The sequence below is a fragment of the Pseudomonas sp. UBA7500 genome, from assembly GCF_002478435.1.
Classification (GTDB): domain Bacteria; phylum Pseudomonadota; class Gammaproteobacteria; order Pseudomonadales; family Pseudomonadaceae; genus Aquipseudomonas; species Aquipseudomonas palmensis.
Genome location: NZ_DLNW01000003.1, coordinates 1 through 112,451 on the forward strand (window position 1 = coordinate 1; position 112,451 = coordinate 112,451).

General features: G+C 63.5%; 106 protein-coding genes, 2 tRNA genes and 5 pseudogenes (1 of these 113 running past the window's edge). 43 read left to right on the plus strand and 70 right to left on the minus strand.

Annotation, left to right across the window (positions count from 1 at the left end):
- The first annotated feature begins 118 nt into the window (after positions 1-118).
- Positions 119-1,298: pseudogene (locus B4I46_RS02895) on the plus strand (MFS transporter).
- On the opposite strand, the gene B4I46_RS02900 reads toward B4I46_RS02895, so the two are convergent.
- Complete coding sequence (locus B4I46_RS02900) at positions 1,292-2,446, minus strand: lysozyme inhibitor LprI family protein (RefSeq protein ID WP_286898568.1); 1,155 nt, start codon at positions 2,444-2,446, stop codon at positions 1,292-1,294. The pseudogene B4I46_RS02895 and the gene B4I46_RS02900 overlap by 7 nt on opposite strands.
- A gap of 10 nt (positions 2,447-2,456) precedes the next feature.
- Positions 2,457-3,620, minus strand: a complete 1,164-nt coding sequence (locus tag B4I46_RS02905) for a lysozyme inhibitor LprI family protein (protein WP_043861668.1) — start codon at positions 3,618-3,620, stop codon at positions 2,457-2,459.
- Between the two features lie 148 nt (positions 3,621-3,768).
- Between B4I46_RS02905 and B4I46_RS02910 the strand changes: the two genes are divergently transcribed.
- Positions 3,769-4,176, plus strand: coding sequence for a hypothetical protein (locus tag B4I46_RS02910; protein WP_213606723.1), 408 nt, complete (start codon positions 3,769-3,771; stop codon positions 4,174-4,176).
- 57 nt (positions 4,177-4,233) lie between these two features.
- Here the strand turns inward: B4I46_RS02910 and B4I46_RS02915 are convergent, their stop codons facing one another.
- From B4I46_RS02915 to B4I46_RS02925, 3 genes are all read right to left on the minus strand, one after another.
- The gene (locus tag B4I46_RS02915; protein ID WP_054915939.1) at positions 4,234-5,613 is read right to left on the minus strand and encodes an NAD(P)-binding domain-containing protein; all 1,380 of its coding nucleotides are present in this window, start codon (positions 5,611-5,613) and stop codon (positions 4,234-4,236) included.
- 379 nt (positions 5,614-5,992) lie between these two features.
- Positions 5,993-6,811, minus strand: coding sequence for an AraC family transcriptional regulator (locus tag B4I46_RS02920; protein WP_054915940.1), 819 nt, complete (start codon positions 6,809-6,811; stop codon positions 5,993-5,995).
- A 46-nt stretch (positions 6,812-6,857) separates the two neighbouring features.
- A complete protein-coding gene (locus tag B4I46_RS02925; protein WP_043859804.1) occupies positions 6,858-7,475 on the minus strand; it encodes a LysE family translocator in 618 nt (205 codons plus the stop codon).
- A gap of 450 nt (positions 7,476-7,925) precedes the next feature.
- Here B4I46_RS02925 and B4I46_RS02930 point away from each other — a divergent pair, with 450 nt between their 5' ends.
- Together B4I46_RS02930 and B4I46_RS02935 are read left to right on the plus strand one after the other, a co-directional pair.
- Entirely contained in the window at positions 7,926-8,222 is a 297-nt protein-coding gene (locus B4I46_RS02930) for a DUF3077 domain-containing protein (RefSeq protein ID WP_236177250.1), read from the plus strand.
- A gap of 74 nt (positions 8,223-8,296) precedes the next feature.
- Complete coding sequence (locus B4I46_RS02935; protein ID WP_286898574.1) at positions 8,297-8,644, plus strand: hypothetical protein; 348 nt, start codon at positions 8,297-8,299, stop codon at positions 8,642-8,644.
- 143 nt (positions 8,645-8,787) lie between these two features.
- Here B4I46_RS02935 and B4I46_RS02940 read toward each other — a convergent pair whose 3' ends face one another.
- Positions 8,788-9,285, minus strand: a complete 498-nt coding sequence (locus B4I46_RS02940; RefSeq protein ID WP_043859806.1) for an SMI1/KNR4 family protein — start codon at positions 9,283-9,285, stop codon at positions 8,788-8,790.
- Positions 9,286-9,466: 181 nt separating this feature from the next.
- On the opposite strand from B4I46_RS02940, the gene B4I46_RS02945 reads away from it, so the two are divergent.
- Positions 9,467-10,294, plus strand: coding sequence for a DUF2314 domain-containing protein (locus B4I46_RS02945; RefSeq protein WP_286898575.1), 828 nt, complete (start codon positions 9,467-9,469; stop codon positions 10,292-10,294).
- A 201-nt stretch (positions 10,295-10,495) separates the two neighbouring features.
- Here the strand turns inward: B4I46_RS02945 and B4I46_RS02950 are convergent, their stop codons facing one another.
- The 15 genes and pseudogenes from B4I46_RS02950 to B4I46_RS03020 all read right to left on the minus strand — a co-directional run bounded on the left by B4I46_RS02950 (position 10,496) and on the right by B4I46_RS03020 (position 22,783).
- Entirely contained in the window at positions 10,496-10,810 is a 315-nt protein-coding gene (locus B4I46_RS02950; protein ID WP_286898577.1) for a DUF3077 domain-containing protein, read from the minus strand.
- 632 nt (positions 10,811-11,442) lie between these two features.
- The gene (locus B4I46_RS02955) at positions 11,443-12,801 is read right to left on the minus strand and encodes a hypothetical protein (RefSeq protein WP_286898579.1); all 1,359 of its coding nucleotides are present in this window, start codon (positions 12,799-12,801) and stop codon (positions 11,443-11,445) included.
- Between the two features lie 155 nt (positions 12,802-12,956).
- Entirely contained in the window at positions 12,957-13,769 is an 813-nt protein-coding gene (locus B4I46_RS02960) for a putative phage abortive infection protein (protein WP_286898581.1), read from the minus strand.
- Between the two features lie 257 nt (positions 13,770-14,026).
- On the minus strand, positions 14,027-14,581 hold the full coding sequence (locus tag B4I46_RS02965; protein ID WP_286898583.1) for a hypothetical protein: 555 nt from the start codon (positions 14,579-14,581) through the stop codon (positions 14,027-14,029).
- 887 nt (positions 14,582-15,468) lie between these two features.
- Positions 15,469-16,068: a DUF4326 domain-containing protein gene (locus tag B4I46_RS02970; protein WP_286898584.1), complete on the minus strand. Its 600-nt coding sequence runs from the start codon at positions 16,066-16,068 to the stop codon at positions 15,469-15,471.
- Entirely contained in the window at positions 16,065-16,508 is a 444-nt protein-coding gene (locus B4I46_RS02975) for a DUF488 family protein (protein ID WP_286898586.1), read from the minus strand. Before B4I46_RS02975 ends, B4I46_RS02970 begins: the two co-directional genes overlap by 4 nt.
- Before the next feature lie 8 nt (positions 16,509-16,516).
- On the minus strand, positions 16,517-17,188 hold the full coding sequence (locus B4I46_RS02980) for a dual OB domain-containing protein (protein ID WP_286898587.1): 672 nt from the start codon (positions 17,186-17,188) through the stop codon (positions 16,517-16,519).
- 186 nt (positions 17,189-17,374) lie between these two features.
- The gene (locus B4I46_RS02985; RefSeq protein WP_286898588.1) at positions 17,375-17,746 is read right to left on the minus strand and encodes a hypothetical protein; all 372 of its coding nucleotides are present in this window, start codon (positions 17,744-17,746) and stop codon (positions 17,375-17,377) included.
- Positions 17,743-18,712: pseudogene (locus tag B4I46_RS02990) on the minus strand (integrase domain-containing protein). Before B4I46_RS02990 ends, B4I46_RS02985 begins: the two are co-directional and overlap by 4 nt.
- A 911-nt stretch (positions 18,713-19,623) precedes the next feature.
- The gene (locus B4I46_RS02995) at positions 19,624-20,946 is read right to left on the minus strand and encodes a tyrosine-type recombinase/integrase (RefSeq protein ID WP_286898590.1); all 1,323 of its coding nucleotides are present in this window, start codon (positions 20,944-20,946) and stop codon (positions 19,624-19,626) included.
- A gap of 171 nt (positions 20,947-21,117) precedes the next feature.
- A tRNA-Thr gene (locus B4I46_RS03000) sits at positions 21,118-21,193 on the minus strand.
- Positions 21,194-21,288: 95 nt separating this feature from the next.
- A complete protein-coding gene (locus B4I46_RS03005; RefSeq protein WP_054915796.1) occupies positions 21,289-21,552 on the minus strand; it encodes a hypothetical protein in 264 nt (87 codons plus the stop codon).
- Positions 21,553-21,590: 38 nt separating this feature from the next.
- Positions 21,591-21,971, minus strand: a complete 381-nt coding sequence (locus tag B4I46_RS03010) for a hypothetical protein (RefSeq protein ID WP_043862226.1) — start codon at positions 21,969-21,971, stop codon at positions 21,591-21,593.
- Positions 21,972-21,988: 17 nt separating this feature from the next.
- On the minus strand, positions 21,989-22,195 hold the full coding sequence (locus tag B4I46_RS03015) for a helix-turn-helix domain-containing protein (protein ID WP_043862225.1): 207 nt from the start codon (positions 22,193-22,195) through the stop codon (positions 21,989-21,991).
- 9 nt (positions 22,196-22,204) lie between these two features.
- On the minus strand, positions 22,205-22,783 hold the full coding sequence (locus B4I46_RS03020) for a hypothetical protein (protein ID WP_043862224.1): 579 nt from the start codon (positions 22,781-22,783) through the stop codon (positions 22,205-22,207).
- Positions 22,784-23,304: 521 nt separating this feature from the next.
- On the opposite strand from B4I46_RS03020, the gene B4I46_RS03025 reads away from it, so the two are divergent.
- Together B4I46_RS03025 and mdtI are read left to right on the plus strand one after the other, a co-directional pair.
- Positions 23,305-23,664 (plus strand): multidrug/spermidine efflux SMR transporter subunit MdtJ, encoded by a 360-nt coding sequence (locus tag B4I46_RS03025; protein WP_043862223.1) that lies wholly within the window; start codon positions 23,305-23,307, stop codon positions 23,662-23,664.
- The gene (gene mdtI, locus B4I46_RS03030) at positions 23,658-23,987 is read left to right on the plus strand and encodes a multidrug/spermidine efflux SMR transporter subunit MdtI (RefSeq protein WP_043862222.1); all 330 of its coding nucleotides are present in this window, start codon (positions 23,658-23,660) and stop codon (positions 23,985-23,987) included. The genes B4I46_RS03025 and mdtI overlap by 7 nt, the downstream gene beginning before the upstream one ends.
- A 227-nt stretch (positions 23,988-24,214) precedes the next feature.
- Here the strand turns inward: mdtI and B4I46_RS03035 are convergent, their stop codons facing one another.
- The 11 genes from B4I46_RS03035 to B4I46_RS03085 form a co-directional block, all read right to left on the minus strand.
- Positions 24,215-25,423, minus strand: a complete 1,209-nt coding sequence (locus tag B4I46_RS03035) for a methyltransferase (protein WP_286898595.1) — start codon at positions 25,421-25,423, stop codon at positions 24,215-24,217.
- Positions 25,404-26,093, minus strand: coding sequence for an ABC transporter permease (locus B4I46_RS03040; RefSeq protein WP_043862220.1), 690 nt, complete (start codon positions 26,091-26,093; stop codon positions 25,404-25,406). The genes B4I46_RS03035 and B4I46_RS03040 overlap by 20 nt, the downstream gene beginning before the upstream one ends.
- Positions 26,090-26,785, minus strand: coding sequence for an ABC transporter permease (locus B4I46_RS03045; protein ID WP_054915792.1), 696 nt, complete (start codon positions 26,783-26,785; stop codon positions 26,090-26,092). The genes B4I46_RS03040 and B4I46_RS03045 overlap by 4 nt, the downstream gene beginning before the upstream one ends.
- Before the next feature lie 55 nt (positions 26,786-26,840).
- The gene (locus B4I46_RS03050; RefSeq protein WP_043862218.1) at positions 26,841-27,602 is read right to left on the minus strand and encodes an ABC transporter substrate-binding protein; all 762 of its coding nucleotides are present in this window, start codon (positions 27,600-27,602) and stop codon (positions 26,841-26,843) included.
- Positions 27,603-27,615: 13 nt separating this feature from the next.
- Positions 27,616-28,389 carry an ABC transporter ATP-binding protein gene (locus B4I46_RS03055; RefSeq protein ID WP_088514664.1) on the minus strand — a complete coding sequence of 258 codons (774 nt, stop codon included), beginning with the start codon at positions 28,387-28,389 and terminating at the stop codon, positions 27,616-27,618.
- A gap of 313 nt (positions 28,390-28,702) precedes the next feature.
- The gene (locus B4I46_RS03060; protein ID WP_043862216.1) at positions 28,703-29,137 is read right to left on the minus strand and encodes a hypothetical protein; all 435 of its coding nucleotides are present in this window, start codon (positions 29,135-29,137) and stop codon (positions 28,703-28,705) included.
- A 99-nt stretch (positions 29,138-29,236) separates the two neighbouring features.
- Positions 29,237-29,647 carry a hypothetical protein gene (locus B4I46_RS03065; RefSeq protein WP_054915790.1) on the minus strand — a complete coding sequence of 137 codons (411 nt, stop codon included), beginning with the start codon at positions 29,645-29,647 and terminating at the stop codon, positions 29,237-29,239.
- 116 nt (positions 29,648-29,763) lie between these two features.
- Positions 29,764-29,839, minus strand: a tRNA-Phe gene (locus B4I46_RS03070).
- 91 nt (positions 29,840-29,930) lie between these two features.
- Positions 29,931-30,203, minus strand: a complete 273-nt coding sequence (locus B4I46_RS03075; protein WP_043862214.1) for an oxidative damage protection protein — start codon at positions 30,201-30,203, stop codon at positions 29,931-29,933.
- A complete protein-coding gene (gene mutY / locus B4I46_RS03080; RefSeq protein ID WP_286898601.1) occupies positions 30,200-31,267 on the minus strand; it encodes an A/G-specific adenine glycosylase in 1,068 nt (355 codons plus the stop codon). Before mutY ends, B4I46_RS03075 begins: the two co-directional genes overlap by 4 nt.
- Positions 31,264-33,498, minus strand: coding sequence for an AsmA family protein (locus B4I46_RS03085; RefSeq protein ID WP_286898603.1), 2,235 nt, complete (start codon positions 33,496-33,498; stop codon positions 31,264-31,266). The genes mutY and B4I46_RS03085 overlap by 4 nt, the downstream gene beginning before the upstream one ends.
- Positions 33,499-33,824: 326 nt before the next feature.
- Here B4I46_RS03085 and B4I46_RS03090 point away from each other — a divergent pair, with 326 nt between their 5' ends.
- The 8 genes from B4I46_RS03090 to B4I46_RS03125 all read left to right on the plus strand — a co-directional run bounded on the left by B4I46_RS03090 (position 33,825) and on the right by B4I46_RS03125 (position 44,306).
- Positions 33,825-35,468 (plus strand): OFA family MFS transporter, encoded by a 1,644-nt coding sequence (locus B4I46_RS03090; protein ID WP_286898604.1) that lies wholly within the window; start codon positions 33,825-33,827, stop codon positions 35,466-35,468.
- Between the two features lie 185 nt (positions 35,469-35,653).
- Complete coding sequence (gene hisB / locus B4I46_RS03095) at positions 35,654-36,247, plus strand: imidazoleglycerol-phosphate dehydratase HisB (protein WP_043862210.1); 594 nt, start codon at positions 35,654-35,656, stop codon at positions 36,245-36,247.
- A complete protein-coding gene (gene hisH / locus B4I46_RS03100; RefSeq protein WP_043862209.1) occupies positions 36,247-36,885 on the plus strand; it encodes an imidazole glycerol phosphate synthase subunit HisH in 639 nt (212 codons plus the stop codon). Before hisB ends, hisH begins: the two co-directional genes overlap by 1 nt.
- Positions 36,885-37,145, plus strand: coding sequence for a DUF2164 domain-containing protein (locus B4I46_RS03105; RefSeq protein WP_043862208.1), 261 nt, complete (start codon positions 36,885-36,887; stop codon positions 37,143-37,145). The genes hisH and B4I46_RS03105 overlap by 1 nt, the downstream gene beginning before the upstream one ends.
- 41 nt (positions 37,146-37,186) lie before the next feature.
- On the plus strand, positions 37,187-37,924 hold the full coding sequence (gene hisA / locus B4I46_RS03110; protein ID WP_043862207.1) for a 1-(5-phosphoribosyl)-5-[(5-phosphoribosylamino)methylideneamino]imidazole-4-carboxamide isomerase: 738 nt from the start codon (positions 37,187-37,189) through the stop codon (positions 37,922-37,924).
- A 10-nt stretch (positions 37,925-37,934) separates the two neighbouring features.
- Complete coding sequence (gene hisF / locus B4I46_RS03115; RefSeq protein ID WP_043862206.1) at positions 37,935-38,705, plus strand: imidazole glycerol phosphate synthase subunit HisF; 771 nt, start codon at positions 37,935-37,937, stop codon at positions 38,703-38,705.
- Positions 38,706-38,829: 124 nt separating this feature from the next.
- A complete protein-coding gene (locus B4I46_RS03120) occupies positions 38,830-39,570 on the plus strand; it encodes a substrate-binding periplasmic protein (RefSeq protein ID WP_054915786.1) in 741 nt (246 codons plus the stop codon).
- Positions 39,571-39,665: 95 nt separating this feature from the next.
- Positions 39,666-44,306, plus strand: a complete 4,641-nt coding sequence (locus B4I46_RS03125) for a hypothetical protein (protein ID WP_286898606.1) — start codon at positions 39,666-39,668, stop codon at positions 44,304-44,306.
- A gap of 5 nt (positions 44,307-44,311) precedes the next feature.
- Here the strand turns inward: B4I46_RS03125 and B4I46_RS03130 are convergent, their stop codons facing one another.
- The 4 genes from B4I46_RS03130 to gpmI form a co-directional block, all read right to left on the minus strand.
- Complete coding sequence (locus tag B4I46_RS03130) at positions 44,312-45,085, minus strand: divergent polysaccharide deacetylase family protein (RefSeq protein ID WP_286898607.1); 774 nt, start codon at positions 45,083-45,085, stop codon at positions 44,312-44,314.
- Positions 45,085-46,404 (minus strand): S41 family peptidase, encoded by a 1,320-nt coding sequence (locus B4I46_RS03135; RefSeq protein ID WP_043862202.1) that lies wholly within the window; start codon positions 46,402-46,404, stop codon positions 45,085-45,087. Before B4I46_RS03135 ends, B4I46_RS03130 begins: the two co-directional genes overlap by 1 nt.
- Positions 46,405-46,493: 89 nt before the next feature.
- The gene (locus tag B4I46_RS03140; protein ID WP_043862201.1) at positions 46,494-47,780 is read right to left on the minus strand and encodes a murein hydrolase activator EnvC family protein; all 1,287 of its coding nucleotides are present in this window, start codon (positions 47,778-47,780) and stop codon (positions 46,494-46,496) included.
- 177 nt (positions 47,781-47,957) lie between these two features.
- Positions 47,958-49,493, minus strand: a complete 1,536-nt coding sequence (gpmI, locus tag B4I46_RS03145) for a 2,3-bisphosphoglycerate-independent phosphoglycerate mutase (protein WP_088514671.1) — start codon at positions 49,491-49,493, stop codon at positions 47,958-47,960.
- A gap of 214 nt (positions 49,494-49,707) precedes the next feature.
- Here gpmI and B4I46_RS03150 point away from each other — a divergent pair, with 214 nt between their 5' ends.
- The 3 genes from B4I46_RS03150 to secB are packed head-to-tail and all read left to right on the plus strand — an operon-like array spanning position 49,708 to position 50,903.
- Positions 49,708-50,124, plus strand: coding sequence for a rhodanese-like domain-containing protein (locus B4I46_RS03150; RefSeq protein WP_043862199.1), 417 nt, complete (start codon positions 49,708-49,710; stop codon positions 50,122-50,124).
- Between the two features lies 1 nt (position 50,125).
- Positions 50,126-50,380, plus strand: coding sequence for a glutaredoxin 3 (gene grxC / locus B4I46_RS03155; RefSeq protein WP_043862198.1), 255 nt, complete (start codon positions 50,126-50,128; stop codon positions 50,378-50,380).
- 34 nt (positions 50,381-50,414) lie between these two features.
- Positions 50,415-50,903: a protein-export chaperone SecB gene (gene secB / locus B4I46_RS03160; RefSeq protein WP_043862197.1), complete on the plus strand. Its 489-nt coding sequence runs from the start codon at positions 50,415-50,417 to the stop codon at positions 50,901-50,903.
- Positions 50,904-50,952: 49 nt separating this feature from the next.
- Here the strand turns inward: secB and B4I46_RS03165 are convergent, their stop codons facing one another.
- Positions 50,953-51,408 carry a tRNA (cytidine(34)-2'-O)-methyltransferase gene (locus B4I46_RS03165; protein WP_286898612.1) on the minus strand — a complete coding sequence of 152 codons (456 nt, stop codon included), beginning with the start codon at positions 51,406-51,408 and terminating at the stop codon, positions 50,953-50,955.
- On the opposite strand from B4I46_RS03165, the gene B4I46_RS03170 reads away from it, so the two are divergent.
- Positions 51,407-51,844 carry a hypothetical protein gene (locus tag B4I46_RS03170; RefSeq protein ID WP_058541653.1) on the plus strand — a complete coding sequence of 146 codons (438 nt, stop codon included), beginning with the start codon at positions 51,407-51,409 and terminating at the stop codon, positions 51,842-51,844. The genes B4I46_RS03165 and B4I46_RS03170 overlap by 2 nt on opposite strands.
- A 271-nt stretch (positions 51,845-52,115) precedes the next feature.
- Here B4I46_RS03170 and ntrC read toward each other — a convergent pair whose 3' ends face one another.
- The 3 genes from ntrC to glnA all read right to left on the minus strand — a co-directional run bounded on the left by ntrC (position 52,116) and on the right by glnA (position 56,425).
- Positions 52,116-53,552 (minus strand): nitrogen regulation protein NR(I), encoded by a 1,437-nt coding sequence (gene ntrC / locus B4I46_RS03175; RefSeq protein ID WP_043862194.1) that lies wholly within the window; start codon positions 53,550-53,552, stop codon positions 52,116-52,118.
- Positions 53,549-54,634, minus strand: a complete 1,086-nt coding sequence (gene glnL / locus B4I46_RS03180; RefSeq protein WP_043862193.1) for a nitrogen regulation protein NR(II) — start codon at positions 54,632-54,634, stop codon at positions 53,549-53,551. The genes ntrC and glnL overlap by 4 nt, the downstream gene beginning before the upstream one ends.
- Before the next feature lie 384 nt (positions 54,635-55,018).
- The gene (gene glnA / locus B4I46_RS03185) at positions 55,019-56,425 is read right to left on the minus strand and encodes a glutamate--ammonia ligase (RefSeq protein WP_043862192.1); all 1,407 of its coding nucleotides are present in this window, start codon (positions 56,423-56,425) and stop codon (positions 55,019-55,021) included.
- 331 nt (positions 56,426-56,756) lie between these two features.
- Here glnA and thiI point away from each other — a divergent pair, with 331 nt between their 5' ends.
- Positions 56,757-58,211 (plus strand): tRNA uracil 4-sulfurtransferase ThiI, encoded by a 1,455-nt coding sequence (gene thiI, locus B4I46_RS03190; protein ID WP_043862191.1) that lies wholly within the window; start codon positions 56,757-56,759, stop codon positions 58,209-58,211.
- A gap of 128 nt (positions 58,212-58,339) precedes the next feature.
- Positions 58,340-60,160 (plus strand): translational GTPase TypA, encoded by a 1,821-nt coding sequence (gene typA, locus B4I46_RS03195; RefSeq protein ID WP_210013908.1) that lies wholly within the window; start codon positions 58,340-58,342, stop codon positions 60,158-60,160.
- Between the two features lie 157 nt (positions 60,161-60,317).
- Here the strand turns inward: typA and B4I46_RS03200 are convergent, their stop codons facing one another.
- Positions 60,318-60,722, minus strand: a complete 405-nt coding sequence (locus B4I46_RS03200; RefSeq protein ID WP_043862189.1) for a YkgJ family cysteine cluster protein — start codon at positions 60,720-60,722, stop codon at positions 60,318-60,320.
- A gap of 200 nt (positions 60,723-60,922) precedes the next feature.
- On the opposite strand from B4I46_RS03200, the gene B4I46_RS03205 reads away from it, so the two are divergent.
- From B4I46_RS03205 to B4I46_RS03215, 3 genes are all read left to right on the plus strand, one after another.
- A complete protein-coding gene (locus tag B4I46_RS03205) occupies positions 60,923-63,373 on the plus strand; it encodes a glycogen/starch/alpha-glucan phosphorylase (protein WP_058541651.1) in 2,451 nt (816 codons plus the stop codon).
- A 141-nt stretch (positions 63,374-63,514) separates the two neighbouring features.
- Positions 63,515-64,525, plus strand: coding sequence for a class 1 fructose-bisphosphatase (locus tag B4I46_RS03210; protein ID WP_043862187.1), 1,011 nt, complete (start codon positions 63,515-63,517; stop codon positions 64,523-64,525).
- 3 nt (positions 64,526-64,528) lie between these two features.
- Positions 64,529-65,125: a DUF924 family protein gene (locus tag B4I46_RS03215; protein WP_043862186.1), complete on the plus strand. Its 597-nt coding sequence runs from the start codon at positions 64,529-64,531 to the stop codon at positions 65,123-65,125.
- An 86-nt stretch (positions 65,126-65,211) separates the two neighbouring features.
- On the opposite strand, the gene B4I46_RS25525 is transcribed toward B4I46_RS03215, so the two are convergent.
- Complete coding sequence (locus B4I46_RS25525) at positions 65,212-66,072, minus strand: methyl-accepting chemotaxis protein (RefSeq protein WP_370409076.1); 861 nt, start codon at positions 66,070-66,072, stop codon at positions 65,212-65,214.
- A pseudogene (locus tag B4I46_RS25530) lies at positions 66,070-67,104 on the minus strand (HAMP domain-containing protein); the annotation flags it as partial. The pseudogene B4I46_RS25530 and the gene B4I46_RS25525, both read right to left, overlap by 3 nt.
- A gap of 229 nt (positions 67,105-67,333) precedes the next feature.
- Between B4I46_RS25530 and bamE the strand changes: the two are divergent.
- Positions 67,334-67,588 carry an outer membrane protein assembly factor BamE domain-containing protein gene (gene bamE, locus B4I46_RS03225; protein WP_043862184.1) on the plus strand — a complete coding sequence of 85 codons (255 nt, stop codon included), beginning with the start codon at positions 67,334-67,336 and terminating at the stop codon, positions 67,586-67,588.
- Positions 67,585-68,160 carry a lipocalin family protein gene (locus B4I46_RS03230; protein WP_043862183.1) on the plus strand — a complete coding sequence of 192 codons (576 nt, stop codon included), beginning with the start codon at positions 67,585-67,587 and terminating at the stop codon, positions 68,158-68,160. The genes bamE and B4I46_RS03230 overlap by 4 nt, the downstream gene beginning before the upstream one ends.
- Positions 68,161-68,253: 93 nt before the next feature.
- Here B4I46_RS03230 and B4I46_RS03235 read toward each other — a convergent pair whose 3' ends face one another.
- Complete coding sequence (locus tag B4I46_RS03235; protein WP_286898616.1) at positions 68,254-69,618, minus strand: formimidoylglutamate deiminase; 1,365 nt, start codon at positions 69,616-69,618, stop codon at positions 68,254-68,256.
- Positions 69,619-69,761: 143 nt separating this feature from the next.
- On the opposite strand from B4I46_RS03235, the gene hutC reads away from it, so the two are divergent.
- From hutC to B4I46_RS03305, 14 genes are all read left to right on the plus strand, one after another.
- Positions 69,762-70,472: a histidine utilization repressor gene (hutC, locus tag B4I46_RS03240; protein WP_162484873.1), complete on the plus strand. Its 711-nt coding sequence runs from the start codon at positions 69,762-69,764 to the stop codon at positions 70,470-70,472.
- Positions 70,469-71,041 (plus strand): HutD family protein, encoded by a 573-nt coding sequence (locus B4I46_RS03245; protein WP_116052515.1) that lies wholly within the window; start codon positions 70,469-70,471, stop codon positions 71,039-71,041. The genes hutC and B4I46_RS03245 overlap by 4 nt, the downstream gene beginning before the upstream one ends.
- A gap of 188 nt (positions 71,042-71,229) precedes the next feature.
- Complete coding sequence (gene hutU, locus B4I46_RS03250) at positions 71,230-72,906, plus strand: urocanate hydratase (protein WP_286898617.1); 1,677 nt, start codon at positions 71,230-71,232, stop codon at positions 72,904-72,906.
- Between the two features lie 64 nt (positions 72,907-72,970).
- Entirely contained in the window at positions 72,971-74,503 is a 1,533-nt protein-coding gene (gene hutH / locus B4I46_RS03255) for a histidine ammonia-lyase (RefSeq protein ID WP_286898618.1), read from the plus strand.
- A gap of 93 nt (positions 74,504-74,596) precedes the next feature.
- Positions 74,597-75,991 carry an amino acid permease gene (locus B4I46_RS03260; RefSeq protein WP_123753321.1) on the plus strand — a complete coding sequence of 465 codons (1,395 nt, stop codon included), beginning with the start codon at positions 74,597-74,599 and terminating at the stop codon, positions 75,989-75,991.
- A 15-nt stretch (positions 75,992-76,006) separates the two neighbouring features.
- Positions 76,007-77,239 carry an imidazolonepropionase gene (gene hutI, locus B4I46_RS03265; protein WP_286898619.1) on the plus strand — a complete coding sequence of 411 codons (1,233 nt, stop codon included), beginning with the start codon at positions 76,007-76,009 and terminating at the stop codon, positions 77,237-77,239.
- Complete coding sequence (gene hutG, locus B4I46_RS03270) at positions 77,224-78,027, plus strand: N-formylglutamate deformylase (protein ID WP_043862175.1); 804 nt, start codon at positions 77,224-77,226, stop codon at positions 78,025-78,027. Before hutI ends, hutG begins: the two co-directional genes overlap by 16 nt.
- A gap of 171 nt (positions 78,028-78,198) precedes the next feature.
- Positions 78,199-79,170: a prolyl aminopeptidase gene (gene pip, locus B4I46_RS03275; RefSeq protein ID WP_043862174.1), complete on the plus strand. Its 972-nt coding sequence runs from the start codon at positions 78,199-78,201 to the stop codon at positions 79,168-79,170.
- Positions 79,167-79,604, plus strand: coding sequence for a D-aminoacyl-tRNA deacylase (dtd, locus tag B4I46_RS03280; protein WP_088514678.1), 438 nt, complete (start codon positions 79,167-79,169; stop codon positions 79,602-79,604). Before pip ends, dtd begins: the two co-directional genes overlap by 4 nt.
- A 262-nt stretch (positions 79,605-79,866) precedes the next feature.
- Complete coding sequence (locus B4I46_RS03285; protein WP_080922881.1) at positions 79,867-81,582, plus strand: glucan biosynthesis protein G; 1,716 nt, start codon at positions 79,867-79,869, stop codon at positions 81,580-81,582.
- Positions 81,575-84,148 (plus strand): glucans biosynthesis glucosyltransferase MdoH, encoded by a 2,574-nt coding sequence (gene mdoH, locus B4I46_RS03290; RefSeq protein WP_043862171.1) that lies wholly within the window; start codon positions 81,575-81,577, stop codon positions 84,146-84,148. The genes B4I46_RS03285 and mdoH overlap by 8 nt, the downstream gene beginning before the upstream one ends.
- Positions 84,149-84,323: 175 nt before the next feature.
- Positions 84,324-85,124 carry a transporter substrate-binding domain-containing protein gene (locus B4I46_RS03295; protein WP_043862230.1) on the plus strand — a complete coding sequence of 267 codons (801 nt, stop codon included), beginning with the start codon at positions 84,324-84,326 and terminating at the stop codon, positions 85,122-85,124.
- Positions 85,125-85,200: 76 nt separating this feature from the next.
- The gene (locus B4I46_RS03300; RefSeq protein ID WP_043862170.1) at positions 85,201-86,163 is read left to right on the plus strand and encodes an amino acid ABC transporter permease; all 963 of its coding nucleotides are present in this window, start codon (positions 85,201-85,203) and stop codon (positions 86,161-86,163) included.
- Positions 86,156-86,890 (plus strand): amino acid ABC transporter ATP-binding protein, encoded by a 735-nt coding sequence (locus tag B4I46_RS03305; RefSeq protein WP_043862229.1) that lies wholly within the window; start codon positions 86,156-86,158, stop codon positions 86,888-86,890. Before B4I46_RS03300 ends, B4I46_RS03305 begins: the two co-directional genes overlap by 8 nt.
- Positions 86,891-86,975: 85 nt before the next feature.
- On the opposite strand, the gene B4I46_RS25535 is transcribed toward B4I46_RS03305, so the two are convergent.
- The 14 genes and pseudogenes from B4I46_RS25535 to ubiE all read right to left on the minus strand — a co-directional run bounded on the left by B4I46_RS25535 (position 86,976) and on the right by ubiE (position 99,192).
- The gene (locus B4I46_RS25535) at positions 86,976-87,848 is read right to left on the minus strand and encodes a methyl-accepting chemotaxis protein (RefSeq protein ID WP_373874881.1); all 873 of its coding nucleotides are present in this window, start codon (positions 87,846-87,848) and stop codon (positions 86,976-86,978) included.
- Positions 87,831-88,907: pseudogene (locus B4I46_RS25540) on the minus strand (methyl-accepting chemotaxis protein); the annotation flags it as partial. The pseudogene B4I46_RS25540 and the gene B4I46_RS25535, both read right to left, overlap by 18 nt.
- A 139-nt stretch (positions 88,908-89,046) precedes the next feature.
- The gene (locus B4I46_RS03315) at positions 89,047-90,963 is read right to left on the minus strand and encodes a methyl-accepting chemotaxis protein (protein WP_058541641.1); all 1,917 of its coding nucleotides are present in this window, start codon (positions 90,961-90,963) and stop codon (positions 89,047-89,049) included.
- Positions 90,964-91,140: 177 nt separating this feature from the next.
- Positions 91,141-92,013: a methyl-accepting chemotaxis protein gene (locus B4I46_RS25545; RefSeq protein ID WP_411269358.1), complete on the minus strand. Its 873-nt coding sequence runs from the start codon at positions 92,011-92,013 to the stop codon at positions 91,141-91,143.
- Positions 91,996-93,057: pseudogene (locus tag B4I46_RS25550) on the minus strand (methyl-accepting chemotaxis protein); the annotation flags it as partial. The pseudogene B4I46_RS25550 and the gene B4I46_RS25545, both read right to left, overlap by 18 nt.
- 138 nt (positions 93,058-93,195) lie before the next feature.
- Complete coding sequence (locus tag B4I46_RS03325; RefSeq protein WP_043862166.1) at positions 93,196-93,903, minus strand: 16S rRNA (uracil(1498)-N(3))-methyltransferase; 708 nt, start codon at positions 93,901-93,903, stop codon at positions 93,196-93,198.
- On the minus strand, positions 93,900-94,685 hold the full coding sequence (gene tatC, locus B4I46_RS03330; RefSeq protein WP_043862165.1) for a twin-arginine translocase subunit TatC: 786 nt from the start codon (positions 94,683-94,685) through the stop codon (positions 93,900-93,902). Before tatC ends, B4I46_RS03325 begins: the two co-directional genes overlap by 4 nt.
- Positions 94,682-95,098 (minus strand): Sec-independent protein translocase protein TatB, encoded by a 417-nt coding sequence (tatB, locus tag B4I46_RS03335; protein WP_043862164.1) that lies wholly within the window; start codon positions 95,096-95,098, stop codon positions 94,682-94,684. The genes tatC and tatB overlap by 4 nt, the downstream gene beginning before the upstream one ends.
- A gap of 4 nt (positions 95,099-95,102) precedes the next feature.
- Complete coding sequence (locus B4I46_RS03340; RefSeq protein ID WP_043862163.1) at positions 95,103-95,372, minus strand: twin-arginine translocase TatA/TatE family subunit; 270 nt, start codon at positions 95,370-95,372, stop codon at positions 95,103-95,105.
- 23 nt (positions 95,373-95,395) lie between these two features.
- A complete protein-coding gene (locus B4I46_RS03345) occupies positions 95,396-95,731 on the minus strand; it encodes a phosphoribosyl-ATP diphosphatase (protein WP_043862162.1) in 336 nt (111 codons plus the stop codon).
- Position 95,732: 1 nt separating this feature from the next.
- A complete protein-coding gene (gene hisI / locus B4I46_RS03350; RefSeq protein ID WP_043862161.1) occupies positions 95,733-96,125 on the minus strand; it encodes a phosphoribosyl-AMP cyclohydrolase in 393 nt (130 codons plus the stop codon).
- Between the two features lie 72 nt (positions 96,126-96,197).
- Complete coding sequence (gene ubiB, locus B4I46_RS03355; protein ID WP_043862160.1) at positions 96,198-97,802, minus strand: ubiquinone biosynthesis regulatory protein kinase UbiB; 1,605 nt, start codon at positions 97,800-97,802, stop codon at positions 96,198-96,200.
- Positions 97,799-98,422: a ubiquinone biosynthesis accessory factor UbiJ gene (locus tag B4I46_RS03360; RefSeq protein WP_043862159.1), complete on the minus strand. Its 624-nt coding sequence runs from the start codon at positions 98,420-98,422 to the stop codon at positions 97,799-97,801. The genes ubiB and B4I46_RS03360 overlap by 4 nt, the downstream gene beginning before the upstream one ends.
- Positions 98,422-99,192 (minus strand): bifunctional demethylmenaquinone methyltransferase/2-methoxy-6-polyprenyl-1,4-benzoquinol methylase UbiE, encoded by a 771-nt coding sequence (gene ubiE / locus B4I46_RS03365; RefSeq protein ID WP_043862158.1) that lies wholly within the window; start codon positions 99,190-99,192, stop codon positions 98,422-98,424. Before ubiE ends, B4I46_RS03360 begins: the two co-directional genes overlap by 1 nt.
- 125 nt (positions 99,193-99,317) lie before the next feature.
- Between ubiE and B4I46_RS03370 the strand changes: the two genes are divergently transcribed.
- From B4I46_RS03370 to B4I46_RS03380, 3 genes are all read left to right on the plus strand, one after another.
- Positions 99,318-99,593, plus strand: a complete 276-nt coding sequence (locus B4I46_RS03370; protein WP_043862157.1) for a polyhydroxyalkanoic acid system family protein — start codon at positions 99,318-99,320, stop codon at positions 99,591-99,593.
- A 198-nt stretch (positions 99,594-99,791) separates the two neighbouring features.
- Positions 99,792-100,214: a phasin family protein gene (locus B4I46_RS03375; protein WP_043862156.1), complete on the plus strand. Its 423-nt coding sequence runs from the start codon at positions 99,792-99,794 to the stop codon at positions 100,212-100,214.
- Between the two features lie 10 nt (positions 100,215-100,224).
- Entirely contained in the window at positions 100,225-101,010 is a 786-nt protein-coding gene (locus B4I46_RS03380; protein ID WP_116052521.1) for a phasin family protein, read from the plus strand.
- 147 nt (positions 101,011-101,157) lie between these two features.
- On the opposite strand, the gene B4I46_RS03385 is transcribed toward B4I46_RS03380, so the two are convergent.
- From B4I46_RS03385 to B4I46_RS03440, 12 genes are all read right to left on the minus strand, one after another.
- Positions 101,158-101,772: a TetR/AcrR family transcriptional regulator gene (locus tag B4I46_RS03385; protein WP_043862154.1), complete on the minus strand. Its 615-nt coding sequence runs from the start codon at positions 101,770-101,772 to the stop codon at positions 101,158-101,160.
- Between the two features lie 13 nt (positions 101,773-101,785).
- Entirely contained in the window at positions 101,786-103,468 is a 1,683-nt protein-coding gene (gene phaC, locus B4I46_RS03390) for a class II poly(R)-hydroxyalkanoic acid synthase (protein WP_116052522.1), read from the minus strand.
- A 118-nt stretch (positions 103,469-103,586) separates the two neighbouring features.
- A complete protein-coding gene (phaZ, locus tag B4I46_RS03395) occupies positions 103,587-104,438 on the minus strand; it encodes a poly(3-hydroxyalkanoate) depolymerase (RefSeq protein ID WP_043862152.1) in 852 nt (283 codons plus the stop codon).
- Positions 104,439-104,495: 57 nt separating this feature from the next.
- Positions 104,496-106,175 (minus strand): class II poly(R)-hydroxyalkanoic acid synthase, encoded by a 1,680-nt coding sequence (phaC, locus tag B4I46_RS03400; protein ID WP_286898635.1) that lies wholly within the window; start codon positions 106,173-106,175, stop codon positions 104,496-104,498.
- 350 nt (positions 106,176-106,525) lie between these two features.
- Complete coding sequence (locus B4I46_RS03405) at positions 106,526-106,903, minus strand: gamma-butyrobetaine hydroxylase-like domain-containing protein (protein WP_043862150.1); 378 nt, start codon at positions 106,901-106,903, stop codon at positions 106,526-106,528.
- Positions 106,904-106,997: 94 nt separating this feature from the next.
- Positions 106,998-108,335, minus strand: a complete 1,338-nt coding sequence (hslU, locus tag B4I46_RS03410) for an ATP-dependent protease ATPase subunit HslU (protein WP_054915767.1) — start codon at positions 108,333-108,335, stop codon at positions 106,998-107,000.
- A gap of 77 nt (positions 108,336-108,412) precedes the next feature.
- Positions 108,413-108,943 carry an ATP-dependent protease subunit HslV gene (gene hslV, locus B4I46_RS03415; protein WP_028945572.1) on the minus strand — a complete coding sequence of 177 codons (531 nt, stop codon included), beginning with the start codon at positions 108,941-108,943 and terminating at the stop codon, positions 108,413-108,415.
- A 143-nt stretch (positions 108,944-109,086) separates the two neighbouring features.
- A complete protein-coding gene (locus B4I46_RS03420) occupies positions 109,087-110,358 on the minus strand; it encodes a dihydroorotase (protein WP_043862148.1) in 1,272 nt (423 codons plus the stop codon).
- Positions 110,355-111,359 carry an aspartate carbamoyltransferase catalytic subunit gene (locus tag B4I46_RS03425; RefSeq protein WP_043862147.1) on the minus strand — a complete coding sequence of 335 codons (1,005 nt, stop codon included), beginning with the start codon at positions 111,357-111,359 and terminating at the stop codon, positions 110,355-110,357. The genes B4I46_RS03420 and B4I46_RS03425 overlap by 4 nt, the downstream gene beginning before the upstream one ends.
- Before the next feature lie 12 nt (positions 111,360-111,371).
- Positions 111,372-111,890, minus strand: coding sequence for a bifunctional pyr operon transcriptional regulator/uracil phosphoribosyltransferase PyrR (gene pyrR, locus B4I46_RS03430; RefSeq protein ID WP_286898646.1), 519 nt, complete (start codon positions 111,888-111,890; stop codon positions 111,372-111,374).
- A 59-nt stretch (positions 111,891-111,949) separates the two neighbouring features.
- The gene (gene ruvX / locus B4I46_RS03435; RefSeq protein ID WP_043862145.1) at positions 111,950-112,384 is read right to left on the minus strand and encodes a Holliday junction resolvase RuvX; all 435 of its coding nucleotides are present in this window, start codon (positions 112,382-112,384) and stop codon (positions 111,950-111,952) included.
- Positions 112,384-112,451 carry the 3' portion of a YqgE/AlgH family protein gene (locus B4I46_RS03440; RefSeq protein WP_043862144.1) on the minus strand. It continues 502 nt past the right edge of the window, so the window shows 68 of its 570 coding nt (coding positions 503-570); its start codon lies beyond the right edge, outside the window; the stop codon is at positions 112,384-112,386. Before B4I46_RS03440 ends, ruvX begins: the two co-directional genes overlap by 1 nt.

A 112,451-nucleotide genomic window follows, 5' to 3' on the forward strand; every position in this document is an offset into this window, starting at 1 on the left:
GAGCGGGCTTGACCCGCGAAGCGTTAGTCCGGTCGGCACAGATCCCAACTCCGGTATATGCACAACTGCCACCGCCAATCCCCATGCTAAAACAGCCATACCCATCGGCGGACCCACCATGACAAAAACGACCACCCCGCATTTCGGCCTGCTGTGCCTGGCCAGCTACCTGCTGTCGCTGTCCTACGGCTCGACCTTTCTGCTCTCGCTGCTGGTCACTTCCCGAGGNNGGCAATGAACAGGACGCCGGCAGCATCATCGCCATCGCCATGCTCAGCACCGTGGTCGCCGTGCTCGGCAGCGGCCATCTCGCCGACTGGCTCGGCACCGCCCGCGCCATCGCGCAGTCGGCGCTGTGCCTGATCGGCGCCTGCCTGGGCTTTGCCCTGGTACCCGGTGTCGACTTCAGCCTGTGGCTGTGCGGCCTGCTGCTGGGCCTGGGCTGGGGTGCGTTCTACACCCTGGGCCCGATCCTGGTTGCCGCGCTGGTCGAGCCGGCCCGGCGCACCCACTGCTTCGCGCTGCTGTCAGGCAGCATGATGAGTGGCATCGGCTCCGGCCCGCTGGCCGGCAAGCTCGCCTCGCTGCTGCACCTGCCACTGGAAACCGCGTTCTACACCGCCGCCCTGGCCGCCGCTGTGGGTATGCTGGTCTTCGCCTGGCTGGCCCGCCAGCACCCGGCACAGGCAGCCAGCGCCCGCATCAGCCGCCACGCCGGCATCCAGGTGCTGCGCTCGTCGGCGCGCTGGCCGATCCTGATGGTGGGCCTGGGCGGCGCGGTGTTCGGCGGGCTGGGCAGCTTCCAGACCACCTACGCGGCCAGTCGCGGGCTGGACTATTCGCTGTTCTTCGTCGGCTTCATGCTCGCCGCCATCGGCTGCCGGCTGCTGATCGCCGGCTGGGTGGTGCGGCATGACGCCTACCGCACCTCGTGCCTGCTGACCGGGCTGATGGTGCTGGCCGTCATCGCACTGGGCTGGTGGGTGCAGGACGCCCTCAGCTACCTGCTGGCGGCGGCGTTGCTGGGGGTGGGCTACGGGCTCAACTATTCGGTGATCAACGGCCTGGCGGCCAACGAAGCGCCCACCGGCTACACGCCGCAGGCACTGCTGCTGTTCAGCCTGGGGTACTTCATCGGCGTGTTCGGCTTCCCGCTGCTGGCCGGCACCCTGATCGTGCAGGGCGGCCCGCATGCACTGCTGCTCAGCGTGCTGTGCGTGGCGCTGCTCAACTGGCTGGTGAGCGTGGGCCGGCTGCTAGGGCGCTGGCGGGCCCGAGCGTTGCCACAGGGTTACTGATCCGGGGCGATGGCGAACATCAGCTGGTTCTCCTGCACATACACCAGCGCTTCGCGGCCATTGATGTCCACCGGGCGGGCCGACACCGCCTCGTGCTCGGGCACGACCTTGGACAGCACCTTGTTCACCAGGTCGACCCGCCAGACGCAGGCCATGCCGCCACTGTTGTCGAAGTACAGCACCGGGCGGTGTTCGCTCCAGGTCGGGTTGACCAGGCTCCAGCCACTGGAGTCGGGCGCCATCACGCTCTCGTAGCCGCGCGAGTTGCCGTCGCTTTCGTAGGCCAGGCGCAACTGGTCGTTGGCCACGTTGAGGTCTTCGAGCACACGCGCCTTGGCAAAGCGCACGGTGTTGGAGCCGGCGTGATAGCCCTGGGTGGTCGGTTGCGGCGGCTGCTGGCTGCCCACGGCATACACCATCGACTGCTCCAGCTCGCCGTTGCTGCGCTGGCGGTAGTAGAACGCGCCGTCCTGCACCCCGGCATAGCGCTCGCGCTGGTCGTTGAAGCCGCTGTGGGACCAGCCGGCAAAGCGCACGTTGCGCGCGATCACATGCCAGCCGGGGTGATCGTCGGCGTATTCGAGCAGGGTACCGGAGGTGGCCCGCATCACGTGTTTGTCCTGCACGTAGGTGGGCCCGTCAGGGTCGCCGGAGACGTACACGAACGCGTGCAGTACGCCGTCCTTGACGGTCACATCGATCAGTTGCGCCACCGAGTCCTCGCTCATGCCGATGAACGGGGCCAAGGCAAAGCGCTGCCACGGCGCGTCCTCGACCTTTGCGTACACCTCGCCCTTGGGCAGCGGTGCGAGGCTGTCGGAGGCAACCGGCGCCGGTGCCGGCAAGGCGGTCAGCCGGCGGATCTGGCGGTCGTAGGCGCTCTCCAGGCACTCGGGGGTCTTGCACTGGTTACGCACGTTCTTCAGCCAGTCGGTTTCCAGCTCGCGGAATATCTTCTGCGCCTTGAGCGGGGTGTACAGCGCATTCAGCTGGTCGTCCTTGGCCGACAGCGAGGGCGTGTTGCAAATCGCGGTTTCCAGAATCGTGTTGGCCCTGCTGCAATCGAAACCGGCGGCCGAGGCCACCGGCGCGTGCAGGGCCAGGGCCAGCAAGGCGGGCAGGGTGAGCAGGCGGGTCACGGTGTGCATGGGGGTGTCCTTACAGGTCGGGCGACAGGGCGAACATCAACTGGTCGTGCTCGACGTACACGATCGCCTCACGGCCGTCGAGCTCCACCGCCAGCGGTTGCCCGGCCGTGTGTTCGGGCACGATCTTGGACAGCACCTTGCCGCTCAGGTCGACCCGCCAGATGCAGGCCATGGCGCCGCTGTTCTCGAAGTACAGCACCTGGCGGCGCTCGCTCCAGGCCAGGTTGGACAGGCTCCAGCCGCCGCTCTCGGGGTCGAGCACGGTTTCGCTGGCGGGGCGCGGCAGGGCGTGTTCGTAGTTCAGGCGCAGGTCGCTGTTCTCGTCGTTCATGTTGCCCAGCACCCTTGCCTTGGCAAAGCGCAGCGTGCGCGACTGGGCGTGGAACACCGTGGTGGTGGCCTGCGGCGGCTGGCGGCTGCCCAGGGTGTAGACCATGGCCTGCTGCAGCTCGCCCTCGGTGCGCTGGCGGTAGTAGAACGCGCCGTCCTGGATGCCGGCATAGCGTTCACCCTGGTCCATCAGCTCGCTGATGCGCCAGCCGGCAAAGCGCACGTCGCGGTCGATCACATGCAGGCCGGGGCGGTTGTCGGCGTATTCGAGCAGCACGCCCGAAGACGGCTGCACCGACCAGTTGTCCTGGTTGTAGCCGGGGCCGTCGGACGAATTTGCCACGTAGAGCAGCGCGTACAGCACGCCGTCCTTGATGCCCACATCGATCAGCTGGGCCAGCGAATCGGGGTACATGTCCGGGATAGCCGCCAGCGCAAAGCGCGGCCACGGCTCGTCCTGCAGGGTACGGTAGGCGCTGCCCTGGGGCAGCGGCACCGCGTCGCGCAGGCCGGGCACGGGCGGTGGCGGCAGCGCGGTCAGGTTGCGGATCTGCAGGTCGTAGGCGCGCTCAAGGCAGGTGGCGGTCTGGCAGCGGTCGCGCACCTCGTTTACCCAACGGGTTTCCAGTTCGCGATAGATGCGCCGGGTCATCAGTGGCTTGTACAGCGCGTTGAGCTGGTCGTCCTTGGCCGACAGCGTTGGCGTGTCGCACACCGACTTTTCAATGAGGGTGCGTGCCTTGCTGCAATCGAAGCCGGCGGCGACGGCGGCCGGAGTGTGCAGGGCAAGGGCAAGCAGGGTGCTGGAAGCCAGCAGGGTGAACAGGCGGGCGGCGGGGGTCATCGGACGTCCATGTGGGCCGGGGCAGGGGGCGGATGATACGTGAGCGCCACGGGCGACGGAAAGGCACCTGCGTGTCGATCTCGACGCTTCTGCACAAATCCGGTCGCGCAAGTAGACTGCCGTGTTTCAGGCCTTGCAGGAGCTTGCCATGACAGTCCGATTTCGCTGGTGGAGGTACACCGCTTTGCCCGCGCTGTTGCTGCTGCAAGGCTGCATGCCGCGCTCGGTGATCGTGCACGACGGGCTCGACACCACGGTCGTCGATCAGCACACCCGGCAGCCACTGGCCGGGGTGAGCATTATTGATGCAGGGGTGGTGGTGGCCCGCAGCGACGCGCAGGGGAGGGTACAACTGGCGCCCAGGCGCACCCTCAAGCTGGAGCCGCTGATGGGCGAGGCGAACGTGATGCTCAACCTGCTGGCCTGCAAGGACGGCTATGCGCCGCAGCCGGTGGCCGAACGCCGTGGCTGGAATGCCGACTACGGGCCCAGCCAGGTGCATCGCGAGGTCATCGGCCTGCAGCGGGGGCAAACCGGTTACCAGTGCCCGCAGTAGAGGCCGCGCCGGCAAGGGCCGGTCTTGTGGGGGCACCGGTTTCGGGCGTCGGCGGGGCTACCCGCGCAGTGCCTTCACTTCGCCCTTCTTGCCGTCCGTTTCGCGCAGGTACTCCTCCAGCGAATCGTCCATCGCCTTCAGCCACCGCGTATGGTGCGGCACCGCTGCCGTGCCGGTGATCACCGAACGGTACGACTTGTCGCGATAGCCCATGATGTCGCTCTTCTTGTCGCTCTTCCACTTGAGGAAGATGCGGTTCACGGCATCGATATCGAAGCTGGGGTAGTCGGTCTGCGCGATCAGGTGCTTGATGTAGCGGCCCTGGAATTCGTACATCGAGGCGGTGGTGTCCAGGGCCTCTTCATCGGCGCGCCAGCTGGCACTGTCGGCCTGCATGTCGGCCTTGGCCGGCAACTTGATGCGCCCCAGCATGTAGTCGCGGGCGAACCAGGCCTGGGCGTCGAACAGGTTGAAGCTGTACCACAGGTCCTGCATGCCCAGGTAGATCAACTGCGGGTTCTGCTCCCACACCACGCCCTGGTACAGGCCGGTTGGCCACAGGCGGTTGTTGGTCTTGAGGGTCAGTTCGTCGGGCAGGAACGGGAAGTGATGCTGGTAGCCGGTGCACAGGATGATCGCATCCACGCGCTTGTTCGAGCCGTCGGCGAAGAACGCCAGGTTGCCCTCGACACGCACCAGCTGCGGGCGCTCCTCCCAGCCCTTGGGCCATTTGTAGCCCATCGGCTGGGTGCGGTAGGCCGTGGTGATCGAGCGCGCGCCGTACTTGTAGCACTGCGAGCCGATGTCTTCGGCCGAGTAGCTGCTGCCGACGATGAGCAGGTCCTGGCCCTTGAACTCCATCGCCTCGCGAAAGTCGTGGGCGTGCAGGATGCGCCCGGCGAAGCGCTCGAACCCTTCGAATTCCGGCACGTGCGGCGTGGAGAAGTGCCCGCTGGCGACCACCACGTAATCGAACACCTGCTCGATGCCCTGCCCGGCGCTGTAGTCGTAGGCGCTGACGGTGAACTCGCGGGTGGTTTCATCGAAGCGGACGTTCTTGACCGCGGTGTTGAAGCGGATGTAGTCGCGCACCCCGGCTTTTTTCACGCGGCCCTGGATGTAGTCCCACAGCACTTCGCGCGGCGGGTACGAGGAGATCGGCCGGCCGAAGTGTTCGTCGAAGCTGTAGTCGGCGAATTCAAGGCATTCCTTGGGGCCGTTGGACCACAGGTAGCGGTACATGCTGCCGTGCACCGGTTCGCCGTGCTGGTCGAGGCCGGTGCGCCAGGTGTAGTTCCACATGCCGCCCCAGTCGGCCTGCTTTTCGAAGCAGACGATTTCGGGCATGGGGGCGCCCTGGGCATGGGCGGATTGGAAGGCACGCAGTTGCGCAAGGCCGGACGGGCCGGCACCGATGATGGCTACACGAAGAGTCATAGAGATTCCTGAACAGTTGAACGCTGAAAAAAATGCAAAGGCTCCCCAACCCCGAGCGGCAAAAGCCGAGGGTGGTGGAATTCAGGCGCTACGGTGCAGGTGGAGGGACGGGGCGCTTGCGCATCTGGGCCAGCAGGATGTTGCCTGGCGGAATCGACAGTGCGTGGAACAGGGTCGAGAGCGGGGAAGGGGTGACTGTGTTCGGCCCGTAGCCATCAGCGCAGGGCGCAAAATGGGGGCCTGAAGGGCGAAAGATGCGTGTGATCTCGTTCATGGGGGGCTGGAATGGCCTCTTTTCGTTATGGTTTCCTTTTTATCTATAACGGATGGGGGTGGGGATATCAAGGTCGGCGACCCCACCGCCCGCCAGTGCGCAAACTCAATCAAGGCGCCCGAGCAAGGGTTTGCACCAGCGCGAGGGGGTGATGCCGTAGGCGTTCTTGAAGTGCCTGGACATATGGCTCTGGTCGAAGAAACCGGCCTCTACGGCTGCGTCCGCCAGGCACTGACCGGCGAACACCGAGGCCTTGAAGCGGTCGAGGCGGCGCAGGGTCAGGTAGCGGTGGGGGCTGGTGCCGAAGTAGGCGCGAAAGTCCTTGGACAGGCTCCAGCGGTCGCGGTTGGCGCAGGCGGCCAGGTCATCCAGGGTGATGGGCTGCTCCAGGCTGTCATCCATGTACTCGCGGGCACGACGGGCGGCGGCGTAGTCGTGGGCCTGCCTTGATGCCGGGCGCCCGCACACGGCCTGCAGCGCGCTTACCAGGCCCAGCAGCGCGTCGTCCTCTTCGAGCGGGTCTAGCCTGTCGTCCATGCTCGCGAGCATCGCGTGGGTGGCGGCCGCCAGGCGCGGGTCGCGGGAGATGCCGCCCTTGAGAAACGGCAACGGCTGGCCCCCGAGCACCTCCTGCACCAGCGCCGGGGTGAGGTAGAGCATGCGATAGCGAAACCCCGACGCCGAGCCCGCATGCCCGTCGTGCACCTCGTCCGGGTGCAGCACCAGGATCTCCCCCGGCAGGCTGTGCCGGCTGGCGCCGCGGTAGCTGAAGCTCTGCACCCCGGCCAGGGTGCGGCCGATGGCATAGGTATCGTGGCGGTGCGGGTCGAAACCGTGGGCGCTGAAGAAGGCCTCCAGGCGTTCGACCCTGGGGGACGGTGGGGCGTGTTTCACCCAGTCTTGCGGTGACGGTAGATCGAGCATTCTGCTCACCTTTCGAGTGATAGAGTCAGGCCGGCGACAACACAGGTTACAGCGTGCCGGCGTTTGCCTGAATGTGAATGTAGAAATCGTGGAACATGAAGGCGGCGCACACGGCCAGGGCGATGCCCATCAGGCGGTTGAACAGGTTGAAGTACACCTCTTTGCTGATGCGCTTGCCCAGCACGGCGCCCAGCAAGGCGTAGAGGCCAGGCGCGCCGGCAGCGCCCAGGGCTATCAGCGCCGACACGGCGGCGATGCTGGCGCCGCTGAGGTGCGCGGCGGGGAACATCACGCTGGTGATCGGCAGCACCACCATCATGCCCTTGGGGTTGAGGGCCTGGATCAGAAAGCCGTTCCAGAAGGTCAGCGCCTTGGCGGGGGCATCGGACGATTGGGTGAGCTGGACCCTGGCGGTGTAGACCTTGAAGGCCAGGTAGCTGGTGTAGAGCCCGCCGGCCAGGGCGAGGTAGGGCAGCGCGGCCTTGGAGATGATGGCTTCGCCGGTGTAGCCGAACAGGATGAACAGCACGAACATTGCGCCGCCCACGCCGACGAAGAAGCCTGCGGTGCGGCGGAACTGGCCTGTAAGGCCGGCGTTCAGGCCCATCACGTTCACCGGGCCGGGGCTGTACATCACGCTGAAGGCGTAGAGAAAGATTTCCATTGTGTCCCCTGCGAGTGTGGGTAGGTGGTGTGCAGGTGACGTTAAACGGCCAGCCTTTGGCTGGCTTGTACGTTTGTGGGTGCCACCCAGCAGGAGCCGGCCTTGCCGGCGAAGAGGCCGTCCACTGCGGCGCAGGGCTGCGTTTACACACGCTTGGCCAGACACGTCTGAAGGACTGTAATATGCGGACAGATTTTGCGTGGGCGGTGCGCCTTGCTGGGGTTCAGGCAGGCCGTTAGGCTCCTGCGGTCGCTGAGCATCAGCGATCGGGTTTGGTCGCCCGTTGACAAAAAATCACGCTTCGGCGCCGCCTATGGCGGTTGTACGCGGGAGGCCTCGTGCCTGCCGGGTTTTGATCTTTTTGTCCCGGTCGACCAACTCGCGTACAGCTGCCACCCAACTTGCTTGGTCGCGAGCAGTGGCAGCTTCACTCTACAAAAAGTGATCGCCATGAAAAAAATCGTTCCTGATCCGCCGACTGCTCTGCTGGGTGAGCCCAGCGTTGATCCTTGTATCGAACACTCGCCATTCTTCCTGGTACGCGCAGACATACCCGAAGAAGACGCCCTGATGCATGCCTCGCTGTTGCTCAGAGGCATCTTCGACACCCTCCAGAAAGCCTGTTTGCACCCCGAGGACTCCACCAGCAAAGTTCTGCTGTGGGTCTCGTTGCATTCGACGGAATTAGCCAAGGTGCTGGTGGATGCGGTGCTCGACGGCATGGGCAATCGCAAGGCCACTGCGTAGAGGAAGCAACAGGGGCCGACCTGTTCAGCCCCTGTTGTGACAGACTTTCCGATCATGCACGGAGCGCGATGCCGATGACCCCATTTGAAACCCAATCCACCTCACCCGACGGCCGCTATCGCATCGAGGCTGCGCCGTGGGAAGCCGGCAACTCGCACTGGGTGTATCCGCCGCGGATTGTCGATGCCGTGTCGGGTGCCTGCCTGTTCGAGTTCCAGGACCAGCGCTGGTCCCTGGACCGCGCGGCATGGTTGAGTGATACGCAGGTCGAGCTGATGTTGCGCAAGTATCCAGGGCAACTCACAGGGCAAGGCTTACGGGTGAGGGTTGATTGCGCGGGGCGTGTCGCGAGGTGCGGTGAGGGTGCAGGTGTTGAATTGGCTGACCTTGAGACTGCACTCGAGCGCCATGCTTGTGGGTAACTGAAAAACCATCGGCTACCAGCGATTCGAAGTGCAGGGCTTGATCAAGCCATGGCCGGATGTTGGGTCTTTCTGGATGACGACCGGGATTTCATTGTTCGGGCGAATACCCGGCGTGGGTGCGCCTGGGTATTCGTTTCATGTCAGGGCTGTACGCGACTGTCGAACGGTTCGAAGTCGCGCTCGGTGAACGCTTCTGTCAGCACATTCGAACTGCACAGCCATTCGATCGCTTCCACCAGCCCGTTACCCGCAACGAGGGCGGCTTCACTGTGACGCGGCAGCACATAGATGCGCTCCGGGTCGCTGGGGTGAATGATGAGTTCGTCGCCGTCGTAGGTGTCGCCAATGATGATGCACTGCAAGGCCTTTTCCTTGGGCATCAGCTCCTTGTCGTCGTCCCAGAACCAGTACTGGTTGATGCGCTCAACCCACTGGGCCTGGCTGTTTTCGCCGTGCAGCAGTTGATGGGGCGGGTAGATGCGCACGTACACGCCGCCAAGAATGCCTTCGCCGAACTGCGTGACGTACTCGCGGTAGCCTGTGGGGAAGCGGGTACCCAACACAGCTTGTGCCTGGTCCACTTCGGCGTCTGTGGACAGCACCAGCGGGCTGCCGGTAACAGTGATGTTTTCAAACATTGGGCCTGTCCTTTTGCGTGGTATCCAAGGGTGCAGGTTTTTAGCGTAACGGGGGCTTGGGGGCAAGGCTGCCACGTTCGCTGGATCAGGTTATCCTGCTCCCGTTTTTCAAGTGGCGGCACAGGCCGCAAGTGCTCTGGCTTGAGCATTTCAGTGAACCAGGCGATGGAACGATTTACCTATGACCGAACAGATCATCTACGGTGTTGAAGGCGAAAGCGACGAGTTCAAGGCCGCCGTGGCCAGTGCTCAGGCGACGTTCAAGTATTTCTGGCGAGAGCTGTCGTGGGAGGCGCGCAGGATCGTGAAGGGCCTGGACATGGCGGCTGTAAAAATGTCCTTCCCCATCGAGAGCGACGACCCCGGGGTACCCAGCGTCGAGAACATGTGGGTGAGCGAGATCGATTTCGATGGGCAGTCCATCACCGGCGTGCTGATGAATGAGCCAAGCTGGGCCACCTCGTTCAAGGCGTGGGAGCCTGTGACGCTGCCGTTGGCCTTGCTGAACGACTGGATGTACGTGCGCCAGGGCCATGTGTACGGCGGCTTCACCGTCGACGCGATACGCGCGGCCATGCACGAAGACGAGCGCCTGGAGCACGATGAGGCCTGGGGTATGGATTTCGGTGAGCCGGGTTTGGTCGAAGTCGTCCCGGCTGCAGAAGGTCAGCAGCCTTGGCTGCTCTCCCGTACGTTGAACCGTGCTCAAGACCAGCAGACGCTGGCGGTGCTGGAATGCACCGAGCACCCGATGGCCTTGAACATGCGCGACAAGATCGAGGAGGGCGTGAGCGCACAGCCGCAGGTGGCCCGAGACCCGGATGACGAGGGATGGCTGATGCTGCACCGCGAGGTGCTGGCGGGCAATTACACGGTGGTGGATGCGCTGTTGCGTCATGGCGCTGACCCGTTGCTGCCCAACGGCAACGGCCAGACTTCGCTGGCGTTGGCAGGCATTGCCGGTTGGCCGCGGATTCTGGCGTTGCTTGAAGGGCAGAGCGCCCACTAGCGTGGGGTGCCATTCGCCAGCAAGGCTGGCTCCTACCGACGGCGTGGTCCTTTGTAGGAGCCGGCCTTGCCGGCGAAGAGGCTCTTCTGTGCATCGCAAACAGTGGGCCATTGCTCGGGCCGCATCCAAACGGGCGGATTGGTATTCCTGTTTGGAAGAACTGCCTGGACAAGCGGATCAGTCATTCATGAAGGCGGGTGCCTACTCGGGGCGCCCATCCCAGGCATTCAATGCAACCAGCACATCATCAACCACAGCCTTACTCATCTCTTGCAAGTAATGCGAAGCCCAGGCATGTCGGCCTGTATCGCGCTCTTGCGTGGCATCCTCGGCCAGTCGCTTGGCCAGGTGCAACAGGTCGGAAACGTGGGCCAATGCCTCGTTGATCGGTACGCCGGCATTAACCCGAAACAACGCCTGCTCGCCCTGGCCGGCAAAGGTCGTAAGGCCGGGAGTAGTGAGGGTATGAAGGTCAGGCATGGGCACCTCCGGGGAGGTGTGGGTGCGCGGCTGCATTGGCTAGCTCCTTGACTACACAAAAGAAGCGCCTGCACTGGTTGGTAGGCGCTGTCGCACCTTGACTGATTCGGGTTCCTACGCCCGGCCGATGATTTGGCAGCGGCGCTGGAAGGTTAGCCGGGAGGGTAAGTGGGGGCAACCGCTGGTGGGTTAAAGCTGTAAAGAGATGTGATTGGAGATGGCAAGCGGGGCGGGAGATAGGCGCTGGTCCCTTGCGTTGATAGCAGCAGAAAGCAATCACCCAAAAACAACAAAGCCCTCGCATTTCTGCGAGGGCTTCGTCTTAAATGGTGCGGCACCAAGAGTCGAATCGAATGGTAGTTTATTGAAATTTAATATAAATTTAATAACTAGCCTACAAGTATACCTCTAAAAGTACCCGATTGTTGCTTGCCATAGTTTATGGTGGAGCATAGAGCTGTGCTCTGCTCGCAATAATAAATATGTATGGTTGAGTTGATTTTAGTGGTTGGCAGATGGTGAAAAAATGGTTTGAGCTCTCTTTGTTGAGAAAAAAAGGCGACAGATTACCTGTTAGGTAACCGAGGGGTAAAACTTTCTACTGCTGTCGCCAGCTTGTAGACTCTTCTTTTCTTTGTTTGGACTTACACAAATTAAAGGCGAATTGATTACCAATTGTCCACTGGTTGGGAATCCTGCAAGATAAGAGCTCGATAATGATGGGCGTGTAGTGTTGGTGCATAAAGTGGATTGAAGTTTTCACTTTCTCTCAAGAGTAACGAGTACCTGTGATCTTTTGATTCATGCTTGTGAGATAGATCGCAATTAAGCCCGAGTGGCTTCAAGAACTTCTCATTAAACTCGTGGGAGTCGGCTCCGGACATAAATATCATCGATTCGATCGATGGTCCTTCAACAATATTTGCCGATCCACTAAGTGCCTCGAAGCCAAATTTCGAAATGGCGCAATATAGTTTGATGTGGAACTTGTTTTTCTTTATTGTGCCGTCAATCGCTTGTGAACTCAGTCCAAGCTCTTGCAGCTTGTTGTAGTCAATTCCTGATATGCTGCTGTAAGCTTTCTCAAAAAGTTTCACCTCAGAGGAGCGGGTTACAATTTTTGTTTTTTCTGGTGATATCTTACGCACCACGTTTAGCCAGTTTTCTACCCTCTGCTCACTTTTAAGGTACTGATGGCCGATAAATGGAGTTATTAAATATATGTCGTCAAACAGAATTGCCCACCTGTGCTGTAGTTTTCTTAACCATTGCATGATCTGAGTTTTGGAGAAGCTCCCTGGTGTTAAGTGTCCTTGCAGATTTTTTGCGCCTACTATATTGATTAGCGCGAAATCAGTTTCTTTAATATTTGCCGATTCGCTATAGGGCTTGCTGAAGTATGATACGGTATCCAGTCCGCACTCACATTTACAGGGAAGCCTGACAATCTGATATTCCGGCCTAGGCCCCCCGCCGTTTGCCAGATACCAGTTTAGGTATCGATCAAATCCATTTGATATATTGTTGATTTGCCCAATAAGTATTTCATACGCTTTTTCATCTAAGCCGGCACCGCATTTATGACATGTATAAAGTGGTTCCCCGGTCGGGCTATAGTTATGGTCAAGTTCATGAAGTCCAATATCTTGCGCAAGATAGTCATCGCATGTGGCAATCTCGCCAATTTCTAAATTTAAGGGCTCAGGCATACCCTCAAGAAAAGCATACTCAACTTTCTCAGCGCCTTCATAAGCATAGCAAACGTCGGGATTAACTACCTTTATTCTAGACAGTTTTTGACATTTAGTGCACTCAAAAGTTACCACTCCGTCTTCATCGAATTTTGGGATTAGTGTTCCATTAGGTAACGTAACATTAGATGTCAAGGCTTGCGTAAATACTATTACGCTTCTACATCCTTGGCATTGTATATTGTATTTTTTTACATTTTCAGGCTCAATTAGCCGCTCTCGCATTTCTCTTAAATCATGAGTTTCAAATATTATCTTTCCGTTTTCAAATTTCATCCCTAAATCTCGTCGAGATGCTGCGGTTAAAAGAAGTATTACCTGTCGCGACGGCATGGTGTAATTAACGTCAACCTCGCTGCCGTCGTGCTAGGAGTAGATTTATATCGCCTTTCTTGTCGATCCTAAAGATAAAGTTTGAGCGGTAATAAGTATTACGAAGTGCTGAGGCTTGCTTGGATTTCAAGCGCTTCCGAATTTTCGCCGAAAACTTTAGCCTTCATCAGCTTTAAGTCGGAACGGTGGAGTAACAGTTTTACATCTAGGTTATCAAACAATGCGTAGTCTTCAGCGAATCTCATGAACTTTCCCCCTTTCTTGCTCAAGCAGTTATAGAAAAGAAGAACCAGTTCGTAATCCGATAGCATGGAGCGCACAATAGTTCCCAGATGTTTTTTGTCTACTCCGTCAGAGTTTTCAATAAACCTGAAAATTGAATACAAGCTTCTGAAGTATAGGCCTAAATCACCACGATGTGACTCAAGTACAGAGTTATATGCAAACTTGGAGGCCTCGCTCGTTATAGTGCCCTCTTTGCGAAAGCGAACGAATCGTAATCTAAGCTTTCTGCGCCAGTTCCGAAAGCAGTCTCTTCCCTGAATGACAACGGCATGACCATTCCTTGTTAAGTGCAGATCAAATCCTTGGACAATTTGCTGCTGCAAACTTAGCAAGTTGTAAAATTGCGATTCAATCTGTTGCCTATGAGTCTGAGCATGGCTCGACTTAATATCCTTTCTTTGAAAGTGAAGCGAAAGTAGTACGCCAGAAAATGCGAGTGCCGAGAAAAACGCATTAAGTGTTCCAAAGGCATCACCAAAAGTACCGCTGCGAACGCCTTTCAATTCTGAGACATCCAGTGAATCTGCGTATCCAGAATACAAAAAAGCGTAATATATAATGTAAAAGCTCAGGACGGAAAATATCCCAATGGATATGATAATTCCAGATCCTATTTTTTTGCCCACCAGAGTATCTCCATGTATATCGACCCAATGTCGGGGGGCCTTAATACTCCACCTGGAGCCAAAATGCCATTATGTTCCGATGCGGAAAACGGGGTCAGGCCACGATTTTCGATATTTAATTGAAAGCGTGGTCTGCCCGCTATTCACAGTTCAGTAATTGGGTAAAAATGACCCTGTGAGGCAATCTTCATCGAAATATTATAGCGAGAGGTCGACACTAAAGCGTTTTGGTTATGCCAAACTCTCACCAATAGTAGTTAAACCCCGTTTACTCTTTTCTGATCCAAGATGGATATTATTTTTTCCGACAATTTCTTTTCTCTCGGGGATGAGATGAATTTTACAAAATCATCATTTTCATATGCATGTAGATATTTTTCGGGGACTTCCGAGTCAAACACAAACAGAAGCTGCTCTAGGTCTGGATGAGTTTCTTTAACTGTATTAAAATATTTTTTTGATGGCAGGCTGTAATTCCTTTTTACTTCAAGGCCTATTACGTGGCCGGAAAATTTTAGCAAAAAATCAACGCTATGATTTTTTGTATAACTAAACCCCTTATTTTTTTTCATATAAGCTTTCAATATTTGTTCTACCTTGCTTTCGAAGGCGTATTCTTTCTCGACAATTTTTTGTATTGCTCCGAGCTCGAGTTTTCCGCTATATGATATTTTTTGCTCTTTTCCATTTGTATCTTTAACTACTAACTGTGTCATCTTGCCATCGAAGGTTTTTTTCAAGGCTTTTTTTGCCAAAACAGTAATGAGCGGGATGAGCAGCGCAACCGCTGTTGAAATAATAAGCTCATCCATTATAGTTTCTCCTTTGCCCACGTCATGATTAAACTAACCACGTATACGGCCCCACCAATTGCTAAGGGCATATCTAACACCCAAAGCTTTCTTATAGGTTGTTCGGTTGTTAGAAAGCAACTTCCAGCCCATAGAAACAAAAAAACAAAAACCAAAATCCATGTCAACCCTACGACCTGACTATCTCTGGTGGTCGTTAAAAAGCTATTAGGGTGACCTGGGATATTCATCTGTAGGACTTTTGGTTTAGTGAGTGGCATAAGAAAAGATAGTGCTGCAGCAGCTAGAGCGGGACCAGCAAATGAAGTGTTTTCTACCTTCATTATGTATTTCAAACCCCATTCGAAAGCTACAAGGATTAACGGAAATCCATACGTTATTAAAGAGTACATTATTTTCTTCGTGCTTATTCTGGTAGGGTTATGTATAGCTTATTTTTGTGAGAAGCATGGGCACCTTCTCCTAGGTACGGACCATCCAGACGATAGCTCAACGCCACCATATAGTCTACTGCCTGCTTATGGCCGATTGTGATTTTCAAGATTTTTAGCTCGATGGATCATACGTTGGCAGGTTTCTCGCCTGCCGTTGACATTTTGAGCTTTCCCTAAAGGAAATGTTGCGGAAGAGCCTCAAACCGATCGAGGCAAGGATGTAAGTTCCTCGTCAAAATGTTCAAACCCTAATAGCTCTGCTGCGCCTACAAATACCGGTATCAAGGCGTACAAGGGCGAAAAGGGGACTGATTTATTTTTTCTCTCTGTCCCGTCCTGAATAATGTTTACACCTTCTGATCTGTTTTTCAGGAGGACGTAATGGAATCAGCTAAAAGGCGGAGTCAGCGCGACTACACGCTGACCTTTAAATTATATCTATACTGGTGATCGTTATTCGCCGTCATCTTGCGAGTTGAGATACTTTGCGATGACATCCCCGTGGCAAGCTGCTGGCTTGCAATGACAACCTAGCGTCTTACCTCTGAGCTTCTCAATGTTCACATCAAACTGTTCAGGCAGTTTGAGAAAGCGCTTTTCAAAATCATAAGAAAACTTAGCGATTACCTCTTCGCGTGTACCCTCTATGCCCATTTGATAGGGGTTTCCCCATAAAGTCCCCCTCCCGATGTAAACATCATAGCGCTCGCCTGAATCTTTATTTGAGACTTTGGTAATCTTTAAGTTTATAGTCCGTATTGGTATTTTTTTATCAAGCAACTGATTGAATAGAGTGAAAAAGCAATTTCTCTCTTCGTCTTGAAACAGAATTGCATGTGTTACCTTATCCAAGGCAGCTTCGTCTGAAGTAAAACACGTCGCCTGGAAGCCTTTCGACTTCGAATAGTCGCAAATGAAATTGTTTTCGTCGCGAATATAAAGCAGTTCTACCTTTTCAAGAGAGCTGAGAATTTTCTCAACTTTTCTTTCGAATTTTGAATACGAAAGAAAGTCGCTAGGATACGCGATTAATATTTTTGCCTCTTTACTCATACTAGATCTTTGACAGTTGCATCAGATTTACCCCACGCCTCTTTTAGATAGTTTGCCACTAAGCGACGATGGCATTGATGTGGGAGGTGTTCACTGCAGAGTAAACAACCTTCGTTAATTATATCTAGCTTTACGTGTTTCTCTATGTTTCGCTTCGACATGAGATTGAGAAATTTTTCCTCATATTGTTGCCAGGAAATTTCTTTTTTCTGGTATGGCGATAAAATTTCTTTGGTCGGTGCAAGATCTGGGATGTGAACGTAATCGACGTCGCAAATTTCTTTTAGAAAATATTTTAGATCATCTTTTTTTGCAAATCCGGAGAGCTGAGATACGTTGTTCAAGCGGACGTCTACAATTCGTTTTGTCCCTGAAAGCTTGATTAATGCAAAAAAACGCTCAGCTTTTTTTTCCGTGAATCCGATTGTGAATATTTTCATCTGCGGCCTCAAAATACGTGGGCTACTAGTTTGTAGCTATCCCCGATCTCCGCAGGCAATCTCTCGCCCAGGCTGATCGTCATACCTCGAACATTTGTAAGTTCATAGGTTCCGTAGTTTCTACCTCGATATTCCGCTTGAATTTGAGCATCCGTAGCGGTTAGGGCGTGTTCAACTCCGTTGTATTCAAATAGCACTCTGACTTTGATGTCTCCGTTGTGCTCGGGCCCTACTCGAACCCGCGGATTCTGAGGATTGATCAGACAGAGTGACGTCCTAGGCTCTTGCAACATAGCCCTATCAATTTTGTCATTCAAGCCATAATGGCTCCTGCTTCCGTTTTCCCAGAGGGTATCAGGCTGATCCAACCAGTTACCAATCTCAGAATTCTGGATTTCTCCGACTTTAGTCCATCTCGCGCCCGAGATGATCATATTTTCACCTTGGAAGGTGCCTTGTTCGCGACCTGAAAATTCGATTCGAATGATGTCACGAACAGAGGCGTATTGACCTTGACCGTAATCCATCTCAGGGAATTGAATCTGTCGCTGCCCCGCCGTACGACCAACTGGCCTGATCCACCGTCCGGCATACGGTCCGGAGTAAACCTTCCCGGCGATACAGCGTCCACCGTGCTTCCACGAGTTAGCCAAGCAAACGATATCGTACTGATAGGGCATTGGATCCTTCCTTGTGTGATGGCAGTGTGCCTTCCTTAGATCCTCGCTTGTCGTGTGTTCAGAAGCAAGTCCCGCTTTGGTTTGATCTTTCTTCGTACGCCTGCTGTGCCGACGTAAGCTTCGGTGTCTGAAACCGAAAATAGATGGTTCTAATGCCCATTCGTTCTGCTTCAGGCTTTTAAGCGATTACAGCCCGTGGTTGCATTTCGAGGAGCGTAAGGGGATTGGTCTTGGTTTCGTAGAACTACCTGAGGAATCACGGATGACCTGTTTCTCGTCTTGCCTAGGGTCGAAGTGCCAGGACTTTCTCAAGCGATGGACAAGCAACCGCACGGTCAGTAGGTAGTAATAGCGCGTCGATTCGGCGTTTCGGTTCACGCGTTGGCTTAGAAACCATGCGAGATGCTTTTGCTGCCACGTCCAAGGATTATCGCGTTGCCAGCGATCAGCTATTGCTGTTTGGATAGCCTTCGCCTGACGCAGATGGCGTTGGCGCGTGGAATGAGATCCAGTCAGGACGCCCGCCAGGAACAGCTCCATATCGAATGCCTTACTCATGCTCTGCTCCCCATGTAAGCAGAAACTACGTCGATACGACCGTGCCCTAACTCATAGCTGATTTGTGCTTGGGCCTCCTGATCGAGGTGTCGGTCGAGCTGGTAACAACTGCCACCGTTGATGGGCGCAGGATGCTGGGTGATTTGCTCATAGCGTTCGCATGCAAAGGCTGCCCGTAGTTCATGAAAGCCTTTGAGGTTGTGTTTATGGAGAGTCTCCCGTGCGGGGCGAACGAGTACCTGTTGGAAATCACGGTAGCTTTCGTGCTGAGCTAATTGGTTGCGGCTACCGTCAGGCGAGACTTGAAGGGCGAATGCCAGTGCGTCGCGGATGTGCTCATCCACCGTTATCCACCGAGGGGCCGAGGGCCACCTTTGGTGCCGTCCCGGATGTTGATCCTCCCGAGTTGCTCGGCTTCCCGTTGCAGTCGAGGAAGGTCGGCCAAATGGCCTCGCGTAAGCGCATTCCGGCGGCTCGCGCCAAGTGCACGATGGCGGCGGCGCGTGGCATTTGGTGTTCGCAGAGTACGTCAACGATCCGTTTCACATGTTCGCGGTCTTGGCCTTGCGGCACCGATTGACGAACACTGGTGCGCCGCATTCCCAACGCCTTGCTTGGACTCGGCACTTTCACATACTGATCACCGCGAAGCGCCGCCATGGTCCGGTTCACGCTAGACAATCGGTTTTGCGCGGTGGCGATGCCTATAGCGCTTTGTTCAACTTGCTGACGCAGATATCCGGCGTATTCCAGCAAGGTCTGCCGATCAATTTGCCGTGCATCGTTAAATCCTGGTCCATCCTCCGAGCGACACCACCGAACAAACGCCTGCCAGCGATCACTGTGCGCCTTGACCGTGCCGTAATGTCCGCCGCCAAACAGATCGCGCAATGCCTGCGGCCCGGCATAGCTCATTTGCCGGCCATAGCCAAAATTCCGCCCATCTCGTTTACCCACCAACGCCATGATCAAACTCCTCTCGTAGCCAAGCCCTTTCAAGCCTTTCCCCACGTCATCCCGCCAAGAGTGTTGAGTGTTATCAGGGATCAAGGCCCCTGCGACCTGTGAGGATTGTCCACTAACGCGGGACTGACGGCTCTTTACGACCGGGAGCTTGGGCATCTCATGATCTGGCCTCCTGAACACCGAATACCGGTGGGCGGGTGGAGGCTGCATTGGCTGACGGGGCCAATGTCGCGAGATCCTGAGTCGAGTGAAGGCAGTGAAGCGATGACAGGGGCACACCTGACTGTCAGTCAGGTGCAGTCCATTCCGTGGGCTGCGGCACCATCATCCGCATCGCTGTTGCTGGTGACTTCGGTGTTTGTCACGCCGATTGTCACGAGGGGGAATGCCGCAAAGCCTTGTACGAGTTGGGCTGCAGCAGTGGTAGGAGCGCCCGTCTCTTTCCGGGAGAAAGAGACGGACGCAGGTTGGCGCACGGGAATGGCCAAGCGGATAGGTTGCTGCAGGGCAGCTATGAAAGGGGATGAGTTGCCGCAGTGGGCACACTGATAAAAGTAGGCATCCATCACATCGCTGTGACCGTGCGAGCCGCCGGACGCTAATCGCACTTTGGGAGAACCACCACGGTGTGGCGTAGCCTTAAAGGTTCTGGCTACCTGGGTTGCTGTCAACGACAGCGCTTTGCCCGATCATTTCTACACCTGTGGATAATTCGGATCAAGGCTCTAATTATCGGGAGTTCTGCGGCTGTGGATGAAATTATCCACCGGTGGAAATCAGTGGTTTTCCACAGACAGTTGCGCGGGCTTTTGATTTTTTAAGTGAGGTCCATCCAAACAGGGCGGCTTTGCAGCCCTGTTTGGATGGACCCGCGTGGACAAGCGGATCACTGAGGTATGAAGACCGAGCGCTTACTCAGTTGCGCCACGTTTTGCTTTTAGGCGAGTGACGTTCGCTCCGGTCTGGTTCGCGAATTCGTGTGGAGTGACATGCTCCTGCCGGTTGGCCTCCAGGTACCGGCTCCACCAGTTCATGATCAGCCTGCGCTCCTCGATAAACTCGGCCTTGTGAATGTAAGCGGCGCGGACGTTGTTGCGCTCCTTGTGGCTCATCTGCCGTTCAATGGCTGTCTCCGACCACAATCCTGATTCGATCAGTGCGCTGCAGGCCATCGAACGAAAGCCATGGCCGCAGATTTCGGTTTTGGTGTCGTAGCCCATCTTTCGAAGCGCGCTGTTCACCGTGTTTTCAGACATGGGTTTCCAGGGCTTGGTATCGCCTGCAAACACCAGGTCGAATTTACCGGTGAGGACGTGGATCTGTTCAAGCAGGGACACGGCTTGCTGCGATAAGGGTACAAGATGGATATCCCCGGCCATTTTTGTACCCCTTGTGGAAAAGGGGACGCCGTCCAACGCGGGACGGGTGTCGGGAATCTCCCAGGTGCCGCGCTTGAGGTCAAACTCGTTCCAACGGGCAAAGCGCAGTTCACTGGAGCGGACAAACACATGCAGCGAGAGCATGGCCGTCAGCCGGGTAAGTACGCGGCCGTTATAACCCTCAATGCGCTCCTGCAATTCAGGCAGACGCGATAAGGGTAACGCTGGGCGGTGAACAACCCTCGGGGCTTTGATCAAACCTTCAAGATCGGAGGCAGGGTTTGCCGCGATCTGTCGAGCACGCTTCGCCTCGCGCATGATGCTTTGCAGGTAGTTTTGTACCCTTAACGCGACGTCAATCGTGCCACGCTTCTGGATTGCTTCCAGAGGTTGCATCAAGTCGTGAGTGTCTAGGTCGCCAATAGCGCGATCACCGATTAGTGGAAAAACATGGGTTTTGAGACGGCTCAGGACTGTCTTGGCATGGCCCGGAGCCCACTTGGCAGACATCGCTTTGTGCCAGTCCAAGGCTGCGTTCTCAAAGGTTCGGCCTCGGATTGAGGCTTGTGTCTTGGCTTGGTGTTTGGACTCGATGGGGTCGATGCCTTTCGCCAGCATCCGCTTGACCTCCAGGCGCTTGTTGCGAGCATTGGCGAGGCCGACCACGGGGTAGCTGCCGAACGAGGTCAGTCCTTCGCGGCCATCAGGTTTTACATACCTGAGACGCCAGCCTTTACGGCCATTGGGTTGGACTAGAAGATAGAGGCCATCGCCGTCGAAAAGCTTGTAGGCGCGGTCGGTGGGCTTGGCTGAGCGGCAAGCCGAATCGGAGAGTGGAGCAGTGGTCCGCGACATAAGGGTACTCCCCCTTTATCGAATTACCTTACCTCTAACACTACCCCTAAAACGGTTGGAATCCACCAGTTTCTGACGGAAACCGATGGAACGCCAAAACGAAAAACCCGCCAAAAGGCGGGTTTTTCGGGGGTTTCAGAAACACTGAAAACTGTCTCTGCAACCTTGTGATGGTGCCGGCACCAGGAGTCGAACCCGGGACCTACTGATTACAAGTCAGTTGCTCTACCAACTGAGCTATACCGGCATAGGGGCGCTATTATAGCGATCGGTTTGGTTCTGTAAACCACTTCCGCTCAATCTTGCGCAAGGCCACGGTTCACGTGGCCTGCAGCCCTTCTACTACCACCCGCGATGCAGGCTTTCGGCAGTCGGTTCGGCCTTGGCCGGGTCGAACAGCATCGGCTTCTGTTCATGGCAGCCACGCTTGCCGCATTTCACGTAGCGATGCGGCTGCGCCGGCAGGCCATTGTCGCCCAGCACCTGCATCTGCGGCATGTCCCAGCCCGCAAGGCTGTCGCCGCGGCTGGCGTGCCCACCGGCACAGCCACCCAGCAGCAGGGCAAAGGCCACCAGGGCGATGGTGTTGAAGGTGTTCATGGTCATGTGTGTTTTCCCGATTGCATCATGCGGCCCGCAAGCCGTCAGTCCTTGTTCAATATCCGGTGAATCGTGCCGCCACAACCCTGGTAGCACTGGTCGTACTCGCGCCCGCAATCACTCGACAGGCCCGCGCTGTAGGGGTAGCTCGGGTAGTAGCAACTGCGCCGCGCATCCTTCTTGCTCTTGCCCTGCTGGCAGTACTGGTAACTGCGCATCTCGGACTGGTACAGGGCCTGGTTGGCGTTGTCCTGCATGCGTGCCAGTTGCCCGCAGTAGTTGCGCTGTTGCGAGCACGCGCTGATGCATTGCATGCCGTGCTGGCTCGGCGGTGGCGAATAGCGATAGGTGTAGCTCGGCCCACAGCCGCCCAGCAGGCCGGCGGCCAGCAGCAGCGCTGCGCGCCAGTGAAAGGTGATGCTCACGAGAGGGTGTTCCTTGTTCAGTCCTCGCTGAATTCCAGCAGGTCTCCCGGCTGGCACTTCAGCGCGCGACACAGCTTCTCCAGGGTCTCGATCTTGAAACCCTTGATCTTGCCGTTCTTCAGCAACGATAAGTTAGCTTCGGTAATGCCAATAATCTCGGCCAGGTCCTTGGAACGGATCTTGTTCCGGGCCATCACGACGTCGAGCCTGATGATTATCGGCATGGGGCTAGGCTAGACATAACAGTTGTGTTCATCGCTGATGGTCTTGGCGTCACGCATGAGGAGGGAGAAGGCACACAGCAATATGCCCTTCATGATCTCGTAAACCGCCGCGGATGATACACCGATCCCCACGCTGAAGCTCCTTTCGCCTGGCGGCAGGTCGATGCAGAAGGCCAGGCCCTGCAAGGTGGCGATCACCGGCCACAGCAACGGCAGGCCGATGCACAGCAGGCCCACCCACCACAGCAGCTTGATGTTGGAGGCCGTCCACGTCTGCCCGCGTGACAGGCGGATGAAGAACAGGCCGGTGAGGTACAGGGCCAATACCGACAGGCTGGCCGGGATCATGTCCAGGGTGATGACCAGTGCCTGGGCCAGGACGCTGGGCTGGAAGCCCGGCGCCACCAGCAGGGGCATCTGGTCGGCGAAGCTTTGCAGGTAGGCGGCCAGCACGTCGTGCCGGTCGAAAAGCCAGAACCAGGCATTGCAGCCAAATTCGGCCAGCGCCGTACCCCACGCCAGCAACGCCGCAAAGGCACCGATTGCACGCAGACGCGAGCGTGCGTAGGCCACTGTTTTGCTGTTCATGGTTTTTCCTTGGTCTGGTTTGAACGGGGCGGATTATTGAGCAAAAATTATCGCAGTACAATAATTAATTTGTGTGGGATGAGGTGGTGTGGCGATTTGACTCGCAGGGGGGGCGGGGTCAGCGTTGCGGCCTTCGCGGGTCAGGCCCGCTCCCACAGGGATCGCCGCCAACCTTGTGGGAGCGGGCTTGACCCGCGATTGGGCCTTACAGGCTACGCCGGATTTGGGAATTATAATTTACGGGCCTTGCAACCACCTTTCAGGGGCTTTCACCAAATAACGAACAATCCGCAGCAAAATTCATTAGTCATTCTCTATCGATTTGACTTACACAATGCCCTCAGCTAATTTGTTGTGCATTATGTTGAACACTCAAGCGTTGCCGCTCCTCACCTCCCGCCTGGTTTCCCGTGAACGTCACTGGACCGGCGACCTCTAGCGCCACCCTCCCAAACCCCGGCTTTTTCGCTGACGCTCCCGTCAGCCCCTCGCGTTTTTCGTAATGCCCATGGGAGGGCACCATGCGTTCCTGGATCTATCTGTTCATCGCCATCGTGGCCGAAGTGATCGGTACCACGTCGATGAAATTCGCCGCCGATCATTCGCCGATTCTCGGTCACGCCCTCATGTACGCCATGATCGGCCTGTCCTACGGCTTCCTCGCGCTCGCCGTGAAGCGCGTGCCGCTGGGTGTGGCCTACGCCCTGTGGGAAGGCATCGGCATCGTGCTGATCACCGTGGTCAGCGTCACCTGGCTGGGTGAAAGCATCGGCCTGCTCAAGGCCCTGGGCCTGGGCGTGATGATCGCGGGTATCCTGCTGATCAAGTCCGGTACCCGCAGTGCCCGCCGTGAAACCACCGGGGAGGCCCTGCCATGCTGAGCCTGCAAGTGATCCCCTTTGCCTGGTTGGCACTGGCCATCGTGCTCGAAGTGCTCGCCAACCTGCTGCTCAAGTACTCCGACGGCCTGCGCAAGCGCTGGGTCGCAGCGGCGTCGATCGTCTGCGTGCTGGCTGCCTTCACGGCGCTGGCCCAGGCGGTCAAGGACATCCCCCTGTCGATGGCCTACGCCATCTGGGGCGGCTTCGGCATTCTTGCCACCGTGGCCATGGGCTGGGCCCTGTTCGGCCAGCGCCTGGCCGGTCGCGGCTGGCTTGGCCTGCTGCTTCTGCTGGGCGGCATGGGCCTGCTGAAACTGGCCTGATCGCAGTTCTTAGAGCCATTCGCGAAAATGCTTATGCACAAGCTGCATGCCAACTCGGCGCGTAGTGCATCGCCAGTGGCCAGCCCGTTCGTCTTTGCGCAAATGGCTGTTTTTGCTCAGGTTTAGAAGGTGAACAAAAAATGACCAGCTGTCGCCAGCCCTTGTCGGGCGGCTTTTTCAGCGATTCATCAAAATGTTGCGCACAGACTTATCCACAGGTTTGCGCGTCAACCGCGCTCTGCCAAAAGCATCAGATTCCGCGGCGTGAGAGGGTAGGGGCAGAAGCTGCCAAGGCGCACCTCGAAGCCCTGTTCGCCCAGGTACAGTGCGCGATCCAACACCAGCCATAGCTCCAGCGGGCGGCGGAACAGGTTGCGCACCTGTTCAAGGTTGCGCACCCGGGCCAGTCGCGCCCAGCCAGCCTGTTCCAGTGCCGCCCAATCGGGCGCACCCGTCACCTGCAGCCCCTTGAGTTCGGCCAGGTCCTGGCAGTACTGGGCGAAGGGCTTGTGCAGCCAGTGGCTGGGCAGCGAAGGGGTGGGCAGGTAGCTGTCGCAGCCGCGAACCTCGCGTTGCAGCAGGTCGAAGCCCAGGCGCCGCGCCATCGACGCGTCACGCTGGCGGCGCACGCGGTTGCCGGCGGTGACGGTTTCGCTCAGCGGCAGGCCCAGGTCGTCGACCGACAGGCTCAACGTCGAAGCTTGAGCGGCTGTGGATAACGCTTGGTAGTGCGCTGTGCTGATACGGTTGTAGCAGCACGGCGCAATCGCCAGCTGACGGCAGCCGCCAGCGCTGGCCAGTTGCATCAGGCGCACGTGCAGGTCGCCGCAGGCATGCAGCGCAACGGCGGTGTGCTGGCTGCCCAGCTGGGTGGCAGCATCGGCGGCCATCACGTCCTGCAGGCGATGCTCCGCAGGCAGGTGATGGTGCTGGCTGAGCTGTTCGCCGGCCAACACCAGCGCGGGGTCGTATTCCAGGCAGGTCAGTTGCTGCGCCGGGCCCAGCAGGCGCCGGCCCAGGTGCCCCTTGCCCGCACACCAGTCCAGCCAGTGCGTGGGCTGGCGGGCAAAATCAAGGCGCCCGGCAAAGGCCTCGATCTGCTGCCATTTGCGCCCTGGCACGTCCACGTTCAGGCGCGCGTTGGCAGTGGCCAGCTCGATTGTGGATAACTCGCCCACCGCCGACAGCGCCTGGCACTGCGCGGCCAGCTGTGGATAAGGTGCGGGGGCATGTTCAGGCGGGGTGTCGGCCTCGCTCAGCGGCCGCTGGCGCAGCCAGTGGCTCAGGGCGGGGTGCTCGCGCTCCCACGGCAGGTGCAGCTGGGTAAACGGCCGCGGCCGCCACAGGCCCTGGTGCTCCAGCAAAAAGCTGTTAAGGGCCTGGAAGCGGCTATGCAGTGGCTCGCCCTGCAGTACCTCAGCGGCCCTGGCAGGCATCGACCCGCAACCAGCGCTCGAGCACCTTGAAGCCCTGCACCAGCAGGAACGAGATCAGCAGGTAGAACAGGCCGGCGGCAAAGAAGATCTCCACCGGCAGGTAGGTGCGCGCGATGATCGTGCGTGCCATGCCGGTCAGTTCCAGCAGGGTCACGGTACTGGCCAGGGCGCTGGCCTTGAGCATCAGGATCACTTCGTTGCTGTAGGCCGGCAGGCCGATGCGCGCCGCGCGCGGCAGCATGATGTAGAACAGCGCCTTGGCCCGGGACATGCCCAGCGCCCGCGCCGCCTCGATCTCCCCGCGCGGGATGGCCTGCAGCGCGCCCCGCAGGATCTCGGCGATGTAGGCGGCGGTGTGCAGGGTCATGGTCAGCACGGTGCACCAGAACGGATCGCGCAGGTACGGCCACAGGGCGCTGTTGCGCACGATCTCGAACTGCGCCATGCCGTAGTACACCAGAAACAGCTGCACCAGCAGCGGCGTGCCACGGAAGAAGAAGATGTAGCCATACGGCAGCGCGCGCACATACCAGTGGCGCGAGGAGCGGGCGATGCCCAGCGGGATGGCCAGGATCAGCCCGGCGATGACCGCGATGGCCACCAGCTCCAGGGTCAGGGTCGCGCCCTGGGCCAGGCGTGGCAGCCACTTGATGATCACTTCCCAGTTCATTGGTTGGCCCTCGCGAAGCCGCGTGCGGCGCGTTTTTCCAGGAAGTGCATGCCGATCATCGCAAGGATGGTCAGGCCCAGGTAGATGATTGCCGCCACCATGTAGAAGGTGAACGGCTGCTTGGTAACGGTCACGGCCACCTGTGAGTGGCGCATGATCTCTTCAAGGCCGATCACCGACACCAGCGCGGTGTCCTTCATCAGGATCATGAACAGGTTGCCCAGGCCGGGCAGGGCGATGCGCCACATCTGCGGCAGGATCAGCCGCGAGAAGATCCGCGCCTTGGATAGCCCCAGGGCCAGGCCCGCTTCGCGGTGGCCCTTGGGGATGGCCAGGATCGCGCCACGGAACACTTCGGTGGCATAGGCACCGAAGCAAAGGCCCAGAGCGATCACGCCGGCAGAAAAGGCGCTCAGCTCAAGGCCGGGAATATTCAGGAGGTCGCCCAGCTTGCTCATCAGGCTGACGGTGCCGAAGTAGATCAGCAACACCCACAGCAGCTCGGGCACGCCGCGCACCAGGGTCGAGTAGAAACCGCCAAGCCACTGCAGCGGCTTGTACGGCGAGGTCTTGGCCAGGGCGCCGAGCAACCCCAGCACCAGCCCCAGGCACAGGGCCGACAGCGCCAGTTGCACGGTCATCAGGGTGCCAGCCGCCAGGGCCGGACCGAATCCGTAGAGATCAATATTCATGGGCAGGCTTGTTCAGGGACGGGCACCGCCGCAGGGGCGGTGCCGGTCGGGCGAATCAATAGATGCTGAAAGGGAAGTACTTGTCGTTGATCTTCTTGTAGGTGCCGTCGGCAACGATTTCCTTGAGGGCGGCGTTCAGCCTGTCGCGCAGCTGGGTGTCACCCTTGCGCACGGCAATGCCGACCTTGTCGCTCTCGTTGACCGGGTCGCCCTTGAACTCGTAGTTCTTGCCGGCATCGGACTTGAGCCAGTCGTAGTTGGCGTACTTGTCGGCCAGGATGGCGTCCAGGCGGCCGGAGGTCAGGTCCAGGTAGGCGTTTTCCTGGCCGTCGTACAGGTTGACCTTGAAGTCGCCGTCCATGCCGCCGTTGTCGTCCAGCCAGGTCGCGGCCTGGGTGGCGCGCTGGGTACCGATGGTCTTGCCCTTGAGCGAGGCGCGGTCGGTCTTGAAGTCGACGTTTTTCGGGGCGATGAACTGCTGCTTGTTGGAGTAGTACGGGTCGGTGAAGTCAACGGCCTGCTTGCGCTCGTCGGTGATCGACAGCGACGAGATCAGGAAGTCGAATTTCTTGGCGTTCAGAGCCGGGATGATGCCGTCCCAGTCGGAGGTGACCACTTCGCATTCGACCTTCATCTTGGCGCACAGGGCGTCGCCGATGTCCTTGTCGAAGCCTACGACCTGGCCGCTGGCATCCTTGTTGTTGAAGGGCGGGTAGGCCGCTTCGATGCCCATTTTCAGCTTTTCGGCGGCCATGGCGTTGGCCGAGAACACCAGGGTGGCGGCAGCGGCCAGGAGGAATTTCTTGTAGTTCTGCATGCGTGTTGCTCCGTTAGCGGTTGCTGGACATGAATTGTTTACAACGCGCCGAGTTCGGGTTTTCGAAAACCTGCTGCGGCGATCCTTGCTCTTCCACCAGGCCCTGGTGCAGGAAGATGACTTCACTGGACACCTGCCGGGCGAAGCTCATTTCATGGGTAACCAGTAGCATGGTACGGCCTTCTTCGGCCAGCGCGCGGATCACGTTGAGCACTTCCTGGACCATTTCCGGGTCCAGCGCCGAGGTGGGCTCGTCGAACAGAATGACCTTGGGCTTCATCGCCAGGGTGCGCGCAATGGCGGCACGCTGCTGCTGGCCGCCGGAGAGTTCGGCCGGGTAGCTGTGGCGCTTGTTGTGGATGCCGACCTTGTCCAGCAGCGCCTCGGCGTGCTCGATGGCCTCGGCCTTGCTCTGGCCGAGCACGCGGCGCGGCGCCTCGATGATGTTGTCGAGCACGCTCATGTGCGGCCACAGGTTGAAGTTCTGGAACACGAAGCCGATCTCGCTGCGCAGGCGGTTGATCTGCCTGTTGTCGGCGGCGATCAGTTCGCCGTTCTTGCCGGCCTTGAGCCTGAGCTCTTCACCGGCGACCAGGATCTGGCCTTCGTGGGGGTTTTCCAGCAGGTTGATGCAGCGCAGCAAGGTGGACTTGCCGGAACCGGACGACCCCAGGATCGAAATCACGTCGCCGTCGCGGGCGGTCAGCGAAATGCCCTTGAGAATCTCCTGCGCGCCGTAGCGCTTGTGCAGGTTGCGGATTTCCAGCGCGGGCGTGGCCTGGGCCATGTGCGGTCCTCTTGAGTTCTGGTGCGTGCCTGCTGTTGTCGGCCTTCCTGGCGAGGCGCAACGCTAGCATAGCGCTCGAACGACAGCCAACAACGGCGGGCGGGGCGAAGGGCCTGTGGGCAGGTGGGTGTCGCATCGATGCAGCGGACTGTCGCGCGGATGACCGCGCGCCCCATTTCCACGGGCCGTAGCCGTGATGAAAAAAGGCGCGATGGTGCCAGTTTTGGCCGATGCTGGAAAGCCGTTTTTGACCGGTTGCACAGCATCCGGGGGTTTTGCCGGCCCTGGGCTGCGGCGCAGCCCGGGTCGTTGCTCAACCGAATTTCTTCTGCTTGGAGACGATCTCCGAGGCCTGCACATAGGCGTCCTGGAACTCGTCGCTCTCCAGCCACTGCATCGCTTGGGCCTCTTCGGTGCCGTCCAGCCAGTGGCGGTAGGCGCAGAACACCTTGCAGATGTAGTCGGTGGAGTGTTCTTCCTTGTGCCCCTTGAGCACCAGGGCCAGCAGCGGGTCGACCAGGAACACGGCAATCATCGAGGCCAGGCCGGTGTCCTGGGCCTGTTTCATTTTTTCGAACAGCGCGGTGTAGCTGCCCGATTCCATGGCCTTGGTGAACACCTGCTCGACGCTGGCGCTGGCGCTCTCGCCGCTGCTCTTGACCGCCTGGCCGCTGCGTACCATGCGGTTTTCGCGGGCCTTGCTGGCGGCGCGCTTGGCGCGTTTTTGCTGTTTGCTGCTGGAAGCCATTGCGGGTAATCCTTGAAAGAAGGTGATGCGTGGCGCTATTGAACCTCACTCCCTCGGCAAACCCAAGCCTGTGTCGCCGCGTGCAGCAGGGGCGTGCCGCTAGGGCAGCCGCCCGCACAGCGCATTGCCTTCATAGCCGTGCATGATCGGCGCCAGGAACATGAACGGGCCGCAGGCATTGAGGTAGGGGTTCTTGTCGACGCTATGGGTGGTGTACATCAGCACGCGCTCGTCGCCGAACCTGTCGTGGCCGAACGCGGCTTCGGTGTAGGTCGAGCACACCGGCAGCTTCAGCGGCACGGGCAGCACCACCAGCCACAGGCTGATGCCGCACCATTCCCGAGTGGCTTCGGAACGTTCGGTGCGGGTGATGTGCGGGGTGATATCACGGCCGAGCAGCTGGCGGTAGGTGTCGGTCTTTTCGACGCGGGTCTGGGGCGAGGCGGACTTGAAGCCGACGCAACCGTTCAGGCACACCAGCGCAAGCGCCGTCATCACAAGCCTTTTCATCCATGAACCCTGGTAGGCGCCGGCCTGGCCGGCGAAGGTGACGACCTGGCGAGCACCAAATCGCAGGCAATAAAAAACCCCAAGGAATCACTTCGCTTGGGGCTTTTCGGTATTAGTGGTGCCCAGAGACGGAATCGAACCGCCGACACGGGGATTTTCAATCCCCTGCTCTACCGACTGAGCTATCTGGGCAACGGGGCGCATTAAAAGCGTTTTTCGGATTTGCGTCAACGACTTTTTGAAAATTTATTAAATTAATTCCGTCGCTTACGAATTTCCGGGGTTATTCGGCAGGCGGCACGTAGCCTTCGGCCTTCTCGTATTCTTCGCCGGAGAAGAACTTGTCCATCTCGCCCTGGAGGTACTTGCGGTCCTCGGCGTTCATCATGTTCAGGCGCTTCTCGTTGATCAGCATGGTCTGTTCCTTCTGCCAGTCGGCCCAGGCCTTCTGCGAGATATGCTCGAAAATGTCCTGGCCCTTGGCGCCGGGATACGGCGGGCGCTCCAGGCCAGGCAGCTCTTCTTTGTACTTGCGGCACATTACGGTGCGGGTCATGACGACTCTCCTGCATTCAATACGTGGGCCGCGCGTTTGAGCAGTTTCTTGACCGGGGCAGCAAGGCCCAGGCGCGGCGGGGTGGCGAGGTTATACCAGAGCCAGTCGGCCTCGGCCACGTGGTCACCCTGGGGGGCCACCGGCACCAGCCAGGGTTGGATCGCCAGCTGGAAGTGGCTGAAGGTGTGGGTCAGGCTGTCCAGCGCCACGGGCTCGCCCAGGTTCACCCCGTGCTGCTCGGCCAGGTGTTTCAGGTCGTCGAGGCTGTCCAGCTCCGGCAGGCTCCACAAACCGCCCCACAGGCCGCTGGACGGGCGCCGGTACAGCAGGATGGCGCCCTCGTTGTTGGCCAGCAGCGGCATCAGTGTGCTGCGCTGGGGCAGGGTCTTGCGCGGCTTGGGGATCGGGTAGCGGATCTCCTGGCCGAGCATGTGCGCCTCGCAGCCGCGCTCCAGCGGGCACAGCAGGCAACTGGGCTTGCTGCGCGTGCACAGGGTGGCGCCCAGGTCCATCATCGCCTGGGTGTAGTGGTTGACCCGGCTGTGGGGGGTAAAGCGCTCGGCGTTGGCCCACAGCGCCTTGGCCACCTTGGGCTCGCCCGGGTAGCCTTCCTGCGCGGTGTAGCGGGCCAGCACGCGCTTGACGTTGCCGTCCAGGATCGGCGCACGCAGGCCCATGCTGATACTGGCGATTGCCCCGGCAGTGGACAGGCCGATGCCGGGCAGCTCGGTGAGCTTCTCGACATCGCGCGGGAATTGGCCGGCGTACTGCTCCACCACGATCTTCGCGGTCTTCTGCAGGTTGCGCGCGCGGGTGTAGTAGCCCAGCCCGGTCCACAGGTGCAGCACCTCGTCCTCCGGCGCCGCGGCCAGGGCCTCGACGCTGGGCAGGGCTTCCATGAAGCGCCCGAAGTAGTTGAGTACGGTGCTCACCTGGGTCTGTTGCAGCATGATCTCCGACACCCACACCCGGTACGGGGTGATGCCCTGTTGCCAGGGCAGGTCGTGGCGGCCGTTACGGTCGTACCATTCCAGCACGGCGCTGGAAAACTGCTCGGGATTCATCGTTTGAACAGGCCCTTGAGTGCGTCTTTGAGTTCGGGACTGACCTTGTCACCCAGCTTTTCGTTGAGCTTTTCCTGCAGCTTGTTGCCCAGCGCCTTGCCGGCCAGCTTGCCCAGGCCGTCCTTGTCCACGCGGCAGGCCTTGGCACCCAGCTCCAGCGGGCCACGGCAGCGCAGCGGGAATTCCAGCCCCACGTAGCGCTCGTTGACCTGGCAGGCCGGGTCGGGCATGTCGCGCTTGTCGCCCTCGACGATCACGCCCACGCGGTAGTCCATGCCCAGCACACGCAGGTCGAGGTCGCCGTGGCCGTTGACGGTCAGGCCCGGGATGCGCACCTTCAGGTCCGGGTTGCTGGCCACGCCGTTGCGCAGCACCAGGCTGCCCTTGAGTTCCTGGAACGGGGTGTCCTTGCCGCGTGGTTCGCCGCTCAGGGCCTTGCGGTTGAGGGTGGCGATGCCCTGGCACAGCTGCTGCTCGAGGTTGGCATTGACCAGCACACCGTTGTTGATGACGAAGCTGGCGTTGCCATTGAGGGTGTCGATCAGCGCCTTCTGGCTGTTGCCGCTGCCGGTCAGGTTGCTGCTCAGGGTCAGCAGGCCCTTGACCGGCGGGGTGTCGGTCTGGCTCTTGATGAAGTGCTCCACCGGTACGCGGTTGACCTGGGTACTCAGGCCGATCTGCGGTACCGCAGGGCGCACGTCGAGGGTGCCCTTGGTAGCGAAGTCGCCGTTGTAGAGGCCGCCCTGCAGGGTGTCCAGGGTGATCAGGCCACTCTGGCCACGGGCCTTGAGCACGGCGTTCTGGATAGGCAGCTGTTCAAGGGTGAGCACGCCGAAGCTCAGGTCTGCCTGCAGGTCGAGTACGCGCAGGCGGTCCACCGGCAGCAGCTTGTCGGTGCTCCAGGCGGTCTTGGTGGGTGCGTCCGGCAGCGGTGTGGTGCCGGCTCCTGCCAGCGCGCCGGCTTCGTTCTGCTGCACCTCGGCCTGGCGCGCGGCCTTGGCGCCGGTGGCGGCCTCGCTCTTGGCCGGCAGGTAGCGGTCGGCATTGAACGTGTCGGCTTTTAGCTGCACGCGCAGGGCCTGCTTGGCGAAGTCATCCACCGCCAGGCGGCCGGTGAAGGTGCTGTCGTCGAGCTTCACTGCCAGGTCTTCCAGAGCCAGGCGGGTGGGGCTGCCTTCCAGGCGGCTGACCAGCTCGAACTTGCCCAGGGTGGCGGCATCGGCCATCGGTGGCACTGCCACGCCGACGCTGTCGAGGAACGTGCGCAGGTCGAGCTGGGCGATGGACAGGCCGCCGGTGAGCTTGGGCGTGCTGTTCAGGTCACGCACGTTCAGCTCGCCCAGGGCGCGCAGCTGGTTGGCCGACAGCTTCAGGCCGTTCCATTCGGCGACGTTCGCGGCCATGTCCACCAGCAACTGGCCCTGGGCGGCGAAGGTCATGGTCTTGCCCTGCAGCGGCTCGCCGGAGGCTTCGCCGCTGAGCTTCATGTCTTCGAACTGGTAGCGCTTGAGCGCACGGTCGAAGCGCAGTTCGCCCTTGAGCTCGGTGCGGGCGCGCAGGGCCGGCTGGCCAGCGCTGAAGAAGGCGGTCATGGTCAGCGGAATGTTGACCCCTTCGTGAACCGCGCCGGTGCTCAGCTGGATGCTCTCGGCGCTGAAGCTCTGGCCGCTTTGCGCATCGCTGTACTGCACCTTGGCGTTGTTCACGGTGAGGCTGTCGATGTCCAGCTTGACCGGGCGCTCGGCGGCGGCCGGCTTGGCCGGGGCCTCGCCTGGGGCGGGTGTGCCGGCGCTGCCTTCGGCCGGTGCAGCCGGGGTGGCGGCCGGCAGCGGCTTGCCGATGTCTTCCCAGTTGCCGTGGCCGTGTTCGTCGCGGGCCAGGGTCAGGTTAAGGCCCTCGACGCGCACGTCGCTCATCTGCACTTCACGGCGCAGCAGCGGCAGTACGCGCACCGACAGGCCGAGCATCTGCAGGTCGGCGAATGGCACCTTGGGATTGTTGAGCGTGGCGATGCTCGCCTCGTGCAGTTCCAGCCCCAGCCACGGGAACAGGCTCCAGCCGATGTCGCCGTTGAGCGTCAGCTCGACGTGGGCCTTGTCGCGTGCCAGCTGGCGGATCTCGTCTTTGTAGTCGTTGGGATCGAAGAGGTGGGTCAGGGCAAAGCCCAGCGCCACAATGATCAGCAACAACCCGAGTATCACCAGCCCCAGGATTTTGCCGAACGCTTTCATGGGCGAGTCCTTGTAGTCCGATTGTAAAATTCAGCCGCAGAGTATAGCCCCGTGCAGGGCGCGCGGGCGCGGCGCGACCCGGGTTTGGACAGCAACCGGCGGGGCAGTTCCTGACACGGGGGTATCAGTTTTCGCAAAAACCACAGTATCAGCCTAATTTCAGCGAGTGCGGCGAATGGTACTCTCTCGCGCCTCCACGGTCCCGTTGCGGCCGATTGTCGCGTCAAAGGGCCGGTTGCCAGATAAACGACGTGCTGCCCCTGGCAGCCAAAGTCGCAGGCAGCAGGTCTGGTCGGTGGAGCATCCATATCACGAGGGGAACAACAATGAGCAGCACTACGGTGGGCGGCATCGCCAGTACGCCCGGCTTCCTGTCCAAGGAACGCATTGTCGCCAGGGCCGGTTTCAACCGCTGGCTGGTGCCACCGGCGGCCCTGGCCATTCACCTGTGCATCGGCATGGCCTATGGCTTTTCGGTGTTCTGGCTGCCGCTGTCGCAGGCCATCGGTATCAGTGCGCCGGAGATGAGCTTCGTGGCGCGCCTGTTCACCGCCGAGTGCGACTGGCCGATCTCGATGCTGAGCTGGATCTACACGCTGTTCTTCGTGTTCCTCGGCTGTTCGGCGGCCATCTGGGGCGGCTGGCTGGAGCATGCCGGGCCGCGCAAGGCCGGGGTGGTCTCGGCCCTGTGCTGGTGCGGTGGCCTGCTGATGTCGGCGCTGGGGGTGTACACCCACCAGCTGTGGCTGATGTGGCTGGGCAGTGGCGTGATCGGCGGTATCGGCCTGGGGCTGGGCTACATTTCGCCGGTATCGACGCTGATCAAGTGGTTCCCGGACAAGCGCGGCATGGCCACCGGCATGGCGATCATGGGCTTTGGCGGTGGCGCCATGGTGGGTGCGCCACTGGCGGCGGCGCTGATGAGCCACTTCGCCGGCCCTGACGGGGTGGGCGTGTGGCAGAGCTTCGTGGTGATGGCGCTGATCTACTTCGTGTTCATGCTCGGCGGTGCCCTGGCCTACCGTGTGCCGCCCACCGGCTGGAAGCCCGAAGGCTGGAGCGCGCCGCAGAAAAAGGCCGGTAACGCGATGATCACGCACCGGCACGTGCACGTCAGCGTGGCGTGGAAGACGCCGCAGTTCGCGCTGATCTGGCTGGTGCTGTGCCTTAACGTGTCGGCCGGCATCGGCATTCTGGGCATGGCCTCGCCGCTGCTGCAGGAAGTGTTCGCCGGCAAGCTACTGGGCAACGACCTGAGCTTCAGCCAGCTGGATGCCACGCAACTGGCGCAGATTGCCGCCATTGCCGCGGGCTTCACCGGGTTGCTGAGCCTGTTCAACATCGGCGGGCGTTTCTTCTGGGCCTCGTTCTCCGACTACATCGGGCGCAAGAACACCTATTTCGCCTTCTTCGCCCTGGGCGTGGCGCTGTATGCGCTGATCCCGAACATGGGCCACCTGGGCAACATCGCGCTGTTCGTGGCGGCGTTCTGCATCATCCTGTCGATGTACGGTGGCGGCTTCGCCACGGTGCCGGCGTACCTGGCCGACCTGTTCGGCACGCAGATGGTGGGCGCCATTCACGGTCGCCTGCTGACCGCCTGGGCGGCAGCCGGGGTGCTGGGCCCGGTGCTGATCACCTACCTGCGCGAATATCAGCTGGAGATGGGCGTGGAGCGGGCGGCGGCGTATGACATGACCCTGTACATCCTGGCCGGGCTGCTGGCGCTGGGCTTTTTGTGCAACGCGCTGGTGCGGCCGGTGGCCGACAAGTACTTCATGACCGATGCGCAACTGGCGGCCGAACAGGCGCTGGGGCACGACAAGGGCGCCAATGGCAGCACCGTGCTGGAGTGGAAGGCCGCGCCGGGCAGTCGGCCGCTGGTGATTGCCGCGTGGCTGGTGGTGGGCGTTCCGCTGGCGTGGGGGGTGTGGGTGACCCTGCAGAAGACAGCGGTGCTGTTCCATTAAAGGCATCGCGGGTCAAGCCCGCTCCTACAAGGATCTCTGCTGACCGTGTGGGAGCGGGCTTGACCCGCGATGAGGTCGGTACTGCTGACGCAAATTCCCCGCCAACTGTCTTCTTCGTTCCAAGCCACGCGTATCTAGGCCTATAATGGACACCTTTTTCGCCCAATGATTTTGCGGAGCTGGTGATGGTCGAACGTACGGCTAGCGTCGAGCGCAATACTCTGGAAACCCAGATCAAGGCCTCGATTAACCTGGATGGCAGCGGCAAGGCCCGATTCGATATCGGTGTGCCTTTCCTCGAACACATGCTCGACCAGATCGCCCGACATGGGCTGATCGATCTGGACATCGAGTGCAAGGGCGACCTGCACATCGACGATCACCATACCGTCGAAGACGTCGGTATCACCCTGGGCCAGGCATTCAACCAGGCCATCGGCGACAAGAAGGGCATCCGCCGCTACGGCCATGCCTACGTGCCGCTGGACGAGGCGCTGTCGCGCGTGGTCATCGACTTCTCCGGCCGCCCGGGCCTGGAGATGCACGTGCCCTTCACCCGCGCCACCGTGGGCGGTTTCGACGTCGACCTGTTCCAGGAATTCTTCCAGGGCTTCGTCAACCACGCCAACGTCTCGCTGCACATCGACAACCTGCGCGGACACAACACCCACCACCAGATCGAGACCGTGTTCAAGGCCTTCGGCCGCGCACTGCGCATGGCCATCGAGCTGGACGAACGCATGGCCGGCCAGATGCCGTCGACCAAGGGCTGCCTGTAATGCAGACGGTAGCCGTTATCGACTACGGCATGGGCAACCTGCACTCGGTGGCCAAGGCCCTGGAGCACGTGGGCGCCGGCAAGGTGCTGATCACCAGCGATGCTGCGGTGATCCGCGAGGCCGACCGCGTGGTGTTCCCGGGTGTGGGCGCGATCCGCGACTGCATGGCCGAGATTCGCCGCCTGGGCTTCGACAGCCTGGTGCGTGAAGTCAGCCAGGACCGCCCCTTCCTCGGCATCTGCGTGGGCATGCAGGCCCTGCTCGACCACAGCGAAGAGAACGACGGCGTCGATTGCATCGGCCTGTTCCCGGGCAATGTGCGCTTCTTCGGCAAGGGCCTGCACGAGGACGGCGAGCACCTTAAGGTGCCGCACATGGGCTGGAACGAAGTGTCCCAGGCCATCGACCACCCGCTGTGGCACGACATCCCCGACCGTGCGCGCTTCTACTTCGTGCACAGCTACTACATCACCGCCGCCAACGCGGCGCAGGTGGCGGGCAGTGGTCACTATGGCGTCGACTTTGCCGCCGCGCTGGCCGACGGCTCGCGCTTTGCCGTGCAGTTCCACCCGGAGAAGAGCCATACCCATGGCCTGCAGCTGCTGCAGAACTTCGCCGGCTGGGATGGTCGCCGGTAATGGGCAAGTCCCGCGCCAAGCGGCCGATCCTCACCCTCGCGCCTGAAGAAGAGCGCGAGGCGCTGGCCAAGCTCAAGCGTTTTCTCGAAGACCGCTTCGAGCTTGAGCTGGGTTCGTTCGAGGTGGCTGAAGTGCTGGAGCTGTTCAGCCAGGAGATTGCACCGCATTACTACAACAGGGCGATTTTCGATGTGCAGGCGCACCTCAAAGAGAGGTTCGAAAGCATTGAAAGCGACTTGTGGTCGCTCGAGAAGAACTGACTTCCCGAGCTCACTGTTTACCGAATAGACAGGTTCCCCAGATGCTGATTATTCCCGCTATCGATCTCAAGGACGGTGCTTGCGTACGTTTGCGCCAAGGCCGCATGGAAGATTCCACGGTATTTTCCGATGACCCGGTGAGCATGGCCGCCAAATGGGTCGACGGTGGCTGCCGCCGCCTGCACCTGGTCGACCTGAACGGTGCCTTCGAAGGCCAGCCGGTCAACGGCGAGGTGGTGACTGCCATTGCCAAGCGCTACCCGAACCTGCCGATCCAGATCGGCGGCGGCATCCGCTCGCTGGAAACCATCGAGCACTACGTCAAGGCCGGCGTCAGCTACGTGATCATCGGCACCAAGGCGGTCAAGCAACCCGAGTTCGTGGCCGAAGCCTGCCGTGCGTTCCCCGGCAAGGTGATCGTGGGCCTGGACGCCAAGGACGGCTTCGTGGCCACCGACGGCTGGGCCGAGGTCAGCTCGGTGCAGGTCATCGACCTGGCCAAGCGTTTCGAGGCCGATGGCGTCTCGGCGATCGTCTACACCGACATCGCCAAGGACGGAATGATGCAAGGCTGCAACGTGCCGTTCACCGCCGCCCTGGCTGCCGCCACCAAGATCCCGGTGATCGCCTCCGGTGGCATCCACAACCTGGGTGACATCAAGGCCCTGCTCGACGCCAGGGCACCGGGGATCATCGGCGCCATCACCGGCCGTGCGATCTACGAAGGCACGCTGGATGTGGCCGAGGCGCAAGCCTTCTGCGACAGCTACAAAGGCTGAGGAGAACGGCATGGCGCTGGCCAAACGCATCATCCCTTGCCTGGACGTCGACAACGGTCGAGTGGTCAAGGGCGTCAAGTTCGAGAACATCCGTGATGCCGGCGACCCGGTGGAAATCGCCCGTCGCTACGATGAGCAGGGTGCCGACGAGATCACCTTCCTCGACATCACTGCCAGCGTCGATGGCCGCGACACCACGTTGCATACCGTCGAGCGCATGGCCAGCCAGGTGTTCATTCCGCTGACCGTAGGCGGTGGCGTGCGCACCGTGCAGGACATCCGCAACCTGCTCAACGCCGGTGCCGACAAGGTCTCGATCAACACCGCAGCGGTGTTCAACCCCGAGTTCGTGGGCGAGGCCGCGCAGCATTTCGGCTCGCAGTGCATCGTGGTTGCCATCGATGCCAAGAAGGTCTCCGGCCCGGGCGAAACCCCGCGCTGGGAGATCTTCACCCACGGCGGGCGCAAGCCTACCGGGCTGGATGCGGTGGAGTGGGCGAAGAAGATGGAAGGCCTGGGCGCGGGCGAGATCCTGCTCACCAGCATGGACCAGGACGGCATGAAGAGCGGCTTCGACCTGGGCGTGACCCGCGCCATCAGCGACGCGCTGGGCATTCCGGTGATCGCCTCCGGTGGTGTGGGCAACCTGCAGCACCTGGCCGACGGCATCCTGGAAGGGCATGCCAGCGCAGTGCTGGCGGCCAGCATCTTCCACTTCGGCGAGTACACGGTGCCTGAAGCCAAGGCCTACATGGCGCAGCGCGGCATCTGCGTGCGCTGAGCGGCCGCATTCGCCGGCAAGGCCGGCTCCTACACTGCAGCGAACCTGTAGGAGCCGGCCTTGCCGGCGAAGCATTTGCTGTTAAGGTAATGCAGGCACATCGCCAGGGAATCGGGTCCATCCTATGTTCACACGCTTGCTCGTCGTGCTCGTCAGCCTCTTCTCCCTCGCTGCCACCGTCCGCGCCGCTGACCCGATGGTGCTGCTCACCGAAAACTTCCCGCCCTACAACATGGCCAGCGACGGCAAGAACTTCGCCCGCGAAGACAAGATCCAGGGCATCGCCGCCGACCTGGTTCGCGAGATGTTCAAGCGCGCCGCCATCCCCTACAGCATGACCCTGCGCTTCCCGTGGGAACGCGTGTACCAGCAGGCCCTGAACAGCCCCAATCACGGTGTGTTCGTGATGGCCCGCCAACCCGACCGCGAAAAGCTCTTCAAGTGGGTCGGGCCGCTGGGCCCCGACGACTGGATTCTGCTGGCCCGCCCCGACAGCCCCATCACCCTCGAACACCTCGGCGACGCGCGCGGCTACCGGATCGGTGCCTATAAAGGCGATGCCATCGCCCAGCACCTGAGCAGCAAGGGGCTCAAGCCGATCACCGTGCTGCGCGACCAGGACAACGCGCGCAAGCTGCTCGAAGGCCAGATCGACCTGTGGGCCACCGGTGACCCCGCCGGGCGCTACCTGGCCCGCCAGATCGGCATCACCCAGCTCAAGACCGTGCTGCGCTTCAACGGCGCCCAGCTGTACCTGGCACTCAACCGCCAGGTACCCGATGCGGTGGTGGAAAAGCTCCAGCACAGCCTGGACCAGTTGCGCGACGAAGGCTTCGTCGACGCCACCTTCGCCCGCTACCTGTAAGCGCCTAACTATGTAGTGCCGCGGCCATGCACCGGGCTGCTGTGATGGATCGTCGCTGTGAATTGCACAGCCCGATCACTCATGGAAGGTGTTAGATGCCACTGCATATCCTGCAAGACCTGCCCACCCCCGAACCCGACAATGCCCTCGCCGCCATGGTAGCCGAGCAGTTCGCCAGCCGCCCGACCCTGCGCAGCACCAGCGCCACGCTGCTGGAGCGCTTGCTGCGCGAGTACTTCCCCGGGCTGTCCGCCGATGTGGAGGCGCTGCGTTTGTACGTGCCCGACAGCAGCGCGCAGTTCTATCAGGTACGCCCGCTGGTGGACGCTGCACTGGACAACCTGTGCACCTGGGAGCCGTTGCAGATGCATGCGGGTGGCTTGTCCGGTTTTCTGGGCCAGGCCGATGCGGTGAAACTCAAGCTGCAGGGCCATGCACTTGATGCGGACACCCTGCGCGAAATGATCAAGGTGTTTGCCGACGGCATCGTGGCCGAGTTCCAGCGGGCCCTGATGAACTACTGGCAGGCCAGGGGCAGTGAAGGCGTTCCGCGCCTGAGCTGGCTGGCCAGAACCCTGGCCCAGGCCCTGGTGCCACACGCCGGCGGCAAACAGGCCTGGGCCGGGATGCTGGGCCAGGTGCTGCAATGGCCACGCTGGTCGCTGCGTCAGGCCCAGGGCGAGCAGGCCGTGCGGGTGTACCTGGTGCAACTGCAGCTCGACGCCAGCCTGACCAGCACGCAGATGCTGCTCAGCGATCTGGTGTTGGTCCGCGGCGAGCAGGTGCTGCGCTGTACGCCCGCAGGTCAGGTCAGCGCCCACGCCTCGCTGAAGGCGTTCGGCGAGGCGTTGACCGACGAACTCGAAGGCGCCTATCGGCTGGTCGGGCTGCAGTGGCAGTTGCTGGAGGTCGAAGGCAATCCGTTCAGGGTCCAGGCCGAGGCGTTGCTCGATCAGCAACTGCGCGATGTGCAGGCGCTGCGCCTGGGCGGGCAGTCGGTGACTGAGCTCGAGGGGTTGTTTGCCACGGTGTCCGATGTGGCTGCGCGCCTGGCCGGCAACCGGGCATTCGTGCCGACGCCTGCCGACACTCAGGTGCTTGGCCAGCTGCCGGCATGGCTCAAGCAGGCTTCGGGGGCCGATTACCTGGACTACCGCATGCAATGGCTGAGCATGGCGCTGGCGCACCAGCACAATGCCGGCAAGGCCTATGACCACGGTATCCCGACCCTGCGCGACTATGCCGCCAAGGCGCTGGGCGAGCGCATGGCGGCAGATCAACCGGACGGTCCGACCTACGACCCCTACAAGCTGGTGCTGACCTTCCAGGTGCCCTATGGCCAGGGTGGCTTCGGCTTCGTCGAGACGGTCAGGCTGCTGCTGGTGGATGCCGCGCTGGAAAACCTGTCCGGCCTGCCCAAGGGCCCGATGAGCATTGCCCATGCCGATGGCGACGAGATCGCCGCATGGCTGAGCGCCGAGTATGTGATGACACTCATCACCGCCGTGGATGTCGGGGCCAACTACCTGGCAGTGATCGAACAGGCCATGCGCACCGATGCACGCCAGGCCGACGAGCGTCGGCAGCTGTTCGCCGACACGCTGCGCGCACAACTGCCATTGCTGGCGCTGGAATACCGGATCAGGGGCGAGCAGGGCTTCACCCGCCAGGGCCTGCGCTGCGTGGACTACGCCATGAGCACCGACCAGACCGACCGGGTCGAGGTGCGCCCGCTGACCTTCCTCAGTGGCGAAGGGGCCAGCCCTGACGAGGTCGACAACATGTTCGTGTTCGCCCTGCCCGGCAGGCCCGAGCGGGTGCTGTACCGACCGCTGTTCGAGCCCCTGCTGCGCGAATTTGCCAGCGAGGCTGCATTGTTCAAGGCCCTCGAGGAGCCCGAGCTGCAAGCCAGCGTGCTGAGCTGGATGGGACGGGACGCCCGGCGCATCTATGCCAATGGCGGCTTTGCCAACCCTCACCTGGGTATCACGGTGGATGAACCGGTGGCTGTGCCGGGGGCGAACGTGCCGCGTCTTGGCGGCGCTGCGCTGACCGGTGACCTGCTGGCGCATTTCTACACCAGTACGGTGGATGCGCTGATCACCCTGGGTGACCGGCAATCGGTATCCAACGCCGAAGATCGCTGGCTGCGCTTCAAGGAGGCGGGCTGGCTGCTGTTCAATATCGCGCTGCCTTACCTGCGTGGGCCGACAGCTGTCGCCGGATGGCTGGTGCAACTGGTCAGCAGCCTGGACAGCGACTTCAAGGCGCTGCGCGAGGGGGATGACACCACGCGCGCCCAGGCCGTGGTCGACCTGCTGTTCAACCTGAGCACGGTGTTCATGCACGGGGCCGGGGAGGTCGGCATGGCGCGCGCGACGCCGATCGAGGTGCAGCCCTCGATGCTGCAGCAAACGTTGCCGGTGCGCGGCGAGCTGCCAGTGACCGGCGTGCTGGTACCGGTGCAGCAACCCCTGGGCCCGCAACTGCGCAGTGCCGGTGCGTTGCCGACAGCCATGGACTTCTCCTGGAGCGGCATGCGCAACGAAGCGACGCCCGAGCTGCGTGCGTTCCTGCGCCCGATGCAGGTCACGCCCGGCCAGGAGCCGACCGGCCTGATCGAGACGGGGGAGCGCCGCGGCCTGGTGCTGATCGACGGGCAAGCGCATGTAAAACTCGATGACCGCTGGTACCGCGTGCTGGAGGTGGAGGGGCGCTTCTGCATCGTCGACCCCCTCGACAGCAGCCGCCGTGGCCCGTGGCTGCGGCGCAGCAGCGAAGGCAGCTGGCAACTGGACCTGCGCCTGGGGCTGCGCGGGGGCGGGCCGAAAAAGCGCATGAGCCTGCAGGAGAAGAAGGCGCAGAACAGGCTGCAGCTTCAGCAGCTCAACGCCACGCTGGAGTCGGCGCAGCAGGATTGCCTCAGGCGCATTGTGGCCATGACCCCCAAGGTCAACGAGCTCAACGCCTTGCTCGACCCGATGTTCAAGGCCCAGCGCGAGTACCAGCTCGATCGCACGGCGACCCGGCTGGTAGCGATGAAGCAGGCACGCACGCGTGCGCAAGTGGCCGAGCAGGCACTCAAGGTCGAGCAGGACGCCTTCATCGAGGTGGCCAAGGACCTGCTGCGCACCACCCTCGAAGCCCGCGAAACCCTGAAACTGGCGGATTTCTACGGCCATATCACTGCGGCCGACTACAGCAAGGCGCTGAACCTGAACTTCAGGATGAACTTCCAGGCGCGCCTGCAGTTGCAGGCCCAGTACCACAGCAAGCAGTTCAAGATCTCGTTGCACGATGCCTGGATCGAGAATGCGTTCCAGGTCACCCTGGGTGATACCGCACAGCCGTTTTCCGCGTTGCTGGAGGCCAACACGCAGAACGAGACGTTCCACCTGCTGGCCCTGGAGCAGGCCGAGGCCTGCAGCGCCCTGGTCGAGGAGGTTCGCCGCGAGCCGGCGGTCAAGGCCACGGCCGACGAGATCATCCGCTATGGCGAGGCCAAGCGTGAAGAGCTCAAGGTGTTCAGCGCCCAGCGCATCCGCACGGCCTACCTGGAAATCCTCGGCTACATGAGCCTGGACACGCGTATCGCGGACGCCACCCAGCGCCCGTTCTACAAGGACTTGCTGCTGGACCCGGACATCGTCGCCGGGGTGCTTTCGCATGAGCAGCTGGGCATCGATGCCCAGGAGTTCACGCCCCAGGAGCGCATCCAGGTGCTGCGCGAGGCCTCGCACTGCTACTCGCGGGCCAAGGCGGTTGCCCAGTATGTGGGCGACCTGTTCGCGCCGGTGCCCGGCAAGGACTATCTGGCGGCGTTCGTGCAGACCCTCGACGAGCTCGATGCCAGCGCCAGGGCAGAACTGGACAGCCTGGTCACGGTGCCGGCCACCAGCACGGCGCCCCGGCCGACGCGCAAGCGCAAGGTGATCGTCACGCGTACCCGCCGGGTGGTGGTGGGGCGGGTACGGGCGCCATCGCCCGGCGAGCCGGTGCCGATCGTGGATATCGAGGATGCCAACCACCGCATCGTGGCGTCCTACCGCGAGCACGGCGGCGATGACTGGAACCCGATCAAGACCGTACTGCCCGCCACGCCGGTCGGCCTCAAGCCGCGCAAGGCCCTGCGCAGCGAGGCGCGCCAGGTGCTCGATCAGGTCGCCCCGCTCAAGGCCAAGCAGCAGGGGTTGTCCGGCAGCGGGCATCAACCGGGGGATATCGTGTTCCCGCTGACCATCCTGGCCGATCGGCTGATCCGCGTGGCGGATGACTTCGAGCGCCACAGCGGCCTGCCCGATACCGAGCAGGTCACCGTTGCCCAGCTGCGCCAGGAGGCCCAGGGGCTCAGGGACGCAGCCGATGCCCTGCGCCTGAGCATGTGCAAGGCGCAGAAGCCCACCGCGCGCAACCTGCTGTATCTGTGGGAGCGCAAGCAACTGCACATCGAATTCAAGGCGCCGCGCAAGGCCCTGGCGGCCGGCGACTTCATCGACGAGTACGAAGTGCGTGTGGCGGGCGGCGACAAATGGTACGTGCACCTGCACTATCCTGCCCTGGACACGCCCACGGCAGCGTTCAGCAAGGGCCACATCAAACTGGAGGCACAACGCACCAAAGGCTATGCCGACCTGCTCGAAGAGGCGAAAACCACCGGCAAGATGGGCGTGATCTGGCGTGCCGACCTCACCCCGGCCTTCATCAAGGGCTGGTTTCCGCTACGCCCCCTGGCGTAGGCGCCTCACTGGCCGCCGGCGCTGGCGCGATAGCGCCCGCCGGCACCGTGAGCCGCCATCGCCTGGTTGCTGCGCAGGGCAATCATCTGGTGGATCTCGACCCACTCGATGCCCTGCGCCTTCAGGCGAGGCAGCTCGCGTTCGAGCACCTCCAGGGTTTGCGGGTAGGGGTGGCCGATCAGCACGGCCGAGCCCTGCCGGTGCGCCAGCTCCACGGCGATGCGCAGTTGCCCGGCAATCGCCTCGGGGGTGCGCACGTCATCCAGGAACACATCCCGCGACAGGCTTGCCAGCCCCTGTTCCTGCGCCTTGGCCGCAGCGACCGTGGCGGCGCTGGTGCGGCTGTCGACAAAGAACAGATGGCGGCGCTGCAACTCGCCCATCAGCCAGGCCATGGGCACCGGCTGTGCAGTCATGCGGCTGCCCATGTGGTTGTTGATGCCGCTGGCATAGGGCACCTTGGCCAGGGCCGCGCCCAGGCGTTGTTCCAGCTCCGGCAGCGGGGTGTCCGGGTGCCAGGCGTAGGGGCCGGTGGCCGGGTCCATGGGCATGTGCAGGATCACCGTCTTGCCGGCCTTGTGCGCCTGGCGGGCGAACGCGGTGGCGTGCGGGGTATCGGGCATGATCGCGAGGGTGACCGGGCCGGGCAGGGCCAGGGTGCGCGCATCTCGCGCAGGGCTCTGCCCCAGGTCGTCGATGATCAGCGTGAGGTAGGCCTTGGCCGGTGCCGCGTGTGCGGTGCCGGCCAGGCAGAGCAGGGCGAACAGCAGATAGCGCATCACTTGCCGCTGGTGATGCTCAGGCCCTTGAGCAGGTTCAGCGCCTGGCTGAGCTGGAAGTCGTCGTCCTGCGGACGGTCCTTCTTGCTCGCGGCCTTGCCCGAAGGCCGGTCGGCGCCGCCGTTGCCGTTGCCCAGGTGACCTTGCAGGTCGGCTTCCTTGAAGTTGTCGTTGTCCTGCTCGCTGGTGATCTTGGCGCGGCGCACCTCGATGTCCGGCACGATGCCCTGGGCCTGGATCGAGCGGCCGTTGGGGGTGTAGTACAGCGCGGTGGTGATCTTCAGGGCGCGGTCGTTGTTCAGCGGCAGCACGGTCTGCACCGAGCCCTTGCCGAAACTGTCGGTGCCCATCAGTACGCCGCGCTTCTGGTCCTGCAGGGCGCCGGCGACAATCTCGGAGGCCGAGGCGCTGCCGCCGTTGATCAGCACCACCAGCGGCACGCCTTCGCTGGCATCGGCCGGGTCGGCCGAGAAGCGCAGTTCGGAGTTGGCGATGCGGCCCTTGGTGTACACGATCAGGCCCTTGGTCAGGAAGTGGTCGGCCACTTCGACGGCGGCCTGCAGCACACCACCGGGGTTGTTGCGCAGGTCCAGCACCAGGCCGCGCAGTTTCTTGCCGTTGTCCTTGCGCAGCTTGGCCAGGGCCTTGCCGACCTCTTCGCCGGTCTTGACCTGGAACTGGGTGATGCGGATATAGCCGTAGCCGTCCTCGAGCAGCTGCGACTTGACGCTCTTGACCTGGATGACCGCGCGGGCCAGGGTCACGTCGAACGGCGTGCCGCCGTCGCGCACCAGGGTCAGGGTGATCTTCTGGCCGATCTTGCCGCGCATCTTGTCGACCGCCTCGGTCATGGTCTGGCCGCGGGTCGGCTGGCCGTCGATCTTGACGATCAGGTCGCCCGCCTCGATGCCGGCACGCGAGGCCGGGGTGTCGTCGATGGGCGATACCACCTTGACGAAGCCGTCCTCCATGCCCACTTCGATGCCCAGGCCGCCGAACTCGCCGCTGGTGCTCTCCTGCAGCTCCTGGAAGTCTTCCGGGCCCAGGTAGGCGGAGTGCGGGTCGAGGTTGCTGAGCATGCCCTTGATGGCGTTTTCGAGCAGGGTCTTGTCGTCCACCGGCTCGACATAGGCGGCCTTGATGCGGTCCATCACCTCGGCGAAGGTGCGCAGCTCTTCCAGCGGCAGCGGCGCCTGGGCAGTGACCGTGGTCGGTGCCACCGTGGCTGGCTTGGCAGGCTCGGCCGCGTGGGCCAGTGGCGCGCCGATGACCAGGGCAATGGTCAGGGCCAGCGAGGTAAGGCGAGGCGTATGCAGCATGTCGAACGAACTCCTGATCCTGGTTTTGCCCCCGGGGGAGCGTCGCTGGCACCGGTTGGCGGGGCTAGCGTGAAATGAACGATGTGCCCCTATCCCTGGGCACGGCACCATTGTGTCGGGTCGCTCGGGCGGCCTTGCTGGCGAATCGCGAAGTACAGGGCGGCGGTGTCCTGGCCGCCGCTGTTGCCGACGGTGGAGATCGCCTCGCCCGACTTGACCACGTCGCCGGCATTCTTGAGCAGGCTCTGGTTGTGCCCGTACAGGCTCAGGTAGCCGTTGCCATGGTCGAGAATGACCAGAAGTCCGGCGCCGCGCAACCAGTCGGCGAACACCACGCGCCCGCCATGCACCGCATGTACTTGGCTGCCGGCGGAGGCGCTGATCATCACCCCGTCCCACTTGGCTCGCGAGTCGTCGCCGCGGGTTTCACCAAAACGTGCCAGCAATCGACCATTGACCGGCCATGGAAGTTTGCCCCGTGCTGCAGAAAAAGCGCCGCCGAAGGTGGCGCCGTCGCTGGAAACCAGCGGCCCGGGCACTGCCCTGGGCTTTTTCGGGGTGGCGTCCTGGTTGGCGGCCAGGGCTTCGCGCTGGCGCTGCTTCTCGGCTTCCTGGGCGGCCAGCAGGGCACGCTGACGTGCCTCTTCGGCTTCGCGCGCCTGGCGTGCCAGGGTCTGCTCGATGGTCTTGAGCACCTGGGCGAGGTCGGCCTGGTCCTGTTCGCGGGCGGCCAGCTTCTGGTCGCGTGCCTTGACGTCGCTGTTGAGCTTGGCCAGCACCTGCTGGCGCTCGGCGCGGACCTTTTCCAGGTCCTGGCGCTGGGTTTCGAGGGTGCCTTGCTGGGCCAGCAACTGGGCCTGCTGCAGGGCGATGTCCTTTTCCACATTGGCCAGCTGACGCAGGGTCTCGTTGAAGCTGCGCAGCTGCTCCAGGCGGGCCTGGCTCAGGTAGTCGTAATAGGTGAGGGTGCGCGCGAACTTCTCGGGGTTCTGCTGGTTGAGCAGCAGCTTGAGGTATTCCTCGCGACCGTTCTGGTAGGCCGAACGGGCCTGGATGGCGATCAGGCGTTGCTGTTCAACGCGGGCGCTCTGGAGTTTTTTTTTCTCTTTGTCGAGGCGCTCCAGCTCGCCTTCAGTCTTTTTTAGTTCCTGCTGCAGGGCCTCCACCTGCTTTTGCAGCTTGCCGATTTCGGTTTCGGTGCCGCGCAGGTCTTTCTGCACGCCGGACTTTTCCTGCTGCAACTGGCCAAGCAGCTTTTTCAGCTCGGCAATGTCCTGGCGCGTGGCGTCCAGTTGCTGCTGGGTTTGCGCGCGCTCGTCGGCGAATGCCGGGCCGAACAGGCAGGTCAGGGCTATGAGGATAAGTGCGCGAAGCATGGAGTAGGCGGAACCCAGGATGGAGACTGGCCTAGTATGCCCGCCATGGCGATCAAAAAAAACGACCTTCAAGCGGGATGCGATTCAGCTGCCTGTTTCAAGCTGCACGCCGCAAGAGGCGCAGCGCACGTGGCGCTGGCTCCTGCAGCTTGAACCGTGCAGCGTGGGGCGTGCCGTTCAGACGTCTACGAGAATCGAAGTACCGGTCATTTCGGCCGGTTTTTCCAGGCCCAGCAGCTTGAGCATGGTCGGCGCCACGTCTGCCAGCACGCCGCCTTCACGCACCTTGAGGTTGCGCTTGCCGACATAGATGAACGGCACCGGCTCGGTGGTGTGGGCGGTGTGGGCCTGGCCGGTGCACGCGTCTTCCATCTGCTCGACGTTGCCGTGGTCGGCGGTGATCAGCGCTTCGCCACCCACCTTGTCGAGGGCCTCGACGATGCGGCCCACGCACAGGTCCAGGGCCTCCACGGCCTTGACCGCAGCGTCGAACACGCCGCTGTGGCCGACCATGTCGCCGTTGGCGTAGTTGACCACGATCACGTCATGGCGCTGCTGTTCGATGGCCTCGACGATGCGGTCGGTGACCTCCGGCGCGCTCATTTCCGGCTGCAGGTCGTAGGTGGCGACCTTCGGCGACGGGATCAGGATGCGCTCTTCGCCTTCGAACGGTTCTTCGCGCCCGCCGGAGAAGAAGAAGGTGACGTGGGCGTACTTTTCGGTTTCGGCGATGCGCAGCTGGGTCTTGCCCTTCTTGGCCAGGTACTCGCCCAGTACGTTGTTCAGGCTGCCTGGGGCGAACGCCGCCGGGGCGGCGATCTTGGCCGAGTACTGGGTCAGGCCGATGTAGGCGGCCAGCTTGGGCAGGCGTGCGCGCGGGAACTCGTTGAAGTCCGGCTCGACGAATACCCGCGACAGCTCGCGGGCGCGGTCGGCGCGAAAGTTCATGAAGATCACCGCGTCGCCGTCCTCGACCCTGACGGCCTCGCCCACGCGGGTGGCCTTGACGAACTCGTCGCTCTCGCCGCGTGCATAGGCGGCTTCAAGGCCGGCGGTGGCGGTGCTGGCGCTGAATTCGGCGGTGCTGTCGACGATCAGGTTGTAGGCGGCGCTGACGCGGTCCCAGCGGTTGTCGCGGTCCATCGCGAAGTAACGGCCGATGAGGCTGGCGATGCGGCCCTTGCCCAGGCGGGCGAAGGTGGCGTCGAGCAGTTCGATGGAAGACTGTGCGCTCTTGGGCGGGGTGTCGCGGCCGTCGAGGAAGGCGTGCAGGTAGATCTTCTCGGCGCCACGTTGCGCGGCCAGTTCGGCCATGGCCACCAGGTGGTCCTGGTGGCTGTGCACGCCACCGTCGGACAGCAGGCCGAGGATGTGCACGGCCTTGCCGGCACCGGCAGCCTTGTCCACGGCGTCGCACAGCACCGGGTTCTGGAAGAACTCGCCATCCTTGATGGCCTTGGTCACGCGGGTGAAATCCTGGTACACCACGCGCCCTGCACCCAGGTTCATGTGGCCGACTTCGGAGTTGCCCATCTGCCCGTCGGGCAGGCCCACGTCCATGCCCGAGCCCGAGATCAGGCCGTGCGGCTGGGTGGCGCGCAGGCGGTCGTAAACCGGCGTGGTGGCCGAATAGATGGCGTTGTATTCGTGGCTTTCGCTGTGACCGAAACCATCCAGGATGATCAGGACCAAGGGTTTTGGCGTGCTAGTCATCTATCCCACTCGCGCTTTTGTCAGGTGATAAAGACACGCATTTTAGGGCAAATTGGTCAGCAGTGACGAATTAACCTTGCGCGCCCGCCATTGCCGCCCGACGGGTAGCAGCCCGGCAATGAGAATTACTGTCGACAACCAGTGCCGGTGGGCTTTGGCCGGCCTTGGGTGCTGTGTATACTGCCCATCATTTTTAACGGCCCGGAACCCTCTGATGGTTGCTCACCTGATCGAATTCGCGACATCTCACTATCTGCTGGTTGGTATCTTCGTCGTTCTGCTGGTCCTGCTGATCGTCACCGAAGCGCGCAAGGGCGGCCGCAGCCTGAGCAACGGCGAACTGACCGCGCTGGTCAACGCCGACAAGGGCCTGGTCATCGATATCCGTGCCAGCAAGGAGTTCTCCGCCGGGCACATCGTCGGCGCGCTGAACATCCCGCAGGACAAGTTCGCCGCGCGTATCGGCGAGCTGGAAAAGCACAAGGCGACCAAGACCCTGATCGTGGTCGACAACCTGGGCCAGCACGCCGGCGCCGTGTGCCGCGACCTGCTCAAGGCCGGCTTCAACGCCGCCAAGCTGTCGGGCGGCGTGTCGAGCTGGAAGGCCGACAACCTGCCGCTGGTGAAGTGACATGAGCAACGTCATCGTCTACTCCAGCGACTACTGCCCTTACTGCTCGCGTGCCAAGCAGCTGCTGTCCAGCAAAGGTGTGGCCTTCGAAGAGATCAAGGTCGATGGCAAGCCCCAGCTGCGCGCAGAGATGAGCCAGAAGGCCGGCCGCACCTCGGTGCCGCAGATCTGGATCGGCAGCACCCACGTCGGCGGTTGCGACGACCTGTTTGCCCTTGAGCGCGCCGGCAAGCTCGACGCGCTGCTCAAGGCCTGAATTCCCTACAAGACCCTGCAAAGAAGGATCTGTCATGACTGAAGAACAGAACAACGGCGCTGCGGCAGCCGACGAAAGCTCCCCGCAATTCTCCCTGCAGCGCATCTATGTGCGTGACCTGTCGTTCGAAGCGCCGAAAAGCCCGGCGATCTTCCGCCAGCAGTGGGAACCGAGCGTCGCGCTGGACCTGAACACCAAGCAGAAAGGCCTGGAAGGCGACTTCCACGAGGTCGTGCTGACCCTGTCGGTCACGGTCAAGAACGGTGAGGAGGTTGCCTTCATCGCCGAAGTTCAGCAGGCGGGTATCTTCCTGATCAAGAACCTCGACCCGGCTTCGATGAGCCACACCCTGGGCGCGTTCTGCCCGAACATCCTGTTCCCGTATGCGCGTGAAGCGCTGGACAACCTGGTGACCCGTGGTTCGTTCCCGGCCCTGATGCTGTCGCCGGTGAACTTCGATGCCCTGTACGCGCAAGAGATGCAGCGCATGCAGGAAGCAGGCGAAGCGCCTTCGCTGCAGTAAGCTGACTGCGGTACGTTGAAAGCGCCCTTCGGGGCGCTTTTTTCATGCCTCAGGCAAAACCTTGCTGGCGCCAGGCTTCGTACACCGCCACGGCCACGGTGTTGGACAGGTTCAGGCTGCGGCAGCCTTCACGCATGGGCAGGCGCAGGCGCTGGTCGCTGCCCAGCGGGTCGAGCACCTCGGGCGGCAGGCCACGGCTTTCGGGGCCGAACAGAAAGGCGTCGCCGGGGGCGAAGGCCACGTCGTGAAACGGCCGCGAGCCCTTGGTGGTGAAGGCGAACAGGCGCGGGTTGCCCAGGCTATCGAGGCAGCTGGGCAGGTCGCTGTGGCGCTTGAGGGTGGCGTACTCGTGGTAATCCAGGCCCGCACGGCGCAGGCGCTTGTCGTCCAGTTCGAAGCCGATCGGGTCGATCAGGTGCAGTTGGCAGCCGCTGTTGGCGCACAGCCGTATAATGTTGCCGGTATTCGGTGGAATTTCCGGTTGAAAAAGGATGACGTGAAACATGCACGGCTCCGAGCATAAAGATGACGAGCATTCTACCCCCGAACCGGACCCGCGTTCGAAACTGTGGCCGCGGGTGCTGTTCTCCATGGCCCTGTTCGGCATGCTGGTTGGCCTGATGATCGGCCGCCTCACCGCGCCTGAACCACGGGTACTGGAGCGGGTGGAGGTGGTGGCCGATGGCCTGAACCTGTGGTTCAACGAAGAGCCGCAACTGCATGGCGAGGAGGTCGAGGGCACGCTGGCGTTGGTGTTCCAGGCCAGTGGGCGGAGCCAGAAGGGTCAGTTGCAGTTGGCGGGCAAGCCCGTGAGCTGGCGCCTGCAGAACAGCGACCAGGGCCTGTTGCTGAGCCTGGTGGCGGCCCGGCCGCTGCGCGGCGACTGGGCCGGCGAGCCGGTGCAGGGCCGCTGGAGGGTGCAGGTGAAACTGCACGAATAAAAGAGGGGATTCCCCGGCCTGCCTGTACCAAGGTCCCCAAAACTGGGTTGTGCTTAGGTATATGCAGGGGGTGTGCCAAGTTGGCCTGGGGCAATGGAACCAGGGGTTTTGCAGGGTTTGATGCGGTTGTGAGGGGTATTTTTGCCTTCAGGCGGTGCAGCGGGGGCAGGCATGGTGCAGCAATGGGGCAAGCCCTTTGCCGGCAAGGCCGGCTCCTACAGGTACGGCGGCGTTTGTAGGAGCAGGCCTTGCCGGCGAAGAGGCCCCTGAGTCAGGCCTCGTCGTCGCCCTCGTCGTCCCCGCCGTCGACCTTCATGCCCAGTTCCTTGATCTTGCGCGTCAGGGTGTTGCGCCCCCAGCCCAGCAGCACCGCTGCATCGCGCCGCCGCCCGGCGGTGTGCTTGAGCGCCGTCTCGATCATGATCCGCTCGAAACTCGGCACTGCGCTGTCCAGCAGGTTCGACTGGCCACGGCTCAGCGCCTGGTCGGCCCACTGGCGCAGCGCCTGCTCCCAGTTGGTCACCGGCGCCGCGTCCTGCGGCAGGTTCAGCAGCTCCGGCGGCAAGTCGCCGATATGCACCTCGCGCCCCGAGGCCATCACCGTGATCCAGCGGCAGGTGTTCTCCAGCTGGCGCACGTTGCCCGGCCACGGCAGGTTGCGCATGAACTCCTCGGTCTCCGGCTTGAGCAGCTTGGGCTCCACCGACAGCTCCTGCGCCGCACGCCCCAGAAAGTGCCGGGCCAGGGTCGGGATGTCTTCGCGCCGGTCGGCCAGGCGCGGGATGTGGATGCGGATCACGTTCAGGCGGTGGAACAGGTCTTCACGGAACTTGCCGGCCTGCACCAGGGTTTCCAGGTTCTGGTGGGTGGCGGCAATGATGCGCACGTCCACCTTCACCGGCACATGCCCGCCCACCCGGTAGAACTCGCCATCGGCCAGCACGCGCAGCAGGCGGGTCTGGGTGTCGGCCGGCATGTCGCCGATCTCGTCGAGAAACAGCGTGCCGCCGTCGGCCTGCTCGAAACGCCCGCGGCGCAGGTTGGCCGCGCCGGTGAACGCGCCCTTTTCATGGCCGAACAGCTCGGACTCCATCAGGTCCTTGGGGATCGCCGCCATGTTCAGCGCGATGAACGGCGAGGCGGCGCGTGGGCTGTGACGGTGCAGGGCGTGGGCCACCAACTCCTTGCCGGTGCCCGATTCGCCGTTGATCAGCACGGTGATGTTGGAATGGCTGAGCCGGCCGATGGCGCGAAACACCTCCTGCATAGCCGGCGCTTCGCCGATGATTTCCGGGGTGCGGGTCAGCGCCTGGGGCTCGGCCATGCCCTGCTGTTCCTGGGCGTGCTGGTTGGCGCGCTTGACCAGCGACACTGCCTCGTCCACGTCGAATGGCTTGGGCAGGTACTCGAACGCGCCGCCCTGGTACGAGGCCACGGCGCTGTCCAGGTCCGAGTGCGCGGTCATGATGATCACCGGCAGACGCGGGTGCTGCTCGCGGATCTGCGCCAGCAGGTCCAGGCCGCTGGCACCGGGCATGCGAATGTCGGAGATGATCACGTCCGGCTGCTGGCGGGCCAGGCGGCTCATGACCCCATCGGCACTGTCGAAGCTCTGGGTGGTCATGCCTTCCTGTTGCAGGGCTTTTTCCAGGACCCAACGGATGGAGCGGTCGTCGTCGACGATCCAGACGGTTTCGCTTCGGCTCATGAAGAAGTGGCTCCTTGTTCCAGCGGCAGGAAGATCGAGAAGGTGGTGTGGCCAGGGTGGCTGTCACATTCGATCAGGCCCTGGTGCTGGCTGATGATGTTCTGGGTGATGGCCAGGCCCAGCCCGGTACCGTCCGGGCGACCGCTGACCATGGGATAGAAGAGGGTGTCCTGCAGTTCCGCGGGGATACCCGGGCCGTTGTCGATGATTTCGATGCGCGCCACCAGGCGGTGGCGGGTGTGGCCGATGGTGAACTGGCGCATGGCGCGGCTGCGCAGGGTGATGCGGCCCAGGCGCAGCTCGTTCTGCCCGCTGATGGCCTGCATGGCGTTGCGCACGATGTTGAGTACGGCCTGGATCATCTGCTCGCGGTCCACCAGCACGTCGGGCAGGCTCGGGTCGTAGTCGCGCACCAGGGTGATGCCGCCCTGGCTTTCGGCCTCCACCAGGCTGCACACGCGCTCGAGCACTTCGTGGATGTTGGTCATGGCCAGCGACGGCAGTTTGTTGGAGCCGAGCATGCGGTCGACCAGGTTACGCAGGCGGTCGGCCTCTTCGATGATGACGTTGGTGTAGTCCTTGAGGCCGTTGTCGGGCAGTTCGCGGGCCAGCAGCTGCGCGGCGCCACGGATGCCGCCCAGCGGGTTCTTGATTTCGTGGGCCATGCCGCGCACCAGCATCTTGGTGGTTTCCTGCTTGGACAGCTGCGCCTCTTCCTTGGTGATGCGCAGCAGGCGGTCGCGCGGGTGCACTTCGAGCAGCAGCAGGGTGCGGCCGTGGTTGAGGATCGGGGTGACGGCGTAGTCGACGGTCAGGGTCTGGCCGGTGAGGGCGGTGAGCATGGCTTCGCGCTTGGTGAACGGGTGCGCGTGCTCCACGGCCTGGCGCAGCGAGTTGAGCGCTTCGGTCGATTCGGTGAACAGCTCGCTGATGAACTGCCCGTGGCTGCGCTGGCCGCTGATGGCCAGGAGCATTTCCGCTGCCGGGTTCATGTACTCCAGGCGCAATTCGGCATTGAGCAGAATGGTGGCAGTGGTCAGGTTGTCCAGTAGCAGTCGGTGCAGTGCATCGCTGATGGTCATGGGGCGTCGTTGACCTCTTTTGGCACAGTACCGCCCTGATCGGGGCCAGGGTGGCGCGCGCTGGTAATCGGCTGATGCCAGGAAAATGCAAGAACCAAACCAAGGCTCCGAAAAGAAGCGCAATTCCCTGAAACCGAGCCTTGGCTGCGCAAAAAATGACTGGGTTAACAGGTTGCAGGCTGTTTTTGAACCAAAATGGGCTGTTGGTGCAGGGGTAGCGCTGCCTTGTGCACCATTGTAGAGCACTGCTGACTTCATCGCGGGTCAAGCTCGCTCCCACTGGTTTGTGGCAGCGGGCTTGACCCGCGATGAAGTCAGCGCAAAAAAAAGGCCTCCCGAATGGGAGGCCTCTCTCGTTACGCCGCGTGAGCGAGCGTCACTGGCTTAGCAGCTGTAGTACAGCTCGTATTCCAGTGGGTGTACGAAGGTGCGCACCTTGATTTCTTCTTCGCTTTTCAGGGCGATGTAGGCATCGATGAACTCGTCGGAGAACACGCCGCCCTTGGTCAGGAACGCACGGCCCTTGTCCAGCTCTTCCAGGGCTTCCTTCAGGCTGCCACAGACCTGCGGGATCTCTTTGGCCTCTTCAGGCGGCAGGTCGTACAGGTTCTTGTCGGCGGCATCGCCTGGGTGGATCTTGTTCTGGATGCCGTCCAGGCCGGCCATCAGCAGCGCAGCGAAGGCCAGGTACGGGTTGGCCGCCGGGTCCGGGAAGCGCGCTTCGATACGGCGGGCCTTGGGGCTCGACACGTAAGGAATGCGGATCGAGGCAGAACGGTTGCGTGCCGAGTAGGCCAGCATGACCGGGGCTTCGAAGCCCGGGACCAGACGCTTGTAGGAGTTGGTCGACGGGTTGGTGAAGCCGTTCAGGGCCTTGCCGTGCTTGATGATGCCGCCGATGAAGTACAGGGCGGTATCGGACAGGCCGGCATAGCCTTCGCCGGCGAAGGTGTTCTTGCCGTCTTTCCAGATCGACATGTGCACGTGCATGCCCGAGCCGTTGTCGCCGTACAGCGGTTTTGGCATGAAGGTAGCGGTGCGGCCATAGGCGTCGGCAACGTTGTGCACGACGTATTTCAGGGTCTGAACTTCGTCAGCTTTTTTCACCAGGGTGTTGAACTTGACGCCGATTTCGTTCTGACCGGCAGTCGCCACTTCGTGGTGGTGCACTTCGACGACCTGGCCCATTTCTTCCAGTGCGTTGCACATGGCAGTACGGATCTCGTGGTCGTGGTCGAACGGCGGAACCGGGAAGTAGCCGCCCTTGACGCCTGGACGGTGGCCCTTGTTGCCACCTTCCACGTCCTGGTCGGACATCCACGAGCCCTGCTCGGAGTAGATCTTGAACATCGAGCCCGAAATGTCGGACTTGAACTTCACTTCGTCGAAGATGAAGAACTCAGGCTCTGGGCCTGCGAATACGGTGTCGCCGATGCCGGTGGAGCGCAGGAACTCTTCGGCCTGCTTGGCGATGGCGCGCGGGTCGCGGTCGTAGCCTTGCATGGTCGACGGTTCGATGATGTCGCAGACCAGGATCAGGGTCGGCTCTTCGGTGAACGGGTCGAGCACGGCGGTGGAGTCGTCCGGCATCAGGATCATGTCGGAGGCTTCGATGCCTTTCCAGCCAGCGATGGAGGAACCGTCGAACATCTTGCCGGCTTCGAAGAAGTCGTCTTCCAGCGCGTCACGGGCTGGCATGGTGACGTGGTGCTGGGTGCCCTTGGTGTCAGTGAAGCGCAGATCAATCCATTTAACGTCATGATCTTTGATGAGTTGAACCGACTTCGACATGGTGTCCTCCGGGTGGGGTAGAGCGTGCCTGTGCAGCCCTTGTAATTTGGGTGATGCCGGGCGCGAATAGTCGGCCAAGGCAACCTGCCTCACAAGGGAGCAAATTGCATGCCAGTGCCCCGAGTTGGGTTTTTCGCCCCATTCTCACGCGTTTACGGGTGCCAACGGCGCTTCAGGGGTTTTTCCTGCACTCTTAGGAGGCGTTTTTTCGTTTGAGTGACCCAAAATGGTGCGCGTGAAACCTTCTGTACAAAAGTTGCTCAAAGCTTGAGCGAATTCCGCTATAATCCGCGCCCCTTCTTTTTCGGCTGGCCACGCGCGCGCTGTTTTCATGAAACTAATCGTCAAAGTCTTTCCAGAGATCACCATCAAGAGCCGCCCGGTTCGCAAGCGCTTCATCCGTCAACTGGGCCGCAACATCCGCACCGTGCTCAAGGACCTGGATCCTGCGCTCGCGGTCGATGGTGTCTGGGACAATCTGGAGGTGGTCACCCGCCTGGACGACGAGAAGGTACTGCGCGAAATGACCGAGCGCCTGAGCTGCATGCCGGGCATCGCGCATTTCCTCCAGGTCGATGAGTACCCGCTGGGCGACTTCGACGATATCGTCGCCAAGTGCAAGACGCATTTCGGCCACCTGCTGGCCGGCAAGCACTTTGCCGTGCGCTGCAAGCGCGGCGGCCACCATGATTTCAGCTCGATGGACGTCGACCGCTATGTCGGCAGCCAGCTGCGCCAGCAGTGCGGCGCCGCCGGCATCGACCTGCGCAACCCCGAAGTGGAAGTGCGCATCGAGATCCGCGACAAGCGCCTGTACGTGATCCACAACCAGCACAAGGGCATCGGCGGCTACCCGCTGGGCGCGCTGGAGCAGACCCTGGTGCTGATGTCCGGCGGCTTCGACTCCACCGTGGCGGCCTACCAGATGATGCGCCGCGGCCTGATGACCCACTTCTGCTTCTTCAACCTGGGCGGCCGTGCCCACGAGCTGGGCGTGATGGAAGTCGCGCACTACCTGTGGAAGAAGTACGGCAGCAGCCAGCGCGTGCTGTTCGTCAGCGTGCCGTTCGAAGAGGTGGTGGGCGAGATCCTCGGCAAGGTCGACAACAGCTACATGGGCGTGACCCTCAAGCGCATGATGCTGCGCGCCGCCACCAACATCGCCGACCGCCTGCAGATCGACGCGCTGGTCACCGGCGAGGCGATTTCCCAGGTGTCCAGCCAGACATTGCCCAACCTGGCGGTGATCGACTCGGCCACCGAGAAGCTGGTGCTGCGCCCGCTGCTGGCCAGCCACAAGCAGGACATCATCGACCAGGCCAATGAAATCGGCACCGCCGAGTTCGCCAAGCACATGCCCGAGTACTGCGGCGTGATCTCGGTGAACCCGACCACCTGTGCCAAGCGTCACCGCGTCGACCATGAAGAGAAGCAGTTCGACATGGCCGTGCTCGAGCGCGCCCTGGAACGCGCCCGCCTGGTGTCCATCGACCACGTGATCGATGAACTGGGCCAGGATATCCAGATCGAAGAAGTCAGCCAGGCGCTGGCCGGGCAGGTGGTGATCGACATTCGTCACCCCGACGCCCAGGAAGACCAGCCTCTGGAACTGGACGGCATCGAGGTCAAGGCCTTGCCGTTCTACGCCCTCAACAGTCGCTTCAAGGAGCTGGACCCCACGCGCCAGTACTTGCTGTATTGCGACAAGGGAGTGATGAGTCGCCTGCATGCCCACCATCTACTGAGTGAGGGGCATGCCAATGTGCGCGTTTATCGTCCGACATAAGATGCCGGGGTTGTATGGCGGCAGTATCCGCCATCGCCCTCCCGACCGACGAGCCCGTTGAGCGCCGTTCATTCACATTCGCCGCCTAGACTGGGCGGCAACCCGAATCCTCTGATCGAGATACACAAGTGATCGAAAATCTACGCAACATCGCCATCATCGCCCACGTTGACCATGGCAAGACCACCCTGGTAGACAAACTGCTGCGTCAGTCCGGCACCCTGGAGCGCAACGAGCTCAACGACGAGCGCGTGATGGACTCCAACGACCAGGAAAAAGAGCGCGGCATTACCATTCTGGCGAAAAACACCGCCATCAACTGGAACGGCTACCACATCAACATCGTGGATACCCCGGGCCACGCCGACTTCGGTGGTGAAGTAGAGCGCGTGATGTCGATGGTCGACTCCGTGCTGCTGCTGGTAGACGCCCAGGACGGCCCTATGCCGCAAACCCGTTTCGTGACCAAGAAGGCTTTCGAAGCCGGCCTGCGTCCGATCGTGGTGATCAACAAGGTCGACCGTCCGGGCGCGCGTCCTGACTGGGTTCTGGACCAGATCTTCGACCTGTTCGACAACCTGGGTGCCACCGACGAACAGCTGGACTTCAAGGTCGTCTACGCCTCGGCCCTGAACGGCATTGCCGGTCTGGACCACACCGAAATGGCCGAAGACATGACCCCGCTGTACCAGTCGATCGTCGACAACGTGCCAGCGCCAAGCGTCGACCGCGACGGTCCGTTCCAGATGCAGATCTCGGCACTGGACTACAACAGCTTCCTGGGCGTGATCGGTGTTGGCCGCATCGCCCGTGGTCGCGTCAAGCCGAACACCCCGGTTGTGGCCATCGACGTTGACGGCAAGCGCCGCAACGGTCGTATCCTCAAGCTGATGGGTCACCACGGCCTGCACCGCGTCGACGTCGAAGAAGCCCAGGCTGGCGACATCGTCTGCATCAGCGGTTTCGACGAGCTGTTCATCTCCGACACCCTGTGCTCCCCGGACGCAGTCGAGGCGATGAAGCCGCTGACCGTCGACGAGCCGACCGTTTCGATGACCTTCCAGGTCAACGACTCGCCGTTCTGCGGTAAGGAAGGCAAGTTCGTCACCAGCCGCAACATCAAGGAGCGTCTGGACAAGGAGCTGCTGTACAACGTTGCACTGCGCGTTGAAGAAGGCGACTCGGCCGACAAGTTCAAGGTATCGGGCCGTGGTGAGCTGCACCTGTCGGTACTGATCGAAACCATGCGTCGCGAAGGCTTCGAAATGGGTGTTGGTCGTCCGGAAGTGATCATCCGCGAAGTCGACGGTGCCAAGCACGAGCCGTTCGAGAACGTCACCATCGACATCCCTGAAGATTCGCAGGGCAAGGTCATGGAAGAAATGGGCCTGCGTAAAGGCGACCTGACCAACATGGTGCCGGATGGCAAGGGCCGTGTACGTCTGGAATACAACATTCCAGCCCGTGGTCTGATCGGCTTCCGCAACCAGTTCCTGACCCTGACCAACGGTGCAGGCATCCTGACCTCGATCTTCGATCGCTACGCGCCAATGAAGTCCGGCCACATGTCCGGCCGTCAGAACGGCGTACTGGTATCGGTAGAGACCGGCAAGGCGCTGACCTACTCGCTGGAAACCCTGCAGGCGCGCGGCAAGCTGTTCGTCGAGCACGGCCAGGAGATCTACAACGGTCAGATCGTCGGTCTGAACAGCCGTGACAACGACCTGGGCGTCAACCCTACCAAGGGCAAGAAGCTCGACAACATGCGTGCTTCGGGCAAAGACGAAACCATCGCTCTGGTACCACCTGTTCGCTTCACCCTGGAACAGGCCCTGGAATTCATCCAGGACGACGAGCTGTGCGAAGTCACGCCCAAGTCGATCCGTCTGCGCAAGAAGATCCTGGACGAAGGCGAGCGTACCCGCGCTGCCAAGAAAGCCAAGAACTGAGTTAGCTCAGGCTGAATGAAAACGCCCCCGGTCGAAAGGCCGGGGGCGTTTTTGTTTGTGCAAGGCCTGAAACTTGCGCTGGCCGAATCGCGGGTCAAGCCCGCTCCCACAGGTAAATGCACAACCTTGTGGGAGCGGGCTTGACCCGCGATGCTTTTCAGCGGGCCACGGGCTTTGGCTTGTACGCGCAGTACCCCGGCCGCGGGCCGATCCTTGGGTGGTTGCGGCAGGTGTCGGGGCGCTTGTCGTAAATGGTGCAGAACCGCGTCTTGCGGTCCAGGTACAGGCAATCGTCGTTGCTCATGCGCTGTAAGGTGAAGATCCCGGACTTCTGGTTGAAGCGCTCGACGATCCCATCCTTCTGCAGGCGCTTGGCGATGTTCTTGGGCGGCTCGCCCCGTTCGAATTCGTCCACCACGCCAATGCGGATCAGATCCGTGAGCTTGACCTCCACCGGCAAGGTGCAGCAACTGGACATGCAGCCCCCGCACATGTGGCTGGAATACCTCTGCCAGGTATCCAGGCGGTCGAGTTCGGCGGCGGCAATCAGGGTCGGTTTCATCAGGTTCGGTTTTTCAGATGGTCGGGTGGGCGCGCGATCATACCGGAGTTGGTCAAAATGTGAACAACCATTTGCCGGGTTCGTGCCAACCCGGTACCGCTTTTGCACAGAAACAAACGAACCCGCGCTACCGCGCCCGGTCGAACCGTCTAGGCTGAGAAATCCCCATCCGCATTCGTCAACTTGCCCGAGGACGTCGTATGTCTCAGGAACCACTCGCACGTGACGCACAGGTGGCTGCCTTTCGCACCGCTGTACTGGAAAAACTGACCTATGCCGTCGGCAAGGACCCCGAGCACGCCTTCGACCACGACTGGTTCGAGGCCATCGCCCTGGCCGCCCGCGACCACATGGTCGACCACTGGATGGACCACACGCGGCAGATCTACCGCAAGAGCCAGAAGCGCGTCTATTACCTCTCCCTCGAATTTCTCATCGGCCGCCTGCTGTACGACAGCCTGAGCAACCTCGGCCTGCTGGACATCGCCCGTGAAGCAATGACCGGGCTGGACGTGGACCTGGAGCGCATCCGCCTGCTCGAACCCGACGCGGCGCTGGGCAACGGCGGCCTCGGGCGCCTGGCGGCGTGCTTCATGGAGAGCATGTCGACCCTGGGCATTGCCGCCCACGGCTACGGTATCCGCTATGAGCACGGGCTGTTTCGCCAGGCCGTGGTCGACGGCTGGCAGCAGGAGCAGACCGAAAACTGGCTGGATTTCGGCAACCCCTGGGAGTTCGAGCGTGCCGAGGTGATCTACCCGATCAGTTTCGGCGGCAGCGTCGAGACCCGGCACGACGAATCCGGCCAGCCGCGCCAGGTGTGGTGGCCGGCCGAAACGGTGCGTGCGGTGGCCTACGACACGCCCGTGGTGGGCTGGCGTGGTGCCAGCGTCAATACCCTGCGCCTGTGGCGCGCACGGGCCCTGGAAGAGCTGCACCTGGAGCGTTTCAATGCCGGCGACCACCTGGGCGCGGTAGCCGAAGTGGCCCGCGCCGAGAGCATCTCGCGGGTACTGTACCCGGCCGACAGCACCGAGGCCGGCCAGGAGCTGCGCCTGCGCCAGGAGTACTTCTTCGTCTCGGCCTCGCTGCAGGACCTGCTGCGCCGCCACCTGAACATGAACCCCACGCTGCTCAACCTGCACGAAAAGGCCGCCATCCAGCTCAACGACACCCACCCCTCGATTGCCGTGGCCGAGCTGATGCGCCTGCTGGTGGACCAGCACGAACTGCCGTGGGACACCGCCTGGCAGCTCACCGTCGACACCCTGGCCTACACCAACCACACCCTGCTGCCCGAGGCGCTGGAAACCTGGTCGGTGGGGCTGATGGAGCGCATGCTGCCGCGCCACATGCAGATCATCTACCTGATCAACGCCTTTCATATCGACGCGCTGCGGGCCAAGGGCATCCATGACTTCGACGTGCTGCGCGCGGTGTCGCTGATCGAGGAGGACAACGGCCGGCGGGTGCGCATGGGCAACCTGGCGTTCCTCGGGTCGCACAGCGTCAACGGCGTGTCGGGGCTGCACACCAAGCTGATGCGCAGCACCGTGTTCGCCGAACTGCACAAGCTCTACCCCGAGCGGATCAACAACAAGACCAACGGCATCACCTTCCGCCGCTGGCTGTACCAGGCCAACCCGCCGCTCACCCGCATGCTGGTGGAGGCGCTGGGGCCCGAGGTGCTGGACGACCCCGAGAAGCACCTGCGGCGCCTCGAACCGTTCGCCGACAAGCCGGCGTTTCGCAAGGCCTTCGCCCAGCAGCGCCTGCACAGCAAGAAGGCCCTGGCCAACCTGATCCAGGAGCGCCTGGGCATCACGGTCGACCCCGAGGCGATGTTCGATGTGCAGGTCAAGCGCATCCACGAATACAAGCGCCAGTTGCTCAACCTGCTGCATACCGTGGCGCTGTACCAGGCGATCCGCGCCGAGCCGGGCACGCACTGGGCGCCGCGGGTGAAGATCTTCGCCGGCAAGGCCGCCGCCAGCTATCACCAGGCCAAGCTGATCATCAAGCTGGCCAACGACATCGCCAGGGTGGTCAACAACGACCCGACCGTGCGCGGGCTGCTCAAGGTGGTGTTCCTGCCCAACTACAACGTGAGCCTGGCCGAGAGCATCATCCCGGCGGCGGACCTGTCCGAGCAGATCTCCACCGCCGGCTACGAGGCTTCGGGCACCAGCAACATGAAGTTCGGCCTCAATGGCGCGCTGACCATCGGCACCCTGGACGGCGCCAACGTCGAGATGTGCGAGCAGGTGGGGGCCGAGCACATGTTCATCTTCGGCCTGACCTCCCAGCAGGTGGAGGCGCGCAAGCGCAGCGGCGATTTCGGTGCCAGCTCCGCCATCGGCGCCTCGTACCGGCTCAACGACGTGCTCCAGGCGATCCGCGGCGGGGTGTTCTCGCCGGACGACCCGGCGCGCTACGTGGGGCTGATCGATTCACTGGTGCCGTATGACCGCTTCCTGGTGTGCGCCGACTTCGATGCCTACTGGGAGGCCCAGCGCCGCGTCGAGGAGCTGTGGCACGACCCCCAGCAGTGGTGGCGCTCGGCCGTGCTCAATACCGCGCGCATGGGCTGGTTCTCGTCGGACCGCACCATTCGCGAATACGCCGGGGAGATCTGGAACGCGCTGGAGTAGGCGCCTGGCATCGGGCCCGGGGGCGTGAACCTTCGGGCCGATGTGTCGTCTGATCGGGCGAGCATGTCCTATTGCTCGCTAGCGCTTCACTCTCCCTGTAAACTGCGTGGGTTTTTTCTACCCCATCCTCCGGAGCCTTACATGTCCCGCGTTACCCTGAGTCGCTATCTGATTGAGCAGACCCGCAGCAACAGCACCCCTGCCGATCTGCGCTTCCTTATCGAAGTGGTGGCGCGTGCGTGCAAGGAAATCAGCCACAACGTGTCCAAGGGCGCCCTGGGCGGCGTGCTGGGCAGCATGGGCACTGAAAACGTGCAGGGCGAAGTCCAGAAGAAACTGGACGTGATTTCCAACGACATCCTGCTCGAAGCCAACGAGTGGGGCGGCCACCTGGCCGGCATGGCGTCCGAAGAGATGGACAATGCCTACCAGATCCCGGGCAAGTACCCCAAGGGTGCCTACCTGTTGGTATTCGACCCGCTGGACGGTTCGTCGAACATCGACGTCAACGTCTCGGTCGGCACCATCTTCTCGGTACTGCGCTGCCCCAACGAGTACCTGAGCCAGAACGAAAGCCTCAACGAACAGGCCTTCCTGCAGCCGGGCACCAAGCAGGTGGCCGCCGGTTACGCGATCTACGGCCCGCAGACCATGCTGATCCTGACCCTGGGCAACGGCGTCAAGGGCTTCACCCTGGACCGCGAGCTGGGCAGTTTCGTGCTGACCCACGAGAACATCCAGGTGCCGGAAACCACCGCCGAGTTCGCCATCAACATGTCCAACCAGCGCCACTGGGAAGCCCCGGTGACCCGCTATGTGGGCGAACTGCTGGCTGGCGAGACCGGCCCGCTGAAAAAGAACTACAACATGCGCTGGATCGCCTCGATGGTTGCCGACGTGCACCGCATCCTGACCCGTGGCGGCCTGTTCATGTACCCGCGCGATGCGCGCGAGCCATCCAAGCCGGGCAAGCTGCGCCTGATGTACGAAGCCAACCCGATGTCGTTCATCATCGAACAGGCCGGCGGTGCTTCCACCGACGGTCGCCAGCGCATCCTCGACATCCAGCCCGAGAGCCTGCACCAGCGTGTGGCGGTGTTCCTGGGTTCGAAGCAGGAAGTCGAGCGCGTCACCGGTTATCACCAGGAGTAAATCATGCTCGCACCTTGGCAGCCGTTGCTGGAGTGGTGGTTCGGCTGGGGCACCAGCCCCCAGGCCGTGGCTGACGAGAAGAGTACGCTGTGGTTCGGCAAGCACCACGACGACGAGGCGCGCGAGCGCTTCGGCGAGCTGGCCGCGCAGGCGCTGGCCGGCGAGCTGGACGAATGGCTGGCAAGCCCCCAGGGCTGGCTGGGCCTGGTGCTGCTGCTGGACCAGCTGCCCCGCATGATCCACCGCGACACGCAGCACGCCTTCGATGGCGACCGGCGTGCGCAGGTGCTGGTGATGCAGGGCCTGGACAAGGCCTGGGACTACCAGCTGCTGCCGATCCAGCGGGTGTTCATCCTGCTGGTACTGGAGCATGCCGAGGTGCTGGACTGGCAGAACATCAGCATCGAGCGCTATCAGTTGCTGCTGGATGCGCAGCCGGACAGTGACCGGCGCCTGTTCGAAGGTTTCCTGGACTATGCCGAGCAGCACCAGCGGGTGATTGCGCGGTTTGGCCGCTTCCCGCACCGCAACCTGGTGCTGGGGCGCCCGAGCACCGATGAAGAGATGGACTTTCTGCTGGAGCCGGGCTCGCGGTTCTGAGCTGAACCCAATCGCGGGTCAAGCCCGCTCCCACTAGGACTATCGCTGTCCTTGTGGGAGCGGGCTTGACCCGCGATTGTTTCACCCTAGATCCTGAAGCTGCCCACCAGCTGCTTCAACCTGTCCACCTGGCTCTGCAGGTCATTGCAGGCCCGCAGCGTCGCCTGCAAATTCTCCACCCCTTCCTGATTCAGCGTATTGATCTCGGTGATGTCGACATTGATCGATTCCACCACGGCCGTCTGCTCTTCGGTGGCGGTGGCCACCGACTGGTTCATCCCGTCGATTTCGCCAATGCGCACGGTCACGCTGCCCAGGCGCTCGCCGGCCTGGTTGGCAATGCCCACGCTGTGCTCGCTCTGGCGCTGACTCTCGGTCATGGTGCCCACCGCCACCTGTGCGCCGGCCTGCAACTGCTCGATGATCTTCTGCACCTGTTGCGCCGAGTCCTGGGTACGGTGGGCCAGGTTGCGCACCTCGTCGGCCACCACCGCAAACCCGCGACCGGCCTCGCCGGCACGTGCCGCCTCGATGGCCGCGTTCAGTGCCAGCAGGTTGGTCTGCTGGGAAATGCCGCTGATCACCTCGAGAATCTGGCCGATGTTCACCGTGTTGGCGTTGAGCGTCTCGATATGGGTGCTGGCGTCGCTGATCTTGCTCGACAGCTGGTTCATCACCGCAATGGTCTGGTCGACCACCTGCTGGCCGTCCTCGGCCAGGTTGCGTGCTTCGCTGGAGTGCTGTGAGGCAAGGGCGGCGTTGTGGGCGATCTCATGGGCGGCGGCGCCCAGCTGGTTGATCGCCGCCGCCACGCTGCTGGTGCGGCCCGACTGCTGGTCGGCATTGTGGATCGACGCGTTCGAGGCGCTGACCACGCGCAGGGCCACTTCATTGACCCGACCGGTGGCCGAGGACACTTCGCTGATCGAGTTGTGGATACGTTCCACGAAGCGGTTGAACGAGGAGCCCAGCGCGCCGAACTCGTCATGGGCATGAATGCGCAGGCGCCGGGTCAGGTCGCCTTCGCCTTCGGCGATATCGTGCATGGCGCGGCCCATCACATGCAGCGGCTCCATCAGGACGCGGATCAGCACGCCGAGCAAGGCGATGATGATCAGCACGGCGATGGCCGTGGCCACGATGGCCGAGGTCCGAAACTCGCCGAGCATGGCAAAGGCGTAGTCCTGGTCGACCACCATCGCCACGTACCAGTCGGCCGAAGGCACGCCGTTGACGCGGGTGAAGCTGATGAACTGCCGGCGCCCGTCCTGCTCGACTTCCTTGAGGCCGCTACCCGGCTGCGGCGTGCCCTGCGGGTAGGCATCGGCCAGGCGCTTGAGGGTCAGCGAGCTGTCCGGGTGGATCAGGATCTTGCCCTCGGCATTGACGATGAACGCCAGGCCGTGGCCGTCGAAGTTCAGCGAGTTGATGATGCTGCTGATGGTGTCCAGGTCGGTGTCGGCACCGCTGACACCGATCAGGCGGCCAGCCTGCTGCACCGGGGTGGCAATGGTGATCACCAGCTTGCCCGAGGAGGCCGAGACGTAGGGTTCGGTAACGATGCTGCGCCCGGCCTCGCTGGCGCCCTTGTACCAGCCGCGTACCCGCGGGTCGTAGTCGGCGGCGCGGTTGCCCGTGGGCACCGATTGCATGCTGCCGTCCTGGCCGCCGAAGTAGGTCAGGGTGAAGTTGCTGGCATACACCGGCAACGCCATCAGCCGGTCCAGGCTCGGCTTGCCGGGGCCATCCACGGCCACCTGCTGGGCAAACGAATGCTGCAGCTGGATGCGGCTCTGCAGCCAGGTCTGGATGTTGCTGGTGGTAAGGCTGCCGAGCTCCTGCATCGTGGCCTCGGTGTTGCTGCGCAGCGACTGGCGCTGGCGGTAATCGTTGAACAGGATGAAACAGGTAAACGCCACCGCGACCACAAGGGCGGCGGCCAGCAGGATCTTGTGGCTGAACTTCAGGTTTTTGGTCATTGCGAGGTCTGTCTGCACAAGGCGGTCAACGGGGAGGGCGCGGCGAAACGTCGCAGCGCCCTCCTGTGTCGTCCGCGCCGGGCAAAAAATGAGGCGGATGTGCGACTAGTCGACAAATGGCAACGATAACCGTGCAGGTAAATGGGGTTGCCGGGAACCGGATAGGGGTTTTTGCTTCTAAGCTCGAGTCAGGCCCCGTGCTTGCACCCTCATGTTCAGGAGTGACCCCATGTCGTTGCGTTCCCTCGCCCTGTTGTCGTTGTGCGTGTTGCTGGCCGCATGCAGCAAGATCAACCAGGAAAACTATTCCAAGCTCCAGGCCGGCATGCCCAAGGCCGAGGTCGAGCGACTGCTGGGCAGCCCCACCGAGTGTTCCGGCGCGCTGGGCATGACCAGTTGTACCTGGGGCGACCAGAAAGCCTTCATCAGCGTGCAGTACGCCGCCGACAAGGTGCTGATGTACTCGGGGCAGGGTCTCAAATGAAACGCCTGCCCCTGCTGTTGAGCCTGTGCGCCGGCCTGCTGCTGACCGGTTGTGCGCATTCGCGCGACGACGGGCCGTTGCCGCCCAAGACCGTCGACAGCGTCGACCTCAAGCGTTACCAGGGCAAGTGGTTCGAGCTGGCGCGGTTGCCGATGTTCTTCCAGCGCAATTGCGCGCAGAGCGAAGCGCATTACAACCTCAAGCCGGACGGCACGGTGGGCGTGCTCAACCGCTGCATCACGCTCGAGGGCGAGTGGGAGGAGGCCAGTGGTACGGCGACGCCACAGGTGCAGGGCAAGACCGACAAGCTGTGGGTGGAGTTCGACAACTGGTTCTCGCGGTTGCTGCCGGGGGTGACGAAGGGCGATTACTGGGTGCTGTACGTGGACAAGGACTACCAGACGGCACTGGTGGGTAACCCGGACCGCAAGTACCTGTGGATACTGTCGCGCACGCCGACGATTCCGGCGCTGGAGCGCGAGAGCCTGCTGGCGCGGGCGCGTCAGCAGGGGTATGACACCACGCGGCTGATCTGGCGGGTTTCGGACAGGGACATCGCGCACAGTCAGTGAGGGCCTCTTCGCGGGCCAAGCCCGCTCCCACAGGATCAGCATAAACCCTGTGGGAGCGGGCTTGACCCGCGATAATCACGGCGTGGTTCTGGCTCAGCCCAGCACTTCGCGAAGCACCCCGGCAAACGCCCGCGAACTCTGTTCTTCACCCGCATGCCGCCCCTGTTGCACCACCCACTTGCCATTGACCATCACATCGCGCACCTGCCGGTCGCCGCCGGCAAACAACCAGCGATTGAGAACACCGTCCCCGCTCGCCGTAGCGATGTACGGATCGGCCCCATCCAGCACGATCCAGTCGGCCCGCCTGCCCACCGCCAGCTCGCCAACCGGCTGCCCCAGCGCCTGCGCACCGCCGGCCAGGGCCGCATCGAACAGGGTGCGCCCCACCATCGGCTGATCGGCCCCATGCAGCCGGTTGCGCCGCTGGTCGCGCAGGCGCTGGCCATATTCGAGCCAGCGCAATTCCTCCACCACGCTCAGCGACACATGGCTGTCCGAGCCGATGCCCATGCGCCCGCCCTGGGCCAGATAGTCGACGGCAGGGAAGATGCCGTCGCCCAGGTTGGCCTCGGTGGTCAGGCACAGGCCGGCCACCGCCTTGCTGCGCGCCATGGCGCTGACTTCGTCGGGCTCGGCGTGGGTGGCGTGCACCAGGCACCAGCGCTGGTCGACATCGACGTTTTCATACAGCCACTGCAATGGCCGGCGGCCACTCCAGGCCAGGCAGTCGTCGACTTCCTTCTGCTGTTCGGCAATGTGGATATGCACCGGGCAGGCCTTGTCGCCGGCAGCCATGACCTGGGCGATCTGCTGCGGGGTGACCGCGCGCAGGGAGTGAAAGCACAGCCCCAGGCGCTGCGCCGGTTGCTGGGCGAGCAGCGGCGCCAGTTGCGTGTGCAGGTGCAGGTACTGCTCGGTGCCGTTGATGAAGCGACGTTGCCCGTCATTGGGCGCCTGCCCGCCGAAGCCCGAGTGGCTGTACAGCACCGGCAGCAAGGTCAGGCCGATGCCGGTGTCGGCGGCGGCCTGGCTGATGCGCAGCGACAGTTCGGCCGGGTCGGCATAGGCCTTGCCCTGGGCGTCATGGTGCACGTAATGGAATTCGGCCACCGAGGTGTAGCCGGCCTTGAGCATCTCGATGTACAGCTGGCGCGCAATGATGCCCAGTTGCTCGGGGCTGATCCGGCCCACCAGCCGGTACATCAGCTCGCGCCAGGTCCAGAAGCTGTCGTTGGGGTTGCCGGCCACTTCCGCCAGGCCGGCCATGGCGCGCTGGAAGGCGTGCGAGTGCAGGTTCGGCATGCCCGGCAGCAACGGCCCGGCCAGGCGCTCGGCGCCATCGGCCGAGGCGCCTGGCTGTACGCTATTCAACAGGCCGTCGGGGCCTGTCTCGATTCGCACGTTTTCTGCCCAGCCTGTAGGCAACAAAGCACGTTCGGCAAAGAACACGGACATCGGTACGCCACCCTTTTCTGGTTATTTGTATATACATATACAGACGTTTGCCTGCCCGGTAAACTGCGGCACTCTACCGGTCATACTCATCACCAAGGATTTTTGCCGTGTCGACACCTCCTGTCTCCGCGTTGGTTGCCCACATGGGCGAGGGCCCGGCGCCGCTGTATGCGCGGGTCAAGCAGATGATCGCCCAGCAGATCCAGAACGGCAGCTGGCCGCCGCATCACCGCGTACCGTCCGAGAGCGAACTGGTCACCGAGCTGGGCTTCAGCCGCATGACCATCAACCGCGCCTTGCGCGAGCTGACCGCCGAAGGCCTGCTGGTGCGCATGCAGGGCGTCGGCACCTTCGTCGCCGAGCCCAAGAGTCGCTCGGCGCTGTTCGAGGTCAACAACATCGCCGACGAGATCGCCGCGCGCGGCCACCAGCACAGCTGCAAGGTGATCACCCTGACCGAAGAGGCGGCAGGCTCGGAGCGGGCGCTGGCGCTGGACATGCGCGAAGGGCAGCGGGTGTTCCATTCGCTGATCGTGCACTACGAAAACGGCATCCCGGTGCAGATCGAGGACCGCTTCGTCAACGCCCAGGTCGCCCCGGACTACCTCAAGCAGGACTTCACCCGCCAGACCCCCTACGCCTACCTGTCCCAGGTGGCGCCGCTGACCGAAGGCGAGCACGTGGTCGAGGCGATCCTGGCCGAACCCGAGGAATGCCGCCTGCTGCAGATCGAGCCGGGCGAGCCGTGCCTGCTGATCCGCCGGCGCACCTGGTCGGGTCGCCAGCCGGTCACGGCGGCGCGCCTGATTCACCCCGGTTCCCGTCACCGCCTGGAAGGACGCTTCAGCAAATGAGTTCGTTGACCCTGTTACGTGCCGCCGACTACCCGCGCATGCCGTGGAAGAACGGCGGCGGCAGTACCGAAGAGATCACCCGCGATGGCGGGGCCGGCCTGGAGGGCTTTGGCTGGCGCCTGTCGATTGCCGACATCGCCGAGTCGGGCGGGTTCTCCAGCTTTGCCGGGTATCAGCGCGTGATCAGCGTGCTGCAGGGCGATGGCATGCGCCTGATGGTGGATGGCCAGGCCAGCCGCGAGCTGCTGGCGTTCGATGCCTTCGCCTTCAGCGGCGAAAGTGCAGTGAGCTGCAACCTGCTGGGCGGACCGATTCGCGACTTCAACCTGATCTACGCGCCGCAGCGGTTTGCCGCGCGGTTGCAGTGGCTGCCGGGTGAAAGCCGGGTGTACAGCTCGGCCCAGACGCTGCTGGTGTTCGCGGCGCACGAGCGGGTGCGGGTCAAGGTCGCAGGGCATGCCGAGCAGTGGCTGGGTCGCTATGACTGCCTGCGGCTGGACGGCAACCACGGGTTGCTGGAGTTCGAGGTCAGTGGGCAGATCTGCCTGATCGAGCTGACCGAACGTTAAGGGCTTCGCCAGCAAGGCTGGCTCCTGCAGGTTCCATTCTTTTTTTGCGTGTGGGAGCCGGCCTTGCCGGCGAAGCGGACGACACTGTTTTTTGGTTGCCTGTACTTGTACATACAAGTAAATATATGTTTGTATTGCATCCATGGCAGTGCCATCCCGAATTCGCCTTTCGCTCGAGGAGCCCTTACGTGACGAACAAGCACAATAAATTCCGTGACGTCGAAATTCGCGCCCCGCGCGGCACCCAGCTCACCGCCAAGAGCTGGCTGACCGAAGCGCCGCTGCGCATGCTGATGAACAACCTCGACCCGCAAGTTGCCGAGAACCCCAAGGAGCTGGTGGTGTACGGCGGCATCGGCCGCGCCGCGCGCAACTGGGAGTGCTATGACAAGATCGTCGAGAGCCTCACCCACCTGAATGACGACGAGACCCTGCTGGTGCAATCCGGCAAGCCGGTCGGCGTGTTCAAGACCCACCGCAACGCCCCGCGCGTACTGATCGCCAACTCCAACCTGGTGCCGCACTGGGCCAACTGGGAACATTTCAACGAACTCGATGCCAAGGGCCTGGCCATGTACGGCCAGATGACCGCCGGCAGCTGGATCTACATCGGCAGCCAGGGCATCGTGCAGGGCACCTACGAAACCTTCGTCGAAGCCGGCCGCCAGCACTACAACGGCAGCCTCAAGGGCAAGTGGGTGCTCACCGCGGGCCTGGGCGGCATGGGCGGCGCGCAGCCACTGGCCGCGACCCTGGCCGGCGCCTGCTCGCTGAACATCGAATGCCAGCAGAGCCGCATCGACTTCCGCCTGAGCAGCCGCTACGTGGATGAACAGGCCACCGACCTGGACGACGCCCTGGCGCGCATCGCCAGATACACGGGCGAAGGCAAGGCCATCTCCATCGCCCTGCTGGGCAATGCCGCCGAAATCCTGCCCGAGCTGGTCAAGCGCGGCGTGCGCCCCGACATGGTCACCGACCAGACCAGCGCCCACGACCCGCTCAATGGCTACCTGCCGGCCGGCTGGACCTGGGAGCAGTACCGCGACCGCGCGCAGACCGAACCGGCGGCGGTGGTCAAGGCTGCCAGGCAGTCGATGGCCGTGCACGTGCAGGCCATGCTCGACTTCCAGAAGCAGGGCATCCCGACCTTCGACTACGGCAACAACATTCGTCAGATGGCCAAGGAAGAGGGTGTGACCAACGCCTTCGACTTCCCCGGCTTCGTACCTGCCTATATCCGCCCGCTGTTCTGCCGCGGCGTGGGCCCGTTCCGCTGGGCCGCGCTGTCGGGCGACGCCCAGGACATCTACAAGACCGACGCCAAGGTCAAGGAACTGATCCCCGACGACGCGCACCTGCACAACTGGCTGGACATGGCCCGCGAGCGCATCAGCTTCCAGGGCCTGCCGGCACGTATCTGCTGGGTCGGCCTGGGCCTGCGCGCAAAGCTGGGCCTGGCGTTCAACGAAATGGTGCGCAGCGGCGAGCTGTCGGCACCGATCGTGATCGGCCGCGACCACCTGGACTCCGGCTCCGTCTCCAGCCCCAACCGTGAAACCGAAGCCATGCAGGACGGCTCCGACGCCGTGTCCGACTGGCCGCTGCTCAATGCCCTGCTCAACACCGCCAGCGGCGCGACCTGGGTCTCGCTGCACCACGGCGGCGGGGTGGGCATGGGCTTCTCGCAGCACTCGGGCATGGTCATCGTGTGCGACGGCACCGACGAAGCCGCCGAGCGTATTGCCCGCGTCCTGCACAACGACCCGGCCACCGGCGTGATGCGCCATGCCGATGCCGGTTATCAGATCGCCATCGACTGTGCGAAAGAGCAGGGTCTGAACCTGCCGATGATCACGCGCTGAGCGGCGCCCTGGTCGATACTGAATTCATGACGGGCGTGAACGCCTTTCGAGACGGAGCAATAACGTGACCCAACTGACCCTGAAGCCTGGCACCCTGACCTTGGCTCAGCTGCGTGCGATCTACCAGCAACCGCTGACCCTGCAACTGGACGCCAGCGCCGACCAGCAGATCAAAGACAGCGTGGCCTGCGTCGAACAGATCCTTGCCGAGGACCGCACCGCCTACGGCATCAATACCGGTTTCGGCCTGCTGGCCTCGACCCGCATCGCCAGCCACGACCTGGAGAACCTGCAGCGCTCGCTGGTGCTGTCCCACGCCGCCGGCGTCGGCGCGCCGCTGGACGACGCCCTGGTGCGCCTGATCATGGTGCTCAAGGTCAACAGCCTGAGCCGTGGTTTTTCCGGCATCCGGCGCAAGGTGATCGACGCGCTGATCGCCCTGATCAACGCCGAGGTCTACCCGCACATTCCGCTCAAGGGCTCGGTGGGCGCCTCCGGCGACCTCGCACCGCTGGCGCACATGTCGCTGGTGCTGCTGGGCGAAGGCAAGGCCCGCCACAAGGGCCAATGGCTGTCGGCCACCGAAGCGCTGGCGGTGGCCGGCCTCGAGCCGCTGACCCTGGCCGCCAAGGAGGGCCTGGCCCTGCTCAACGGCACCCAGGCGTCCACTGCCTATGCGCTGCGCGGGCTGTTCGAAGGCGAAGACCTGTTCGCTGCCGCCGTCGCCTGCGGCAGCCTCACCGTCGAAGCGGTGCTGGGCTCGCGCTCGCCCTTCGATGACCGCATTCATCAGGCCCGCGGCCAGCGTGGCCAGATCGACTCGGCCGCCTGCTACCGCGACCTGCTGGGCGACGGCAGCGAAGTGTCGGCCTCGCACCAGAACTGCGGCAAGGTGCAGGACCCGTACTCGCTGCGTTGCCAGCCACAGGTGATGGGCGCCTGCCTGACCCAGTTGCGCCAGGCCGCCGAGGTACTGGTGGTGGAGGCCAACGCGGTGTCTGACAACCCGCTGGTATTCGCCAAGGAGGGTGACGTGATCTCCGGTGGCAACTTCCACGCCGAGCCGGTGGCCATGGCCGCCGACAACATGGCCCTGGCCATCGCCGAAATCGGTTCGCTGAGCGAGCGGCGCATCTCGCTGATGATGGACAAGCACATGTCGCAGTTGCCGCCGTTCCTGGTGGCCAATGGCGGGGTCAACTCCGGCTTCATGATCGCCCAGGTCACCGCCGCCGCGCTGGCCAGCGAGAACAAGGCGCTGGCGCACCCGCACAGCGTCGACAGCATTCCCACCTCGGCCAACCAGGAAGACCACGTGTCGATGGCCCCGGCCGCCGGCAAGCGCCTGTGGGAAATGGCCGAGAACACCCGCGGCGTGCTGGCCGTGGAATGGCTGGCCGCCTGCCAGGGCCTGGACCTGCGCACCGGCCTCAAGACCTCGCCCAAGCTGGAGCAGGCGCGCCAGGCCCTGCGCGGCCAGGTCGCGCACTACGACAAGGACCGTTTCTTCGCCCCCGACATCGAGGCGGCCATCGCCCTGCTGGCCGCGGGCACGCTGACCGGCCTGCTGCCGGCCAAGGTGCTGCCCAGCCTCTGACGCCACCGGCTGGCCGTGCAGGCCAGCCGTCTGCCGCGCGAACCCTGGCAGGTTCGCGCTGCTTTTCGCCTACAAAAAAAACAGGAACGCGAAATGCAATCTCAAGCACAAGGTCTCAAGCGCGGGCTTACGGCCCGGCACATTCGATTCATGGCACTGGGCTCGGCCATCGGCACCGGGCTGTTCTACGGTTCGGCCGCGGCCATCCAGATGGCCGGCCCGGCGGTGTTGCTGGCCTACCTGATCGGCGGCGCGGCGGTGTTCATGGTGATGCGTGCACTGGGTGAAATGGCCGTGCACAACCCGGTGTCCGGCTCGTTCGGCAAATACGCCAGCACCTACCTGGGGCCCATGGCCGGCTTCGTGCTGGGCTGGACCTACGCCTTTGAAATGATCATCGTGTGCCTGGCCGACGTCACGGCCTTCGGCATCTACATGGGCTTCTGGTTTCCCGAGGTGGCGCGCTGGGTGTGGGTGCTGGGCATCGTGTTCCTGATCGGCGGGCTCAACCTGTGCAACGTCAAGGTGTTCGGCGAGATGGAGTTCTGGCTGTCGCTGCTCAAGGTCGGCGCGATCGTGGCGATGATCCTGGCCGGTTTCGGCATCATGGCCTTCGGCCTGGCCAATGCCGAGGCGGGCAACACGGTGGGCATCGGCAACCTGTTCGATCACGGCGGCTTCATGCCCAACGGCGTCGGCGGCCTGATCGCCTCGTTCGCGGTGGTGATGTTCGCCTTCGGCGGCATCGAGATCATCGGTATCACCGCCGGTGAAGCCAAGGACCCGCAGCGCGTGATCCCCAAGGCGATCAACGCCGTGCCGCTGCGCATCCTGCTGTTCTATGTGCTCACCCTGTTCGTGCTGATGTGCCTGTACCCCTGGCCGCAGATCGGCAGCCAGGGCAGCCCGTTCGTGCAGATCTTCAGCAACCTGGGGATCGGTTCGGCGGCCACGGTGCTCAACATCGTGGTGATCTCGGCGGCGGTGTCGGCCATCAACAGCGATATCTTCGGTGCCGGGCGCATGATGTACGGCCTGGCCGAGCAGGGCCACGCGCCCAAGGGCTTCTCGAAGATCTCGCGCCACGGCGTGCCGTGGATGACCGTGCTGGTGATGGGCGCTGCGCTGCTCGGTGGCGTGGTGCTCAACTACCTGATTCCGGAAAACGTGTTCCTGCTGATCGCCTCCATTGCCACCTTTGCTACGGTATGGGTGTGGCTGATGATCCTGGTGACCCAGGTGGCCATGCGCCGCAGCATGAGCCGCGAAGAGGTCGCGCAACTGAAGTTCCCGGTACCGTTCTGGCCGTATGGGCCGGCCGCAGCCATCGCCTTCATGCTGTTCGTGTTCGGCGTGCTGGGCTACTTCCCCGACACCCAGGCGGCGTTGATCGTCGGCGTGGTGTGGGTGGTGTTCCTGGTGGCCGCCTACTGGCTGTGGTGCAAGCCGCGTGGCACGGTCACGCAGCCGGTGTCGACGCCTCAATAGTTACGGAGACTGTGCATGAAAACCCTCTGGCAGCACTGCCATGTGGCAAGCATGGCGCACGGCGCCTACTCGATCATCGAGGACGCGGCCATTGTCACCTGCGCCGGGCGCATCGAATGGATCGGCCCGCGCCAGGCGCTGGCAGACCCGGTGCCTGACAGCACGGTCGACCTGGGCGGTGCCTGGGTCACCCCCGGGCTGATCGACTGCCACACCCACGCGGTGTTCGGCGGCAACCGCAGCGGCGAGTTCGAACAGCGCCTGCAAGGCGTGAGCTACGCCGAGATCGCCGCCCAGGGGGGTGGCATCGCCAGCACCGTGCGCGCCACCCGCGCCGCCAGCGAAGACGAGCTGTATGCCAGCGCCCTGCGCCGGGTGCAGGCCCTGATGCGTGATGGTGTGACCACCCTGGAGATCAAGTCCGGCTACGGCCTGGACCTGGACAACGAGCGCAAGGTGCTCAAGGTGGCGCGCCGGCTCGGCGAAACGCTGCCGCTGACCGTGCGCAGTACCTGCCTGGCGGCGCATGCCTTGCCGCCCGAGTACGCCGAGCGCGCCGACGACTACATCACTCACATCTGCGAGCAGATGCTCCCGGCGCTGGCTGGCGAAGGGCTGGTGGACGCGGTGGATGCGTTCTGCGAATACCTGGCGTTTTCGCCGGCGCAGGTCGAGCGGGTGTTTCTCAAGGCCTGCGAGCTGGGCCTGCCGGTCAAGCTGCATGCCGAGCAGCTGTCGTCGCTGCACGGTTCGAGCCTGGCGGCGCGCTACCAGGCACTGTCGGCCGATCACCTGGAGTTCATGGACGAGGCCGATGCCATCGCCATGGCCCAGGCCGGTACGGTGGCGGTGCTGCTGCCGGGGGCGTTCTACTTCTTGCGCGAAACCCAGCTGCCGCCGATGGACGCGCTGCGCAGGCACGGCGTGAAGATCGCGATTGCCAGCGACCTCAACCCCGGCACCTCGCCGGCCTTGTCGCTGCGCCTGATGCTGAACATGGCCTGCACCCTGTTTCGCATGACCCCCGAAGAAGCCCTGGCCGGTGTCACCGTGCATGCCGCCACGGCGTTGGGGCTGGGCGACAGTCATGGCTCGCTGGAGGTCGGCAAGGTGGCCGACTTCGTGGCCTGGGACATCGAACGGCCGGCAGACCTGGCCTACTGGCTGGGCGGCGACCTGCACAAGCGGGTGGTGCGCCACGGCGTTGAACTGACCGATAAAGGGGAGGCTGCATGGACAAGGTCGTGAGTTTTCACCAGGGTACGCTGCCGCTGCTGGTCAGCATTCCCCATGCCGGGCTCAGGCTGACCCCGGCGGTCGAGGCCGGGCTGGTGGACGAGGCCAGGGGCCTGCCGGACACCGACTGGCACATTCCGCGCCTGTACGCCTTTGCCCGTGAGCTGGGCGCCAGCGTGGTGGTGGGCGAGTATTCGCGCTTCGTCATCGACCTGAACCGGCCCGAGGATGACCAGCCGCTGTATACCGGCGCCACCACCGGGCTGTTCCCGGCCACGCTGTTCGAAGGGCAGCCGCTGTTCAAGGCGGGGCTGGAGCCGAGTGCGGCCGAGCGGGCGGGCTACCTGGAGGCCATCTGGCGGCCGTATCACGACACCCTTACCGGCGAGCTGGCGCGCCTGCGCGAGCAGTTCGGCTACGCGTTGCTGTGGGATGCACACTCGATCCGCTCGGTGATCCCTCACCTGTTCGACGGCACGTTGCCGGACTTCAACATCGGCACCTTCAATGGCGCGAGCTGCGACGCGGCGCTGGCCGAGCGGGTCAGGGCGGTGGCGGCCGGCGCGCAGGGCTACAGCCATGTGCTCAACGGGCGCTTCAAGGGCGGGCACATCACCCGTCACTATGGCGCCCCGGCCAACAACGTGCACGCGGTGCAGATGGAACTGGCGCAGTGCAACTACATGGAGGAGGTGGCGCCGTTCACCTACCGCGACGATCTGGCGCAGCCGACCCAGCGGGTGCTGGAGCAGATGCTGGTGGCGATGCTGGGGTGGGGGCGCGAGCGTTACCCGGCATAGGACCGCGGCGCTGCCTTCGCCGGCAAGGCCGGCTCCTGCAGACGGTTGCGAACCGGTAGGAGCCGGCCTTGCCGGCGAAGGGGCCCGAAAGCCGAACACAGGTACATGCTCAAAGCGCATTTCGGGTTTATGATGCCCAACGGCAGCCTATTTCCCCACACGGAGTGCGTAATGCAGACCTTGTACCCGCAGATCAAACCCTACGCCCGGCACGATCTGGCCGTGGAAGCACCGCATGTACTGTACGTCGATGAAAGCGGTTCCCCGGAAGGTCTGCCCGTGCTGTTCATTCATGGCGGCCCGGGCGCCGGCTGCGATGCGCAAAGCCGCTGCTATTTCGACCCCAACCTGTACCGCATCGTCACCTTCGACCAGCGCGGCTGCGGTCGCTCCACCCCGCACGCGAGCCTGGAAAACAACACCACCCAGGCCCTGATCGAAGACATCGAGCGTATCCGCGAGCACCTGAACATCGAAAAATGGGTGCTGTTCGGCGGTTCCTGGGGCTCGACCCTGGCCCTGGCCTACGCCCAGACCCACCCCGAGCGCGTGCAGGGGCTTATCCTGCGCGGCATCTTCCTGTGCCGCCCGCAGGAAATCGAATGGTTCTACCAGGCGGGTGCCAGCCGACTGTTCCCCGACTACTGGCAGGATTACATCGCGCCGATCCCCGCCGACGAGCGCGACGACCTGGTCAAGGCCTTCCACAAGCGCCTTACCGGCAACGACCAGATCGCCCAGATGCATGCGGCCAAGGCCTGGTCCACCTGGGAGGGCCGCACCGCGACGCTGCGTCCCAACCCGCTGGTGGTCGACCGCTTCTCCGAGCCGCAACGCGCCCTGTCGATTGCCCGCATCGAATGCCACTACTTCATGAACAACGCGTTCCTGGAGCCCGACCAGCTGATCCGCGACATGCCGCGTATCGCCCACCTGCCGGCGGTGATCGTGCACGGTCGCTATGACGTGATCTGCCCGCTGGACAACGCCTGGGCGCTGCACCAGGCCTGGCCCAACAGCGAGCTGAAAGTGATTCGCGACGCCGGCCACGCCGCCTCCGAGCCCGGCATCACCGATGCGCTGGTGCGCGCCGCCGACCAGATGGCCCGGCGCCTGCTCGACCTGCCGCTGGAAGAAGCGTGAAGGGCCTGCTGCAACGCGCGCGTGGCGCGCGGGTAGAGGTCGACGGCGAGATCGTCGGGTCCATCGACCAGGGCCTGCTGGTGCTGGTCGCCGTCGAGCCCGGCGACACCCCGGCCCACGCCGACAAGCTGCTGCACAAGCTGCTCAACTACCGGGTGTTCAGCGACCCCCAGGGCAAGATGAACCTGTCGCTCAAGGACATCGACGGCGGCCTGCTGCTGGTATCGCAGTTCACCCTGGCTGCCGACACCCAGAGCGGCCTGCGCCCGAGCTTTTCCACCGCCGCGCCACCGGCACTCGGTGCCGAACTGTTCGACTACCTGCTGGCCCAGGCGAGGCTCAAGCACCCCACAGTGGCGAGCGGGCGTTTCGGTGCGGACATGCAGGTTCACCTGGTCAATGATGGCCCTGTGACATTTATGCTACAAATATGAAGGTGAAAAGGCCGCTGCTTGCATGAAAACAGCGGCTTTTCAGCATAAATAGTTGCTTGGCCCTGATGCGTTGTAACGCGGCCTGCTGGATAATCGCGCGAAATGTGGGCCTGCGTTCGCAGGCCCGTTTTACTCTGACTTGAGCATCGTCCGGAACCGTTTGGGGAATCATTGTGCCCTTTCGGAGTCCGAACAGTGCTCGCCAACCCGGCATACGTCGCTGGCCGTTGGTTCTTTGATCTGTTTTCGGCGAGGGTTGCTCGTGATTGTAAGTCCCTGTAATGCACCAAGAACTTCCGCCAATCGGCTGCGCAAGGCCTTCGTGGCAGCCTCTGCACTGGTCTGCCTGCTCAGCGCGGGCCAGCTCTGGGCGTTCAACCTCGACGACGTGGCAGCCAAGGCCAAAGACCTGGCCGGGCAGAAGTACGAAGCACCCAAGAGCAACCTGCCGGCCGTGTTCCGTGACATGAAGTACGGCGACTACCAGAAGATCCGCTTCCTGCAGGACAAGGCCGAGTGGGCCCAGGACAAGACCCCGTTCAAGCTGTCGTTCTACCACCAGGGCATGCACTTCGACACGCCGGTACGCATCAACGAAGTCACCGCCAACAAGGTGCAGGAGATCAAGTACGACCCGAGCCGCTTCGACTTCGGCGACGTGCAGTTCGACCCCAAGGCCACCGACAAGCTCGGCTACGCCGGCTTTCGCGTGCTGTACCCGATCAACAAGGCCGACAAGCAGGATGAAATCATGACCCTGCTTGGCGCCAGCTATTTCCGCGTGGTCGGCAAGGGCCATGTGTATGGCCTGTCGGCCCGTGGCCTGGCCATCGACACCGCGCTGCCGTCGGGCGAGGAGTTCCCGCGCTTCACCGAGTTCTGGGTCGAGAAGCCCAAGCCGACCGACAAGCACCTGGTGATCTACGCGCTGCTCGATTCGCCGCGCTCCACCGGCGCCTACAAGCTGACCCTGCGCCCGGGCACCGACACCATCGTCGACGTCAAGTCCAGGGTGTACCTGCGTGACCACGTCAGCCGCCTGGGCATCGCCCCGCTGACCAGCATGTTCCTGTTCGGCGGCAACCAGCCGTCCAAGGTGCCCAACTACCGCCCTGCGCTGCACGACTCCGAAGGCCTGTCGATCCATGCGGCCAACGGCGAATGGCTGTGGCGCCCGCTCAACAACCCCAAGCACCTGGCCGTGAGCAATTTCAGCGTCGAGAACCCGCGTGGTTTCGGCCTGCTGCAGCGCCAGCGCGAGTTCAGCCAGTTCGAAGACCTCGACGACAACTACCAGAAGCGCCCGAGCGCCTGGATCGAGCCGAGCGGCGACTGGGGCAAGGGCACCGTCGACCTGGTCGAGATCCCGACCGCCGACGAGACCAACGACAACATCGTGGCCTTCTGGAGCCCGGAAAAACTGCCTGAGCCCGGTGTGGCATCCGAATTCAACTACCGCCTGCACTGGACCATCGACGAGTCCGAGTTCCACTCGCCGAACCTGGGCTGGGTCAAGCAGACCCTGCGCTCCACCGGTGACGTCAAGCAGTCCAACCTGATCCGCCAGCCCGATGGCAGCATCGCCTTCCTGGTCGACTTCGAGGGCCCGGTGCTGGCCGCCCTGCCGGAAGATGCCAACGTGCGCAGCCAGGTGACCACCGACGACAACGCCGAAGTGGTCGAGAACAACCTGCGCTACAACCCCGAGATCAAGGGCTGGCGCCTGACCCTGCGCCTGAAGGTCAAAGACCCGAGCAAGGCCACCGAAATGCGCGCCGCGCTGCTGCGCGACGTACCGGTCGAACAGCCCAAGCCGGCCAAGCCTGCCAAGCAGGACAAGGCCGCTGCCAAGCACGCCAAGCAGGAAAAACCTGCCCAGCCGCCAGCCGCCGATGCGGCGACCACCACCGGGGCACCGGCCACCACCGAACAGGTGTTGACCGAGACCTGGAGCTATCAGTTGCCTGCCGATGAGTAACTCTTCACAAAGGCCGGAATCGCTTGGCGAGTACCTGGCCCATCTGCCCCTGAGCGACGAGCAGCGCGCCGAACTGGCCAGCTGCAATTCGTTCAGCGAGCTGCACCGACGCCTGTCGGCGCAGCCGCCGGTGGGTGAAAACGGTTCGGTACAGGGTTCGGTGGGCAGCCGCCTGACCCTGGACAGCGCCGCGGAACTGGAAGAGGCCGAGATGCTCGCCCTCGACGCCAGTGGCCGGGTGTGCCTGAAGGCCACCCCGCCGATCCACCGCACCCGGGTGATCCCCGAGCCATGGCGCACCAACATCCTGGTGCGCGCCTGGCGCCGGGTCACCGGACGTACCAACGCGCCGGCGCCTGAACAGCGCGAGCTGCCCAAGGCGCGCTGGCGCTGGGTGGGTTCGATGCGCCGCTACATCCTGCTGGCGTTGATGCTCGGCCAGACCGTGGTCGCCGGCTGGTACATGAAGGGCATCCTGCCGTACCAGGGCTGGTCGTTCGTCGACCTCGACGAAATCATGCACCAGTCGTTCATGCAGACCGTCACCCAGGTGTGGCCATATGCGCTGCAGACCAGCATCCTGATCCTGTTCGGCATTCTGTTCTGCTGGGTGTCGGCCGGTTTCTGGACCGCGCTGATGGGCTTTCTGGAACTGCTCACCGGGCGTGACAAGTACCGGATCTCTGGCAGCAGCGCCGGCAACGAACCGATCGAGGCCGGGGCGCGCACCGCACTGGTGATGCCGATCTGCAACGAAGACGTGGCCCGGGTGTTCGCCGGCCTGCGTGCGACCTTCGAGTCGGTGGCGGCCACGGGCAACCTGGACCGCTTCGACTTCTTCGTGCTCAGCGACACCAACGACACCGACATCGCCGTGGCCGAACAGCAGGCCTGGCTGGACGTTTGCCGCGAGGCCAAGGGCTTCGGGCGCATCTTCTACCGTCGCCGTCGTCGCCGGGTCAAACGCAAGAGCGGCAACCTCGACGACTTCTGCCGTCGCTGGGGCGCGGACTACCGCTACATGGTGGTACTCGACGCCGACAGTGTGATGAGCGGCGAATGCCTCACCAGCCTGGTGCGGCTGATGGAAGCCAACCCCGACGCCGGGATCATCCAGACCGCGCCCAAGGCGTCGGGCATGGATACCCTGTATGCGCGCATGCAGCAGTTCGCCACCCGGGTGTACGGCCCGCTGTTCACCGCCGGCCTGCACTTCTGGCAGCTGGGCGAGTCGCACTACTGGGGCCACAACGCGATCATCCGCATGAAACCCTTCATCGAGCACTGCGCCCTGGCGCCGTTGCCGGGCAAGGGCGCCTTCGCCGGTGCGATCCTGTCCCACGACTTCGTCGAAGCCGCACTGATGCGCCGTGCCGGCTGGGGCGTGTGGATCGCCTATGACCTGCCGGGCAGCTATGAAGAGTTGCCGCCCAACCTGCTCGACGAGCTCAAGCGCGATCGGCGCTGGTGCCACGGCAACCTGATGAACTTCCGCCTGTTCCTGGTCAAGGGCATGCACCCGGTGCACCGTGCGGTGTTCCTCACCGGGGTGATGTCGTACCTGTCGGCGCCGCTGTGGTTCTTCTTCCTGGTGCTGTCGACCGCGCTGCTGGCGACCAACACCCTGATGGAGCCGCAGTACTTCCTCGAACCGCGTCAGCTCTACCCGCTGTGGCCGCAGTGGCACCCGGAAAAAGCCATCGCGCTGTTCTCCACCACCATCGTGCTGCTGTTCCTGCCCAAGCTGCTGAGCATCATCCTGATCTGGGCCAAGGGCGCCAAGGAGTTCGGCGGGCGCATCAAGGTCACCCTGTCGATGCTGCTGGAGATGCTGTTCTCCATGCTGCTGGCGCCGGTACGCATGATCTTCCACACCCGCTTCGTGCTGGCCGCGTTCCTGGGCTGGGCCGCGACCTGGAACTCGCCACAGCGTGACGACGACTCCACCCCGTGGAGCGAAGCGGTGCGCCGGCATGGCCCGCAAACCCTGCTGGGCGTGGCCTGGGCGCTGCTGGTGGCGTGGCTGAACCCAAGCTTCCTGTGGTGGCTGGTGCCGATCGTGGGCTCGCTGATGCTGTCGATCCCGGTGTCGGTGATTTCCAGCCGCACCAACCTGGGCCTGCGCGCCAAGGACGAGAAGCTGTTCCTGATCCCTGAGGAATACGCCACGCCGCAGGAGCTGCTGGCCACCGACCAGTACACCCACGAAAACCGCTGGCATGCGCTGAAGGACGGGTTTGTGCGGGCCGTGGTCGACCCGCAACAGAACGCCCTGGCCTGTGCCCTGGCGACCGCGCGCCATGGCGTGGCGGAGGTGGTCGAGCGCAACCGCGCCGAGCGCATCGCCAAGGCTCTGGAAGTCGGCCCGGCCGCGCTGGATGGCGCCACGCGCCTGGCGCTGCTCAGCGACCCGGTCGCCCTGGCACGGCTGCACAGCCGCGTGTGGGCCGAAGACAACCGCGCCTGGCTGGATGTGTGGCGTGAGTCGATTGCCAACGACCCGCACTCGCCGCTGTTGCCGCTGCACCCGCAGCACGAGGGGCAGGCCGCACTCGCCGGGGCCTGATCTGCGGGCCCCTTCGCCAGCAACGCTGGCTCCTACAGGTCATCCGTGCCGTTGTAGGAGCCGGCTTTGCCGGCGATGTTTCACTCCTTTTTCTGATACCAACAACGCCCCCCATGCGTTAGCATCCCCCCCGATAATAAAACTCGAAGTTTTCCTGCTGGGGGATCTGGTGATGATGAAAAAGTATCTGTCGATGCTGATGATCGGCGTCGCGGCACTGATGACGGTGAACGCTGCACAGGCAGCCGGCGCCATCGATGACGCGGTCAAGCGCGGCACCTTGCGCGTTGGCATGGACCCTACCTACATGCCGTTCCAGATGACCAACAAGCGTGGCGAGATCATCGGCTTCGAAGTCGATATCCTCAAGGCCATGGCCAAGTCCATGGGCGTCAAGCTGGAAACCGTCTCCACCGCCTACGACGGCATCATCCCGGCCCTGATGACCGACAAGTTCGACATGATCGGCAGCGGCATGACCCTGACCCAGGAGCGCAACCTCAAGCTCAACTTCAGCGAACCCTTCATCGTGGTCGGTCAGACCCTGCTGATCCGCAAGGAGCTGGCCGGCGAGATCAAGACCTACAAGGACCTGAACAACGAGAAGTACCGCCTGACTTCCAAGCTCGGCACCACCGGTGAAATGGTCGCCAAGAAGCTGATCGGCAAGGCCAAGTACCACGGCTACGACAACGAGCAGGAAGCGGTGATGGACGTGGTCAACGGCAAGGCCGACGCCTTCGTCTACGACGCCCCGTACAACGTGGTGGCAGTGAACAAGGCCGGCGCCGGCAAGCTGCTGTTCCTCGACGAGCCGTTCACCTTCGAACCGCTGGCCTTCGGCCTGAAGAAGGGCGACTACGACAGCCTGAACTTCATCAACAACTTCCTGCACCAGATCAAGCACGACGGCACCTACGATCGAATCCACGACAAGTGGTTCAAGGACACCGCCTGGCTGAAGGACATGGAATAAGGCCGCGGCCCCACGCCCGGTTCGAAACCCGACGCGCAGGCTGGCCCTGCGCGTTCGCTTTTACGGAAGTACCCCCGTGATCAAACACAAGAAAGCCCAGTGGCCCTGGCATGGGCTGACGGCGCTGGTCCTGATCGGCCTGGCGCTGAGCCTGTATTACGCAACCTCGGTGATCTCCTACGAGTGGCGCTGGAACCGCGTGCCGCAGTACTTTGCCTATCAGGCCGAAGTTGCCCAGCGCGCCGCCGAAAACGGCGTGATCGAGGCGATCGAGCGCAAGGGCGACATGGCCCGCGTCACCTTGCGTGACGAGAGCGGCGCCGAACAGGTGCTGAACGTCGAGCAGGCCAGCCTGCAGATGGACCGTGGCGACGACGTGGCCGAGGGCGACCTGATCGGTGTGACCCACCAGTGGGCCGCCGGGCCGCTGGCCTGGGGCCTGTTCACCACCTTGTGGATCTCGGTGGCGGCGGGGGTGCTGGGGTTGGTGATCGGCCTGTTCGCCGGCCTGTGCCGGCTGTCCAGCAACCCGACCCTGCGCGACCTGTCGACGGTGTATGTGGAGCTGGTGCGCGGCACGCCGCTGCTGGTGCAGATCTTCATCTTCTACTTCTTCATCGGCACCGTGCTCAACCTGTCCCGCGAGTTTGCCGGGGTGGCGGCACTGGCGCTGTTCACCGGCGCCTATGTCGCCGAGATCGTGCGCGCCGGGGTGCAGTCGATTGCCCGAGGCCAGGGCGAGGCGGCCCGTTCGCTGGGCCTGAGCGCCGGCCAGTCGATGCGCCACGTGGTATTGCCGCAGGCGTTCAAGCGCGTGCTGCCGCCGCTGGCCGGGCAGTTCATCAGCCTGGTCAAGGACACCTCGCTGGTGTCGGTGATCGCCATCACCGAACTGACCAAGAGTGGCCGCGAGGCGATCACCACCTCGTTCTCCACGTTCGAGATCTGGTTCTGCGTCGCCGGGCTGTACCTGCTGATCAACCTGCCGCTGTCGCATTTCGCCAGCCGGCTCGAGCGGAGGCTTGCGCAAAGTGATTGAAGTCCGTGACCTGGTAAAAGTCTTCGACACCCGTGGGCAGGTGGTGCGTGCGGTGGATCACGTCAGTACCGACGTGGCCAAGGGCGAAGTGCTGGTGGTGCTGGGCCCGTCGGGCTCGGGCAAGTCGACCTTCCTGCGCTGCCTCAACGGCCTGGAAACCTTCGACGAGGGCACCGTGGCCATCGACGGCCTGCAACTGGCCGACCCGAAGACCGACGTGAATGCCTACCGGCGTGAAGTCGGCATGGTGTTCCAGCACTTCAACCTGTTCCCGCACATGACCGTGCTGGAGAACCTGTGCCTGGCGCAGAAGGTGGTGCGCAAGCGTGGCAAGGCCGAGCGTGAGGCCAAGGCGCGTGCGTTGCTGGAGAAGGTGGGCATTGCGCAGAAGGCCAACGAGTTTCCCTCGCGCCTGTCTGGTGGCCAGCAGCAGCGCGTGGCGATTGCCCGTGCGCTGGCGATGGAGCCGAAGGTGATGCTGTTCGACGAGCCGACCTCGGCGCTGGACCCGGAGATGGTTGGCGAGGTGCTGGACGTGATGAAGACCCTGGCCCTGGAAGGCATGACCATGGTCTGTGTGACCCACGAAATGGGCTTTGCCCGGGAAGTGGCGGACCGCGTGCTGTTCTTCGACCACGGCAAGTTGCTGGAAGATTCGCCACCGGAGGCGTTCTTCACTGCGCCGAAGGACCCACGAGCCCAGGCGTTCCTGCGCCAGGTGCTGTAACCGCAGCGTGGCCTTCGCCACCAAGGCTGGCTCCTGCAGGGTTTCGCCGCACCTGCAGGAGCCAGACTTGCTGGCGAAGAGGCCGTTACAGGCTGAACCGCCCGACCAACGTCTGCAACTGCCCCCCCAGTCGCGCCAGCTCCACGCTCGACGCCGCAGTCTGCTGGCTCGCCGTGGTCGTCTGATCGGCAATATCCCTCACCGTCATCACATTGCGGTTGATCTCCTCGGCCACCGAGCTCTGCTCTTCACTGGCCGTGGCGATCTGCTGGTTCATGCCCTGGATGCTCGACACTGTCTCGGTGATCTGCCCCAGCGCCGCGCCCGCCCGCCGGCTCAGTTCGACGCTGTCGCGGCTCAGGTCGCGGCTGCTGTCGAGCAGGTGCACCACCTGCGCCGTACCACTGTGCAGGTTGCCGATCAGCTCCTCGATCTCCTCGGTGGACTGCTGGGTACGCTGGGCCAGGCCGCGCACTTCATCGGCCACCACCGCAAAACCACGCCCGGCCTCGCCCGCCCGCGCAGCCTCGATGGCGGCATTGAGCGCCAGCAGGTTGGTCTGCGACGAAACCGACTTGATCACATCCAGGATGCTGCCGATACGCTCGCTCTCCTGGGCCAGCTGCTGCATGGCCAGGATCGACTCCTCCACCTGCCTGGCCAATTGCTCGATCTGCCCGATGGCGTCGTTGACCACCTGGTTGCCTTCGCGCGCCTGGCTGTCTGCGGCAGTGGCTGCCGCCGAGGCGAACTCGGCGTTGCGCGCCACCTCCAGTACCGTGGCGGCCATCTCGTTCATCGCGGTGGCCACCTGGTCGGTCTCGTCCTTCTGGTTGCCGGTCATCACCTGGGTGCGCTCGGCGACACTCGACAGCTCGCCCACCGCAGCGGTCAACTGGCCGGTGCCCTGGCCGATGCCACCGATCAGCTCGCGCAGGCTCAGGGCCATCTGCTGCATGCTGTTCTGCAACTGCCCCAGCTCATCCTGGCGTGATACCCGCAGGTCGCTGCGCAGGTCGCCCTTGGCGATGCATTGCGCCGCTTGCAGGGTGCGTCTGAGCGGTTCGGTGATCTGGCGCGTGATCAGCCACGCGGCCAGGCTGCCGAGTACCAGCGCCAGCAAGGCGATGACGCTGAGCATGCTGCGTGCCTCGAGGGCTTCTTCGTCGCGCAGCTGGATCTGGTGCCGGGTCAGAACGCGACTGGCATCGCGCAGCTGGTTGCCCATGGTCTCCAGCCCGCCCTGAAGCTGCTCTACCGCGATGGCGGCCTGGCGGTAGCGGTCCAGCAACTGCACATAGCTGGCGAGCGCGGCGGTAGTGGCCTGCAGGTCGCTGGGCGGCAGGTTGCGCCTCAGATCGGCCAGGCTGGCCTGGGCGGCGCCGAGCGCGCTGGCACCCACCTGTTCGAAGGCACTCAGCGGGCTGAAGGTATAGGCCGGGGCGCGGCTTTGCTGGCCGGCGGTCTCGATGTGTCGTGCAAGCGTTGCGAACAGGCGCTGCTCCGAGGCCTGCCGTTCGCTGCCCTGGCGCTCGCCCAGCAGGGTCTTCTGCTCCAGCGTGTCGATGCCGTCGAGCAGGCGCTGCTCCTGTTCACGCAGGGCGGTTTCGTGCGTATGGCGCGTGCCGACGGCCTGCTGCAAGGTGTCGAAGTCGCGCACGAACTGGCCGACCACCTGCTGATTGGCCGTGATCACCTGGCGGTCGGCCGCATCGTCGAACTGCCCCAGCATGCTCTGCAGCAGGCGCTCCAGTTCGGTCAGGGTCGCGCTGATCCTGCGCCTGCTCTCGTCGTCCGCCAGCACCCGGTAGGTGATGCGCTCGGCACGCAGGTCCTTGCTCAGGTCGTTGATCGCGGCAATCTGGGTGAGGCGCTGCGAGCTGTCGATGGATTCGTTCAGTGCATGCCAGCCGCCCAGGGTGGTCGCCAGCGTCAGCAGCAGGACGCTGGCAAATCCCAGGGCCAGCTTGAGCCTGACGCTCAGGTTGCCAAGCATCCGGTACAAAGGTGCGAACATGACGGTTCTCCAGTGAAATGAGGGATGTAGCGCCTGGATAGGGTCGGGCGCAGCTACCTGTGCTCATCGGCCACTGGAGGCCAAGCTGGACCTGCAAATGCTGTAGGAAAATTCCCATCTTGCAGGCGGAAAATTCCACCTAGAGCTGGAAGCGCCCGACCAGCGCCTGCAATTGAACCCCCAGGCGTGCCAGCTCGATGCTGGAGGCCGCGGTCTCTTCGCTGGCGGCGCTGGTCTGGTCGGACACGTCGCGCACATTGATCACGCTGCGGTTGATTTCCTCGGCCACTGCACTTTGCTGTTCCGCCGCGGCCGCAATCTGCTGGTTCATTGCCTGGATCGACGACACCGTGGTGCTGATGGTGGCCAGCGAGGTGCCGGCGCGCCGGGTCAGCTCGACGCTGCTCAGGGTCAGCTCGCGGCTGTTGTCCAGAATCCCGGCGACCTCGGAGGTGCCGCGGTGCAGGCCGGCGATCAGGCCTTCGATCTCTTCGGTGGATTGCTGGGTGCGTCGGGCCAGGCCGCGTACCTCGTCGGCGACCACGGCGAAGCCGCGCCCGGCCTCGCCGGCGCGGGCGGCCTCGATGGCCGCGTTGAGCGCCAGCAGGTTGGTCTGCTGGGCTACCGACTTGATCACGTCGAGCACGCTGCCGATCTTGTCGCTTTCGGCCTTGAGCTGGGCCATGGCTTCGCCGGAGTGGTCGACCGCCGCCGCCAGGCGCTCGATCTCGTCGATGGCCTCGCTGACCACCCGATCGCCTTCGCCGGCCTGCTGGTCGGCCAGGGTGGCGGCCTCGCTGGCCTGCTCGGCATTGCGCGCCACATCCTGCACGGTAGCGGCCATTTCATGCATGGCAGTGGCCACCTGGTCGGTTTCGACCTTCTGCGTGCTGACCCCGCTGCTGGTCTGCTCGGTCACGGCCGAGAGCTGCTCGGCGGCGCTGGCGATCTGGGTCACGCCCTCGCCGATGCCACCGACCAGCTCGCGCAGGCTCACGGTCATGCGCTGCATCGCACGCTGCAGCTCGCCCAGCTCGTCGCGTCGCTCGGCCACCAGGGTCTGGCTCAGGTCGCCGCCGGCCACCCGTTCGACCAGGCGCAGGGTCTGCTGCAGGGGCGTGGTGATCTGGCGGGTGATCACCCACGCGGCCGCGATGCCCAGCAGCAGCGCAATGGCGATCGCCAGGCCCAGGTTGTAGCGTGCCTGCAGGGCCTGCTGGTCGACCAGCTCGGTCTGCGACTGGGTCAGCTCGTCGCTCACCGCCAGCAGGCTGTCGCCCAGCTGTGCCAGGTGCTGCAGGGCCGAGTCGCTGGCGCTGCGCGCCGCGCTGAAGTCGAGCACGGCGGCGCGGTAGTCGGCCAGTGCCCCCGCGGCGGCACGCAAGGTGTCGCGATAGGTGCTCGGTAGCCTGTCGGGCAGTGCGTCAAGCTGGCTGGCCGCCTGGTCGATGGCGGCCAGTGCCGGTGCCTCGAATTCGGCGCGGCCGCTGTAGGTGTAGCCGCGCAGGTGAAAGCGGGCCTGCTGGATCTGCTGGTCCACCGTCACCAGGCTGGCGTAGGCGCTGAAGTCGGCACGCTCGCGCAGGGCCTGCCCGACAGGCGCCAGCAGCGCCACCGCGCGTTCGGCGCTGCTGCCCAGGGCGTCGCGTGCCTGCTGGCGCGCCTGCACCGTGGTCTGCAGCTCGGCGAAGGTGCGCCGGTACTGGTCGAGGGTGTTTTCCTGGCGTTGTACCCGGGCAAGGTTGGCCGGCACGTTGAGGCGCCGCTGCAGGTAGGCCAGGCGCTCGGCCACGTCGTCCAGCTCCTTGTCCATCTGCTGGCCGACGGCAGGCTCAAGGTTGCGCTCGTAGACCAGCCGCTGGTTGCGCACATCCTGGATCTCCTTGTTCACCGCCCCGATGTCGGTGAGCTTGTCACTGCGGTCGGCAAGGTCTTCCAGGGTAGTCCAGCCGATCAGGGCGATGCCCAGCGTCAGCAACAGAACCAGGGCAAAGCCCAGGGCCAGTTTCAGTTGAATGCTCAGGTTGCCCAGCATCCGATTCATCGTCACAAGCATGGTGGCTCTCCAGGTACGAGGTTCAGACGCACCCGTGGGTGCGCCAATGCGAACGCATCGGCTGGAGCGCCAAGGTCTGGACCTGCAAACGCTGTAGGACTTTTCGCTATTTGTTCGACGGCCACAGGGGGGCCGGACACCGGCAGCGATCAGCGCCGCTGCCGGCAGGGCGGGGGGTTACAGGCTGAAGCGGGCGACCAGGGTCTGCAGGTGGGTGCCCAGGCGCGCCAGCTCGACGCTGGAGGCGGCGGTCTCTTCGCTGGCGGCGCTGGTCTGGTCGGACACATCGCGCACCGTCATCACGCTGCGGTTGATCTCTTCGGCCACTGCGCTCTGCTGCTCGGCAGCGGCGGCGATCTGCTGGTTCATGGCCTGGATCGAGGACACGGTGCGGGTAATGGTTTCCAGCGAGGTGCCGGCGCGGCGGGTCAGCTCGACGCTGCTGCCGGTCAGGCTGCGGCTGTTGTCCATCACCGTGGCGACCTGCTGGGTGCCGTTCTGCAGGCCGGCGATCAGCTCTTCGATCTCTTCGGTCGATTGCTGTGTGCGCTGGGCCAGGCTGCGCACTTCATCGGCAACCACCGCGAAACCGCGCCCGGCCTCACCGGCACGAGCGGCCTCGATGGCGGCGTTGAGGGCCAGCAGGTTGGTCTGCTGGGCCACCGACTTGATCACGTCGAGCACGCTGCCGATCTTGGCGCTTTCGGCCTTGAGCTGACCCATGGCTTCGCTGGAGTGTTCCACCTCGGCGGCCAGGCGCTCGATCTGGTCGATGGCCTCGCCCACCACGCGGTCGCCTTCGCGGGCCTGCTGGTCGGCCATCTGCGCCGCCTCCGAGGCCTCTTCGGCGTTGCGCGCCACTTCCTGCACGGTGGCGGCCATCTCGTTCATGGCAGTGGCCACCTGGTCGGTCTCGACCTTTTGATTGTTGACCCCGGCGCTGGTCTGCTCGGTGACGGCCGAGAGCTGCTCGGCGGCGCTGGCGATCTGGGTGACACCATCGCCGATACCGCCGATCAGCTGGCGCAGGTTCACGGTCATGCGCTGCATGCTGTGCTGCAACTGGCCGAGTTCGTCGCTGCGCTCCACGCGCAGGTCGTGGCGCAGGTCGCCGCTGGCGATGCGGTCCACGGCGCCGAGGGTGTGGCGCAGGGGCACGACGATCTGGCGGGTGATGGCCCACGAGGCGAGGATGCCGAAGAACAGCGCCAGCGCCGTGGCCAGGGCCAGCATCGATTGGGCGTGCTGCGATTCGTCGTCGCGCAGCTGGGTGAGGCTGCGGCTCATCTGCTGGCTCAGGTCGATCAGCAGCGTGCCCTGTTCGGCCATGTGCTGCAGGGCCGCGTCATTGGCGGCCTGGGACTGGCTGAACTGCTCCACCGCGTTGCGGTAGGTGGCCAGCGCCTGGGTGGCGGCGGCCAGGGCATCGGCATGCTCGGCCGGCACCTTGGCCGGCAGGCTGCGGATGACGCTCAGGGCCTGGTCGATGGCCTGCAGGGCGGTCTGCTGCAGTTCGGCCTGCCCGCTGAAGATGTAGCCACGCACGTGGAAGCGGGCCTGCAGCATCAGCGCCTTGGCCTGCACGGCGCTGTTGAAGGTCTGGATATCGCCGCCTTGCAGCAGCCCGCGCTCTACCTGATCCAGCGATGCGGCGGTCTTTTCCGCGCTGCTGCTCATGGTCGCACGGCTGGCCTCGCGGGCCTGGGCCGCCTGCTTGAGGTCGGCGAAGGCGCGCTGGTACTGGGCAACCGCCTCGTTCTGGCGTTGCAGGCGGTCGCCGTTTTCGCTGGGCGGTATGTGCTGTTCCACGTTCTTGAGCTGGCGATCCAGCTCTACCAGGGCGTTCTCTACCGCGTCGGCGCTGGCGGCATCGCGTTTGTGCTCATAGGTCTGGCGGGCGATGCGCAGGTCCTGGGTGATCTGGTGAATCCTGGAAATCTCGCCCAGGGTGTCGCCGCGCTGGGTGACACCGTTGAGCCCCTGCCAGCCGGTGAGTGCGATCAGCAGGGTCAGCAGCAACACGGTGCCGAAGCCGATGCCGAGTTTGAGCGTGACGCTAAAATTGCCCAGATGGTGGGCGAACCAACGGTACATGGGGTGACTCCATTGCGATCAGGCGGGGCGGATGCGTGGTCTGTGGCCAGTGCATCGGCCTGGGGTCACAAAACTGAAGGTGTGTATGAAAGGCGTCGCCGGCAAGGCCGGCTCCTACGCACAGCAGCGGACGCGGTGCTAGAACAACCGCGCCAGCAGGGCGGTGACCGCCGTCTCCACGCGCAGGATGCGCTCGCCCAGCTGTACCGGGTTCAGCCCGGCCTTGCCCAGCAGCTCGACCTCATACGGGATCCAGCCACCTTCCGGGCCGATCGCCAGGGTCACCGGCTCGGTCAATGCGCGCGGGCAGGGCGGGTGGTTGCCAGGGTGGCCGACCAGGCCCAGGGTACCCTCGGCAATCGCTGGCAGGCGATCTTCGACGAAGGGCTTGAAGCGCTTCTCGATCACCACCTCGGGCAGCACGGTGTCGCGCGCCTGCTCCAGGCCCAGCACCAGTTGCTCGCGTATCGCCGCAGGCTCCAGGAAGGGGGTTTGCCAGAAGCTCTTCTCGACCCGGTAACTATTGACCAGGATGAGCTTGCCCACGCCCATGGTGGCCACGGTCTGGAACACCCGGCGCAGCATCTTCGGGCGCGGCAGGGCCAGCACCAGGGTCAGCGGCAGCTTGGCCGGCGGCGGCTGGGTGAACTCGACCGACAGTTCGGCTTCATGGCCCTCCAGGCGCAGCACCACGGCCTGCCCCATCAGCCCCCCCAGGCGTCCCACGCGCAGGGTGTCGCCCACCGCCACGCGGTGGATCTCCTGCATGTGGGTAAAGCGCCGGTCGCCCAGCACCACACGGTCGGCCGCGACGAAGTCGGCCTCCTCGAGCAGCAGCAGGTTCACGGCTGGGTGGCTGGCGGCTGGTCGTCAGGCTCGTCGGCCTGCACCGGGGCACTGCGCTTGCGGATGAGCCCGCCGAACAGCACGCCGACTTCGAACAGCAACCACATCGGCACGGCCAGCAGGGTCTGCGAGAAGATGTCCGGCGGGGTCAGCACCATGCCGACCACGAAGCAGCCGATGATGACGTAGGGGCGGATCTTCTTCAGGTACTTCACGTCGACCACGCCGATCCACACCAGCAGGATCACCGCCACCGGGATCTCGAAGGCCACGCCAAAGGCGAAGAACAGGGTCATGACGAAGTCGAGGTAGCTGGCGATGTCGGTCATCATCGACACGCCTTCGGGCGTGGCGCTGGCGAAGAAACCGAAGATCAGCGGGAACACCAGGAAGTACGCGAAGGCCATGCCGGCATAGAACAGGAAGATGCTCGACACCAGCAACGGCACTGCGATGCGTTTTTCATGGCGGTACAGGCCGGGGGCGATGAACCCCCAGATCTGGTGCAGGATCACCGGGATCGCCAGGAACAGCGAGACGATCATGGTCAGCTTGAATGGCGTGAGGAACGGCGAGGCCACGTCGGTGGCGATCATCGTGGCGTTGGCCGGCAGGTGGGCGCGCAACGGTGCCGAGACCAGGGTGTAGATCTGCTGGGCGAAGGCGAACAGGCCGGCGAAGATCACGAAGATGACCGCGACGCAGCGCAACAGGCGCGTGCGCAGCTCGGTAAGGTGCGAGACCAGCGGCATCGGCTGGTCGTTTTCCGGGATTTCGCTCATGGGGCTCGCGGCGGCTGTGTCGGTTCGGTGGGCGGTGCTGCTTCGACGGCAGGTGCAGGTGCAGGTGTCGGTGCAGTCACAGGTTCTGGTGCAGGCGCCGGCGCAGCCTCGGTGGCGGTGGCGGCTGGCTCCGCGCCGGGGGTGTGCGCCGGATCGGGCTGTACCGATTGCGGGTTGAGGATGCGCCGGGCTTCCTGCTCCATGGAGAGGATGTGCTCGTTGTGTAGCTGGCGCCGGATATCGTCGGCACCGATCTCGCGCTCCACCTCGTTCTTGATCGCGTTGAAGCTGCGTTTCAGTCGGCCGATCCACAGCCCGGCGGTACGTGCAGCGCCCGGCAGGCGCTCGGGGCCGAGCACCAGCAGGGCCACCAGGCCGACAAGCAACAACTCACTGAAGCTGATCCCGAACATGTGTTCACTCTTTCCTGGTCGGCTCTTCGACCTTGTGCGCCTGGCCATCGAAGGTCTGCGGCTGGTTCAGCGGTGCAGCGGCGGGCGGCGGGGTCGGCTGGGCAGGCTGTACGGTGGGCTGCTCCGGCTTGTCTTCCTCTTCGTTCATGGCCTTCTTGAAGCCCTTGATCGATTCGCCCAGGTCGCTGCCCAGGTTTTTCAGTTTCTTGGTACCGAACACCAGTACAACCACCACCAGCAGGACGATCCAGTGTTTCCAGTCAAAAATACCCATGGTGCAATCCTCGATTGAATTCGTTAGGCCGACGGCTGGCGGGCGGCCTTCTCGTCGTGCCCGGACAGGCCGAAGCGGCGGTCCAGTTCGTCCAGCACGGCCTGCGGGTGCTGGCCCAGGGCGGCGAGCATGACCATGCTATGGAACCACAGGTCGGCGGTCTCGTAGATGACATCGCTGCATTCGCCACTGACGGCGGCGTCCTTGGCGGCGATGATGGTCTCGACCGATTCCTCGCCGACCTTTTCCAGGATCTTGTTCAGGCCCTTGTGGTACAGGCTGGCCACGTACGAGGTGTCGGGGGCCGCGCCCTTGCGCGATTCGAGCACTTCGGCCAGGCGGATCAGGGTGTCGCTCATGTCAGTGTCCTGCGCTGTAGATGGCATGCGGGTCTTTGAGTACCGGGTCGACGGTCTTCCACGCGCCGTTCTCGTACACGCGGTAGAAGCAGCTTTCACGGCCGGTATGGCAGGCGATGTGGCCCAGTTGCTCGACCATCAGGATGATCACGTCGGCGTCGCAGTCCAGGCGCATTTCATGCAGCTTCTGCACGTGGCCGGACTCTTCGCCCTTGCGCCACAGTTTGCCACGCGAACGCGACCAGTAGATGGCGCGCTGCTCGGCGGCAGTCAGGCTCAGGGCCTCGCGGTTCATCCAGGCCATCATCAGCACGCGCCCGGTCTTGTGGTCCTGGGCGATCGCCGGTACCAGGCCATCGCTGTTCCAGTTGATCTCGTCCAGCCAGTCTTTCATGTTCGACTCCAAAATAGGCCACGGTCCCGCACCGATGCCACCTGCTAGTGTGCCAGCCACGCAGCAGGCTGGCTATCGGCGCACGATCAGGTAAAGGCCCCCGGCCAGCATCAGCCAGGCCGGCCAGGCTGCCGGGGCGCTGAGGCTCACGGCACCTGCGGCGAGGGTTGCGCCGCCCGCCAGCAGGCCGGCACCGAGCAGGCGCAGGGCCCAGCGATCGCGCTGCTGCCAGGGTGGCGGCGGGTCGTTCAGGTGCGGTTGCGACATGCGTTCGAGCAGGTCGCGGGTCATGCCGGCCAGGTGCGGCAGTTGCTCGACCTGGCTGTGCAGGTTCTGCAGCACGTTTTTCGGGCTGACCCGCTCGCGCATCCAGCGCTCCAGAAACGGCTGGGCGGTGCTCCACAGGTCCAGGTCAGGGTACAGCTGACGGCCCAGGCCCTCGATGTTGAGCAGGGTCTTCTGCAGCAGCACCAGTTGCGGCTGCACTTCCATGTTGAAGCGCCGCGCGGTCTGGAACAGGCGCATCAGCACCTGGCCGAAGGAAATATCCTTTAACGGTTTTTCGAAGATCGGCTCGCACACGGTGCGGATCGCCGCCTCGAATTCGTTGAGCTTGGTCTGCGCCGGTACCCAGCCCGAGTCGATGTGCAACTGGGCCACGCGACGGTAGTCACGCTTGAAGAAGGCGAACAGGTTGCGTGCCAGGTAGTCCTGGTCCTCGGGGGTGAGGCTGCCCACGATGCCGCAGTCGATCGCGATGTACTGCGGGCTCCACGGCTTGACGGTGCTGACGAAGATGTTGCCCGGGTGCATGTCGGCGTGGAAGAAGCTGTCGCGAAACACCTGGGTGAAGAAGATCTCGACGCCGCGCTCGGCCAGCAGCTTCATGTCGGTGCGCTGGTCGGCCAGGGTGGCAAGGTCAGTGACCTGCACGCCATAGATGCGCTCCATCACCAGCACCTTGGGCCGGCACAGGTCCCAGTACACCTGGGGCACGTACATCATCTCCGAGCCTTCGAAGTTGCGTCGCAGCTGGCTGGCGTTGGCCGCCTCGCGCAGCAGGTCGAGCTCGTCGTAGATGGTCTTCTCGTAATCGTTGACCACCTCGACCGGGTGCAGCAGGCGGGCATCGGCCGACACCCGCTCGGCGCCGCGGGCGATCAGGAACAGCCAGGCCAGGTCCTGCGCGATGATCGGCTTGAGGCCTGGGCGCACCACCTTGACCACCACCTCCTCGCCGCTCTTGAGGCGCGCCGCGTGCACCTGGGCCACCGAGGCCGAGGCCAGCGGTTCGACGTCGAAGCGGCTGAAGATCTCGCCCACCTTGGCGCCGAGCTGCGATTCGATCAGCGCCACGGCCTTTTGCGGGTCGAAGGGCGGCACGCGGTCCTGCAACAGCATCAGCTCGTCGGCGATGTCGGCGGGCAGCAGGTCACGGCGGGTGGAGAGCAACTGGCCGAACTTGATGAAGATCGGGCCCAGGTCCTGCAGCGCCAGGCGCAGGCGCGCGCCACGGCTCAGGGGCGACGGCTTGCGCGGCAGCCAGCGCCAGGGCATGGCGAAACGCAGGGTCATCAGCCACCAGGGCAGGGGCAGGTCGAACAGCAGGTCATCGAGACGGTAGCGGATCACGACGCGCTGGATGCGCAACAGACGGCGGACGGCAAGCAGCTTCATGCGTTATCGCTGGATTCAAGGGATCGGGCAAGGCGCGCAATGCGTGCCTCGAGGCGTTCTACATCGATTTTCAGGGCATCGAGCTCGGCGAAGCGCGCTTCGGCCTCGCGCTGGCCGACCAGGGTGCGGGCCTCTTCGGCCAGGTATTCGCCAAGGTTCTGGTTGAGGCTGGCCAGGCCCTGGCGGGTCCAGCGCGCGCGGCTGCGCAGGTGGCCGCCGATCAGCTGGGTGGCGACCGGGCCGAGCCAGCGCGAGAGTTCGTACTCCCAGTCCAGCTCCAGGTCCTGCAGCACGCCGACCAGGTCGAGCAGCACCGCGCTGTCGCCTTCGAGTTCCACCTGCGGGCTGTGCAGCACCGCCGGCTTGTCCTGGCTCAGGGCCAGTTGCAGCAGGCTGCTGGCCGGCGCACGCAGGGTGCAGTCGGCCTCGGTTTCCCAGTGGCTGGCGAGCATCAGGCCTTCATCGCCGGGCAGGATGTACAGCTGCAGCGCCGGCTGGCGGCAGTCGATGGCAATGATCTTGCCCTCGAGCGCAGCCAGGCGCGGCAGCGCAGTGCTGTCCATGCGCAACACACGGTTGAGACCGTGTTCGACGCTGGCGAGCAGCCCGGCCAGCAACATCAGGGCTTGATACCGCGGTGCAGGGCCACGATACCGCTGGTCATGTTGTGGTAGGTGACACGGTCGAAACCGGCGTCGACCATCATGGCCTTGAGGGTTTCCTGGTCGGGGTGCATGCGGATCGATTCGGCGAGGTAGCGGTAGCTGTCCGCGTCGTTGGTGATCAGCTTGCCGGCCAGCGGCATGAAGGCGAACGAGTAGGCATCGTAGACCTTGGACATCAGCTTGTTGGTCGGCTTGGAGAACTCCAGCACCAGCAGGCGGCCGCCCGGCTTGAGCACGCGCAGCATCGAGCGGATCGCGTCGTCCTTGTGGGTCACGTTGCGCAGGCCGAAGGCGATGGTCACGCAGTCGAAATGGTTGTCGGGGAAGGGCAGCTTCTCGGCGTCGGCCTGGACGAACTCGATGTTGCCGGCCACGCCCTTGTCGAGCAGGCGGTCACGACCGACCTTGAGCATCGAGGCGTTGATGTCGGCCAGTACCACCTGGCCGGTGGGGCCGACCAGCTGCGAGAACTTGCGCGCCAGGTCGCCGGTGCCGCCGGCGATGTCGAGCACGCGGTTGCCAGGGCGCACGCCCGACAGCTCGATGGTGAAGCGCTTCCACAGGCGGTGCATGCCGCCGGAGAGCACATCGTTCATCAGGTCGTACTTGGCGGCCACCGAGTGAAAGACTTCGGCGACTTTCTCGGCCTTCTGACTTTCGGGGACATCCTTGTAGCCGAAGTGGGTGGTGGGTTCGGCGTGTTCGCCTTTGCGCTGGTCGTTCATATCGCTTCACCGGAAAAAATTACTGGCCATTCTAGGGCGTGCGGCTGCATTTGTCTTGGCGGGGTGTGTCGCAGGCGGAGGCAGGGGCATAATGGGAGTATGCCCTTCTAGCCAGGATTGATTGAATGACCCAGATCAGCGTCGAACGCAAACACAGCCTGGGGCGCGCAGCGGCCCGGGAAAAGGCCGAAGCCCTGGTGGACAAGCTGACCCGCGAGTACGACCTCAAGGCACAGTGGAACGGTGACCGGGTCGAGGTCAGGCGCAGCGGTGCCAATGGCAGCATCGATATCGGCGACGACAGCATCCGGGTGGAGTTGAAGCTCGGGATGATGCTGTCGATGATGGGCGGCACGATCAAGGCCGAGATCGAGCGGGCCCTGGACAAGGCCCTGGCCTGAAACCGCTGTAGAGGGTCAAGTGGCCCCGCAGGTTCACTGCAGGCCCTGTGGGCGCGGGCTTGACCCGCGACAGGGGCCTTCGCTGCACAGCAAATCCTGCCCTTAGGGTGAGGATTCTAATTTTTCCCCCTACCTTTGTGCCCAAGCCCAACTTTCACGGGCGTAACTCCATTTCCGTTCAAGCGTGAGGTGCAGAGCATGGCCAAAGTGACCCTGAAGAAAATCGACGACGCCCCGGGCAAGGCCCTGGGCGAGGTGCGCGGCTACGCGCGCAAGATCTGGCTGGCAGGCCTGGGGGCCTACACCCGGGTCGGGCAGGAGGGCGCCGAGTACCTCAAGGAGCTGGTCAAGGCCGGCGAAACCGTGGAGAAAAAAGGCAAGAAACGCCTCGACCACGAACTCGATGCCGCCAACAGCGAGATCCAGTCCGCCAGGCAGGAACTGGGCAGCGTGAAGGGCAAGGTCGAAGTTCAGCTGGATAAAATCGAAAAGGCTTTCGACACACGGGTCGCCAGCGCCTTGAATCGCATCGGCATTCCGTCTAAACATGACGTGGAGGCACTTTCTGCCAAGCTCGAAGAGCTGACGCTGTTGCTCGATCGTGTCGCACGCAAACAATAAGGAGAGCGGGATGGCTGGCAAAAAGACAACTGAGAAAGAGAGCAGCTCCTGGGTCGGGGGGATCGAAAAGTATTCCCGCAAGATCTGGCTGGCTGGTTTGGGTATCTACTCCAAGATCGATCAGGACGGCAGCAAGCTTTTCGAAACCCTGGTCAAGGACGGTGAGAAAGCTGAAAAGCAGGCCAAGGGCAGCGTCAACTCGGCCAAGGCCAGTGCCAAGTCTGCGACCTCGCGCGTAGGCGACGTGAAAGACCGCGCACTGGGCAAGTGGAGCGAACTCGAAGAGGCTTTCGACAAGCGCCTGAACAGTGCCATCTCGCGCCTGGGCGTGCCCAGCCGCAATGAGGTCAAGGCACTGCACCAGCAGGTCGACACCCTGACCAAGCAGATCGAGAAACTGACCGGTGCCTCGGTCAAGTCGGTCTCGGCCAAGGCGCCGGCCAAGCCACTGGCCAAGGCAGCACCGAAAGCGGCGGCCAAGCCTGCGGCCAAAACTGCGGCGGCCAAACCGGCAGCGGCCAAGCCAGCAGCCAAGCCGGCCGCGGCGAAAACCGCAGCCGCCAAGCCTGCAGCGAAAGCGGCGGCCAAACCTGCCGCAAAACCTGCCGCCAAGCCGGCAGCAGTGAAAAAGCCAGCGGTGAAGAAAGCCCCGGCCAAGCCTGCTGCAGCCAAGCCCGCAGCGGCCAAACCGGCAGCGCCAAGTGCCAGTGCGGCACCGGCGCCAAGCCCGGCGGCCACTGCGGCGCCAGCCGCGTCGGCAGCACCAGCACCTTCGAGCCCGGCCAGCCAGGCCTGACTCGAGGTAGCTGTACAGAAAACGCCCGGCCTGTGTGCCGGGCGTTTTTATGTGGGGTGCCTGTGCTGGCCTCATCGCGGGTCAAGCCCGCTCCCACAGGGATCACTGCCTTCCTTGCAGGCGCGGGCTTGTTCCGCGATGGGACCCTCAGCCCTCCAGGTACCTCAGGGCCAACTGCTCCGCCGCCAGGCGTGACTCCACCTCCAGGTGCGGCGCCACCAGCATCATCACCTGGTACACCACGATCCCGACCTCGCCCTCGCGCGCCAGAATCCGCTGGTAGTCCAGCGAGAACAGCAAGGTCATGCTGATCTGCTCCACCAGTTGCCCCAGTGCGCGGGTATCGCTGGTCACCTGCCCATGCGCCTTGAGGCTCGCCAGCAATGCCGCCAGCGTGCGCTTGAGCGCATTGAGCAGGGTGCGCATGCCCCGCGCCAGCTTGGGCAGGCGCCCGGTAAGGTTGGACAGGTCCTGGAACAGAAAGCGGTACTGCGCCATGCGCTCCACGATCAGGTGCAGGAACAGCCAGTAGTCCTCGGCATCCAGGCGCACCTCCAGGGGCGGGTCGAGCAGGGGCGTCAGCTCCTCCTCGAAACGCTCGAACAGGCCCAGCACCAGCGGCTCCTTGCCGTGGAAGTGGTAGTACAGGTTGCCCGGGCTTATGCCCATCTCGTTGGCGATTTCCAGCGTCGAGACATTCGGCTCGCCCTGACGATTGAACAGGTGCAGGGCGCACTCCAGGATACGGTCGCGGGTCTTCATCCGTTCTTCTTGCTCAGCGCACCAGCACGTAGGTGCCGGGTGCGGGGTCCATGGGAGGGTAATTGGCGCTGCCCAGCGACAGGCGGGTTTCGCGCTGCGCACCGGAGCGCGCCTGTATCCAGTCGAGCCACTGCGGCCACCAGCTGCCCTCGACCTTCTGCGCATCGTGGTACCAGGCCCGCGGGTCGCTGCTCAGCCTGGGGTTCTCGACAAAATGCGCCTTGGGGTGGCCCGGTGGGTTGAGGATGCTCTGCACATGCCCGCTGTTGGCCAGCACGAAGCGCCGCTCGCCGCCCAGCAGCAGGGCCGAGCGGTACACCGCGTCCCACGGGGTGATGTGGTCGTTGCTGCCGGCCACGTGGAAGCTGTCCACCGTGACCTTGTTCAGGTCGATCGGCGTGCCGCATACCTCGAGGCCGTCGGCGTGCGTCAGCGGGTTGAATTTGAAGAAGTCCAGCAGATCGCCGTGCAGCGCGGCCGGCAGGCGGCTGTTGTCGTTGTTCCAGTACAGGATGTCGAATGCCGGGGGCGCCTTGCCCAGCAGGTAGTTGTTGACGAAGTAGTTCCAGATCAGGTCGTTGGGGCGCATCCAGGCGAACACCCGTGCCATCTCGCGGCCCTCCAGCACGCCCTGCTGGTAGGAGCGGCGCTTGGCCGCCTCCAGGGTCTGCTCGTCGGCGAACAGGCTGGCGGGGCTGTCGAACTGGCTGTCGAGCAGGCTGACCAGGTAGGTGGCGCTGTGCACCCGGCGCATCTGGCGCTTGGCCTGCAGGTGACCCTGCAGGGCCGCGATGGTCAACCCGCCGGCACAGGCGCCAAGCAGGTTGACGTCGCGGCTGCCGGTGATCGAGCGGCACACGTTCATGGCTTCCTCGACCGCCGCCACGTAGCTCGACAGGCCCCATTCGCGATGCCGGGCGTCGGGGTTGCGCCAGCTGATCATGAAGGTCTGCAGGCCGTTCTTGAGGGCGTACTGCACAAAGCTGTTGGTCGGGCTGAGGTCGAAGATGTAGAACTTGTTGATCTGCGGCGGCACCACCAGCAGGGGCCGGGCGTACTGTTTTTCGCTCATCGGGCGGTACTGGATCAGCTCCAGCAGCTCGTTGCGAAACACCACCGCGCCGGCGGTGCTGGCCAGGTTCCTGCCCACCTCGAAGGCGTCCGGGTTGACCTGGCGTGGCAGGCCGTCGTTGTGGCGCAGGTCGTCGAGCAGGTGGTTCAAGCCGCGCACCAGGCTCAGCCCGCCGGAGTTCAGCAGCTCCTTGACCGCCGCCGGGTTGAGCAGGGTGTTGCTGGGCGACATTGCATCGTTGAGCAGCGAGAACACGAAGTGCGCGCGGGCGCGGTCATCGTCGTCCAGCTGGCTCTCGTCGATCCACTGGCAGGTCTGCTGCTGCCAGGCCAGGTAGGCCTGCAGGCCGCGTCGGTACAGCGGGTTGAGCTGCCAGGCCGGGTCGTTGAAGCGGGTGTCGCGTGGCGAGGGCTGGTAGGGGGTATCGCCCAGCATCACGCGCCCCAGCTGGCCACCCAGCGCCAGCAGGTGGCGCGCCGTGTGCAGCGGGTGACGCAGGCCGTGGCGCCCCAGCTGGTGCACCGTCGACAGCAGGTCGCGACCGCGCAGGCCACTGATGGCGCTGCGCACGTTGAGATAGGCAGCGGGGGTCGGTACCCCGGGCTTCGCGGGCTTGTCTTTCATCCAGGCAACACTCCGTCGTCAGGCCATCAACCAATGTTTCAATGCAAGAGCGACACCAACCCGAACTGGCGCTGACATGCCCCGGCGCTCCTGCCGGGGGTGCAAGCGATAGAGGTGCTCAAGCGCTCGGGGCGGGCCGTGGATGCATGACGGCGCGTTGGCGCTCCTGCTGCAGGAATTTCATGATGATCGGGGCAACGGCTTCGGCCCGGGTGATCAGGAACAAGTGACCGTCGTCGATTATGTGTAGCTGGGCATTGGGAATTCGCCAGGCCAGCAGGCGCATATTGATCAGCGGGATCAGCGGGTCGTCGTCGCCGGCCAGCACCAGGGTCGGCTGCTGGATCTTGTGCAGCCAGTGGATGCTGGTCCAGCCCATGCCGGCGAACAGCTGCCAGTAATAGCCCAGCTTGCCCGAGGAACGCACCTTGGCCGCATGCGACGCGGCCAGGTTCGGGTCGCGGCGAAAGGCCCCGCCATAGATTTCCGGGGCGATGCGGATCACGTGGGACGGCTGTATGTAGCGCCTGGGGCTGGCCATCAGCCACAGCACCCGTGGCTTGCCCGGCACCATCACCGCACCGGCGGCGGTGGCCGCCAGCACCAGCTTCTTGCAGCGCTCGGGGTAATCGTGGGCGAACTGCTGGGCCAGCGCTCCGCCCCACGACACGCCGATGGCATTGACCTGCCCGTAGTCGAGGTAGTCGAGCATGCGCGCCGTCAGCTTGGCCAGCCCGGGAAAGCGGTAGGGCCGGCGCGGTGTCGACGAGCCGCCCACGCCGGGTACATCGAAGGCGATCACTTCAAGGTCCGGGTCCAGCGCATCGATGAACGGGAACACCAGCTCCAGGTTGGCGCCGATACCGTTGAAGATCAGCAGCGGCGTGAGGTGCGGCTTGCCGGGGCGAACGGCCGTGCGGATGGACTGGCCATCGAGCTCGACGGTTCTGAAGAGATACGGTTGCGGCATGCGCGAGCCCTGTCGTGAGTAGCAGCGCCGCCTTGCCTGCGGCGGCGCCGGGTGTTTTCAGCGTTCGTGGACGTAGGTGCCGGGCGACGCTTCGGCGCTCGGGTAGGCCTTGTTGCCCAGCTTGGCGGGTGCCGGCTTGAGTGCGCCGGAGCGCTCGGCCAGCCACGCCTGCCAGTACAGCCACCAGGAATCGGTGTGCTTGGTGGAGTTCTCCTGCCAGTCGTCGGCCTGGGCCGGCATCTCGCTGCTGGTCATGTAGCGCGACTTGGGGTTGCCCGGCGGGTTGAGGATGCTCTGGATATGCCCGCTGTTGGACAGCAGGAACTCGACCTTGCCGCCGAACAGCTGCGCCGACTTGTAGCAGGACTTCCATGGGGTGATGTGATCGTTGGTGCCGGCCACGCTGAAGATGTCGGTGGTGACCTGGCTCAGGTCGATCGGCGTGCCGCACACTTCCAGTGCACCGGGACGCACCAGCGGGTTGTTCTTGAACATTTCGATCAGGTCGCCGTGGAAGGCGGCGGGCAGGCGCGTGATGTCGTTGTTCCAGAACAGGATGTCGAACACCGGCGGCTCGTTGCCGAGCAGGTAGTTGTTGACCCAGTAGTTCCAGATCAGGTCGTTGGGGCGCATCCAGGCGAACACCTTGGCCATGTCGCGGCCTTCGAGCACACCGGCCTGGTAGGAATGGCGCTTGGCCGACTCCAGGGTCTGCTCGTCGACGAACAGCGCCACCTGGGTGTCGAGGGTGGTGTCGAGCACGCTCACCAGCAGGGTCAGGGCATTGACCTTCTTCTCGCCCAGTGCCGCGTAGTGGCCCACCAGCGCGGTGCAGGTGATGCCGCCGGAGCAGGCACCGAGCATGTTCAGGTCCTTGCTGCCGGTGATTGCCAGCACCACGTCGACGGCCTCCTTGAGCGCATCGATGTAGGTCGACAGGCCCCACTCGCGCTGGGACTTGTTGGGGTTGCGCCAGCTCACGATGAAGGTCTGCACCGTGGAGCGCAGGCAGAAGCGCGCCAGGCTCTTTTCCGGGCTGAGGTCGAAGACGTAGAACTTGTTGATCTGCGGCGGTACCACCAGCAGCGGCTTTTCGTGCACCTGCTCGGTGATCGGGCGGTACTGGATCAGCTCCAGCACGTCGTTGCGAAATACCACGGCGCCCTCGGTGGTGGCCAGGTTCTTGCCCACCTCGAAGGCGTCCATGTTGACCTGGCTGGGCATGCCGCCGTTGTGGACCATGTCCTTGGCCAGGTGCGACAGGCCGTCGAGCAGGCTCTTGCCACCGGTTTCGAAGAAGCGCTTGACCGCTGCCGGGTTGGCCGCGCTGTTGGTGGGGGCCATGGCCTCGGTCATCAGGTTGATGACGAAGTGCGCGCGGCTGATGTCCTGCTCCGACAGGTTGCTGTTGCCGATCCAGTCGTGCAGTTCCTTGCGCCAGGCCAGGTAGGTCTGCAGGTAGCGGCGGTACAGCGGGTTCTGGCTCCAGGCCGGGTCGCTGAAGCGGCGGTCGTCGCCCTCCGGCTGCAGGCCGGACTTGCCGAAGATCACGTCCTTGAGCTGCAGGCCGAAATGCGCGACGTGCTTGGCACTGTGCAGCGGTTGCTTGATGGCCTGACGCAGCACCATCCGGGCCGAAGACAGCAAATCCTTTCGGCGCAGGCCAATGATGGGGCTCAGGCCCAGGGTGTTTTCAGAGGCTTGGCGCTGCAGGTCATCGTTGTTCTTGTTACTCATCTACGACGCTCCGTTGTCCTGAGACGAGTACCGGCTGGGCTGTGGGCGTTGCACAGACGAATGCCCGGTACTACTGCTCGGGTGACCAGTGATAACGAACTGCGGTCCTGCGACCGGATGCGCGACGGTGATGAGCCCTGCGGGTTTATGCGTGTGAAGACAACCTGCTTTCGCTCGCGACCTCGGCATACCGGCCAGACCCTGCATCAACCCGCCCATGCAGGGTACTTGCCATATCCATTGGTTACCCGACTTTCATGGAATGCGCAAGCCGGCCAATCGCTGGCCGGCGCACGGGCATTCAAGCAAATAGAATTAGAAAATGCGCTCTAAAACGCCGGAGTGCCGGGCTAGAGCATCAGCTTGACGATCGACTCGGAAGGGTCGCGGGATTTACCGGCCTTGGCCAGCTCGTCGAGGTACTCGGCCCACAGCTGGTCCTGGCGCAGGCACAGCTGTTCGAGGTATTCCCAGGTGAACAGGCCGCTGTCGTGGCCGTCGTCGAAGGTGAGCTTGAGCGCGTACTGCCCGGCGGGCTCGAGCTGGCTCAGGCCGACGCCGAGCTTGCCAAATTGTAAGATCGGATTGCCGTGGCCCTGGACCTCGGCGGAAGGGGAGTGCACGCGCAGAAATTCGGCGGGCAGGTGATACACCTCGTCGGGCCCGTAGGTCAGGCTCAGGGTCTTGGAGGCTTTGTGCAGATTGATGGCGGTAGGCAGACGGGGCATGGCTATAAGGCTCTTGGGCTTCAAGCTGCAAGCTACAAGCTGCAGGAGAAGGCGTCCAGCACCTCCGGCCTGCAGCTCGCCGCTTGCCGCTGAGCTACAGAATGTAGCGCGACAGATCTTCGTTCTGTGCCAATTCGCCCAGGTGGCTGTTGACGTACTCGGCGTCGATGCGGATCGGCGCTTCGCTGTGGGCGCTGGCCAGGTCGCCGGCGCTGAACGACACCTCTTCGAGCAGGCGCTCGAGCAGGGTGTGCAGGCGACGGGCACCGATGTTCTCGGTCTTCTCGTTGACCTGCCAGGCAATCTCGGCCAGGCGCTTGATGCCGTCGGCAGCGAACTCGATGTTCAGCCCCTCGGTCTTGAGCAGCTCGCGGTACTGCTCGGTGAGCGAGGCATGCGGTTCGCTGAGGATGCGCTCGAAGTCTTCCGGGCTCAGGGCCTTGAGTTCGACACGGATCGGCAGACGACCCTGCAGCTCGGGCACCAGGTCGCTCGGCTTGCTCAGGTGGAACGCACCGGAGGCAATGAACAGGATGTGGTCGGTCTTGACCATGCCCAGCTTGGTATTGACCGTGCAACCTTCGATCAGCGGCAGCAGGTCGCGCTGCACGCCTTCACGGGACACATCGGCGCCACCGACGTTGCCGCGCTTGGCCACCTTGTCGATCTCGTCGATGAACACGATACCGTGCTGCTCGACCGCCTCGAGGGCCTTGGCCTTGAGTTCTTCCTCGTTGACCAGGCGCCCGGCTTCCTCGTCGCGCACCAGCTTGAGCGCTTCCTTGACCTTGAGCTTGCGGCTCTTCTTCTTGCCCTTACCCATGTTGGCGAACAGGTTCTGCAGCTGGTTGGTCATTTCTTCCATGCCCGGCGGCGCGGAAATGTCGACGCCGACCGCTTCGGCCACCTCGATCTCGATTTCCTTGTCGTCCAGCTGGCCTTCACGCAGGCGCTTGCGGAACAGCTGGCGGGTGTTGGAATCGCTGCTGTTGACCGGGTCTTCGTTGAAGCCGGTGCGGGCCGGAGGCAGCAGTGCATCGAGGATGCGCTCTTCGGCGGCGTCTTCGGCACGGTGGCGCACGCGCACGATTTCCTGCTCGCGCAGCAGCTTGATCGCGGCGTCGGCCAGGTCGCGGATGATCGACTCGACGTCACGGCCCACATAGCCCACTTCGGTGAACTTGGTGGCTTCGACCTTGATGAACGGCGCGTTGGCCAGCTTGGCCAGGCGACGGGCGATTTCGGTCTTGCCCACGCCGGTGGGGCCGATCATCAGGATGTTCTTGGGGGTGACTTCCACGCGCAGCTCTTCGGGCAGCTGCATGCGGCGCCAGCGGTTGCGCAGGGCGATGGCGACGGCGCGCTTGGCATCGTCCTGGCCGATGATGTGGCGGTTGAGTTCGTGGACGATTTCGCGGGGGGTCATGGACATAATGGTCGATGGTCCTGTGGGCAAGTGTTCAGCGTGGAAAAGCCCGACCGTCGGGGTCGGGCGCCAGAACAGCTGAATTACTCGGCCAGGTCCTGCTCCTCGATGGTCAGGTTGTGGTTGGTGAACACGCAGATGTCGCCGGCGATGTTCAGTGCGGTCTCGGCGATTTCGCGAGCCGACAGGTCGGTTTTCTGCAGCAGGGCGCGGGCGGCGGCCTGGGCGTAGGCGCCGCCGGAACCCATGGCGATCAGGCCGTCTTCGGGTTCGACGACGTCACCGTTGCCGGTGATGATCAAGGAGGCGTCCTTGTTGGCCACGGCCAGCATGGCTTCCAGACGGCTCAGCGAGCGGTCGGTACGCCATTCCTTGGCCAGCTCGACGGCGGCGCGAATGAGGTGGCCCTGGTGTTTTTCGAGCTGGCCTTCGAAGCGCTCGAACAGGGTGAAGGCGTCGGCGGTGGCACCGGCGAAGCCGGCGATGACCTGGCCGTGGTACAGGCGACGAACCTTCTTGGCGTTGCCTTTCATCACGGTATTGCCGAGGGAAACCTGGCCGTCGCCGCCCATGACGACTTTGCCGTGGCGACGAACTGAAACGATGGTGGTCAAGGGAGAGTCTCCACGCAGCGAGGCGAAAATGCCTGATGCAGACTCATATGGGGGTGGGGGGAAAGATTTCAACCTTTGCGGCCCCTTCGCCGGCAAGCCGGCTCCTACCGGTAGGAGCCGGCCTTGCCGGCGAAGGGTTTGACTCAGGCTTCGTGGCTGATGTGCCCGTCAACCAGGGTGTAACGCACCGCACCCGGCAGGCAGTGCCCGATGAACGGGCAGTTTTCGCCCTTGGAGCGCCATTGTTCGCCAGCCACGGTCGAGGCCTGCGGGTCGAACAGCACCAGGTCTGCCGCCGCACCCACCTGCAACTGCCCGGCCGGCAGGCGCAGGGCCGCCGCAGGGCCTGCAGACAAACGCTGCAACAAGGTTGCCAGGTCGAGCAGGCCGTCCTCGACCAGTGTCATCGCCAGCGGCAGCAGCAACTCGACGCTGCTGATGCCTGGTTCGGTGGCACCGAACGGCGCCAGCTTGGCGTCGCGCTCATGCGGCTGGTGATGGCTGGAAATCGCCTGGATCACGCCCCGCTTGACCGCATCACGCAGGCCGTCGCGGTCGGCGCGGGTGCGCAGCGGCGGTTGCACGTGGTACAGGCTGGAGAAGTCGCGCAGCGCCTCGTCGGTGAGGATCAACTGGTACAGCGCCACATCCGCCGTCACCGGCAGGCCGCGGGCCTGGGCCTGTTCGATCAGCTTGGCGCCTCGGGCGCTGGTCAGCTGGCTGAAGTGCGCACGCACGCCGGTCTGTTCCACCAGCAGCAGGTCGCGGGCCAGGGCCACGGTCTCGGCGGTTTCCGGAATGCCCGGCAGGCCGAGGAAACTGGCCATCGCGCCCTCGTGGGCGAGGCCGCCCTGGGCCAGGTCGCGGTCCTGGGAATGGAAGATCACCGTCAGGTCGAAGGTGGCCGCGTAGTCCAGCGCGCGGGCCAGGGTGCGGGTGTTGGTGAAGCTGTTCAGGCCGTTGCCGAAGGCCACGCAGCCGGCATCGCGCAGGGCGATCAGCTCGGCCAGTTGCTCGCCTTCCAGGCCCTTGCTCAAGGCGCCGATCGGGTACACCTTGCTGTGCCCGGCTTCACGGGCGCGGTCCAGGATCAGCTCGGTGACTGCCGAGGTGTCGAGCACCGGCCGGGTCTGCGGCGGGCAGCACAGGCTGGTCACGCCACCGGCGGCGGCGGCGCGGGTTTCGCTGGCGATGCTGCCCTTGCGGCTGTAGCCGGGCTCGCGCAGGGCAACGCTCAGGTCGACCAGGCCGGGCGCGGCCACCAGGCCGGTGGCGTCCAGGGTACGGGCGGGCTTGAAGCCGGCCGGGGCAGCGCCGATGGCGACGATCTTGCCGGCGTCGATGTGCAGGTCGCCGACCTGGTCCAGGCCGCTGGTTGGGTCGATGACACGGGCGCCGAGGATACTCAGGCTCACTGGGCGTTCTCCTGCTCGAATTGACGTTGCGCGGTCTGCCCGCTCATGGCCATGGACAACACCGCCATGCGCACGGCGATGCCGTAGGTGACCTGGTTGAGGATCACCGAGTGGGCGCCGTCGGCCACGGCCGACTCGATTTCCACGCCACGGTTGATCGGCCCGGGGTGCATCACGATGGCATCGGGCTTGGCCCCGGCCAGGCGTGCGGTGGTCAGGCCGAACAGACGGTAGAACTCGCCCTCGCTGGGCAGCAGGCCGCCGGTCATGCGCTCACGCTGCAGGCGCAGCATGATCACCACGTCGACGTCCTTCAGGCCTTGCTCCAGGTCGGTGTAGACCTTCACGCCGTACTGTTCGATGCCGATCGGCAGCAGGGTCTTGGGGCCGATCACGCGGATGTCCGGGCAACCCAGGGTTTTCAGCGCGAGCATGTTCGAGCGCGCCACCCGCGAGTGCAGGATGTCGCCGACGATGGCCACCGAGAGGTTCTCGAAGCCGCCCTTGTGGCGACGAATGGTCAGCATGTCGAGCATGCCCTGGGTGGGGTGCGCGTGGCGCCCGTCGCCACCGTTGATGATCGCCACCTCCGGGCACACGTGCTCGGCGATGAAGTGCGCGGCGCCCGAGTCGGCGTGGCGCACCACGAACATGTCGGCGGCCATGGCTTCAAGGTTGCGCAGGGTGTCGAACAGGGTCTCGCCCTTGCTGGTGGAGGAGGTCGACACGTTCAGCGTGATCACGTCGGCCGACAGCCGCTGGGCGGCCAGTTCGAAGGTGGTGCGGGTACGCGTGGAGTTCTCGAAGAACACGTTGCACACGGTCTTGCCGCGCAGCAGCGGGACTTTCTTGACCGCACGCGCGCCGACTTCGAGAAACGAGTCGGCCGTGTCGAGAATTTCGGTCAGCAGTTCGCGGGGCAAACCGTCGAGCGAGAGGAAGTGGCGCAGCTGGCCCTGGTCATTGAGCTGCAGCGGGCGCTTGGCGTCGATTGGCGTCATCGCGGGGGACTCTTAAAGGGCGGAAGCGGAAGCGAGGTCCTGGCGCTCGAGTTCGAGCGGCGCGGGGCCGGACAATTTTACCCGTTCATGGGCTTGCAGCGACAGGGTGGCGCCCACCACGTTTGGCCGGATCGGCAGTTCGCCGGCATCCAGGTCCAGCAGACACACCAGGGTCACGCTGGCCGGGCGGCCATAGTCGAACAGTTCGTTGAGGGCGGCGCGGATGGTGCGCCCGCTCATCAGCACGTCGTCCACCAGTACCAGGTGCTGGCCTTCGATCTCGAACGGCAGCTCGGACGGGCGCACCTGCGGGTGCAGGCCGTTCTGGCTGAAGTCGTCGCGGTAGAACGACACGTCGAGGGTGCCCAGCGGCGAATCGCTGCCCAGCTCGGCCAGCAGCGCCTGGGCCACCCATACGCCGCCGGTGCGGATGCCGATGAAGCGCGGTTCGGCGATGGCGCGGCGTTGCAGGTGGACGCGAAGGTCAACGGCCATCTGCCGGATCAGTTCGGCGGGGTTGGGTAGGCTCATGCTTGCTCCTCAAGAGGCCGGGGCAGAGAGCTGGCCCGGCGTGTAACCGATGGTCGGGTTCAGGCCTGTTCGGCGTGGGCGTCGAGCCAGCCTTGCAGCAGCAGGGCGGCGGCAATCGCGTCCACCGGGTTGTCGCGGTAGCTGCCACGCTGGCCGCCACGAGCCATGCGTTCGCCCTTGGCCTCGAAGGTGGTCAGGCGCTCGTCGTGGGTGTAGGCCGGCACGTTGAAGCGGCCGTTCAGGCGTCGGGCGAATTTCTCGGCGCGCGCGCTCATTTCGCTGGGCGTGCCGTCCATGTTCAGCGGCAGGCCGACGACTACCGCGTCGGGTTGCCATTCCTTGAACAGTTTTTCCACCTGGGCCCAGTCGGGTGCGCCGTTCTGCGCCTTCAGGGTGCACAGCTCGCGTGCCTGGCCGGTGATCACCTGGCCGACGGCGACGCCGATCTGCTTGGTGCCGTAGTCGAAGCCCAGCAGCAGTTTGAGCGCCGCCATCAGGCGTGCCCCGCCTGGCTGGTGAGCAGGCTGAGGTTGATGCCCAGGCTGGCTGCGGCGGCTTCGA

Coding starts and splice junctions, on each gene's coding strand:
- B4I46_RS02900 (WP_286898568.1), bottom strand. CDS start 2,446: ATGCACACCGTGACCCGCCTGCTCACCCTGCCCGCCTTGCTGGCCCTG.
- B4I46_RS02905 (WP_043861668.1), bottom strand. CDS start 3,620: ATGACCCCCGCCGCCCGCCTGTTCACCCTGCTGGCTTCCAGCACCCTG.
- B4I46_RS02910 (WP_213606723.1), top strand. CDS start 3,769: ATGACAGTCCGATTTCGCTGGTGGAGGTACACCGCTTTGCCCGCGCTG.
- B4I46_RS02915 (WP_054915939.1), bottom strand. CDS start 5,613: ATGACTCTTCGTGTAGCCATCATCGGTGCCGGCCCGTCCGGCCTTGCG.
- B4I46_RS02920 (WP_054915940.1), bottom strand. CDS start 6,811: ATGCTCGATCTACCGTCACCGCAAGACTGGGTGAAACACGCCCCACCG.
- B4I46_RS02925 (WP_043859804.1), bottom strand. CDS start 7,475: ATGGAAATCTTTCTCTACGCCTTCAGCGTGATGTACAGCCCCGGCCCG.
- B4I46_RS02930 (WP_236177250.1), top strand. CDS start 7,926: ATGAAAAAAATCGTTCCTGATCCGCCGACTGCTCTGCTGGGTGAGCCC.
- B4I46_RS02935 (WP_286898574.1), top strand. CDS start 8,297: ATGACCCCATTTGAAACCCAATCCACCTCACCCGACGGCCGCTATCGC.
- B4I46_RS02940 (WP_043859806.1), bottom strand. CDS start 9,285: ATGTTTGAAAACATCACTGTTACCGGCAGCCCGCTGGTGCTGTCCACA.
- B4I46_RS02945 (WP_286898575.1), top strand. CDS start 9,467: ATGACCGAACAGATCATCTACGGTGTTGAAGGCGAAAGCGACGAGTTC.
- B4I46_RS02950 (WP_286898577.1), bottom strand. CDS start 10,810: ATGCAGCCGCGCACCCACACCTCCCCGGAGGTGCCCATGCCTGACCTT.
- B4I46_RS02955 (WP_286898579.1), bottom strand. CDS start 12,801: ATGAAATTTGAAAACGGAAAGATAATATTTGAAACTCATGATTTAAGA.
- B4I46_RS02965 (WP_286898583.1), bottom strand. CDS start 14,581: ATGGATGAGCTTATTATTTCAACAGCGGTTGCGCTGCTCATCCCGCTC.
- B4I46_RS02970 (WP_286898584.1), bottom strand. CDS start 16,068: ATGAGTAAAGAGGCAAAAATATTAATCGCGTATCCTAGCGACTTTCTT.
- B4I46_RS02975 (WP_286898586.1), bottom strand. CDS start 16,508: ATGAAAATATTCACAATCGGATTCACGGAAAAAAAAGCTGAGCGTTTT.
- B4I46_RS02980 (WP_286898587.1), bottom strand. CDS start 17,188: ATGCCCTATCAGTACGATATCGTTTGCTTGGCTAACTCGTGGAAGCAC.
- B4I46_RS02985 (WP_286898588.1), bottom strand. CDS start 17,746: ATGAGTAAGGCATTCGATATGGAGCTGTTCCTGGCGGGCGTCCTGACT.
- B4I46_RS02995 (WP_286898590.1), bottom strand. CDS start 20,946: ATGTCGCGGACCACTGCTCCACTCTCCGATTCGGCTTGCCGCTCAGCC.
- B4I46_RS03005 (WP_054915796.1), bottom strand. CDS start 21,552: ATGACCATGAACACCTTCAACACCATCGCCCTGGTGGCCTTTGCCCTG.
- B4I46_RS03015 (WP_043862225.1), bottom strand. CDS start 22,195: ATGCCGATAATCATCAGGCTCGACGTCGTGATGGCCCGGAACAAGATC.
- B4I46_RS03020 (WP_043862224.1), bottom strand. CDS start 22,783: ATGAACAGCAAAACAGTGGCCTACGCACGCTCGCGTCTGCGTGCAATC.
- B4I46_RS03025 (WP_043862223.1), top strand. CDS start 23,305: ATGCGTTCCTGGATCTATCTGTTCATCGCCATCGTGGCCGAAGTGATC.
- mdtI (WP_043862222.1), top strand. CDS start 23,658: ATGCTGAGCCTGCAAGTGATCCCCTTTGCCTGGTTGGCACTGGCCATC.
- B4I46_RS03035 (WP_286898595.1), bottom strand. CDS start 25,423: ATGCCTGCCAGGGCCGCTGAGGTACTGCAGGGCGAGCCACTGCATAGC.
- B4I46_RS03040 (WP_043862220.1), bottom strand. CDS start 26,093: ATGAACTGGGAAGTGATCATCAAGTGGCTGCCACGCCTGGCCCAGGGC.
- B4I46_RS03045 (WP_054915792.1), bottom strand. CDS start 26,785: ATGAATATTGATCTCTACGGATTCGGTCCGGCCCTGGCGGCTGGCACC.
- B4I46_RS03050 (WP_043862218.1), bottom strand. CDS start 27,602: ATGCAGAACTACAAGAAATTCCTCCTGGCCGCTGCCGCCACCCTGGTG.
- B4I46_RS03055 (WP_088514664.1), bottom strand. CDS start 28,389: ATGGCCCAGGCCACGCCCGCGCTGGAAATCCGCAACCTGCACAAGCGC.
- B4I46_RS03060 (WP_043862216.1), bottom strand. CDS start 29,137: ATGGCTTCCAGCAGCAAACAGCAAAAACGCGCCAAGCGCGCCGCCAGC.
- B4I46_RS03065 (WP_054915790.1), bottom strand. CDS start 29,647: ATGAAAAGGCTTGTGATGACGGCGCTTGCGCTGGTGTGCCTGAACGGT.
- B4I46_RS03075 (WP_043862214.1), bottom strand. CDS start 30,203: ATGACCCGCACCGTAATGTGCCGCAAGTACAAAGAAGAGCTGCCTGGC.
- mutY (WP_286898601.1), bottom strand. CDS start 31,267: ATGAATCCCGAGCAGTTTTCCAGCGCCGTGCTGGAATGGTACGACCGT.
- B4I46_RS03085 (WP_286898603.1), bottom strand. CDS start 33,498: ATGAAAGCGTTCGGCAAAATCCTGGGGCTGGTGATACTCGGGTTGTTG.
- B4I46_RS03090 (WP_286898604.1), top strand. CDS start 33,825: ATGAGCAGCACTACGGTGGGCGGCATCGCCAGTACGCCCGGCTTCCTG.
- hisB (WP_043862210.1), top strand. CDS start 35,654: ATGGTCGAACGTACGGCTAGCGTCGAGCGCAATACTCTGGAAACCCAG.
- hisH (WP_043862209.1), top strand. CDS start 36,247: ATGCAGACGGTAGCCGTTATCGACTACGGCATGGGCAACCTGCACTCG.
- B4I46_RS03105 (WP_043862208.1), top strand. CDS start 36,885: ATGGGCAAGTCCCGCGCCAAGCGGCCGATCCTCACCCTCGCGCCTGAA.
- hisA (WP_043862207.1), top strand. CDS start 37,187: ATGCTGATTATTCCCGCTATCGATCTCAAGGACGGTGCTTGCGTACGT.
- hisF (WP_043862206.1), top strand. CDS start 37,935: ATGGCGCTGGCCAAACGCATCATCCCTTGCCTGGACGTCGACAACGGT.
- B4I46_RS03120 (WP_054915786.1), top strand. CDS start 38,830: ATGTTCACACGCTTGCTCGTCGTGCTCGTCAGCCTCTTCTCCCTCGCT.
- B4I46_RS03125 (WP_286898606.1), top strand. CDS start 39,666: ATGCCACTGCATATCCTGCAAGACCTGCCCACCCCCGAACCCGACAAT.
- B4I46_RS03130 (WP_286898607.1), bottom strand. CDS start 45,085: ATGCGCTATCTGCTGTTCGCCCTGCTCTGCCTGGCCGGCACCGCACAC.
- B4I46_RS03135 (WP_043862202.1), bottom strand. CDS start 46,404: ATGCTGCATACGCCTCGCCTTACCTCGCTGGCCCTGACCATTGCCCTG.
- B4I46_RS03140 (WP_043862201.1), bottom strand. CDS start 47,780: ATGCTTCGCGCACTTATCCTCATAGCCCTGACCTGCCTGTTCGGCCCG.
- gpmI (WP_088514671.1), bottom strand. CDS start 49,493: ATGACTAGCACGCCAAAACCCTTGGTCCTGATCATCCTGGATGGTTTC.
- B4I46_RS03150 (WP_043862199.1), top strand. CDS start 49,708: ATGGTTGCTCACCTGATCGAATTCGCGACATCTCACTATCTGCTGGTT.
- grxC (WP_043862198.1), top strand. CDS start 50,126: ATGAGCAACGTCATCGTCTACTCCAGCGACTACTGCCCTTACTGCTCG.
- secB (WP_043862197.1), top strand. CDS start 50,415: ATGACTGAAGAACAGAACAACGGCGCTGCGGCAGCCGACGAAAGCTCC.
- B4I46_RS03170 (WP_058541653.1), top strand. CDS start 51,407: ATGCACGGCTCCGAGCATAAAGATGACGAGCATTCTACCCCCGAACCG.
- B4I46_RS03165 (WP_286898612.1), bottom strand. CDS start 51,408: ATGTTTCACGTCATCCTTTTTCAACCGGAAATTCCACCGAATACCGGC.
- ntrC (WP_043862194.1), bottom strand. CDS start 53,552: ATGAGCCGAAGCGAAACCGTCTGGATCGTCGACGACGACCGCTCCATC.
- glnL (WP_043862193.1), bottom strand. CDS start 54,634: ATGACCATCAGCGATGCACTGCACCGACTGCTACTGGACAACCTGACC.
- glnA (WP_043862192.1), bottom strand. CDS start 56,425: ATGTCGAAGTCGGTTCAACTCATCAAAGATCATGACGTTAAATGGATT.
- thiI (WP_043862191.1), top strand. CDS start 56,757: ATGAAACTAATCGTCAAAGTCTTTCCAGAGATCACCATCAAGAGCCGC.
- B4I46_RS03200 (WP_043862189.1), bottom strand. CDS start 60,722: ATGAAACCGACCCTGATTGCCGCCGCCGAACTCGACCGCCTGGATACC.
- B4I46_RS03205 (WP_058541651.1), top strand. CDS start 60,923: ATGTCTCAGGAACCACTCGCACGTGACGCACAGGTGGCTGCCTTTCGC.
- B4I46_RS03210 (WP_043862187.1), top strand. CDS start 63,515: ATGTCCCGCGTTACCCTGAGTCGCTATCTGATTGAGCAGACCCGCAGC.
- B4I46_RS03215 (WP_043862186.1), top strand. CDS start 64,529: ATGCTCGCACCTTGGCAGCCGTTGCTGGAGTGGTGGTTCGGCTGGGGC.
- bamE (WP_043862184.1), top strand. CDS start 67,334: ATGTCGTTGCGTTCCCTCGCCCTGTTGTCGTTGTGCGTGTTGCTGGCC.
- B4I46_RS03230 (WP_043862183.1), top strand. CDS start 67,585: ATGAAACGCCTGCCCCTGCTGTTGAGCCTGTGCGCCGGCCTGCTGCTG.
- B4I46_RS03235 (WP_286898616.1), bottom strand. CDS start 69,618: ATGTCCGTGTTCTTTGCCGAACGTGCTTTGTTGCCTACAGGCTGGGCA.
- hutC (WP_162484873.1), top strand. CDS start 69,762: ATGGGCGAGGGCCCGGCGCCGCTGTATGCGCGGGTCAAGCAGATGATC.
- B4I46_RS03245 (WP_116052515.1), top strand. CDS start 70,469: ATGAGTTCGTTGACCCTGTTACGTGCCGCCGACTACCCGCGCATGCCG.
- B4I46_RS03260 (WP_123753321.1), top strand. CDS start 74,597: ATGCAATCTCAAGCACAAGGTCTCAAGCGCGGGCTTACGGCCCGGCAC.
- hutI (WP_286898619.1), top strand. CDS start 76,007: ATGAAAACCCTCTGGCAGCACTGCCATGTGGCAAGCATGGCGCACGGC.
- hutG (WP_043862175.1), top strand. CDS start 77,224: ATGGACAAGGTCGTGAGTTTTCACCAGGGTACGCTGCCGCTGCTGGTC.
- pip (WP_043862174.1), top strand. CDS start 78,199: ATGCAGACCTTGTACCCGCAGATCAAACCCTACGCCCGGCACGATCTG.
- mdoH (WP_043862171.1), top strand. CDS start 81,575: ATGAGTAACTCTTCACAAAGGCCGGAATCGCTTGGCGAGTACCTGGCC.
- B4I46_RS03295 (WP_043862230.1), top strand. CDS start 84,324: ATGAAAAAGTATCTGTCGATGCTGATGATCGGCGTCGCGGCACTGATG.
- B4I46_RS25535 (WP_373874881.1), bottom strand. CDS start 87,848: ATGCAGCAGATGGCCCTGAGCCTGCGCGAGCTGATCGGTGGCATCGGC.
- B4I46_RS03315 (WP_058541641.1), bottom strand. CDS start 90,963: ATGCTTGTGACGATGAATCGGATGCTGGGCAACCTGAGCATTCAACTG.
- B4I46_RS25545 (WP_411269358.1), bottom strand. CDS start 92,013: ATGCAGCGCATGACCGTGAACCTGCGCCAGCTGATCGGCGGTATCGGC.
- tatC (WP_043862165.1), bottom strand. CDS start 94,685: ATGAGCGAAATCCCGGAAAACGACCAGCCGATGCCGCTGGTCTCGCAC.
- tatB (WP_043862164.1), bottom strand. CDS start 95,098: ATGTTCGGGATCAGCTTCAGTGAGTTGTTGCTTGTCGGCCTGGTGGCC.
- B4I46_RS03340 (WP_043862163.1), bottom strand. CDS start 95,372: ATGGGTATTTTTGACTGGAAACACTGGATCGTCCTGCTGGTGGTGGTT.
- B4I46_RS03345 (WP_043862162.1), bottom strand. CDS start 95,731: ATGAGCGACACCCTGATCCGCCTGGCCGAAGTGCTCGAATCGCGCAAG.
- hisI (WP_043862161.1), bottom strand. CDS start 96,125: ATGAAAGACTGGCTGGACGAGATCAACTGGAACAGCGATGGCCTGGTA.
- ubiB (WP_043862160.1), bottom strand. CDS start 97,802: ATGAAGCTGCTTGCCGTCCGCCGTCTGTTGCGCATCCAGCGCGTCGTG.
- B4I46_RS03360 (WP_043862159.1), bottom strand. CDS start 98,422: ATGTTGCTGGCCGGGCTGCTCGCCAGCGTCGAACACGGTCTCAACCGT.
- ubiE (WP_043862158.1), bottom strand. CDS start 99,192: ATGAACGACCAGCGCAAAGGCGAACACGCCGAACCCACCACCCACTTC.
- B4I46_RS03370 (WP_043862157.1), top strand. CDS start 99,318: ATGACCCAGATCAGCGTCGAACGCAAACACAGCCTGGGGCGCGCAGCG.
- B4I46_RS03375 (WP_043862156.1), top strand. CDS start 99,792: ATGGCCAAAGTGACCCTGAAGAAAATCGACGACGCCCCGGGCAAGGCC.
- B4I46_RS03380 (WP_116052521.1), top strand. CDS start 100,225: ATGGCTGGCAAAAAGACAACTGAGAAAGAGAGCAGCTCCTGGGTCGGG.
- B4I46_RS03385 (WP_043862154.1), bottom strand. CDS start 101,772: ATGAAGACCCGCGACCGTATCCTGGAGTGCGCCCTGCACCTGTTCAAT.
- phaC (WP_116052522.1), bottom strand. CDS start 103,468: ATGAAAGACAAGCCCGCGAAGCCCGGGGTACCGACCCCCGCTGCCTAT.
- phaZ (WP_043862152.1), bottom strand. CDS start 104,438: ATGCCGCAACCGTATCTCTTCAGAACCGTCGAGCTCGATGGCCAGTCC.
- phaC (WP_286898635.1), bottom strand. CDS start 106,175: ATGAGTAACAAGAACAACGATGACCTGCAGCGCCAAGCCTCTGAAAAC.
- B4I46_RS03405 (WP_043862150.1), bottom strand. CDS start 106,903: ATGCCCCGTCTGCCTACCGCCATCAATCTGCACAAAGCCTCCAAGACC.
- hslU (WP_054915767.1), bottom strand. CDS start 108,335: ATGTCCATGACCCCCCGCGAAATCGTCCACGAACTCAACCGCCACATC.
- B4I46_RS03425 (WP_043862147.1), bottom strand. CDS start 111,359: ATGACGCCAATCGACGCCAAGCGCCCGCTGCAGCTCAATGACCAGGGC.
- pyrR (WP_286898646.1), bottom strand. CDS start 111,890: ATGAGCCTACCCAACCCCGCCGAACTGATCCGGCAGATGGCCGTTGAC.
- ruvX (WP_043862145.1), bottom strand. CDS start 112,384: ATGGCGGCGCTCAAACTGCTGCTGGGCTTCGACTACGGCACCAAGCAG.